This is a genomic window from Actinomyces gaoshouyii (assembly GCF_002076915.1).
In the GTDB taxonomy this organism is placed as follows: domain Bacteria; phylum Actinomycetota; class Actinomycetes; order Actinomycetales; family Actinomycetaceae; genus Actinomyces; species Actinomyces gaoshouyii.
Map to the genome: position 1 here is coordinate 689902 of NZ_CP020468.1, position 114191 is coordinate 804092.

Sequence of the window (114191 nt, forward strand, 5' to 3'; positions counted from 1 at the left end):
ACGGGCCAGCAGTCTAGCCCGGCCCGTCATCCTCGGGGGCAATCACCTCCAAGGGATCCCCATCGCCCTGCTGCCTGACGTCGATCCGGTCCCAGTGCCAGCCCTCGCCCCGCGGATCGCCGGGGGCTCGCCGCTCCCCGCTCCTCAGGAGCGCGGGCCTCGGGACCGCGCTCATCTGCGACTCGCTCGCCATGATCACCGGAACCGGCGCCGCGGGCACCCCATCGGGGCATCATCGGCCGGCTGGGCGACGGTGCCGGGAGATCGGGCCCGGGGGACGGTGTGGCGTAGGCTGGAACCGCCGTCGGGGCGACCCGGCGCGCGCCTCCATAGCTCAATGGATAGAGCATCGGCCTTCTAATCCGCAGGTTCCCGGTTCGAGTCCGGGTGGGGGCACCGTTGGAATGACGACGTTCTCCGAATCCCAGGGGCCGGCGGCATCGCCGCGCCGGATTGGTCGAGCGCGATCAGCCCTGTTGCCCATATTGTTGGATCATGCCCCCTACCGCCCCATCGGCATCCCCAGCACCCCATGGGGATGGCCTGCCCTCCTCGGCGCTCAGTCGCGCCCAACTCATCGAGGTGCTCAACAGCACTGTTGACGACCTCGAGCGGCTCGATCTGGCATTGGGCGCTTCCGAGACGGAGGCCGCTCGCCGTCTGCGCCACAGCCTCATCTGCCAGATCCGTGACCACGTCCTGCCCCGCATCGCCGACGCCGAGGTCCCGGCCATCGTCGTTGTCGGCGGCTCCACTGGCGCCGGCAAGTCCACCCTCGTCAACTCCGTGCTCGGGGCGGAGGTCTCCGTCGCTGGGGTCCTGCGCCCGACGACGCGCACCCCCGTCCTCGTGGTCAACCCCGAGGACCGCGAGCCGCTCAGCGACCACTCCCTCGCCAGCGTGTGCACGATCCGGGAGTCCGAGGCGGTGCCCGCCGGTCTGGCCCTCGTGGACGCCTCGGACCTGGACTCGGTCCACGAGTCCAACAGGGTCCTGGCCGCGCGCCTCCTGGAATCGGCCGACCTATGGCTCTTCGTCACCACCGCCGCTCGCTACGGGGACCAGACGCCGTGGACCACGCTGGAGGCCGCCGCTGAGCGGAAGATGCCCATCGCGATCGTCCTCAACCGCGTGCGCGCCGACGTCCTGCCGGAGGTGCGCAGGGACCTCATGACCCGCCTGGACCGGATCGGACTGGCCGAGGCCCCCTTCTTCGTCATCCCCGACGCCGGCCCGCACGAGGGCCTCCTGCCCGAAGAGGCCGTCGGTGAGATCCGCGACTGGCTGCGGCTGCTGGCCGGGCGCCATCGCGCCGCCGGCCTGGTGCGTCGCGGTGGCCGCGGTCTGTGGTCCGCCCTCAAGAGCGATCTGGCCGCACTGGCCGACGCCGTCGATATCCAGGACGACGCCGCCAAGCGCCTGGAGGAGGCCACCGCCGCGCTGCTCGTCGACCCCGGCGCCGAGATCCGCTCGGACCTGGAGCGCGGGGAGATCGGTGAGGGCGCGCCCGCCACCCGGTGGGTCACCCTGGCGTCCTCCGGCGCCCCGCTCGCCCCCCTGGCCACGGGATCGCGCCTGCCCTGGGGCCTGTTCGGGCGCGCCGCCAAGGTCCGGGCGGAGGCTCTCGCCAAACTCGCCTCCGACTCCCAGTCGGCCCTCGCTTCGCGTCTCGAGGCCGCCCTCGTCGCCCTGGCCGACGACGTCCAGCGGATCTGGACCGAGGCCGGGGCGGAGGAGTCCGCCGGGCGCCTCCTGCCGGCTGTCCCCGACTCCGAGGCGATCATCGCCGAATGGGCCGACGCTGTCCGCGCCAACCCGGGGGCCTCCGCTCGCGGCCTGCGCGGGACGGCGATCGGCGATCTGATCATCGCTGCCGCCGCTGGCGTCGAGGGCTCGCGAACCGCCACTGACAGGCTCCGCCTGGCCGAAGCCGTGGACTGCGCGCGCTCCTCCCTGACCGCCACGTTCGACGCCGCCCTGGCGCGCGTAGCTCCCCCCGGGACGGCCCTCGGGCTCGCCCCCGACCCCGCGCTCGCCGCGGCGCTGCGCCTGCGCTCGGGCGAGCTCACTCCCTTCACCCGCCCTGGAGCGACCGCATGACCACCTCTCCCAAGCCTGATCAGTCCCGCACTGCCTCGACCGCCCAGGAGGACTCCCCGATGGTGCTCGACGCCGCCCACCTCGATGCCCGGCTCCATCGCCTGCGCGCGGCCATCGACTCCTGCCCGACGGAGGTGCCCGCCTCCCTCGCCCTGCCCGCGCGAACCAGCCTCGAGGAGGTCGGCGAGCGGCTCGTCCTGGGCGTGGACCACACCGTTGTCGCCCTCCTGGGAGGCACCGGATCGGGGAAGTCCTCCCTCTTCAACGCGCTGTCCGGGCTGCAGTTCGCCGATGTGGGCGCCCGGCGCCCCACCACCTCGGAGTCGGCGGCCTGCACCTGGGGCGATGATGCCATCGCCCTGCTGGACTTCCTGGGCGTCAACGACGAGCGTCGCATCCGCCGCGAGTCCCTCCTCGACGCCGACGACGAGGACGAGCTCGCCGGTCTCGTCCTGCTCGACGTCCCCGACTACGACTCGGTGACCACCGAGCACGCCCTCCAGGTGGACCGGCTCGTGCCCTTGGCCGACGTGCTCGTGTGGGTGGTCGATCCCCAGAAGTACGCCGACGCCGCTCTTCATGAGGGCTATCTGCGGGGTCTGGGCGCCCGCCAGGAGGACATGCTGCTGCTCGTCAATCAGGTTGACACCCTGCCCCCCGGCGGGCAGGAGCGCCTCCTGAGGGACATCCGGTCCCTCTTGGACTCCGACGGGCTCCACGAGGTCCGGGTTATCCCCGTCTCGGCGGTCCGCGGCGACAACCTCACCCAGGTCCGCGACATCCTCATCGAAAGGGTCCGCCGCGAGTCCAACGCCGCGCGCACCGCCTCCGCCGAGCTCGATGCCATCTGCCTGCGCCTTCGCCCGTCCGCCGCGGCCCACCCCGTGGTCACTTCGCCCGAGCACGAGGCCGCCGCCGTCGATGCCCTCGTCCACGCCTCGGGCGCGCGCGCTGTGGAGGCCTCCATCCGCGAGGGACTGGCGCGGCCGCTGCCGCGAGCCCTGGCCCGCCCGGAGGCCCCTTCTCGTCCGGCCGTGACCGCCATCCGCACCACGTGGATGCGCCGCACCACCGAGGGCCTGCCCGCCGCCTGGCTGCGCAGCGTCGACGCCGAGGTCATGAGCCCGGAGACCCTGGCCGCCCAGACCGCTGAGGCGGTCGGTTCCATCCGCCTGCCCGGGCACCGCTCGCCGGTCATCGAGCTCGGCTGGTGGGGAGGCCTCATCGCCACGCTGCTGGGGCTCGCCTGGGGCGGCCTCATGATCGCTCAGGGCGGCAATTTCCTCATCCCCGTCGCCCTGCTCGTCCTGGGCGCGCTGCTGTTCCTCTGGTCGGGGGCCCGCCGCATTGCGCGCGCCGATCAGGAGGCCAACGACTACGCGGACCGGGTGCGAGAGAGGCTCGCCGTTGTCGCCGCCCGGGGGCTGACCACGCCCGCGCAGGGTGTGCTCGCCCGGCATCGGGAACTGCGCGAGGCCCTGCGCGTCTGAGCGCCCGTGCCCCAGGCACCCGGTGGGGAACCACAGGCGCCGCGGCGTCGCCCGAGCGGGTCCGCCTGGGGACCCGTCGGCCCACGGCCAACCCGCCTCGTGCACTGTGGGAGGCAACCGGCACCCGGCCGGATCCTCACCCACAGGAGTCATCATGACGCACCAGCTCGACCTCACCATCCAGGGCACCCTGGGCACCAACCCCGTCCTCACGTTCTCCGGCAACGATGAGCGGCGCCTGGCTTACTGCCGCTTCCGAGTCGCCACCACCACCCGCCATCGCACGCGCTCAGGCCAATGGGTCGACGACGCCACCATGTGGTTCACCGCTAAGTGCTGGGGGAGCCTGGCGCTCAACGCCGCCGAGGCCCTGCGCAAGGGGGACCCCGTCCTCCTCGCCGGACGCATGACTCAGGAGGCGTGGGACTCGGGCAAGGGCGTCATCATCACCAACGTGCTCAGTCTCACCGCCGTCGGCCATGACCTCAACCGCGGCTACACCCGCTTCGCCCGCGTCCGCCGTGATGAGAATGGCAATGAGCTCCCCGACGGCGCCACGACCCCCGCGAGCCCGTCGAGCGCGACGACGCCGGGCGCCGCCAGCGCCGGATCGGCGGACGCCGCCCCGGGTCCCGCGGCGCCCGCGCCATTGCCGGCGGACCACTGGGAGGCGCCGGCCGAGCAGGCCGGGCAGTCGGCGGAGCCGCCCTACGTCGTCGTCGACGAGTCAGTCCAGGAGGAGGGGTAGGGGTCCTCGAGGCCAGTGCCCTCGCCGGGGCGGCTCAAGCCTGGGCGAGGAGATGGTCGAGGTCCGCCGGGTGCGCCACCCGCAGCACCTCGATGAGGGCGCGCGTCATCACCTCGGCGGCCCGGGTGGCGTCGTCGAAGGCCTGGCGCATGACCTCCCCGTCGGATTCCCATCCCAGAGCGTTCAGCCCCTGGCGCATCGCGTCGTCGAGGAGGAACCTTCCCGCCTCATCGACGATCGGCAGGTCCACCTCAACGCCGCCACCGCGCCCGAGGACGATCATCCCGGGCGGCTCCGGGGATACCTCGGGCCGGCCGCGAGAGGAGAGGAGCACGCGCAGCCCCCGGTGCCGGCCGAGGGCATCCTGAGCGGCCGCCGGCGCAGGAGCGGTGAGCAGGATCATCAGCCCCGCCCGGGCGTCGAGACCACTGGCGGAGAGCCCGTCCTGGGCTGCGCCCCCGCTCAGCGCCGTCAGGAAGGGGGCCAGGGACGGTGTGAAGCGCGCCCATGAGCCGTGGTCCACCATCGAGGCGAAGGAATCGCTCGCGGCGCGAAGCGCCTCCTGCTCGTTCATGGGACCAGGCTATCGGGCGAGGGGGCGGCGGGCATCCGGCCGCGAGGACGGTGGGGCGGCGCCGGGGAGGGCAGGCACCCGCGCATCACAGGGTTGTCGCCTTGCTCTCGCCTGGGCGTGTCACGGGCTGGATTCGCCTTCATCGTGCGTACCGTGGCTCCGACCGGCGCGCGTTGGCGCCTGTGCCTGCCAGGAGCGATCCACCGATGATCCGATTCGACCATGTCTCCAAGGTCTACAAACGAGGGGCCCGTCCCGCGCTCGACGATGTCGATATCGAGATCGAGCGCGGCGAGTTCGTGTTCCTCGTGGGCGCCTCCGGCTCCGGGAAGTCGACCTTCCTGCGCCTGACCCTGCGCGAGGAGCGCCCCACCTCAGGGGCGGTGCACGCGCTGGGACGGGACCTCTCCCAGATCTCCACCTGGAAGGTCCCCCAGCTGCGCCGCGAGATGGGCTTCGTCTTCCAGGACTTCCGCCTGCTGGAGACCAAGCCGGTCGCCGAGAACGTCGCCCTGGCAGCCCAGGTCATCGGCAAGCCGAGCCACTACATCCGCACCGCCGTGCCCGAGGCGCTCAAGCTCGTCGGCCTGTCCGGCAAGGAGAAGCGCCTCCCTCACGAGCTCTCCGGCGGCGAGCAGCAGCGCGTCGCCATCGCCCGGGCCATGGTCAATCGTCCCAAGCTGCTCCTGGCCGATGAGCCCACCGGCAACCTCGACCCCTCGACCTCCGTGGGCATCATGCGCCTCCTGGACCGGATCAACCGGCAGGGGACCACGGTGGTCATGGCCACCCACGATGATGAGATCGTCGATCAGATGCGCAAGCGGGTGATCGAGCTCAAGAGCGGCAAGGTCGTGCGCGACCAGGACCGCGGCGTCTACGGCTCGGACCGCTGAGGAGAACCGCTGATGAGATTTCGCCTGATCACCGCTGAGACCCTCAAGGGGCTGTCCCGGAACGTCGCCATGACGATCTCGGTCATCCTCGTCTCCTTCGTCTCCCTGCTGTTCGTCGGCTCCGCCGCTCTCCTGCAGTCCCAGATCTCGACCATGAAGGGGGAGTGGTACGACAAGGTTCAGGTCAGCGTCTACATGTGCCCGCCCTCCTCGGCCCGTCCCGAGTGCGTTGCCGGCGAGGCCACGCAGGCGCAGATCAACGCCGTCGAGCAGCTCTTGGGCTCCGAGGCGCTGTCCTCCTACGTCAAGGAGTACACGATCGAGACGAAGGCCGAGGCCTACGCCAGGTTCATGAAGGCCTACGGAAACACCCCCATCGGGCGCACCGCCACGGAGGAGATGATGCCGATCTCCTTCCGCGTCAAACTCAACGACCCCCAGAAGTACCAGGTGGTCTCCGAGCAGTTCGCCGGGCGCGATGGCGTCGAGCGCGTCGTCGACCAGCGCTCCACCCTGGATCCGCTCTTCCTGGTCATGAATCGCGCCACCTGGATCGCCGGGGGCCTGGCAGCGATCATGGCCCTGGCGGCGGTCCTCCTCATCTCGACGACGATCCGCCTGTCCGCGATGAGCCGCTCCAAGGAGACGAGCATCATGCGGCTCGTGGGCGCCTCCAATCTCTTCATACAGCTGCCCTTCATCCTGGAGGGCGTCATCGCGGCGCTCATCGGGGCGCTGATGTCCATCGGCGCCCTGTGGCTGGGCGTGTACTACATCATCGAGCACTGGCTGAGCCGCTCGGTGACCTTCACCAGCGCCTTCATCCGCACCAGTGATGTTCTCTACATCGCCCCCTGGCTCATCCTGGCCGCCGTCGCGCTGGCCGCGATCTCCTCCGCCGCCTCCCTGTCGAAGTACACGAGGGTGTGAGCTGAACCGTGTCCCGCCGGAGCCTCGCCATCCTCCTCGCCGCCGCCCTGTGCCTGACTCCCATGTCCTCCGCCCTGGCGGATGACCGATCCGACGCCGTCGATGAGCGCAACGAGGCGCAGCGCAAGCAGGCCGAGCTCGCCTCCTCCCTGGAGGGGGTCTCCGCTGACCTGGGGCAGGCCTACATCGACTTGCAGAACGTCCAGACCAGCCTGACGACCGCTGAGACCGAGCTGAAGACCGCGGAGACGACCCTGAAGGAGAAGGAGCGAGAGCGGAAGACCGCCGCCGATCGCCTCACGATCGCCGAGGACTCCCTGGCGCAGATCACTGCGGAGGCCTCCGCCTCGCAGTCCGCCGCCGATGAGACCTCCGGCGCCGTGGCCCAGCTCGTCGTGTCCGCCCACCAGGGCGATACCTCGGTGACCTCCCTGACCTATGTCCTGGAGTCGGGCTCCGCCGAGGAGCTCAGCTCCCGTGCCGAGACGATGCAGATCGCCTCCGGCGTCCAGGAGTCGGTGCTGTCCGCCGCCGAGGCCAAGCGGGCCCAGGACGCCAACCGCAAGGCACGCCAGGACGCCGCCACCAGGCGGGTCGCCGTCCTCAAGGCGGATGCCGACGCCGCCGCCACCGCCGCTCAGACCGCGCGCGATGACGCCAAGACCAAACGGGATAACGTCTCCACCCTGGCAGCCCAGAAGGCCAAGGCCGCCTCCGACCTCGAGGCCCGCAAGACCGACCTCGAGGCCCAGCAGGCCCAGGCCGCCAAGGACGCCGATGCCGCGGCGGCCAAGATCGCGGAGATCGACGCCAAGAACCGGGCCGCCTACGCCGCCGGGCAGACGGGAGTCTCCTCGGACTCCATCGCCGCGGACTCCCTGGGAGCGGGATACATCGGCCACCCGATCTCCGGGCCGCTCACCGTCACCTCACCCTTCGGGTTCCGCATCCACCCCGTCACCGGGGTCGGCGTGGGACACCAGGGAACGGACTTCGCCGCCGCCGAGGGCACTCCGCAGTACGCCTCCGTGTCGGGAACGGCCACCTACTGGGATTCCCCGTCCTGCGGAATCGGCATCGACATCAACGCCGGCTACATCGACGGGAACTCCTATGTCATCACCCTGTGCCACCTCTCCGGGCGGGCGATTGCGGACGGCCAGTACGTCAACCGCGGTGATGTCGTCGGCTACACCGGCTCCACGGGCTACGCGACGGGCCCGCACGTTCACTTCCAGGTCGCGCGGGACGGCGCGTACATCGATCCCATGACACTTCCCGGCTTCTGAAGCCCGGGGCGGAGCGCCCAGCGCGCGAAGGGGCCCATGCGGCGCGTAGACTCTCCAGTCCGCGCGCCGCGCCCGCCTTCGGTATCCGCCAGGGCCCGGCGGCGCGGCGATCGCATCGTGAACCGGAGGGAGACGACCATGGCCTCATCGGGCAGGGCAGGGCAGGGCAAGCCCAAGAAGCCGACACCGGGCGAGCGCGCCAAGGCCGCCTCGGACGCCCACAAGACGATCGCCCGCAACAAGAAGGCCAGTCACGACTACTTCATCGAGGACCGCTACGAGGCGGGGCTGGCGCTGACCGGCACGGAGGTCAAGGCCCTGCGCATGGGGCGGGCCTCGCTGACCGAGGCCTGGATCGAGATCGACCGCAACGGCGAGGCCTGGTTGCAGGGCGCTCATATCCCCGAATACCTTCAGGGCACGTGGAACAACCACGCCCCGCGCCGCAAGCGCAAGCTCCTCCTGCATCGCGCCGAGCTCGCCAAGCTCGCCATGCGCGTGGCCGCGAAGGGCTTCACCATCGTCCCGCTGGAGCTGTACTTCATCGGTGGCCGGGCGAAGCTCGAGATCGCCCTGGCCAGGGGCAAGCAGGACTGGGACAAGCGGCAGGCGCTGCGCGAGGCGCAGGACAACCGCGAGGCCCAGCGCGCTATGGCGGCCGCCAACCGGCGCCGGGGTTGAGCGCTGGAACTTCGGGCAATCCGGCGCGGCCTATCTGGACCGCTTCGTGAATCGCCTGCTATGATCGGCAGCCGGTGCGGGCGCGCCCAGTGGGCTCGCTGGCGCCACAACTCCATAGGGGATGATCGGTTTCGACGACGGTCATGGGTTCAGGAGAAGCGGGTCGAGGATGCGCAGTCATCTCGTCAACGCTCTGCGCGAACCTATAGGTGCCGATAACACTCGCACCGACTTCGCCCTCGCCGCCTGAGCGAGCCTCGAAGTCCGTCAGCCCGGGGTTCGCTTCCGCCCCGGTTCCTGGCGTCATCCAGGGAGCCACTGCTGAGGAACCGTGTCGGTAGGTTCCTCGGGACTCCTCATCGACTGAGCCCGTCGGCGTCCTTGCTCGCGTGAGACGCCGGGGCCGAGAAAATCACTAGCGAGCTGCGCCCGGAGAAGTCCTGTTGCATGCCCGTCGGACCGGGGTTCGATTCCCCGCATCTCCACCAACTAGATGCTGGTTTGGATACAATCCAAACCAGCATCTTTTTCATGCCTGTGGGTGGGTTTCCCTTGTAAATACTCGGGTTTGTGGGGCAGTGGGGTGGTGTCTGAGAGCTTCGTGGCGGTGCCCTGGTGGTGACCTGGCGGGGTATTTTGCCGCCGTGGCGGGGGTTCGGGGGCGTGTCGCGGTGCGTTCGTAGGGTGGGCCAAAAGGTTTAGGCCTGCGTCAAAAGGTGGAAGGAAAACTAATTTGATAAGTAGTGAGTGGACGAATGGAGTGAATAAAGCGTGAGGCATTTGTTAGAAGTGAATGATACTAGAATCATATGGAGGTGGCGTCTAACAGCGCTTGACAATGCAGAGGTTGTAAGGTACAATATTTTGAGAGAGAGGTTGAATTATGTCGCAGCGTAGACAATCTTCCAGGGTAATCGACACTATGAGGGCAAAGTCCCTTCTGTCGACTGTGCTCGTTGCCTCGGTCTTACTAGGCTTTATTTTTATGCTAGTCGGCCTCCCTCCCTTCGGTGGGGTTTGTTTTGTTGTCGCATTAGTCGTCGCGTTGACGATACTGTTTGAGGCGATGATCGAGAAGCGCACTGAATGACCAATGTCTAGAATGTCGACAAGTCACTAAGATCTTTGAAAGTTTTGTTTTAGGGCCGGTCGATGCTGAATTTCCAAAGTGAGGCCTATCTCGACGCGCCACAAGCGGGGGAAGCGACCGTACAGGTCATGGACAACCTCTCCGGAGCTATCAAGGCAGCCAATGGCTCGGGATCTAACGACTCCGTTCAGATCGCCGAAAGGGTCGTGAACCTCGTGGAGAGTCGCACCGTTGCCCTTGCACAAGCTAATGAAACCACCTGGGAGCCCGAATGAGGAGCCGACGTGGTGCCGCTCGTGCGTCTTGAGCACTTGCTCAGTGTGCAGCGGCGCATCCTTGGAGCAGTAGCCTGAAACACAACCGTGGGGGCGGCCCCAGGTGAGCGCCTGGGGCCCCACGTTCCTTCCGATGTCCGTCACTACGAGCCGTATTCCTCGCCGATCCGCCGCGCCTCCACTATGTGAGGGAGGCGAATACCGCGACCCCGCCGAGTGCGCTCAACGCGACCTACAGATGAGACTGCTCATCGGCTTCGCCCGTGACCTTCTTGACCGCCTGAGCGGCTTCTAAGGACAGCGCCATTGTGTCCCGCTCCGGCCGGCGGGGAGGAACCGGTCCTGTCGGCGTCGCCTCGCCGACAGGACCGGGCGGCGGTGCCCGGGGACGGGCTCAGGCGCTCAGGGCCGAGGCGAGTGGGGCGTAGTGCCTGCGGGTGGCCTTGCGGTAGGCGTCGGCATCGCCCTTCCTCGCCGCCTCGAGCATCTCCCGGTGCGCCTTGGCCGTGATGATGATGTCCTCCGCGGCGGGGGCGTCCATGAGGGGCACGGTCAGCGTGTGGACCGCCCAGAAGGCGTCGATGAGGTGGGACCACAGGTGGTTGGACAGGGGCTCCAGGAGGCGCGCGTGGAAGGCCCGGTCCTGCTCGGAGAAGGTCTTGCCCTCAGCGGCGAGTTCCTCCATGTCGTCGATGTAGCCGTCGAGGACGGGGTCGGGACGGTCCTTCCAGGTCTTGACGACCTGATCGGCCAGAGCGATGTCCAGGGTTGTGCGCACCTCGACGACGTCGCGCAGACTCGCGTAGTCGTCGCCCGGGGCGAGCAGGCCGCGGAAGACGAGCGACTCGACCATCGGGCGCATGGAGACCTGGCCGACGAACATGCCGTGGCCGTGACGGACCTCCACGATGTCCAGTGCGACGAGCGTGCGCACCGCCTCGCGCACGGAGGAGCGCGACACGCCGAGGCCGGCGCACAGCTTCGACTCGGTGGGCAGCGGGTCGCCCGGTTGGAGGTGGTGGGAGAGTATGTAGTCCTTGATCGCGCTCATCGCGGTGGACGCCTGGGTCATCGGTGCCGGGGACAATGCGACGTAGGTGTTGCGCTGGGCGTCTCCGGGGGCCATGTGTGGCGCACCTCACTTTCTCGCTCTTCGGCTCGATTGGCTGGGTCTCTGTCGGCCAAGGTCCCGTAGAGATTCTGACACGGTTTCGTCAACGGCTGGCTGGAAGCGGGCTGAACCTGCTAGACTCATTCTACGTACGTCAGACATAAGACGTCAGACTTCAGGAGTCCATCCAATGGCGATTTCAGTTCCCCGCGCTTCCCGGCGCGACTTCATCAAGATCAGCTCCACCATGGGCCTGGCCGCCGGCATTGCCGCGACCCTCGCTGCCTGCGGTGGTGGGACCGCCAAGAAGTCCAGCACTGGCGCTGGATCCTCGGCCGCCCCCGATGTCGAGGTGACCAACAAGGATGGCGTCATCGCCGCCGGCATCTCCTACGAGCTCGGCACCAACGGCTATGACCCGATGACGACGACGTCGGCCCTGACCGTCGCCGCCAACTGGCACACCATGGAGGGCCTGACCGAGATCCACCCCGTCACCCGCGAGTGCTACCCGGCTCTCGGCGCCGCGCTGCCCACCAAGGTCAGCGACACGAGTTACGAGGTCGCCCTGCGCGACGGCGCGGTCTTCTCCGACGGCACCGCCGTCACTGTCGAGGACGTCGTCTTCTCCTTCGAGCGGGTCCTCAACCCGGACAACGAGTCCCTGTACGCCTCCTTCCTCCCCTTCCTGGACAAGGTGGAGAAGAAGGACGATAAGACCGTCACCCTCACGCTCAAGTACCCCTTCTCGCTGGTCGCGGAGCGCGTCGCCGTGGTCAAGATCGTCCCGAAGGCCGCCGTCGAGGCCGACGCGAAGGCCTTCGATCAGATGCCCGTGGGCACCGGCCCCTACGTCATGAAGGACAACGGCGCCGCCACTAAGACCGTCGTCTTCGAGCGCAATGACAAGTACAACGGCTCCAAGCCCGCCCTGGCCAAGTCCATGACCTGGCAGATCCTGCCCGATGACACCACTCGCACCAACGCGATGAGCAACGGCACGGTCCAGGCGATCGACGCCGTCCCGGCCGCTCAGCTCACCGCCATGTCCGCCCCCATCAAGGTCAGTGCCGAGCAGGGCTTCGGCCTCCTGTTCGCGATGTTCAACTGCGGCTCCGAGCCCATGAAGGACGTCAAGAACCGTCAGGCGATCCTCTACGCCCTCGATTACGAATCCATCTGCAAGAACGGCATGGCGGGCCTGGCCACCCCGGCCACCTGCTTCGTCCAGAAGGGGCACCCCGCATACCGCGCCGCCAAGGTGGACTACTCCACCGGCGGCGTCGAGAAGGCCAAGGCCCTCCTTGCCGAGACCGGGCTGAAGAGCGTGCGCCTGCTGTGCTCCGACCACGGCTGGTTCTCCTCGGTCCGCCCGATCATCAAGGAGAACCTCGAGGCCGCGGGCCTGACGGTCACCTACGAGGAGAAGAAGTCCGCCGACGTCTACAACACCATCGATGGCGTTCCCGAGGCCTACGACATCGTCGTGGCCCCCGGCGACCCCTCGGTGTTCGGCAACGACGCGGACCTGCTCCTGCGCTGGTGGTACGCCGGCGACACATGGATCGACAAGCGCCTGCACTGGAAGGGTCAGGAGTCGCAGACCAAGATCCAGGAGATGCTGGACTCCGCCGTGCAGAAGACCGGTGACGAGCAGGTGGCGGCCTGGCAGGAGATCTTCGACGCCATCTCCGAGGTCGTGCCGCTCTACCCGATCTTCCACCGCAAGACTCCCACGGCCTGGAACGGCGACACCCTGGTCAACTTCAAGCCGATCACCCTCACCGGTCTGTCCTTCGCCGGGGTTGGTTCGAACAACAGCTGAGTCCCGTGGGCTCATCCGCCTGAGGCGCGCGCGGCGCTCCCCCGCTCATCGGGGGAGCGCCGCGCCATGATTAGCGGGGGCGCCAATTTGCCATTAGTCATCAGACATCAGACAATATATCTGAGGTCGCCCGACCGCCCCCTCGCGCCCCATTGGCGCCGGGGCGGGCCGGCAGGCCAACCACCGCCCACCCGGGCGGGACACCGAAGCAAAGGAGCATTCCAGTGTCCAACCTCATCCGCCTGATCGGACGGCGCCTCCTGGCGCTGCCCGTCATGGTGCTGGGTGTGACGCTGCTCGTCTTCGTCGTCATGTCGTTCTCCTCGGCAGACCCCGCGCGCCTGGCGCTGGGCGAGGCGGCATCGTCGGAGGCCCTCGAGCAGTACCGGATCGACCACCACCTCAACGACCCCCTCCTGACCAGGTTCTGGGACTATCTCGTCGGCCTCGTCCGCGGTGACCTCGGGCAGAGCTTCACTGGCGTCGACATCAGCCGGCTCATCTCGGACGCCTTCCCCATCACCCTCCAGCTCACCCTCATCGGCCTGGCCGTGGCGATCGTCATCGCCGCAATCCTCGGCGTCGTCGCGGCCCTGTACCGGGACCGCTGGCCCGACCAGATCATCCGCGTCGTCTCCATCGCCTGCCTGGCCACCCCCTCCTTCTGGCTGGCACTGCTCCTCATCCAGTGGCTCACCGATGTGCCCGGGGGAGCCGGGATCTTCCCGGCCCTCATCACCGACTGGATCCATTTCTCCGACGACCCCGGTGAGTACGTCCGCCAGGTCTTCCTGCCGGCCCTGGCCATCGCCGTGCCCAACATCGGCTCGCTCACCCGGGTCGTGCGCACCGCCATGGTCGAGGAGCTCGACCGCGACTACGTGCGCACCGCCATCGGCGCCGGCATCCCCAAGCGCGTCGTCGTGGCGCGCAACGTCCTGCGCAACGCGCTCATCACCCCGCTGACGGTCCTGGGCCTGCGCGTGGGCTACTCGATGGGCGGCGCCGTCGTCATCGAGATCATCTTCAACATCAAGGGCATGGGCCAGCTCATCCTCGACGGCATCACCCGCAACGAGGTCAACATCGTTCAGGGCGTCTCGATCACCGTCGCGCTGGCGTTCATCGTCATCAACATCATCGTCGACATGCTCTACGTCCTCGTCAACCCGCGAATCAGGAGCGTCTGATGCTGCACCGCCGCACACTCGACAAGGCCGCCAAGCCCGGCCTGCGCTTCCAGGGCTGGAAGGCCCTGCCGCTCGGCTCCAAGATCGCCGTCGTCGTCCTTTTCGCGATCGTGCTCATGGGGATCCTCGCCCCGGTCATCGCCACCTACAACCCCTCCACCACGGGTCTCGCCGAGGGAACCACCTATCAGGAGGGCATCGGCGAGATCACCACGGTGACCGTGGCCCCCAATGGGGAGCAGTTCTTCGGCACCGACAAGACCGGGCGGGACGTCTTCTCCCGCGTCGTCTACGGCTCGCGCGTCTCCATCGTCGTCGGCCTGTCCGCCACGGCCCTCGCCCTGGCCGTCGCCGTGGTTCTCGGGGCGATCGCCGCCACCGCGCGCAAGTGGCTCTCCGAGGTCCTCATGCGCGTCCTCGACATCGTCATGTCCTTCCCGGGCATCGCCCTGGCGGCCGTGCTCGTCTCGGCCCTGTCGCAGAGCCTGCCGATGCTCCCGGTGATCATCGTGTCGATCGCCATCCTCTACATCCCGCAGCTCACCCGCGTCGTTCGCGCCAACATCCTGTCCCAGTTCGGGGAGGACTACGTGGCGGCCTCCAAGGTCATGGGGGCCGCCGTGCCCTGGATCCTGGTCAAGCACGTCGCCCGCAACTGCATCGCCCCGATCATGGTCTTCGCCACCGTGCTCGTGGCCGATGCGATCGTCTTCGAGGCCTCGCTGTCCTTCATCGGCGCGGGCATCAAGTCGGTTAACACCCCCACCTGGGGCAATATGCTCTCCGAGGGCAAGGAGCTCCTCCTGCAGGGGGCCTGGTGGCCGACCTTCTTCCCCGGCCTCATGATTCTCATCACCACCCTGTGCCTCAATGTCCTGTCGGAGGGTCTCACCGACGCCATGGCCTCGCCGCGCATCCGCCGCAAGGTCGACGTCCAGGCCGACGAGGAGGCGCTGGAGGCCGTCGAGACCGCCAAGGCCTGGGACGAGGCCGGCGCTGCCGTGGAGGCCCACGCCTCGGTCCCCTCCGGCGCGGCCGAGGGCAGGGAGATCAGCAGTCTCACCGGGCTGGTCGAGCCCGCCGCCGAGGAGGTGCCGCTGGCCGAGCGCCTCCGGCAGCTGGCCGTGGCCGAGCGCGAGCGCGGCGACCGCCTCGTCTACACCGACACCGGCGCCGCCCCCGTCCTGGAGGTCAAGAGCCTGTCCATCGCCTTCCCCGCCCAGCACGGCGAGGTCAATATCGTCGACGACGTCTCCTTCTCGGTGCGCCCCGGCGAGACGATGGGCCTGGTCGGCGAGTCCGGCTGCGGCAAGTCCATCTCCTCGATGGCCGTCATGGGGCTCCTGCCGCCCACCGCCCGCATCACCGGCGAGATCCTGTTCAAGGGCCAGAACATCCTCGAGATGACGCCCGAGCAGCACAACGCCCTGCGCGGCCACGAGATGAGCATGATCTACCAGGACGCGCTGTCGTCTCTCAACCCCTCCATGCTCATCAGCGCCCAGATGAAGCAGCTCACCTCCCGCGGGGGCAAGCGCACGGCCGCCGAGCTCCTCGAGCTCGTGGGCCTCGACCCGGAGCGCACCCTCAAGAGCTACCCGCACGAGCTCTCCGGCGGCCAGCGCCAGCGCGTCCTCATCGCCATGGCGCTGACCCGCGACCCCAGCCTCGTGCTGGCCGATGAGCCCACCACCGCCCTGGACGTCACCGTCCAGAAGCAGGTCGTCGACCTCCTCAACGACCTGCGGGAGAAGCTCGGCTTCGCGATGGTGTTCGTCTCCCATGATCTGGCGCTCGTCGCCAAGCTCGCCCACCGGATCACTGTCATGTATGCCGGTCAGGTGGTCGAGCAGGCCGAGACCGCCGAGCTCCTCGTCAACCCGACCCACGAGTACACCCGGGGCCTGCTCGGCGCCGTGCTCTCCATCGAGGCGGGCTCCAACCGTCTCCACCAGGTCCGCGGCACCGTGCCCAGCCCCTCGGAGTTCGTCTCCGGAGACCGCTTCGCGCCGCGCTCCTCCCACCCCACCGTGGGCCTCGAGACCCGCCCCACCCTCAAGCCGGTCGATGGCAACCCGGACCACGTCTTCGCCATCACGCCCGAGCTTGAGGCGATCCTCGCGAAGGAGGCCCACTGATGGCCGCACGCACATCCCCCCGCGGCACCGCCGACGGCGCCCCCGGCGCCTGGACCGAGGCCGATCCCGTCATCGAGCTGAGGAACGCGCACGTCATCCACACCTCTCGCACTGGCAGCCTGTTCAAACCCGACACCGTTCACGCCGTCAACGACGTCTCCCTGACGGTGCACCGCGGCGAGACCCTCGGGCTCGTGGGCGAGTCCGGCTGCGGCAAGTCGACGACGGCGCGAGTCATGGTCGGCCTGCAGCCCCTGACGGAGGGCGAGGTCTACTTCAAGGGCAAGCGGATCGGCCACTCGGCCGCGGACCGCAAGGCCCTGGGCCGCTCGGTATCCGTGGTCTTCCAGGACCCCGCCACCGCGCTCAACCCGCGCATGATCGTGCACGACACGCTCATCGACCCGCTCAACGTCCACGGCATCGGCAGCCCCAAGGAGCGCGAGGCCCGCGTGCGCGACCTCCTGCACCTCGTGGGCCTTCCGCCCAGCGCCCTGGACGTTCTGCCCCGCCAGATCTCCGGCGGTCAGCGCCAGCGCGTGGCCATCGCCCGCGCGCTGGCCCTCGACCCCGACATCATCGTGGCCGACGAGCCCACCTCTGCACTCGATGTCTCCGTGCGGGCCCAGGTGCTCAACCTTCTCCAGGATCTCAAGGCCACCCTCGGCCTGGGCCTGGTGTTCATCAGCCACGACATCAATACCGTCCGCTACGTCTCGGACAAGATCGCCGTCATGTACTACGGCCGGATCCTCGAGATGGGCACGACGGCGGAGATCTTCAACAACCCTCAGGAGAACTACACCAGGACGCTGCTGTCCGCCGTGCCGTCGCTCCTCGAGGGCTGAGCGCCGCCGTCGTCGGCGCCCTGCCCTCTCCCTGCCCCCATCCCAGCAATCAGGAAGAACACCTTCATGGACACCCGCTTCACCGGCGTCATCCCACCGGTCATCACCCCGTTCACCGCCAGCGGTGACGTCGACTACGAGGACCTCGACAAGATCATCGATCACCTCATCGACGGCGGTATGCACGGTCTGTTCGTCCTCGGCTCCTCCGGCGAGGTCGCCTACCTCACCGACGCCGAGCGCGACGAGATCGTCAAGAGAACCGTCGCCCGCGCAGCCGACCGCGTACCGGTCCTGGCCGGCGCCATCGACACCACCGCCAAGCGCGTCATCGAGCACGCGAAGCGAGCCGAGGCCCTGGGGGCCGACGGCATCGTGGCCACTTGCCCCTTCTACGCCATCAACGATGAGGAGGAGTTCGCCGCCCACTTCCGGGCGATCGCCGCTGCCGTCTCGATCCCCGTCTTCGCCTACGACGTCCCCGTGCGCCTGGGCGGCAAGAAGCTGTCCCGCGATCTCCTCGTGCGCCTGGGAACCGAGGGCGTCATCGCCGGAGTCAAGGACTCCTCCGGCGACGACGTGGGCTTCCGCCGCCTCGTGGCCGCCAATGAGAAGGCCGGCCATCCCCTGGCCCTCCTATCCGGCCACGAGCTCATGGTCGACGGCATGCTCCTGCTGGGCGCCGACGGCTTCGTCCCCGGCTACGGCAACGTCGAACCGCGCCCCTACCGCGAGATGTGGGACGCCTCCCGCGAGGGCGACTGGACCCGCGTGCGCGACATCCAGGACAGGATCGCCGCCCATTTCGAGACCGTCTTCGCCGTCAAGGGCCGCTCCGGCGACGCCACCGGCATCGGCGCCTTCAAGACCGCCATGGTCGAACTCGGCATCATCAAGGCCAACCACATGGCCTTCCCGATCAAGCCCCTCGAGGGCGCCAACAAGGACGCTGTCGTGGCCATCATGAAGGAGGAGGGCCTCATCTGAGGCCAGCGCTGCTCGGGGCCGGGCCCTCGCCCGGCCCCGAGCCACCTCTTCGCTCCCGTATTCCCTCCCCAGGCCGACCCGGGGCGGCAACGAAAGGACTCCCATGGCCTCCACCGACGCCAGCGGCGCCGCACCCGCATCCGACGCGCCCCGCGCCACCGGCGGGGCGGGCGTCCATCGCCCCACTGGCGTCGTCGGCCTCGACCTGGGCGGCACCAAGATGGCGGCCGCGCTCGTGGGAGCCGACGGCGCCCTGCTCGGCCCCATCGCCTCCGTCCCCACTCCCGCTCATGACGGCCCGGCCGCCATGCTCGACGCCATCGCCTCCCTCGTCGTCAAGGTCGCGCGCGCGGGCATCCCCGGTGAGACCGCTGACGGGCCCCCGACCATCAGTGCGGTGGGCATCGGCACCGCCGGCGTCGTCGACGTCGAGCGCGGCGAAATCGTCTCGGCCACCGATGCCATCACCGACTGGGCCGGCACTCGCGTCGCGGAGGGCGTTCAGGCCCGCCTGGAGGCCGAGGGCCTGGGCCGCCCGCCCATCCACGTCGAGAACGACGTCGACGCCTACGCGGCGGGGGAGGCTTGGCTCGGCGCCGGGCGCGCCACCCACTGCGCCCTCATGGTCGCCGTGGGCACCGGGGTCGGCGGCTCCGTGCTGCTCGACGGCGTCCCCTTGCGGGGCGCCCACCACGTGGCCGGGGAGATCGGCCACATGCCCTCGGGGCTCGCCGCAGGCGAGACCTGCACCTGCGGGCGCCCCGGCCACCTCGAGCCGATCGCCGCCGGCCCCCACATCCTCCGCCGCTACCTCGCCGCCGGAGGGGACCCTGCCGCGGCCAACGCCCACGACGTCGAGAAGCGCGCCCAGGCTGGCGACGAGCTCGCCGCCCGCGTCTACCGCGAGGCCGCCCTCGCCCTCGCCCAGGCCATCGCCGGCGTCGCCACCGTCCTCGACCCCGAGCGCGTCATCATCTCCGGAGGCCTGGCCAGGGCCGGCGAACTGTGGTGGGCCCCGCTGCGCGAGGCCTTCGCCTCCGAGGTCATCGAGCCGCTGGCCGGCATCGAGATCGTCCCCGCCGAGCTCGGCACCACCGCCCCCATCATCGGCGCCGCCCGGGGCGCCCTCGCCCTCATCGGGTGAGGCGGAGCCCCGTTGCCGATCTTCGCCCGACCACTGCCTGCCGCCCATCGCGGGCTCAGCAGCCATATCGCATTCCACCTCCCGCCCCACGAAAGAAGGCCTCGTCCATGACCACAGCGAATGAGACCGGCACCAGCCAGGCCGTCCTCGACCGCCTCAAGGGGGGCCTCATCGCCTCCGCCCAGGCCTACCCCGGTGAGCCCATGCGAGACCCGCGCACCATGGACGAGGTCGCCCAGGCCTGCGTGGCCGGCGGCGCCGTCGGCATCCGCGCCCAGGGCCTGGCAGACCTCACCCTCATCACCCAGCACGTCGACGTGCCGGTCATCGGCTTGTGGAAGGACGGTCACGACGGCGTCTTCATCACCCCCACCCTCACGCACGCCATCGCCGTGGCCGCCACCGGCAGCCAGATCGTGGCCCTGGACGGCACGCGCCGCCCCCGCCCCGATGGGCTCACCCTGGCCCAGACCGTCGAGGGACTGCGCGCCGCCCGTCCGGGCACCCTCATCATGGCCGACTGCGGCAGCGCCGACGATGCCCGCGCCGCGCAGGACGCCGGCGTCGATGTCCTGGGCACCACCCTGGCCGGCTACACCGGCGAGCGTCCCAAAACCGATGGCCCCGACCTCGGGCTCGTCGACGAGATCGTCGGCTTCGCCTCCCTGCCGCTCGTCGTCGAGGGACGGATCCACACTCCGGCCCAGGCCGCCGCGGCGATGGAGCGCGGCGCCTTCGCCGTCGTCGTCGGCACCGCGATCACCCATCCCACGACGATCACATCCTGGTTCGCCAGCGCCGTCGGCGGGGCCGACAGGGGGCACGGCGGTGCCGCCTGAGCGCTTCTAGTGGATTCCCAGGTGGGAGGCCATACCGGGATGCCTGTGACTCGTGGGGCTTTCGGGGTGAATGAGGTGCTGATCTGGTGTGTCACACGCCGAAAATCGGCTCAGCAACTGACAAAACGCCTCAGTTGCGCATAGCGTTGCGGCCAGTGGCACTACCCAACCGAGGTGCCGCTCCACGACAGAGAGGCAAGACATGTCCGTCAACCGCACCGAGCTCATCGCAGCCATCGCCGCCAAGACCGATCTGAAGAAGACCGATGCCGATGCCTTCCTCGCCGCCTTCCAGGAGGTTCTCGTTGAGAGTGTCTCGAAGGGCGAGGCTGTCAAGATCACGGGCCTGATGGGTGTGGAGCGCGTCAAGCGCGCCGCCCGCACTGGCCGTAACCCCCGCACCGGCGAGGAGATCCAGATCCCCGCGGGCTACGGCGTGAAGCTGACAGTGGGCTCGGCCCTCAAGAAGGCTGTCGCCGACAACTGAGCTGAGCCCGACTGAGGGTGCGGGGGCGCGAATCCCGTCCCTAGGCCGCCCAGGCGCCCTGGGGTGCGCCACCGAGTTGGTGGCGCACCCCTTCTTGTCGCTCCGGAGGGGGGTGTTGTGGCAGCGACCGCTCAACGCGACGTTTGATGATCGGATATTTTACAATTCGATCAGGAGCGCGCAGGCGCCCGTCCCGCATGAGACCCCACTGATCGAGGAGAGCAACCATGGAGCTCGTCATCCTGAACACGCCCGAGGCCATCGCCGAGCGCGCTGCCGACGCCATCGAGGAACTGCTGACCACCAAGCCGGACGCCGTCCTGGGCACCGCCACCGGCTCCAGCCCGCTGCCCCTCTACGATGAGCTCGTCCGCCGCTGCGCCGCGGGGCGGCTGTCCTTCGCGGAAGTCACCGGCTTCATGCTCGATGAGTACGTGGGCCTGCCCGAGGGCCACCCCGAGCGCTACGCCACCTTCATGGAGCGTCACCTGCGCTCCCGCGTCGACATGCGCCCCGGCGCCCTCCACGGCCCGGATGCCCTGGCCGACGACCTCCAGGCCGCCTGCGCCGATTACGAGCGCCAGATGGCGCGAGCCGGCTACTGCGACCTGCAGATCCTGGGCATCGGCTCCGACGGGCACATTGCCTTCAACGAGCCCGGTGGGCCGCTGGACTCGCCCACGCACGTCGATGTCCTGACCGAGCAGACCCGCCGTGACAACGCCCGCTTCTTCGACGGCGATATCGACGCCGTCCCCACGCACTGCATCACCCAGGGCCTGGGGACCATCATGAAGGCCAGGAAGCTCGTCCTCATCGCCACCGGGGCGGGCAAGGCCGAGGCCATTCGCCGGCTCGTCGAGGGCGAGGTCAGTGTCGATTGGCCCTGCACCGTCATGCAGAACCACCCCGACGCTCTCGTCCTGGTCGACCCCGCCGCCGCCTCCCTCCTCACCGCTGCCCGCCCCTGACCGGTCTCGATGAAAGAGGGGGGAAGGGAGTGGGGGCGGGCGAGCAATCGCACAGGCCACCGGCCCGGAGCGCACCCGGGGGTGGGCCTAGACTGGCCGCATGATCCTTCCCCGCATGAGCTCCGATCCCGCCGATCCCGGTAGCCCCGCGGACCCGGGCGCCGAGCCCGGGCGCTCCGTCGGCACGGCCGTCCTGGAGCGCGAGGAGCTGCAGTCCACGGACGACGGTGACGCCGACCGCTTCGCCCATTACGTGCGCAAGGACAAGATCGCCGCCGCTGCCGCCACCGGCCGCCCCGTCGTCGCCCTGTGCGGCAAGGTGTGGACCCCCGGCCGCGACCCGTCGAAGTACCCTGTGTGCCCCACCTGCAAGGAAATCATGGAGTCCATGCGCTCCGACGGCGGGGGCGCAGGAGGCCCGCGCCGCCCGCGCTTCCCCTTCGGGCGGGGTGGTCAGTGAGCCCCGCGCGCGGGAGCCAGGCCCAGCACAACCCGACCCAGCCCTCGATCTTCGCCGCGGAGCACCTCTCCCCGGCCTACCCGCAGCGCGCCGCCTGGGGCACGACGCGCTCCCTGCGCGCCTGGCAGGCCGCCGCCCTCGAGAAGTACATGAACGCCATGCCGCAGGACTTCCTGGCCGTGGCCACACCGGGAGCCGGCAAGACCACCTTCGCCCTGCGGATCGCCGTCGAGCTCCTGCGACTCGGCGAGGCCCACAAGATGACGATCGTGTGCCCCACCGAGCACCTGAAGTTCCAGTGGGCGGAGGCCGCCGCGAAGGTCGGCATCCACATCGACCCCTCCTACTCCAACGGGCAGGGGGCGCTCGGATCGCGGTTCGACGGCGTCGCCCTCACATACGCGCAGGTCGCCGCCAACCCCGCGCTGCACCGCGCCCGCACCGACTCCATCCGCACCCTCGTCATCCTCGACGAGATCCACCATGGCGGCGACGCCCTGAGCTGGGGCGACGCCATCCGCGAGGCCTTCAGCCCCGCCCGGCGCCGCCTGGCACTGACCGGGACGCCCTTCCGCTCCGATGATTCCCCCATCCCCTTCGTCACCTACGCCGAGGAGGCCGGGGGCATCAAGCGGTCCAAGGCCGACTACTCCTACGGCTACTCCGATGCCCTGCGCGACGGCGTCGTCCGCCCGGTCATGTTCATGTCCTACTCGGGCGAGATGCGCTGGCGCACGCGCACCGGGGATGAGGTCGCCGCGCGCCTGGGTGAGCCTCTGACCAAGGACCTCGAGGCCCAGGCCTGGCGCACCGCCCTGGATCCCAAGGGGGAGTGGATCCCCGCAGTGCTGGCCGCCGCGGACCAGCGCTTGAGCGAGGTGCGCCGCCAGGTGCCCGACGCCGGCGCCCTGGTCATCGCCACCGACCAGCAGCGCGCCCGCGCCTACGCCCGCCAGCTGGCCGCGATCACTGGGGAGGCGCCCACCGTGGTCCTGTCCGATGATTCGGGTGCCTCCAGTCGTATCGAGGCCTTCGCTGAGTCCACCGACCGCTGGATGGTGGCCGTGCGCATGGTCTCCGAGGGCGTGGACGTCCCGCGCCTGGCCGTTGGCGTCTACGCGACCTCCACCTCCACGCCGCTGTTCTTCGCCCAGGCCGTCGGGCGCTTCGTTCGCTCGCGGGCGCGCGGCGAGACGGCGAGCGTGTTTCTTCCCTCGGTGACCCCGCTGCTGGCCCTGGCCAATGAGATGGAGGTCGCCCGCGACCATGTTCTCGGCAAGCCGCGCTCCAACGAGGACGAGGTCTTCGGCTACCCGGAGGACCGCCTCATCGCCGAGGCCAACAAGGAGGAGAGGGCCGCGGACGACCTTTTCGGCGCCTTCGAGGCCATGAACTCCACCGCTGAGTTCGATCGTGTCCTCTTCGACGGCGGCGAGTTCGGCACCGGTGCCATGGTCGGCTCCGTGGAGGAGCAGGACTACCTGGGCCTGCCCGGGTTGCTCGAGCCCGAGCAGGTCACCGCCCTGCTACGGGCCCGCCAGGACAAGCAGATCAAGTCTCAGAAATGCCAGGCCGCCGCTGCCGCTCAGCGCCGCGCCAACTCGGGAGTCGATGACGCCCGTAAGCGCGCCGCCGCCCGCAAGGAGCTCAGCTCACTCGTGTCCGCCTGGGCCCGACGCTCCGGTCAGCCCCACGGGGCCGTCCACAACGAGTTGCGCCGCGTGTGCGGGGGGCCGGAGGTCGCGCAGGCCACCACTGAGCAGATCGAGAAGCGCGTGGGCACCCTGCGCCGCTGGTTCGTCGGCAAGCGCTGAGCAAGGCCCGGGGCGCTGGGCTGACGGGGAGGGGCGACGCCGGCGGACAGCGCGGGCGGCTCGGAGCCTCAGCGACGGGTGGCGGTGCGGCCGTCGAGGTCGAGATAGCGGGTTGGGATCGCGGCATCGCCGTCGCTGAGCCGCCACGCCTCGTAGGGCAGTTCCGCGCGCGAGACCTGGTGGCGCTCCGCGGCGGCGGCCAGCGCGCCCTCCCCCCGGTGCTCCTCCACGATCTCCCCGTCGACGACGAGCGGCACCTGCAGGGGGCGCGCCCCCGCCTCGGCCAGTGCCGCCAGGCCCTCGGCCTCGGTGCGCGCTGAGACGAGCAGCTCCTCGGTGGCGGTGCCCGCGCCGTCGATGACACGGCCCGCCCACTTGCGGCCGCCCACTGTCGACTTCCCGCCCGAGGAGAACTTCGCGACCTCCGCCATCTCGCCGTCGGCCCCCCGGCGCTCCACGAGCTTGTAGACCAGGGCCGCCGTCGGGCGTCCCGAGCCCGTCACGAGCTTCGTGCCGACCCCGTAGGAGTCCACGGGCGCGGCGCCGAGCGCGGCGATCGCGTGCTCATCGAGGTCGTTCGTCACCGTGATCCTGGTGGTGGTCGCGCCCAGGGCGTCCAGCTGCGCGCGCACTTTGAAGGCCTCGGCCACGAGGTCGCCCGAGTCCAGGCGCACCGCGCCGAGCTCCCCGCCAGCGGCCCGGGCGGCCTTGACCGCCCTCTCCACGCCCATGGCGATGTCGTAGGTGTCCACGAGGATCGTTGTGCCTGTGCCCAGCGAGGCGATCTGTGCGGCGAAGGCCTCCTCCTCGCTGTCGTGCAGGAGGGTGAAGGAGTGCGCGGAGGTCCCCACCGTGGGGATCCCGTAGCGCATGCCCGCCTCCAGGTTGGAGGTCGCTGTGAACCCGCCGACGATGGCCGCCCTCGCCGCTGCGATGGCCGCCTCCTCATGCGCACGGCGCGCCCCGAAGTCAGCGCAGGGGCGCCCGTGCGCGGCGATCGTCATGCGCGAGGCCGCGGAGGCCACCGCGCAGTCGTAGTTGTAGATCGACAGGGCGAGAGTCTCGATGATGCAGGCCTCCGCGAACGTGCCCTCCACGGTGAGCAGGGGGGAGCCCGCCACGTAGCACTCGCCCTCCGCGTAGCCTCGGATCGTGCCTCGGAAGCGGTAATCGCGCAGGAAGTCCAGCGTAGCGTCGTCGACGACCCCTGCGCGGTGCAGGAAGTCGATCTGCTCGGAGGTGAAGGTGAAGGACTCGACGGCGTCCAGGAGGCGCCCCGTTCCCGCCACCACGCCGAAGCGCCGGGAGGCGGGCAGCTTGCGGCCGAATAGCTCGAAGACGCTCTCGCGCTCCGCCGTGCCCGCCCGCAGCGCCGACTGGAGCATGGTGAGCTCGTACATGTCGGTCATGAGGGAGGTCGACAGCGCGGTGGGCGGCGAGGCGGGTAGATCGCCGGGCGTGATCGTCATGACAACAACCTAGCCCGAACCGAATGCGCGCCGCATACCCGCCGCCTCCGGCTACGCTGCCAGCATGAGCCCCGCTGTGCCGGTCGCGGAACCGATCATCCAAGTGGATGAGCGCACCAGCGCCCACCGCCTGTGGGCCACCGTCGTCCACGACGACCCCATCAACACCATGGACTACGTCACCTGGGTCTTCGCCAGCTACTTCGGCTACCCACGGTCCAAGGCCGCCCATTTGATGATGCAGGTCCACATGACCGGCCGGGCCACCGTCTCCCGCGGCGAGCGCGTCCGCATGGAGGCCGATGTCGTCGCCATGCACTCCTACGGGCTGTGCGCCACCATCGAGCCCCTGGTCGACCTGTCCGAGGGCGGGGGAGAGGACCGATGAAGGCCTTCGCCGCCGTCGATGGCGGATGGGAGAGCCAGTTGGAGGCCTGGGAGCGCGAGGCCCTGGCAGGCCTTCTCCTGCAGGTCACCACCGTCCTGCGCGCCGACGACGACCACCCTGCCGAGACCTCCGCGGACCGGGCGCTCCGGGCGGAGGCCGCCCTCGCCCGCGAAGCCCTCCTGCCCGACGCCTCGGAGGACCCGGAGATCGCCGTCGCCATCTCCGCTCGCAGTCGAGACGACTTGCGCGGTCTCAAGGACTCCCGGTCCCGCGACGCGGTCGCCGAGCTCCTGGCCCCCTCCGGGACCGGTGGCGCTGTCCGGGTGCCGGCGGGCGCCGAGGGCGCGTGGCTGGGGGCGCTCAATGACGCCCGCCTCCTGCTCGCCCGGCGCCTGGGGATCGACAGCCCCGAGGCCGCGGAGGCGATTCACTCCCTCGCCGACTCGATGCCGAGCGGGAGCGCGGATCCGCAGGTCAGAGAGCGTCATGCGGCGGCGATCCTCTACACCATGCTCACCTGGTGGCAGGAATCACTGGTCTCGGGGCTCCTGGGGGACTGAGCGCCGCATAGTCTCGGGTCCATGAATGACGCCGCCATCGGAATGTTCGACTCCGGGGTTGGCGGGCTCACAGTGGCGCGCGCCGTCCTGGACCAGCTCCCGGGGGAGAGGATCCTCTACATCGGCGATACCGCGAACACCCCCTATGGGCCGCGTCCCATCGACGAGGTGCGCGCCCTCGCCCTGGGGGTGATGGACGAGCTCGTTGATTCCGGCGTCAAGCTCCTCGTCATCGCCTGCAACACGGCGTCGGCGGCCGTGCTCCACGATGCCCGTGCCCGGTACACGCTGGGCAAGGGCGTGCCCGTCATCGAAGTGATCCACCCGGCTGCTCGCGCGGCCGCCCGCGTCACCCGCAACGGCCGTATCGGCCTCATCGCCACCCAGGGCACCGTGAACTCGAGCGCCTACTCCGACGCCCTCGGCGCCGTTCCGGGGGTCGAGCTCATCAGCCAGGCATGCCCTCGCTTCGTCGACCTCGCCGAGAGAGGCGTGACCACGGGCCCCGAGGCGCTCGGGGTTGCCGAGCAGTACCTGGCGCCGGTGCGCGACGCCGGGGTGGACACCCTCATCCTCGGTTGCACGCATTACCCGCTGCTCGTGGGCCCCATCTCCTACGTCATGGGGGAGGACGTGCGGCTCGTGGCCTCCTCCGACGAGACGGCCAAGGATGTCTACCGGGCCCTGGCCGCGGGCGACCTGCTCCGCGACCCGGGCGCCCCCGCCCCCCGCCACGACTTCCGCTCCACGGGGGACCCGGAGGCCTTCGCCGTGCTCGCACGCCGATTCCTCGGCCCCGAAGTCGGGGAGGTCACCCGCGCCGCCCGCCCGGCGCCGTCGGAGCGGGACGCGCGGGCTGAGGGGGCCGAGCATGCTGGTCGGCCCGTGGGCGCCCGCCGGACGGTGCCCGTTGCCGCCGTCTCTGACGAGGAGAGCGCATGAGGCTCACGATCATCGGCTGCTCCGGCTCCATGTCGGGACCAGGCTCCTCCGCCTCCTCCTACCTGGTGCAGGCCAGCGGCGGTGACCCCTTGGGCCCCGTGGGGGCCGAACACACCTGGTCCGTCATCCTGGACCTCGGCCCGGGCTCGATGGGACGCCTCCTCAACCATGTGGACCCCGCCGACCTCGACGCCATCTGCATCTCCCATTGCCATGCCGACCACATGGCCGACCTCGTCGGTATGCACGTCTACCGCCGCTGGAACCCCACCGGCCCCCTCGGGCCTGTGCTCACCCTCGGGCCCTCCAACCTGCTGGAGCGCCTTCGCGGCGTCGACGGCACGGAGAAGACCGACGAGGACTACCGCACCGAGTTCGACATTCGCACCGTCACCCCGGGTCGCCCCGTTCGCGTGGGCCCCATGACGATCACGCCGTACACCTCGCTGCACCCGGTGGAGGCTTACGGCTACCGGATCGAGGGTCCCAGCGAGGACGGATCGCGCATCGTCACCATGGCCTTCACTGGGGACACCGACTCCTGCGAGGGCATGACGGCCATGGCCGACGGCGTCGACCTGCTCCTGTCCGAGGCCGCCTTCGTGGAGGGCGGGGAGACCGTGCGCGGCATGCACCTGACCGGCCTGCGCGCCGGCGAGCTCGCCGCGGAGGGGCACGTGGGGCGCCTGATCCTCACCCACATCCAGCCCTGGACGGATCCCGCCATCCCGCTGGCTGAGGCCCGCCGCGCCTATTCGGGCCCGGTGGACGCCGCCATGAGCTCGATGGTGTGGGAGCTATGAGCGAGCGAGGGGCTGCTGCCGCGGGTCCGGTCGAGGGCGCCCCCTCCTCATCAGCTGCCGGGGTGGGTGGCCGAATCGATTGGTCGCCGGCTGTTCCCGACGGCGTCGACTGCCCCTGGACCCGTGGCCGGCCCACGCGCTGGTGGCTCGTCCTGCCCGCGGACGCCGTCGGCGCCGTGATGGTGGCGGTGCTGGGAGCCGCCGGGGCGCATGAACTCGACGCGATCCCGATGGCGCTGGCGCAGGGAGCCATTGCCGTGGTGATCGCCTGGGTATGCGCATGGGCGCTGTTGCGCGGGCGCGAGCACCACCTCGAGAGGCCCTGGCCGGAGGGCGGTGCCATCGTCGCTGTGGCGTGGGGTGCGTGGACGGTCATGCGCATCCTGGCCGTCGGTGGCGCGGGACTGGCGTCATGGGCAGTCATGACGGGAGTGCTGCTCGTAGCGGTGCTCGGTGGCTGGCGCTGGCTCTACGGCTTCGCCAAGGCGCATGAGTCGCTCATCCCCAAGCCCATTCAGCGCCGCCTCGACGTGCAGGATCAGTCCTCCAGCGCCTGATCCTCCCATTCGCATATCTTATGAGCGAGACCGGTTGAAAATAGGAGCGAGACCGGTCCGCGGACCGGTCTCGCTCCTATTTTCAACCGGTCTCGCTCATTGGGGGAGATGATGAGTCAGGAGGTCCGCCAGGATGGGGGCCATGGCCCGGAAGGCCTGGCCCCGATGGGAGATCGCGTTCTTCTCCGCTGGACTCAACTGAGCGCTCGTGCGCCCTGCCGCCCCCGGCTCGTCCTCACTGGCGGGAATGAAGATCGGATCATAGCCGAAGCCTCCCTCGCCGACGGGCTCGGTGATGAGCCTGCCCTCCATCGAGCGCTCGATGATCTCCTCGCGCCCCGTCTCGCCCCCGGCCCCGGGGACGACGAGCACAGCGGCGCACGTGAAGCGCGCGGTGCGGTGCGGGTCGGCGACGGTGCTGATCTGGTCCAGGAGGAGCCGCAGGTTCGCCTCGTCGTCGCCGTGGAGGCCGGACCAGCGGGCGGAGAAGATCCCCGGCGCCCCGCCGAGGACATCCACGCACAGCCCCGAGTCGTCGGCGACGGCGGGCAGGCCGGTGGCCTGGGCCAAAGCCCGCGCCTTGATGAGGGAGTTCCCCGCGAAGCTGAGGCCGTTCTCGACCGGCTCGGGGGCTCTCAGCTCGGCGGCGGAGATGATAGCCCCGGGTGCCAGCCCGGGCACGAGCGGGGCCAGGATATCCCGCAGCTCGGCGAGCTTGCCGGCGTTGTGGGTGGCCAGGACGAGGCGGGCGCCGGATGGCACCTCGACGGCGGGGGAGTCCGCAGATTGCCGGCTGCTGGGAGCCACGCCCATTGTCAGGCCCCCGTGTCGGACGAGACCGTCACGGGCCCGTCGGCGCGCTCGGCAAGGGCCCGGCGCTGGAGGGCGGCGAGCTCGGCGTTGCCCGCGGCGGCCAGGTCGAGCAGGGCGCTGAGCTCGCTGCGGTCGAAGGGGGCGTGCTCGGCGGTGCCCTGGACCTCGATGAAGCGCCCGTCGCCGGTCTGAACGATGTTCATGTCGGTCTGGGCGCGCACGTCCTCCTCGTAGGGAAGGTCGAGGCAGGGGACGCCGTCGATGATGCCGACGCTGATGGCGCTCAGCGAGTCGGCGAGCACGGGCCGTCCGGCTCGCGACTTGATGAGTCCGCGCTCGGTGCCCCAGGCGACGGCGTCGGCCAGGGCGATGTAGGCCCCGGTGATCGCGGCGGTGCGGGTGCCGCCGTCGGCCTGAAGGACGTCGCAATCCAGCGCGATGGTGTTCTCGCCCAGGGCGCCCACATCGATGATGCCGCGCAGCGAGCGGCCGATGAGGCGGGAGATCTCGTGGGTGCGCCCGCCGACCCTGCCGCGCACGGACTCGCGGCCGCTGCGCTCGGATCCGGCACGGGGGAGCATCGCGTACTCGGCGGTCACCCAGCCCTCCCCGCTGCCCTTGCGCCAGCGCGGCACGCCCTCGGTGAACGACGCCGCGCACAGCACGCGGGTGCGCCCGAAGCTGATCAGGACGCTGCCCTCGGCATGATCGAGCCAACGGCGAGTGATGGTCACGGGGCGCAGCTCATCGGTCGCGCGCCCATCCTTGCGGGTGAAGACAGTCGTAGTCACATGGATAAGGGTAGCCGGGCAGTGCGCGAGAAGGGACTCGAACCCTCACGCCCGAAGGCACCAGGACCTAAACCTGGGGCGTCTACCAATTCCGCCACTCGCGCTCAGGGGCGAGCCTACCCGCTCGGGCGCTCGCCCCGCGGCCCGGTTGGTCCGGCGGGCCCCGGCCCGCCGGGCGCGGCGCCGCCTCAACCGGCTGGGGCTCGACGCCGTCTCAGTCGATGCCGAGCTCGGCGCGCAGGCGGCCGACGTGCCCGGTGGCCTTGACGTTGTGCTTGGCCAGCAGGACCTTCCCAGCGGTGTCCACGACGACGGTCGAGCGGATGACGCCGGTGACGACGCGCCCGTAGTTCTTCTTCTCGCCCCAGGCGCCCCAAGCCTCCATGACGGTGTGATCGGGGTCCGACAGCAATGGGAAGGGCAGGGACTGCTTCTCGGTGAAGCGCGCCAGGGCCGCGGGGGAGTCGGGGGAGATGCCGACCACCTCGTAGCCGGCGGCCCGCCAGGCGGCCAGGGAGTCGCGGAAATCGCAGGCCTCCTTGGTGCAGCCCGGCGTGGAAGCGCGGGGGTAGAAGTAGACGACGACGCCGGCACCGGCCCTCTGGCGCAGCTCGGCGAGGCCGACCTCGGCACCGTAGGCATCGGCCAGTGAGAAGTCAGGGGCTGTGTCCCCGACGGCGAGGGGGCTCATGATCCGTCTCCTGTCCTTATCCGCGCTGGGCGTTGTTCTTCCGCGGGGCGGGCCTCAGGCGGCCAGGTCCAGGGCCTCCTCGGCGGCCTGCAGGCGCTCCAGGGCCCGCTCGAGGCGGGCCGGGGATGCGGTGGCGACCAGGGAGGCGACCTCGGTGCGGGCCGCGGCGAGCTCGCGCTCGGCGTCCTCGCGGGATGCGGTGATGCTGATGATGTTCGTCATCGCTCTCTCCTTCTTCTTCATCTCAGCCCTTCTGCGAGGGCTCCTCATGCCGGGCGCGGGCAGGGACGGCAGGGAACCTGCTCGGCGGCGCTGGCGCGCTCCGGCGGATGGTCACGGTGGGCGCGAACGGCACAGGGCTTCCGGAGGGTTCTCCACGGGGGAGGGCGCCTCGGCGCTCGCGGCACGGCGGCGTGCGCTCGGTATTCATTCCCGCAGCGGCATCGCGCCGATCCAAACGTGGTACACCGCCAAGGACTCGAACCTTGAACCCGCTGATTAAGAGTCAGCTGCTCTACCAATTGAGCTAGCGGTGATCAGCCACTCGCGTGGCCGACGCCTCCGGCTGGGCCGGTAGCCGTCGTACCCCCTCAGGGACTCGAACCCTGGACACCCTGATTAAGAGTCAGGTGCTCTAACCAACTGAGCTAAGGAGGCTCTGGTGAGCGGCTTCCGGCTGGGCCGGTAGCCGTCGTACCCCCTCAGGGACTCGAACCCTGGACACCCTGATTAAGAGTCAGGTGCTCTAACCAACTGAGCTAAGGAGGCATTGGATTGTCATGATCGTCAGGCGCGAGCGCTTGGCAACGGAGACAGAGTGTATCTCCGGGGCGCGGAGCGAGTCCAGCCGAGAGCGGTTCGAAACCCTCGATGTGCCTGAGATCTCAGGTCTCAGTGGGGGCGGTGCCTTTCCGCGCCGCAGGCCCCGCCGACCCGGGGAGCTCGGCGAGTCCCGCGAGTCCTGCAAGTTCAGTGGCGAAGCGATCGGTGGCCCTGATGAGGGAGTCGAGAGTCTCGGGCTCGTTGAAGGCGTGACCCGCGGTGGGGCTGATGCGCAGCTCGGCCTCCGGCCAAGCGCGGTGGAGGGCCCAGGCGGTACCGATGGGGCAGCACATGTCGTAGCGACCCTGGACGATCACCCCGGGGATGCCGTGGTCGGCCAGCGTCCTGGCGCGGGTGAGCAGCTCGCCGTCGTCCATCCAGCCGTGGTTGACGAAGTAGTGGTTCTCGATGCGTGCGAAGGTGAGGGCGAAGGCCGGGTCCTGGACCTCGTCGATGTGCCCCTGGTCGCGCAGGAGTGTGGAGGTCGCCGCCTCCCATGTGGTCCAGGCGATGGCCGCCGGGCCGTGGACGGCGGGGTCTGGATTGGTCAGAAGGTCGTGGTAGCGCTCGATGTACCCGCCTGGGCCGACGCCGTCGCCGGCCGCCGCGGTGTAGGCCTCCCACTCGTCGGGCCAGACCATGTCCGCGCCGCCCGCCTCGTAGTACCAGTCGAGCTCGCGCTGGCGCAGGGTGAAGATGCCGCGCAGGACGAGGGCGGCCGCGCGCTCGGGGTGCGTGACGGCGTAGGCCAGGGCCAGGGTGGATCCCCAGGACCCGCCGAAGATGAGCCAGGACTCGACCCCCAGGTGAGCGCGCAGGCGCTCCATGTCCTCCACGAGGTGCCAGGTGGTGTTCGCCGTGAGGTCCGCCTCCGGCTCCCAGGCGTGGGGCAGGGAGCGCCCGCAGCCGCGCTGGTCGAACAGGATGATCCTGTACTTCTCCGGATCGAAGCAGCGCCGGTGCGCCGGTGAGCAGCCGCCGCCGGGGCCTCCATGGACGAAGATCGCCGGGATGCCCGCCGGGTTGCCGCACTCCTCGTAGTAGACGCTCTGGCCGTCGCCCACCTCGAGAAGGCCGGTGGCGTAGGGCTCGATCTCCGGGTAGAAGCCGCGCAGGGCCGATGACGGCGAGGCGTCGGCAGGGGAAGCGTCGTCGGTGGGCAGGGGGCTGGGACTGGTGCGCTCTAAGGTGCTCATGGCGGCATTATGGTGCCGGCGCGGGGCACTGGCTGCTCCTGAGGGCGCGCTGCTGGCGGCGGTGGCGGGATGCTGGGCGGGTCTAGGGGAATTGCTCATCATCTCGTTGGTTCTCACAGCCCCGGACGCGGGACCTAGGGCCGTGCGCGCGGTACGGTGGGACCGTGAGCATGCCGATTGTGACCCTCGCGACCTCCTCCGACTTCCCGGGACTCGACGAGGATGACCGCGCCCTGCCCGACGCGCTGCGCGAGCGGGGCATCGAGCCGCGCATCGCCGTGTGGAACGAGCCGGGCGTGGACTGGGGGGAGTCGGACATGGTGGTCCTGCGCTCCGTGCGCGACTACGCCAAGAGCGACCGCTACGAGGACTTCATGGCATGGACGCGTTCCGTGCCGCGCCTGGCCAACCATCCCGACGTGGTCGCCTGGAACGCGGATAAGCACTACTTGCGCCGCCTCAGTGAGCTGGGCGCCCCCATGATCCCGACCCTGTGGCTCGAGCCCGATGCCGGGCTGTCCAAGCACCAGGTGCACTGCCGCTTCCCGGCATTCGGCGACTTCGTGGTCAAGCCGGCCATCTCCTCGGGCGGCCGCGGCACGGGGCGTTACACGGCGATCGACGCCGGATCGCGCTCGGAGGCCATCAACGACGCCATGCATCACCTCTCGCGGGGCCGCACGGTCATGGTGCAGCGCTACCTCGAGGAGGTGGACCGCCGCGGTGAGCTCTCCCTGGTCTACTTCAACGGCGTGCTCTCCCACGCCGTTGAGAAGGCCCCTATGCTGCATCCCTCCTTCCGCTCCACGGACGAGGTCCACGAAGAGATCGTCACGGCCCGCGAGCCCAGCGAGCAGGAGTGGCTGTGGGGCGAGCGCGTGCGCAAGGCCATCCACCAGCACATCAAGGAACGCTCCGGGCGCGACATCCAGTTGCTGTTCAACCGGGTCGACGTCGTCGAGGACGGCCAGGGGGGCTTCTACCTCATGGAGGTCTCGCTCATCGACGCCGGCCTCTACCTGGGCTCGGCCCCCGACACCCTCAATAACTTCGCTGACGCCATCGCCCAGCGCGTCTTCTGGTGACCGGGACGCTCCGGGCGGCGTTCCACGGTTGGGCGGCCGCCTGATCCTGGGGTGCCTCGCGTGCTGAGCCCGGTGTGATAGGACTGTGCCATGCGCACGCTGCTCAACATCATCTGGGTCGTCTTCGGCGGCTTGTGGCTCTTCCTCGGCTACATCCTCGCCGGGATCATCGCCTGCGTCTTCATCATCACCATCCCCGCCGGGGTGGCCTGCTTCCGCATCGCCGGGTACGTGCTGTGGCCCTTCGGCCGCCAGGTGGTTCCCAGCCCGGGCGCCGGCGTCATGAGCGGGCTGTCCAACGTCATCTGGTTCCTCATCGCCGGCCTGTGGCTCGCCATCGGACATGTGACCACTGCCTTCGCCCAGGCCGTCACGATCATCGGGATCCCCCTGGCCATCGCCAATATCAAGCTCATCCCCGTCACCTGCTTCCCCTTCGGCAAGCGGGTCGTCCCCGGGCGCGGTCTCCTCTGAGGCCGCCGACCCAGGTGCCCAGCGGCGCGCCGATCCCCGATCCGATCAGAGGCTGACGCGGCGAGCCGCTGACCAATAGCCCCCGTAGCACACCGCCAGGAAGACCGCTGTGATCCCCAGAGCCGGACGCTGAACCGGGTCGAAGACGATGAGCAGGCACGACGCCGTTGCCAATACCAGTGCCGCGATCGGCACCCATGGGTATCCCGGCGCCCGATACGCCAGCTCCCCAGCGCTGCGCCCCTCGGCCACCCACCTGCGCCGGAACGACAGGTGCGAGGCCGAGATCGCCACCCACACGAGCACCACGGCCAGGCCCGAGACCGACACCAGCACGAGGTAGACCGTCGAGGCCGCGTGCACCGAGGTCAGGAGCGCGGCCAGGCCCCCGACCATGGACAGGCCCATCGCCAGGGCGGGCACGCCGAAGCGGTTCGTGCGCGCCAGCGCCTTCGGCAGGGTCCCCTCGTTCGCCAGGGACCACAGCATTCGGGTCGAGGCGTAGAGCCCCGAGTTCGCCGCCGACAGGATCGCCGTCAGGATGACGACGTTCATGATGTCCCCGGCCCCGGGGATCCCAATCCCGTCCAGGACGGTGACGAAGGGGCTCTCCTCCACGCCCGCGTCCTCCCATGGGATGAGCGCCGCGATGACGACGATGGAGCCGATGAAGAACACAACCAGCCGGGCCAGAGTGGCGTGGATCGCGCGGGGGATCGTGGCGCCCGGATCCTTCACCTCTCCCGCGGTGATGCCGATGAGCTCGGTGCCCGAGAAGGCGAAGTTGACCGCGAGGATCGTGGTGAACACCGCGCCGAGGCCATTGGGGAGGAAACCATCGCCGGTGAGGTTCGACAGCAGCGGTGCCGCGCCGCCTGTGCCACTGGAGCCCCCACCGCCCGAGCTCCCCGCCCCACTGCCGTCATAGGGCAGCAGGCCCACCACTGCCGCAGCGCCCAGGACGATGAACAGGATGATCGCCACGACCTTCACCCCGGACAGCAGCGTCTCCGCCTCGGCGAAGACGCGCACCGAGAGCATGTTGAGCACGAGGATGAGCACGATGAACAGCGCCGCCCATACCCATACAGGCACCCCCGGGAACCAGCCGTTCATGATGATAGCCGCCCCCGTGAACTCGCTGCCCAGTGCCACCGTCCACGTCAGCCAGTACAGCACTGCCGTCACGAAGCCCGTCGCCGGCCCGATGAAGCGGCGAGCGTAGACGTGGAAGGCCCCGGTGAAGGGCATCGCTACGCTCAACTCGCCCAGGCACATCATCACCAGGTACACGATGACAGCGCCGATCGAGTAGGCCAGGACGGTCCCGAAGGGCCCCGCCTGGTTGATCGTGTACCCGGTGGACAGGAACAGGCCCGTGCCGATGACCCCGCCGAAGCTGATCATCATGAGGTGCCGCTTGCTCATGCGTCTCTCGAGGGCATCGATGCGTCCCTCGGCGGCGGTCTGATCCGATGCGGCCAGGGGTCGGCTGGGGGAGGAGTCGTCGCTGGGCATGGCGGAGACGCTATCGGGCAGGTCAGAGACGCTGACGGCGCATCTCGCGAAGCGGGCCGAGCGGCGCGGGCCGCCGATGGCGGGCAGTAGGCTCCCGGCATGGAGGCCACCTCGACCCGCCCGAGCAGCCCTGGCCGAAGCGCTGCCGGAAGCGCCCACGACAACGCCGATGTCTCCCCGCTGGCCCGGGCTCTGCGCGAGGGCCCTCTTGTCCTCGACGGCGCGATGGGCACCGAGCTCGACGCGCGCGGCATCCCCACCGCCCAGGAACTGTGGTCCGCCCTCGCCCTCGTCACCGCGCCGGAGGCCGTGGCGGCCGTCCACGAATCCTATCTGCGCGCGGGCGCGCGCGTCATCACCACCAACTCCTACCAGGCTGCCCTGCCCGCTCTCATGCGCTCAGGGTTGAGCGAGCCCGAGGCCCGGGGCGCCATCGCCTCCAGCGCCCGCATCGCCCTGGAGACGGCCGAGCGCTTCTCGCAGGAGCGCCCTGATCGGGCGGCGCTCGTCGCCGGGAGCCTCGGGCCCTACGGCGCCTACCTTGCCGACGGATCGGAGTACACCGGCGCCTACGCCCTCCAAGCGCCCGACTTCGAGGCCGTCCACATCCCGCGCATCGAGGCGCTGGCCGGCGAGGGCATCCGGCTCTTTGCCGTCGAGACCCAGCCCCGGCTCGACGAGGCCCAGTGGATCGTCCGGCAGCTCGGCCGGATCGCCCCTGGCAGCGAGTGCTGGGTCTCCTTCCAGACGGAGGACGACGGCGAGCGCCTGGCCGATGGCACCCCGCTCGCCGAGGTCGGGGCCTGGGCCGATGTCGAGCCCGGCGTGGCCGCCGTCGGCATCAACTGCGTCGCGCCTAGCGCGGTCACGCCCGCGCTGGGCGTTCTCGGGAGCGTGACCGCCAAGCCATTGGTCGCCTACCCCAATTCCGGGGACATCTACCACCCGAGCACGAAGACCTGGACCGCTGCCGCCCCCGACCAGCGCTTCACCGCCCAGGCGCCGGACTGGGGGGAGGCAGGCGCGCGCCTCATCGGCGGCTGCTGCCGGACGACGCCCGCCGACACTGCGGTGCTGCGCGGGCTCGTCGATGCTCGCTGAGGGGGAGGCGCCTGCGGAGTACCACGCCACGCGCTGGTGGCGTGCGGCCCAGCACGACTTCGCTTCCCGACTGGCCTGGTCGGTCACGCCCCGCTTCGAGGACGCGAACCACCCACCGGTGGTCAGCGTCGTCGGCGGGCCCTCGCGCGAGCAGTGCCCGGAAGGCGGGCTGCGGCGTGCGGTCCGGGCTGGCGAGCGGCTACGGCTCCAGGCTGAGGCCACCGACCCCGATGGCGATGCTGTTGCCCTGCGTTGGTGGGCCTACCCCGAGGCGGGACCGAGGCCCTGCCCTGTGGCGCCCGCCGTGGATGACGACGGCCAGGGCGGGCGCCGTCGTCTTGGTTCCGCAGGAGGCTGAGCCTGGCCAGGAGATCCACCTCGTGGTCGAGGGGACGGACGACGGCGTGCCGGCGCTGACCCGGTACCAGCGAGTGGTGCTGGTGGTGGGTTAAAGGCTGTGGCTGGCCACCTCGGTCGCACGGGCCGGCGTTTCTTCAGCCCCGCTGAAGCAGGTGGAAGTCCCAGCTGAAGACCTCGCCGTCGCTGGCTCCCTCGGGCGCCTTGGGCCCGCCGTAGGTGCGGCCGGTGCACGAGCGTGCCCACGGCTGCCAGCCGGGGTCGCCGTGACGGAGGAACCCCACCCAGTCGGCGTGCGCCACCGTGGCCAGGGCCTGGGGACGTTGCGGGCCCTGGACGCCGTCGGCGTGAGGGTGGGCCAGGCAGTCGAAGACGAAGGGAACCTCCTGGCAGTGCCCGGCCAGGCCCGCGCCCGGTCCCGGGAGGGTCGAGCCCCAGGCGAAGTCGTAGAGCCAGGTCCGTCCTGCTGTCTCTCGATCCGCGGCGCGCAGGCGCACCACCTCTAGCGCGGGCAGCCGGAAGAGATAGTCGGAGATGACTTGCCCCGCGCCCACGAGATCGGCGTCGGGGCGTCCCGTCAGCTCGGGATAGGCCGCGTGAAAGGCCTTGACTTCGACCGGCTCCAGGCCGGCTTCAGCCAGCAGGCGGTCCACGCTCACCTGCTCCGCACTACCGCACAGCCGTGCCAGGGGCTCGGCCAGCGCGTGACCAATGAGCGTCATCTCATGGGTCACCCCGCCAATGAGCAGCGGGACCTGGTGACCTGCTCCAGCGCGCACCGCCTCGAAGGTCGCCTGTGGCAGGACCTCGCCGTCGACCACCGGCATGAAGGTGCGTGACATCGTGCGAGGAAGCCGCAGGAAGGGCGCCAGCCCTTCAGGACCCAGGTCGATGTCAAAGAGCGGGAACTCGGTGCCCAGCGTGGCTGCGACGTCGAGCACCTCCTCCTCGGTCAGGCTGCGCCAGCCGGCCAGCGTGGCTGGCACGCCTGCGAGCTCGGCCTCGCGTGTGGCCACGGCACGAGCATCGGCGAGAGTGGCCGCCGTCGTCCCACCGGACTGGCAGATTGCGGCGCTGAACAGGCCGCGAGCGCATGGAGCGGTCAGCAGTGCGAGCACGCTCGCTCCGCCTGCGCTCTGACCGGCGATGGTGACGCGCCCTGGGGCCCCACCGAAGGCAGCGATGTTCTCGCGAACCCACTCCAGCGCCATGACCTGGTCCAGGATGCCGCGGTTGACCGGCGCGTCAGAGTCCGGCACCCAGCCGAAGCCGTCCATGCCCAGACGGTAGGACAGGCTGACCGTCACCACTGCGTCGCGGTTGAAGGCGGCGCCGTCGTAGTACGGGCTGTTGTGGCTGCCGGCGAAGAAGCCGCCGCCGTGGATCCACACCAGGACCGGCAGCCGGGCTTCCGAGGAGGGATCGGGAGTGAAGACGTTGAGGTTGAGGACCTCTTCACCGCTCACGCTGGGCTCAGGGATCGCGGTGGTCACCCCGAAGGGACGACGCTGAGGCGTGGGGCCGGGCAGGGCCGCCTCGCGTACGCCCTGCCAGCGCTCGGCGCGCACGGGTGCCATGAAGCGTCGCGGGCCCACCGGCGGCTGAGCGTAGGGGATGTTGTAGAAGGCGGCCGAGCGGTCATAGACCGCCGTGGCACCGGGCGGGAGTGCGACCTGACGCCAGACCCCACGCAGGGTGCCGGCTGGCGCGCTGACCACGGGGCCCGCCTCGCCGGTGGGGGCGGCGATCGGGGTGGAGGCGGGGTGGATCGCCCAGGCGGGTGACACCGTGGTGGAGCGGCCGGTGAGCGGTGACTGGGGCATGGCAGGTCCTTGTGAGTGAGCGGCCAGGTTGCGTCGGTGCTGGGGTGGCCGACGACGCCGCGCTCCACTGTAGGAGGGCGGCGCCGTCGGATGGCTGCCTGGGGTAGCGCGTGCTAGATCGCGGTGTAGGTCAGCGACCGGATACGGGTACGGCCGGCCAGCGCGCGCACTCCGATCATGCGGCCGGTAAAGCCACCGGCCACCTCGCTGGACAGGAAGCGGCCGTCCAGGCGGCCAGCTCGTGGGCGCCCTCGTCGTCGCTCAGGCCCAGGATGAGGGTGTCAGGTACCTGCGAGCCGAAGAACCCGGGTACGGGCGGCTCGGCTCGCGCCCACAGGCGCACCGTGCCCGCGGCCGGGAGCACCGGCGAGCTGCTGGGACAGGTCCAGGACCGTGGCGACGGCGCTGCCATCAAGGAGCTCGGCTTCGTCCGCTCCGAGACGGCCAGGCGCCTGCGGCACGGCGGGTCCTCCCTGGCCGGAGTTCTCGTCCACGACATCTCCAACCCCTTCTTCACCGAGGCGGCCCGCGGGATTGAGGACCGGCTGCGTCAGGACGGGCGCGTGCCCATGGTCGGCTCCACGGACTCTGATCCCCACCGCGACCGCGAGCTCATGAGCGTGCTGGCCGGTCTAGACGTGCGCGGCGTCATCGTCACCCCTTCGGCCTTCACACTGGACAACCTGGCCGTGCTCGCCGGCCGCGGCATCCGGGTGGTGCTGATGGACCACCCAGCGATTTCGGACAAGGTCCTGGTGGAGGTCGAGGCGGTGCACGAGGGCGCGAGCTACTGCGCAGACGCCGGCGCGGTCGGAGCGGCCCGGCTGCTGGATGATCCCGAGCCCCCACGGCCCTGTTCTGTGCCAACGACCAGATGGCCATCGGAGCCATGCGCGTCATTCGTGACCGCGGCCTGCGCATCCCCCAGGACGTGGCGATCGTGGGCTACGACGACGTCGCCATCGCCTCCGAGCTCATCACGCCGCTGACCAGCGTGCACCAGCCCATGCGTGAGATTGGCCGGGCCGCAGCGGACCTGCTGCTCTCCGACGGCTCGGCGATCCAACACATCACCTTCGCGCCTGAGCTCGTGGTGCGCGAGTCCACGCAGGCGCCTACTTCTGCGGGCCCACGCTCAGCAGGTGGATGACGGCCCTGTCCGCCTGGTCGCACTCGGCCAGGTCGACAAGTGCGGTCAGCCGCCAGTCGTGGTCCCCGTCTGGGTCCTCCAGCACCTGGGTAGCCAGCCACACGGTACGGCCGCTCCTGGCGAAGGCCTCGATGAGACGGTCGGAGACCCCGGCCGCCGCCAGGTCCGTGGGGCTCGGGGCCTCGTCGAGCGGGGCCAGCACGACCGCGCGCGCGGCCGTGTCGGTGCCGATCCAGTCGTACTCGTCCCAGTAGCGGGCCAGGACGTCGTCCCACCGATCCTCGCCCCAGCCGGAGGAGGTGTCCAGGCGTCCTAGGGCCTCGACGTCGTCGCGCGCCATGAGCTCGACGCGACGGAACATCTCCTTGCGCACCGCCACGCGGAAGGCGTGGAGGTTGCGGCTGAAGGCCACCTTGCCGTTCTCGTCCGCCCCGAAGGCGCGCTCGACGCCGATCGAGTCGTCCTCGCCGGGGCGGTCGCCTTCCAGGATCCCGGCCGCCAGCTCGGCACGGCCGGCCTGGGCGGCGCCCAGCGCCTCCCACTCGTCCAGCAGGGAGGAGTCAACCGCACGCACCAGGTTCCCCAGCCAGTCGATAAGGGCGGAGACCTCCTCAGTGCGGTGCTCCTCGGGGACCACCTGGCGCAGCGCCCGGTAGGCGTCAGTGAGGTAGCGCAGGAGGACGCCCTCGCTGCGGCCCAGCTCATAGCGCGAGACCAGGTCGGAGAAGGTCATCGCTGACTCCACCATGTCCCGCACCACGGACTTGGGACGCAGCTCGTACTCGGCGATCCAGGGGTTGGACTGCTTGTACATCTCCAGCGCGGGAGCCAGGAGCTCAGCCAGGGGCTGGGGCCAGGTGACCTCCTCCAGCGCGGCCATGCGCTCGTCATAGTCCAGGCCCTCGGCCTTCATCGCGGCGATCGCCTCGCCACGGGCCTGTCGCTGCTGGGCATAGAGCAAGGGGCGCGGGTCGTCCAGAGTCGCCTCGACGACGCTGACGACGTCCACCGTGTGCTCGGGGGAGTCCACGCCCAGCAGGTCCATGGCCGCCAGAGCGAAGGGGGCGAGGGGCTGGTTGAGAGCGAAGTCGTCAGGCAGGTCCACCGCCAGGCGCAGGCGTGGGCGGCCATCCGACCGGGCCTGGGCGGATGAGACGTGGGTGAGCACCCCGGCCGTGCGCAGCGAGAGGTAGATGTCGATCGCACGGCGTACGTGCTTGCGCCTGATCGCCTCGCTCTCGTGGACGCGTGAGAGCAGCTGGGCCATTGCCGCCACGGGATCGCCGTCGCGCTCCATGAGGCCCAGGACCATGGTGGTAGTGACCTGGAACTGGCTCGTCATCGTCTCGGGCTGGGCGTCCCGCAGGCGCTCGAAGGTCTTGTCCGTCCAGTTGACCCGGCCCTCGGGAGCAGCCTTGCGCACGATCTTGCGGCGCTTGCGCTCGTCGTCTCCGGCCTTGGCCAGGGCCCTGGCGTTCTCGATCACGTGCTCGGGAGCCTGGACGACCACGTAGCCGCGGGTGTCGAAGCCGGCGCGGCCCGCACGGCCGGCGATCTGGTGGAACTCGCGCGCCGTGAGGTGGCGCTCCTTGGCGCCGTCGAACTTGACCAGGGAGGTCAGCACCACTGAGCGGATGGGGACGTTGATGCCCACTCCCAAGGTGTCCGTCCCGCAGATGACGCTCAGCAGGCCCTCACGCGCCAGACGCTCGACCAGCCTGCGGTAGCGCGGCAGCATCCCGGCGTGGTGCACCCCGATGCCGGCGCGCAGCAGGCGCGAGAGCGTGGCACCGAAACCCGGTCCGAACCGGAAGGAGCCCAGCGCCGCAGCCACCTCCTTCTTGCGTGACTTGGGGACGAGGTCCACGCTGAGCAGCGAGGTGGCCCGCTCGATCGCCTCCTTCTGGGAGAAGTGGACGACGTAGACCGGGGCCTTGTGCTGCTGGACCAAGCGCTGGAGCAGCTCACCGATCGGCTCGACGACGTACTCCATCTCCAGGGGCACCGGTCGCTCAGCCCCTTCGATGACGGCGACCTCCCGGCCTGTGCGCTCCCTCATGTCCTTGACGAAGAAGCTCACGTCTCCCAGCGTGGCCGACAGCAGCACCATCTGGGCCTGGGGCAACTCCAGCAGCGGCACCTGCCAGGCCCAACCCCGTTGCGGGTCGGCGTAGTAGTGGAACTCGTCCATGATGACGCAGTCCACGTCCATGGCCTCGCCCTCGCGCAGGGACTGGTTGGCCAGGATCTCCGCCGTGCAGCAGATGATGGGGGCGGCGGCGTTGATCGAGGTGTCCCCGGTGACCATGCCGACGTTGTCCGCGCCAAAGAGGCGCACGAGCTCGAAGAACTTCTCACTCACCAGGGCCTTGAGGGGCGCGGTGTAGTAGGAGCGCCCGCCCCGGGCCAGCGAGGCGGTGTGGGCCGCCAGCGCGATCATTGACTTGCCCGAGCCCGTGGGGGTCGCGGCGATGACGTGGCGCCCGTCCAGGATCTGGCTCAGCGCCTCGTCCTGGTGGGGGTAGAGCGGACGCCCGGTCTCCTCGGCCCACTCGGTGAAGACGAGGTAGACCTCCTCCGGCTCAGGCACGCGCTGCGGTTCATCGGCCGGGATGAGCGCATCGAGCATCGCGTTGAGCGCGGGGGCCGGGGGAGCGGTGCCGGTGGACATGGCGCCATCGTCCCACACGGGATCCAGCGCGCTTCGGCCCAGAATCCGGCACGGCGCTTCGCGCAGGGGTCGCTTCATGAGAGCATGCCCGGCATTCCCATAATCAGCGGAAGGCGCAGCATGGACGCACTCGCGGCGAACCTCCAGGAGATCGCCGACTGGATCACCGCCCACATCACCATGTGGGTGCTGGTCGGCACGGGCCTCATCCTGACCATCGCCACCCGGGGCGTTCAGCTCCGCCACCTGGGCTCCATGATCCGGCAGGTGCGGGGCGCGCGCAGTGGCGCCGACGGCGGCATCTCCTCCTTCCAAGCCTTCGCGATATCGCTGGCCGCGCGCGTGGGGATCGGCAACGTTTTCGGCGTGGCCGCTGCCCTCCTCATGGGAGGGCCCGGCGCGATCTTCTGGATGTGGGTGGTGGCGCTGGTCGGTATGGCCACGGCCTTCTTCGAGGCGACCCTCGCGCAGGTATTCAAGGTCCGCTCCGCCGACGGGGCCTTCCGCGGTGGACCCGCCTTCTACATGACCAGGGGGATGGGAAGCCGCCCCCTCGCCGTCGTCTTCTCCATCATCTCCCTGGTCACCTGCGGGTTCATCATCACTTCGGTGCAGTCGAACTCGGTCGCGGGAACCCTTCTGGCGGCCTTCGACGCGGACGACGCCGCCCCGCTGCCCGGCGTCGGGGGACTGACATCCGCCCAGCTCGTCGTCGCCGCCCTCATCTTCGTGTTCACCGCGATGGTCGTCTTCGGCGGGGTGCGGGCCGTGGCACGCGTGACCGAGTGGATGGCCCCGATCATGGCCCTCATCTACATCGTCCTCGTCGCCCTCATCTGCCTGACCAATATCCACGAGTTCGTCGACGTCCTGGGCCAGATCGTGCGCGCCGCCTTCGCCCCCGAGCCCATCGCCGGGGGCCTGGGCGGAGGCATCCTCGCCGCCGTCGTCAATGGCACCAAGCGGGGCCTGTTCTCCAATGAGGCCGGTCAGGGCACCGCCCCCAACGCCGCTGCCACCGCCACCGTCGCCCACCCCGTCCAGCAGGGGCTCATCCAGTCCCTCGGCGTCTTCGTGGACACGATCATCGTGTGCACGGCCACCGCCTTCGTCATCCTCATCGCCGGGCCCGAGGTCTGGTCCTCCCCGGACGCCAATCCCGCGACGCTGACCACCCTGGCCATCGCCCACGAGTTGGGCGGCTGGGCCGTGGCGCCCATGGCGGTGCTCATCTTCGTGCTCGCCTACTCCTCCATCATCGCCGCCTACGTGTACTCCGACGTCAATATGGAGTACCTCGTGGGGCCCCGGCGCTGGGCGAGCTGGACGGTGCGCGTGCTCTCCGTGGTCTCGGCCTCCGCCGGTGCCATCCTCACCCTCGACGTGGTGTGGAACGCCGTCGACATCGCCATGGCCATTATGACGCTCACCAACCTCGCGGCCCTGCTCTGGCTCGTGCGCTGGGGCGTGGGCGCCCTGCGCGACTACGAGGCCCAGATCCGCGCCGGAATCGCCGAGCCGGTCTTCGTGGGGCGCGGCAACCCCCACCTGCCCGGAGACGTCCCCGGCGACGTGTGGGCCTCGCGCGACGACGCCGTCCCCTCACCCCGATCGACCCAGCCGGCCGCCTCGACCGGCGCCGAGCACTGTTCCTGACGAACGAAGAGGACTCATGAGATGACCCCCGCACCGCTCACCGCACCGACGGCCCTGCCCACGGCTACCCTCGCCGAGCAGCTCGGTCAGGTCGATGATTTCCTCTACACCTATGTGCTCGCCGCACTGCTCATCGCCGTCGGCCTGTACCTGACGATCCGCACCCGTGCCGTTCAGGCCCGGCACCTCGGGACCATGGCGCGGGCGCTGACCCGATCGCGCGGCGGCGCCGAGGGCGGTATCTCATCCTTCCAGGCCTTCGCTGTGGGGCTGGCGGCACGCGTGGGCATCGGCAATATTGCGGGCGTCGCGATCGCCGTCCTCATGGGCGGCCCGGGAGCGCTGCTGTGGATGTGGGTCGTCGCGCTCATCGGCATGGCCACCGCCTTCATCGAGTCGACCCTCGCGCAGATCTTCAAGGAGCGCGGCCGCGACTTCACCTTCCGCGGCGGTCCCGCCTACTACATCAAGAACGGCCTGGGGTCGCGCGCCTGGGGCGCCGTCTTCGCCGTCCTGTGCATCATCTCAGTGGGCGTCACCGTGGTCATGGTGCAGACCAACTCCCTGGCCGGGGTCATCAACGCCACTGTCCCGTCCGTGGAGCCTTGGATGGTCGGCGTCTTCCTCATCATGCTCACCGGGCCCGTCGTCCTGGGCGGCCTGAAGTCGGTGGCCCGGATCACCGAGTGGATGGCGCCCGTCATGGCGCTCGTCTACGTGGCCATGACCGTCATCGTCCTGGCGCTCAACATCACCGAGCTCCCCGGTGTCCTGCGCTCGATCCTCATGGGGGGCCTCGGGGCCGATCAGGCCCTGTACGGCGTCGCCGGCGGGATCGTCGCAGCGGTCCTCAACGGCGTGCGCCGCGGCCTGTTCTCCAACGAGGCCGGCCTGGGGACAGTGCCCAACGCCGCGGGCACCGCCACCACCACTCACCCGGTCCGCCAGGGCCTCATCCAGTCCTTCGGAGTCTTCATCGACACGATCCTCGTGTGCACCGCCACGGGCCTGCTCATCCTGCTCGCCACCGACACCTACGCGCCCGGGACCTACACGGCGGACAACGCCAAGGGCATCGGGGCCGTCCTCACCCAGCAGGCCGTCGCCGAGCACCTGGGGGCCTGGACGACATGGCCGATGGTGGTCCTCATCTTCGTCCTCGTCTTCTCCACCGTCCTGGGCTGCTACTCCTACTCGCAGGTCAACGTCAACTACCTGGGCGGCCAGCGCCGCGCCGAGCAGGTCTTCGGCCTGACCCTCACCGCCGCGGCCTTTGCCGGCACCATCGTCGACCTGCCCGTGGTGTGGGCCCTGGCCGACATCGCCCTCGGGCTGCTCGGGCTGCTCAACCTCGTGGTCATCGTCCGCCTCGCCCCCTGGGCCCTGGGGGCGCTGAGGGACTTCGACGCCCAGTTGCGCGCCGGCCGCGTCCCGGTGTTCGTCGGGCGCACCAACCCCCACCTGCCCGGTGACCTGCCCGGAGGCGTCTGGGACGGGAGGGCGGCGGCGTCCGGCGGCCCCGCCGCTGACCCCGCCGGGCAGTGCTGAGAGGAGGGACCATGCCCGCGCTGAACGACATCCTCACCCAGGTCTCGGACTCCCTCTACTCCACCTTCCTCGTCTGGCTCCTCATCGGGGCCGGGCTCTACTTCACGATCCGCACCCGCGGCGTGCAGTTGCGCCACTCCATCCCGATCGCCGGCTCGATGGTCGGCTCCCGGGCGAGTGGGGGGCGCTCCTTGTCCTCCTTCCAGGCCTTCGCCGTCGGGCTGGCCTGCCGGGTGGGCACCGGCAATATCGTCGGCGTCGCGCTGGCACTCATTCTGGGAGGCCCCGGCGCCATTCTCTGGATGTGGGTGGTGGCCCTGCTCGGCACGGCCACCGCGTTCACGGAGTCGACGCTGGCGCAGGTCCTCAAGGTTCGCCACCGCGATGGCAGCTTCAGGGGCGGACCTCCCTATTACATCGCCAAGGGCCTGCGCCTGCCGTGGCTCGGCGCGGTCTTCGCGGTCTTCTTCCTGGTCGCCAACGGGCTGTCGATGCCCCTGGTCCAGTCCAACGCGGTGGCCGGCGCTCTGGGGGCCGCCGGTGCCATCCCCGCATGGGGCAGCGCTCTCATCGTCGTGGCCCTCACCGCGCCGGTGCTGCTCGGAGGGCTCAAGGCCATCGGGCGCGTCGCGGAGATCCTCGCCCCGCTCATGGCCGCCGCCTACCTGCTGGCCGTCCTGGGCATCGTCGTGACCCATCCGGCGGCCTCCTGGCAGGCGCTCACCTCCATCATCGAGGGCGCCTTCGGCCTGCGCGCCGGGCTCGCGGGGCTGGCCGGCGGGGTTGTCCAGGCGATCCTCAACGGCGTGCGCCGCGGCCTGTTCTCCAACGAGGCGGGACTGGGCGGGGCGGCCTGCGCCTCCGGCTCCGCCGCCGTGCGCCACCCCGTCCAGCAAGGGTTCATCCAGGCCCTCGGCGTCGTCATCGACACGATCCTCGTGTGCACCGCCACCGCCCTGGCGATCCTCATCGCCGGCGACGCCGTCTACACGCCCGGCGTCACCGGCAAGGACGCCGCCGGCTCACTGACCCAGGACGCCATCGCGCTCCTGGTGGGGGAGTGGACGCGCTGGCCCATGGCGATCCTCATCGTCGTCCTGGCCTACACGACGATCATCGGGGCCTTCTCCTACGCCCAGGTCTGCCTCGACTACCTCACCGAGAACCGCTGGGTGTCCAAGGCCCTGCAGTGCGCCGCCGTGGCCTGCGCCGCGCTCGGGGCCTTCCAGGCGCTCACCACGGTGTGGACACTGGCCGACATCCTGCTGGGTGTGGGGGCCATCATCAACCTCGTGGCGCTCGTCGCGCTCATCGGCTGGGTGCTCGGCGCCCTGCGCGACTGGGAGGCTCAGCGCCGTCAGGGCGTCGAGCCCGTGTTCATCGGTCATGGAAATCCGCTCCTGCCCGGGGATACCAACGACGGCGTCTGGGAGGCCGCTCCCTCGGCCCAGGCATGACACAGGCGGGTAACACACTCGGCCTAGGCTCCTTGGAACAGCCCCCGGCCTCTGGAGGTACTCCCTTGATCCACCCTGCCCCTGCGCTGACGGCGGTGCTGCCCACGGGCGCGCTCGACAACGTCACCACGACCCTCGAGAATATCTCCGACCAGTTCTACGCCGGCTTCCTCGCCTGGGTGCTGATCGCCGTTGGCCTCTATTTCACCATCCGCAGCCGCGCGGTGCAGTTCAGGCTGTTCCCCGAGATGATCCGCACGGTCTTCGGATCGAGGGGCGACGCCGAGGGCGGGATCTCCTCCTTCCAGGCCTTCACCATCGGCCTGGCCAGCCGCGTGGGCACTGGCAACATCGTCGGTGTCGCCATCGCCATCACGCTGGGCGGGCCCGGCGCGATCTTCTGGATGTGGGTGGTGGCGCTGGTCGGCATGGCCACCGGCTTCATCGAGTCCACCCTCGCCCAGATGTTCAAGGTACCCGCCGCCGACGGCACCTTCCGCGGCGGGCCCGCCTACTACATCACCCGCGGCCTGGGCTCGCGCGCCTGGGGCGGTGTCTTCGCCGTCGTCATCACCTTCGTCTTCGGCTTCGCCTACGAGGCCACCCAGGCCAACACGATCGCCGGAGCGGTCAACGGCATCCTGGAGAATCACGGGCAGAAGGTGGAGCCCTGGGTCATCGGCGCGGTGCTCGTGGCCCTGACGGCCCCCATCGTCTTCAGGGGCATCAAGCGCGTGGCCCGTGTGGCCGAGTGGATGGCGCCGATCATGGCGCTCATTTACGCGCTGCTGGCCATCGTCATCCTCGGCCTGCACGCTGACGCCATCCCCGGCGCCTTCAGGGCGATCTTCGAGGGCGCCTTCGGCCTCAACGCCACTTTCGCCGGCATCAGCGGCGGGTTCTACGCCGCGGCCATCAACGGCATCAAGCGCGGCCTGTTCTCCAACGAGGCCGGTGAGGGCTCCGTGCCGAACGCCGCGGCGACGGCCACCACCTCTCACCCCGTCAAGCAGGGCTTCATCCAGTCCATGGGCGTGTTCGTCGACACCATCATCGTGTGCACCGCCACCGCGCTCATCGTCATGCTCTCCGGCCTCTACGACTCCGCCGCCAACCTGGCCGGCCCGGAGGCGACCGCCGCCGCCGACGCCGCCAAGAAGACCCTGACCTCCGACTCCGTCGCCCATGTCCTGGGTGACTGGAGCCAGTACCTCATGGTCCTCATCATCTTCGTGTTCGCCTACTCCTCCCTGCTGGGCAACTACACCTACGCTGAGATCAACGTCGACTTCCTGCGCGGCTCGCACTCCAACCACACCTGGCTGCGCCTCATGATCCTCGTGGCCACCTACATCGGGGCCGTCGCCTCCCTGGACTTCGTGTGGAACCTGTCCGATATCGCCATGGGCGCGATGGCCGTCATCAACATCGTCGCCATCACCCTGCTTGGCAAGTGGGCCTTCGGGGCTCTGCGCGATTGGGAGGCCCAGAACCGGGAGCTGCGGGAGGGCCGGCGCGAGGAGATCCGCTTCGTCGGCAAGGGCAACCCGTACCTGCCGGGTGACTTGCCCGGAGACGTCTGGGCGCCCAGAGGGGCGGCTGCCACCGTCGCCGAGGTACCGGTCGCCCAGGGCTGAGCTCCCCAGGCGGACTCGGGGCCGGGGGACGACGCGGGCCAGCTCGATCGCGATTCCGGCACCGGTAGGCTGGCCCCATGAAGATCGCGCGATTCTCCACCGGCGATGAGCCCCGCTACGGCATCGTCCAGGGACTGGATGCGGCCGACGCCGTCCCCACGGGGGAGTCCGAGGGGCACCTGCTCGTCCTCAAGGGCGACCCTCTCTTCTCCGTGCCAGAGGCCACCGGGGAGGTCGTGGAGCTGGGTGAGGCCCGGCTCCTCGCCCCGGTCATCCCCCGCTCCAAGGTGGTGGCCATCGGCAAGAACTACGCGGCCCATGCCGCCGAGATGGTCGGCGGCATGGATGGCGCCGTACCTCAGACCCCGATCATCTTCCTCAAGCCGAACACGGCAGTCATCGGCCCTGACGCCCCGATCGTCCTGCCGGCCTGGAGCGAGGAGGTCCACTACGAGGCCGAGCTCGCCGTCGTCATCAAGCGCATCGCCAAGGATCTCACCCCGCAGGACGCCCACCGGGTGATCATGGGGTACACCGTGGCCAATGATGTCTCCGCCCGGGACCGCCAGCGCGCCGAGCCGCAGTGGGTGCGCGCCAAGGCCTTCGACACCTCCTGCCCCCTGGGGCCCTGGATCGAGATCCCCGAGCCCGGTGACGAGCGCGCCTTCGACCCCTCGCACGCCACCGTGCGCACCCGGCTCGACGGCGAGACGGTCCAGGAGGGCGGCACCCAGGACATGGTCATGGGCGTCGCGGAGCTCGTCGCCTACGCCTCGACGATCTTTACGCTCCTGCCCGGCGACGTCATCCTCACCGGGACGCCCGAAGGCGTTGGCGAGATCCGCGCCGGGCAGCGCGTGAGCGTCGAGGTCGAGGGCATCGGCGGCTTCTCCAACCCCGTCGTTCGCCGCTGAGGCGCTGCGAGCGGCGCCGCGCGGCGGGGTTGTGGGCGTGTGTGGGGGTCTCCGACGCGCCCCGGGGGCGCGTCGGAGACCCCGCCGCGCGTCCGCAATCCCGGGACGCGTCCACAATGACGCCGTTCAGCACGCTGGTCCCGCAGGTCCTCGTCATCAGGGTGGAGCTACGCGGTCGTACCCCCGCGTCGCGGTGGAGCTGAAAGGCCTCCTTCTCCGCGTCGTCGAGGATCTTGCGGCTGATGCGGCAGAACTCGATGGCCTGGATATCATCCCAGCGGCGCCGGTGGCTTGTGAAGCGATTGACGACGTCAACGCCCCGCCCGACGCACTGCTCCCCGTCGGAGAAGTGCAGAACGTAGATACCTCAGGTCGCGGTCCCAGCTGCACGCTGAGGGACGGCCCAGGAGGGATCTCGTACGTCTGAAGCGTTAGGTCGACATCGTGCGCGCCCGGGTCAGGCCAGGGCGGCGGTGATGCGGTCGGCGATCTCGTCTGCGATGCCGCGCCCAGTGGCCAGGTTGAGGCGGCAGAACGCGGCGTAGTCCGAGCCGAATGTCACGCCCTCGTTCATCGACACCCCGGCCTTGCGCTCCAGGAACCCGGCGGGAGCACCGGTGATCCGGCCATCGGCCAAGGCGCCCGAGAAGTCCACCCAGGCCAGGTAGGTGGATTCCGGCATGGTGACGGACACGCCGTCGATCGCGCTCAGGCGCCCTGTGATGCCCTCCAGCGTGCGGCGCAGGTACTCGCGCACCGCCTCATTCCATCCCCGTCCCTGCGAAAAGGCCGCCGTCGTGGCGATGACACCGAGGATTGAGGCGCCGCCGGGCAGGCAGGAGCACAGCGGGTCGGCGTCGAAGCGCGCGCGGGCCTCGCCGGAGGCGATGAGCTGGGCGCAGTGCAGGCCCGGGATATTCCACCCCTTCGAAGCCGCCGTCGCCGTGAACGTCAGGGCGGGATCGGCGCCGGGGCGGGAGGCGTAGCAGATGTGCCGGGGGCTCCCGGGCAGAACGAGGGGGGAGTGGATCTCATCGGTGAACACGACGACGCCGTACTTGGCCGATAGCGCCGCGACGGCGTCGAGCTCGGCGGCGGTGAGCACGCGGCCCACCGGGTTCCACGGGTTGCACAGGATGAGTAGGCCGGCGCCCGCGGCCATGGCTGCCTCGATGCCCTCCAGGTCCAGGGACCAGGCGGGGGCCGAGGCGCCGTCGCCGCGCAGGGCCGGAACCTCGATGGCCTCGCGATCCAGCGTCCCCGGGATCGTCAGGAAGGGCATGTACGCCGGGGTGGGCACGATCACCGGCGAGCCCGGGCGGGTGTGGCGGCTGATGATCGCCCGCAGCGCCGACAGGACGTCGGGCAGCAGGCTCATGTCCCGCTCCGGGATCTCCCAGCCGAAGGAGTCGCGGTGGAAGTCGATGACCGCCGCGCGGCAGTCCTCCCACACCGACGTGGGCATGTAGCCGAAACGGGCACCGTCGACGGCGCGGTGCAGGGCCTGCGTCACCGCCGGGGCCGTGCCCAGATCCATCTCCGCCACCCAGGCCGAGATCGCGGTATCGGGCCGCTCGGACCACTTCATCGTGCCCCCGGCGCGCACCTGCTCAGGGGTCAGGGCGTCGAAGGCGGCGAAGAACTCCGAGGAGGACGGGGCAGGGACGGGCTGAGAGGAGGGCTGGGTCATGGAGCGAATCATACGAGGCCGCGGGCCCGTTCCCGATGCCGTCAGCGGGCGCTCCAACGGTCCTCGGCCCGTGGCGCCGGACGTGTTGCCCGGGGTCGCCTCGTCCATGTCCGCAGGACCCGAGCGGGGCAGGCCGGGGCCGGCGCGGTGCCGACGGCGAGAGCGCGCCGCCGCCATGGGTGGGAGTCGATACGGGCGGGAAGCCGGGAAGGGGTGCCCGTGGCCGGGCTACGCTATGGCTCATCATGACTGACACCGCCACGCCCGCTCCCATCCGCGTCCGCTTCTGCCCATCGCCCACGGGCACGCCTCACGTCGGCATGGTCCGCACCTGCCTGTTCAACTGGGCCCACGCCCGCCGCACCGGGGGAACCTTCGTCTTCCGCATCGAGGACACTGACGCGGCGCGCGACTCCGAGGAGTCCTTCAACGCCATCCTCGACTCGCTGACCTGGTTGGGCCTGGACTGGGACGAGGGGGTCGGCAAGGGCGGTCCTCACGAGCCCTATCGTCAGTCCCAGCGCATGGGCCTCTACCGGGAGGTGGCCGCCGAGCTCCTCGAGGCGGGCTACCTCTATGAGTCCTACTCCACGCCGGAGGAGATCGAGGCCCGCCACCGCGCCGCCGGGCGCGATCCCAAGCTCGGCTACGACGGCTTCGACCGGGACCTGACCGAGGAGGCCAGGGCCGCCTTCCGCGCCGAGGGCCGCAAGCCCGTGCTGCGCATGCGCATGCCCGACGAGGACATCACCTTCACCGATCTCGTGCGCGGCCCCATCACCTTCAAGGCCGGATCCGTGCCCGATTACGTCGTCGTGCGCGCCGGCGGGGACCCGCTCTACACGCTCGTCAACCCCGTCGACGACGCGGCCATGGGCATCACCCATGTCCTGCGCGGCGAGGACCTGCTGTCCTCCACGCCCCGCCAGATCGTTCTGTACCGCGCTCTCATCGCGATCGGCCGCGCGCAGTCCGTGCCCGAGTTCGGCCACCTGCCCTACGTCATGGGGGAGGGCAACAAGAAGCTCTCCAAGCGCGACCCCGAGTCCAACCTGCTCATCCACCGCTACCGCGGGATGATCCCCGAGGGCCTGCTCAACTACCTCGCGCTGCTGGGCTGGTCGCTGAGCAAGGATGAGGACGTGTTCACCCCCGCCCAGCTCGTCGAGCACTTCGACATCCACGACGTCAATCCCAACCCCGCGCGCTTCGACCCCAGGAAGTGCGAAGCGATCAACGCCGAGCACGTGCGGCGCCTGGAGTCGGCCGACTTCCGAGACCGCCTCGTACCGCACTTGCGCGACATCTACCCGGATCCCTCCGACCCGGCCCGGCAGTCCCGCCCCCTCGTGTCCGCACCCTCCTTCCCCGAGCTGACCGAGCGCGAGAGGGAGATCCTCACCGCTGCCGCCCCCCTCATCCAGACCCGCATCCAGCTGCTGCGGGAGAGCCGCGACATGCTCGGCTTCCTCCTCGTCGGCGACGATGCGCTCGCTGTCGACGACAAGGCCGTGTCCAAGCTCAAGGACTCCGCTCCCGCGGTGCTCGACGCCGCCATCACCGCCCTGGATGCCCTCGGCTCCGAGGACTGGACGACGCCGCGCCTCGAAGAGGTCCTGCGCGCGGCCATCGTCGACGGGCTCGGCATCAAGCCCCGCCTCGCTTTCGGACCGTTGCGGGTGGCTGTCACGGGCCGCCAGGTCTCCCCGCCGCTGTTCGAGTCCATGGAGATCCTCGGCGCGGCTTCCTCCCTGGCGCGCCTGCGCGCCCTGAGGCAGCGCCTCGGCTGAGACTCGGGCTGCTCGCGAACGGCCGTGCCGCCCGCCGCGCCGGGGCTCCCGGGCGCGCGGGGCACCGCCCGCCATGGTGAGCGCTGCCCGGCAGCGGGGCAGTCGCCCCCCCGGTGGCCTCCGAGGCGCTGTGGTGGCGTTCACGCGCCCACGATTCGACAGCGAAGGGGAGCCCGTGTACATTTCTTCCCGCTGCCCCGATCGGCTCTCCGGTCCGGGTTCACCTGCTTTGGGGTATGGTGTAATTGGCAACACAGGTGATTCTGGTTCATCCATTCTAGGTTCGAGTCCTGGTACCCCAGCGGAGAGCGCGAGCTCACCATACAGTTGAAGAACTGCGCCCCGTTCGTCTAGCGGCCCAGGACACCGCCCTCTCACGGCGGCAGCACCGGTTCAAATCCGGTACGGGGTACTCAGGCAGCCGCCAGGCTGCCGGTCCACACGCCCCGTTCGTCTAGCGGCCCAGGACACCGCCCTCTCACGGCGGCAGCACCGGTTCAAATCCGGTACGGGGTACTCAGGCAGCCGCCAGGCTGCCGGTCCACACGCCCCGTTCGTCTAGCGGCCCAGGACACCGCCCTCTCACGGCGGCAGCACCGGTTCAAATCCGGTACGGGGTACTCCCAAGTGAACTCATGAGGCTCGGTCGCCGCAGGTGATCGGGCCTTCGCTATGACTGCGCGGAGCTGCTCCTGGCGCCGCTCTCGATGAGTGCTCGGGATCCTGACGATCCGCCGCTGCCCGCGAGCAGTTCGCCAGCGCTGACGACGCGCAGGCCGCGGGACCGGATTCGCTCCACGGATCGGCCCATCTCCTCCATGAGCTCGGTGTACGGCTGACTCCGACCGTCGTGGCACAGGATGATCGCCCCGTCCTGCGCGGTCTCTCCCACTTCCTTGGCCGCAGCGGCGCCCGGCGTGTGCAGGCTCCAGAGGACCAGGTCCAGGCCCCGGTCCGCAGCAGCGGCCAGGGCGACGGCGTCCACTCGCCCGTACGGGGGCCTCCAGAGCGATGGCTTGGGCGCCCCAGCGGAGGTGATCGCCTCGATCGTCCGGTCGATATCCCGGCCGAGTTCATCCGGCGATGCGCCGTAGACATCCCTGTGAACCCAATTGTGGATGGCGACCTCGTGCCCCTCGGCCGTCTCGCGGGCGATGAGATCGGGGTGGGTCCGGGCGGCCTCGCCCAGTACGAAGAAGGTTGCCCTGGCCCCCAGGCGGGAGAGCATGTCGAGGACCACCGGGGTCCAATGGGGGTCGGGGCCATCGTCGAAGGTGAGGGCCACCGACCCCGTTCCCGGTGCCGCCCGGAAGGTCGTGGACACCGCGCGGCGACCTGAGTCATCCGCCGGCAGCGCGGCGACGCGGAAGGTAGGGGAGCGGCGCCCGTCGTGCCAGTGGGTGGCCGCTGCCCCGGCCGCGGCGCCGATCGCGCCCGCCGTGAGCATGCCGGCCACCCTCAGGGCCCCGCGGCGCGATGAGCGCGCAGGGGCGACGTCGTGATCCGCCACGGTTACATCCGCGGCCAGGTTCGCCCCGGCGCCCGGCGCCCCCGCCTCGGCGCCTCCCGGCGCTCGGTCAGTGGAGTCCGGGGAGGGGGCGGGGCGCGGGGTCATGGGCTGAGGGTACGCCGACCGCGTTCCGGCGATGGGCGCGCGGGGCCGGGCTGGTCGGCGCGGGCCCGAGGACCTCCTCCTCGACCTCACGGCTGAACAGCGACCACTCCATCTGCACCGAGGCCAGCGGATGGGGTGCGCGTCTCCGACATCGGCGAGCGCGTCGAGGGAGTCGGTCAGCGCGGTGGCCCCCGCCGGGTCGCCGCTCCTCACGGCAGTCCCCGCATCCCGGGCGAGGGCCTCCAGGGCCAGGGCGCCGACATCGCCGTCAGGGCGGTTGCTCTAGAATGCCGCCGTGACGAACTTCCCCTCTCTTGGCGCCCCCGGTCCGATCCCCGAAGGCGCGATGAGGATCGTGCCGCTGGGCGGCCTCGGCGAGATCGGGCGCAACATGACCGTCTACGAGGTGGACGGCAAGCTCCTCATCGTCGACTGCGGCGTGCTCTTCCCCGAGGACGACCAGCCCGGCGTCGACCTCATCCTGCCCGACTTCTCCTACATCGAGGACCGCCTCGACGACGTGGTCGCCCTCGTCCTGACCCACGGTCACGAGGATCACATCGGCGGTGTGCCCTACCTGCTGCGCCTGCGCGACGACATCCCTCTGGTGGGCTCCGAGCTCACCCTGGCCTTCATCGACGCCAAGCTCAAGGAGCACCGCATCCGCCCCGTCCTGCGGGAGGTCCGCGAGCACGAGCGCGTCGTCTACGGCCCCTTCGAACTGGAGTTCGTGGCCGTCAACCACTCCATCCCCGACGCCATGGCCGTCATGATCCGCACCGAGGCGGGCAGCGCGCTGTGCACCGGCGACTTCAAGATCGACTCCCTGCCCATCGACGGGCGCATCACCGACCTGCGCGCCTTCGCGCGCTTCGCCGACGAGGGCGTGGACCTGTTCTGCGTGGACTCCACCAATGCCGAGGTCCCCGGCATGGTCGCGCACGAGAACCAGATCGGCCCCGTGCTCGACTCCGTCTTCGGGGAGTCCAACGGGCAGATCATCGTCGCCTCCTTCTCCAGCCACGTCCACCGCGTCCAGCAGGTGCTCGACGCCGCGGCCCTCCACGGGCGCCGCGTGGCCCTCATCGGGCGCTCCATGGTGCGCAACATGGGCATCGCCGCCGAGCGCGGCTTCCTCAAGGTGCCCGAGGGCGTCCTCGTCGACGCCCGGGATATCACCAGCCTGCCGGCCGACGAACGGGTCCTCATGGTCACCGGGTCCCAGGGCGAGCCCATGGCGGCCCTGAGCCGCATGGCCCACGGGGAGCACCGCTCCGTCACCGTGGAGCCGGGGGACACCGTCATCCTGGCCTCCTCCCTCATCCCCGGCAATGAGAACTCCGTCTACCGGGTCATCAACCAGCTCATGCGCCTCGGCGCCCGCGTGGTCCACCGCGACAACGCCCGCGTCCACGTCTCCGGGCACGCCTCCTCCGAGGAGCTCCTGCACGTCTACAACATCGTGGCGCCCCGCAACGTCATGCCCATCCACGGCGAGATCCGTCATCTCGTGGCCAACGGGGCCCTCGCCGTCAAGACCGGCGTGCCGCCCAAGAACGTCATGCTGTGCGAGGACGGCGTCGTCGTCGACCTCCTGGACGGCCAGGCCCGGATCGCCGGGCAGGTGCCCTGCGGCTACGTGTTCGTCGACGGCGCCTCGGTGGGCGAGATCGATGAGGCCGAGCTCAAGGACCGCCGCATCCTCGCCGAGGAGGGCTTCGTCTCCGTCTACGCCGTCGTGGAGACCTCCACCGGCACGATCCTGGCGGGCCCGGACATCCAGGCCCGCGGCATGGCCGAGGACGACTCCGTCTTCGACGAGGTCCTGCCCGACGTCACCGCCGCCCTCCAGCAGGGGCTCGACGGCGGCAGGGCTGACGCCTACTCCTTGCAGCAGGCGATGCGCCGGGCCCTGGGCCGGTGGGTGGCCCGGCGCCTGCACCGCCGCCCCATGATCGTGCCCGTCGTCGTCGAGGCCTGAGACCCCATGACCCCCCGCCGGCCCGCCTGCTTCATCTCCACCGGCAGCGTCCTCATCGACCTGCCCCTCCAGGTCAACAGGATCCCCGCCCCCGGCGGGGCGGTCACCGCCAGTTCCACCGGGCCGGTCGTGGGAGGCGGGTACACGGTGGTCTCCGCCGTCGCCCGGCAGGGCAAGCCCGCGGCGCTCGCGGCCACGCTGGGCACCGGCCCCAACTCAGCGCTCGTGCGCGAGGCCATGATGCTCGACGGCGTCGAGCTCGTCGTCGAGGAGCTCGTGGGGGACATCGGCACCTGCATCACCCTCATCGAGCCCTCCGGGCGGCGCACCTTCGTCACCAACGAGGGCATTGAGGCCGAGCCCCAGCTCGACGACCTGCGCCAGCTCGACCTCCTGCCCGGCGACTGGGTCCACGCCACCGGGTACGACATCGTCCACCCCCTGAGTCACCGGGTCCTGGCCGACTGGCTCGTCGACCTGCCCGAGGGGGTCGGCCTCGTCGTCGACCTGGGCCCCGTGGAGCCGGAGATCGGCGCCGCCACGCTGGGCCGCCTGCTCGGCCGCGCCACCCTGCTCACCGGCAACCACCTGGAGATCACCCAGCTGGGCGCCCGGCTCGGCAGCCCCGCCGCACTGCGTGAGGCCTGCCCCGGCGCGCTCATCGTGCGCCGCACCGGCGTGCACGGATGCGTGCTCTGGCCCGCCGGCGGCTCTCCCATCGAGGTGGCCGGCTTCTCCCGCGACGTCGTGGATACCACTGGGGCGGGGGACACCCACACCGGGGTGCTCGTGGCCGGCCTCATGGACGGCCTCGACGAGGTCACCGCTGCCACGCGCGCCAACGCGGCCGCCGCCGAGGCCGTCTCCCGGCAGGGCCCGGCGCGCTGCCCGCTGCGCGAGGAGATCGACGCCCTCCTGAGCGAGGCCTGAGCCCCGGGCGGCGCCCCGCTCCCGATCCCCCGGGGAGGTGTGGCGCACTCTTCGCCCGCCCGGCGGCGTGGCAGGCCCGGCGCGGCAGGCACTGCCGCTAGCGTGTTGATCACCATGGCCCCCCGGAGCACCACGCGAAACGCGAAGCCCTCATCGAGCCCGAAGCCGCCCCAGCGCGGCTCGGGCCGGCGCCGTCGCACGCAGCAGAGCCAGGGCCGCGCCGGCGCGACCACCACCATGCCCGCCCAGGCGGCGCCCGGCTCCCAGCACGCCGAGGCCCATGGCTATTCCCGCACCGCCTGGGCCTTCGGGCTCCTCGCCCTGGCCGCGGTCATAGGGCTGCGCGAGTGGTTCGGGGTGTCCGGCGCCGCCGGCGGCTTCCTGCACCACCTGGCCGCCGGGCCCGTCGGCGTGCTCAGCATCATCGTGCCGATCCTCCTGGCGGCCCTGGGCATCGCCACTCTGCGCGTCCACCGCCTCACCAGCATCCACGCCCGCGTGAGCGTCGGCGGCCTGGGCATCCTGGCGGGGCTCACCGGCATCATCCACGTCGCCTCCGGTCAGCCCGCCCTCAGCGCCGGCATCGCCGGCGTCGAGGGCGCCGGAGGCCTGCTCGGCTGGCTCTTCGGCGCGCCTCTGGCCGGGCTCTTCGGTGCCGTCGGCGCCGTCGTCCTCCTGCTCCTGCTCATCGCCTTCTCAGCGCTCGTGGTCTCCGGCAGGACCATCGCCGAGCTGCGGGACATCGCCGCCGCCCGCAGGACCGAGGCCGACGCCGATTCCCCGGCGGACACCTGGCCCACTCGCGCCCTGGGCCGGGTCCGCCAGGCCATGGGATCGCGGGCCCCCGTCGACGACGCGGACCTCACGGCCACGACCTCACTGGACTCCTACGACGGCGATGAGCCCTTCCGCTCCGCCATCGAGAAGGAGGACTCGTCCACCGAGGATGCCGCCGACGGCGGGACGGCTCCCCGGGACGCCTCGCGCAAGCGCGGCTCCGGCCTGCGCCCCCGGATCGCCCCGGAGGGGGTCGACGGCGCCGCCCCGTCCCGGAAGCGCCCTCGCGGGCGCGGGGAGGACGCCGCCGGCGGCCCCGGCGGCCCCGGCGGCGCGAGTGGGCTCGACGCCCCCGTGGGCGCCGAGCCCGCCACCGAGGTCATCGCCGACCCCTCTCCCCTCCTCGACCCGCCCGCCCTCACCCCGCGGGGCAGGAGTGCGATGGCGCCGGGGGAGCGGCCCGTGCCGCCCACGGACCCCGAGGCCGTCACCGACGAGACCCCCGCGATCGACCCGGACCTCGCCGACGAGATCGAGATGGCCGGCGGCGCCGCCATGGCCCTGCCCGACGGCACCACCTACTCGCTGCCCGACTCCTCCCTCCTGGAGGCCGGCACCGGGCACGCCACCCATACCGAGGCCAATGACGCCGTCGTCGAGGCCCTCCAGAACGTCTTCACCGAGTTCAACATCGACGCCACCGTCTCCGGCTACACCCGCGGCCCCCAGGTCACCCGTTACGAGGTCCACCGCGGCCGGGGCGTCAACGTCTCCAAGATCACCGGCCTGGAGAAGAACATCGCCTACGCGGTGGCCTCCGACGAGATCCGCATCCTGACCCCCATCCCCGGCAAGTCCGCCATCGGCATCGAGATCCCCAACTCCGACCGCGAGATGGTCAAACTCGGCGACGTCCTGCGCTCGGGGGCCGCCAAGAAGCAGGCGCACCCCCTCGTGGTGGGCCTGGGCAAGAACGTCGAGGGCGACTACATCGTCACCAACCTCGCCAAGACCCCGCACATGCTCGTGGCCGGCCAGACCGGCTCCGGCAAGTCCTCCTTCGTCAACTCCATGATCACCTCGATCATGATGCGCGCCACCCCCGAGGAGGTTCGCATGGTGCTCGTGGACCCCAAGCGCGTGGAGCTGACCATCTACGAGGGCATCCCGCACCTCATCACCCCCATCATCACCTCCCCGAAGAAGGCCGCCGAGGCCCTGGAGTGGGTGGTGCGCGAGATGGACGCCCGCTACGACGACCTCGCCTCCTTCGGCTTCAAGCACATCGACGACTTCAACAAGGCGATCCGCGCCGGCGAAGTCCAGCCCCTGCCAGGCAGCCAGCGGGTACTCAGCCCCTATCCCTACCTCCTCGTCGTCGTCGACGAGCTCGCCGACCTCATGATGACCGCGCCCAAGGACGTCGAGGCCTCCATCCAGCGCATCACCCAGCTGGCGCGCGCCGCCGGCATCCACCTCGTGCTGGCCACTCAGCGGCCCGTCGCCCAGGTCGTCACGGGCCTCATCAAGTCCAATGTCCCCTCGCGCCTCGCCTTCGCCACCGCCTCCCAGCTCGACTCGCGCGTCATCCTCGACCAGAACGGCGCCGAGACCCTCACGGGGCAGGGCGATGCGCTCTACCTCGGCCCCGGTGCCTCCACCCCCATCCGCGTGCAGGGGTCGTGGGTCACTGAGAGTGAGATCCGCGCCGTCGTCGAGCACGTCAAGGGCCAGCTCGCCCCCGAGTATCGCGAGGACGTCGTCGTCCCCGAGGTCAAGAAGCAGATCGACGAGGAGATCGGCGATGACATGGACCTGCTCCTGCAGGCTGCCGAGCTCATCATCACCAGCCAGTTCGGCTCCACCTCCATGCTCCAGCGCAAGCTGCGCGTCGGCTTCGCCAAGGCCGGGCGCCTCATGGACCTGCTGGAGTCCCGAGAGGTCGTGGGCCCCTCCGAGGGCTCCAAGGCCCGCGACGTCCTGGTCCAGCCCGAGCAGCTCGAAGAGACCCTCGCCTGGATCAAGGGCGACGGCGAGGCCCCCCGGATCGACGACCCGGGCGCCTCCGACGCCACCGCCGCCCGCGTGCCCTCCGGCCTCCAGCCCTCGGCCCCGCGCGAGGTGGGCCTGCCGACCGACCACTACGCCATCGACCCCCTCGAGGCCGCGGGCGACGCCCCCGTGAGCGAGTCCTGGGACGACGAGTCGTCCTCGGAGGACTCCGAGGACGCCTGGAGCCTCACCGGCCGCGGCCAGTCCTGGTAGGCGCGGGCGACGCCCCGAGCGTCGGGCAGCCCGAGGGGACGCCGTCCAGGGTCCTTGGGCGGTCAGGGCCGCCGGTGGAGGATCCGCTCAGGCAGAGTGAGCTCATCGACTATGAATGAAGAATTCATAGGTGATCGCGTCGGGCGCTGCCCTCACCGGATTCCCCCGATTCCTCTACGCTTGAGGCGATGAAAGCCACCCCGCCCCCCTCCCATCCGGGTCCCGCCGTGCCTTCGTCGACCAGTGGCCGGGGCGCCTCCGCGGGCGAGGCGCCCCTGCTCAACATCGCCAACGCCCTGACTGTCCTGCGCATCATCCTCGTGCCGGTCTTCGTGTGGCTCATGCTTCGCCCGGGCGACGCCATGCGCCTGGCCGCGGCCCTCGTCTTCGTGGTGGCCGCGGCCACCGACCGGCTCGACGGGCAGCTCGCGCGCTCGCGCAACCTCATCACCAGCTTCGGCAAGATCGCCGACCCCATCGCGGACAAGGCCCTCACCCTGTCGGCCTTCATCCTGCTCAGCGCCGCCGGTCGCCTGTGGTGGTGGGTGACGGCCCTCATCGTCGCGCGCGAGCTCGGCATCACCGTCATGCGCTTCGCCATGCTCCGGCGCGCCGTCATGGCGGCCTCGCGGGGCGGCAAGATCAAAACGGTCCTGCAGATCCTTGCGCTGGTCGGCCTCCTCCTGCCCTGGCACGCCGTGCTGCCCGCGACGCTGGCCACGGCCCTGCTGCGGGTCTCCTACGCATTGGTCGCCGCCGCCCTCGTCGTCACCGTGGCCACGGGCATCGACTACGTCCTCCAGGCGATCCGCATCTCGCGCGAGAAGTCCGCTGCCGGCGCGGCGGGCGGCGCCCGGCATGGGTGAGTCGCCCGCCTCGGCGCCGGCCTGGCCCGAGGGGCGCCGGGCGGCGGATGATCTGCTGCGCGCCCTGGGCGAGCGCGGGCTCACCCTCGCCGTTGCCGAGTCGCTGACCGCCGGCATGGTCTCCTCCGCGCTGGGCGGGGTTCCCGGGGCCTCCACGGTCCTCGTGGGCGCTGTCGTCTCCTACGCTACAAGGATCAAGGCTGAGCTCCTGGGAGTCGACGCCGCCCGTCTGGCCTGCGCAGGGCCGGTCGACGCCGTCATTGCCCAGCAGATGGCGCGGGGCGCCGCCCGGCTCCTCGGGGCAGATGCGGGACTGGCCACCACCGGTGTGGCCGGACCCGGTCCCGCCGACGGGCACCCGGCCGGGACGGTCCATATCGCCGCCTTCGGCCCATGGGGGACTGTGGGCCGCCGGCTGGGCCTGACCGGTGGGCGCGACGAGATCCGTGCCGCGACCACCCTGGCGGTCCTGCGCCTTGCCGCTCGCGCCGTGCGGGAGGGCCTCTGAGGCGCCGCGCCCGTGCCGCCCGCACGGATCGGGGCGCGTGTGGCGCGCTCACGCCCATGTCATGGCTCGCTCATGAGTCCGGCCAAGCGTCCTCCCAGACACCGGCGACATGGTTCATGCCATCGGCCCGGGCCCGGTGATGGATCAGCGACCGAGGCCGGGAATGAACCCCAGCAGTGAATGGTTGTGCCTTGTGATGAATGAGATGACTCGCCCCCGTCCAGCCCGCTCGTCCCGCCTGGCGCCCAGGATGGCGATGCGCCCAGCGCTCTCCACGGGGTACGGTTCTGCCGTGGACACCACCAAGCACGAGAACGTCCTCCTGCGCCGCGAGATCGGCGAGGTCCTTCGCTCCGTCCGCCAGCACCAGGGGCGCACCCTGCGCGAGGTCTCCTCGCAGGCGCGCGTGTCGCTGGGCTACCTCTCCGAGGTCGAGCGCGGTCAGAAGGAGGCCTCCTCGGAGTTGCTCGCCTCCATCTGCCAGGCCCTCGACGCCCCCCTGTCCACAGTACTGCGCGAGGTCTCCGAGCGCGTCGCCATGGCCGAGGGCGTCGTCATCCCCGATACCGTCCCGGACGAGCTCGTCCGCCAGCAGGGCGTCATCGTGCGCTGACGCCGGCGGGCCGGCCCGATCCTCATCCCCCGGGCGGGCGCGAGGCCGCTCGGGGATGTTCCTACCCGCGCCCCTCCCATCGCCCGTTCCCCTCCCGGTTATCCGCTTTCCCCTGACCAGGAGCCCTCATGAAGCACTCGGAGTTCTGGCGTGCCCTCGACGAGGTCTTCGGCTCCGCCTACGGGCGATCACTGGCCCAGGATCTCGTCCTGCCGCCCTGGTCGATGACGGCCATTCAGGCCCTCGACGCCGGCGAGCCGCCCCGCGAGGTCTGGGACTCGCTCTGCCGGGAGACCGAGCGCAGCGAGGCCGAGCGCTGGGTCTACCGGGACGATTCGCGCGCCCGTCGCAGGTAGCGTGCGATCTCTGCCCCCGGGCGGCCGGACGGGCCCCGCCGGGAGCGACGCCGTCGGCCCTGCTCCGTGACACGCCGGGGAAGGGCCACTTGCAGATTCGAACACGTGTTCGGCTAGAGTTCACCACGGACGCGCCACGAGCCCTCACGGGCCCCGTTCTGTGGAGGCTCGCGGATACATGTCGGTGGTCCGGCATACCGTCGTCCACGAGCCCCGGAGAGGGGATCTCGTTCACGAGGACCAGCCCTGAACACCGCGGCCCACCGCCGCCCGAGCCGGAGAAGAGGCCATGCCCGCAGCAACTCAGAACCAGGATCGATCCAAGGCCCTGGCCACCGCCCTCGCCCAGATCGACAAATCCTTCGGCAAGGGCTCCGTCATGCGCCTGGGAGATGACAGCCGTCCTCCCGTGGCCGTCATCCCCACCGGCTCCACCGCGCTCGACGTCGCCCTCGGGATCGGCGGCCTACCCCGTGGTCGCATCATCGAGATCTACGGCCCCGAGTCCTCCGGTAAGACGACCGTCGCCCTCCACGCCGTTGCCAGCGCCCAGAGGGCCGGTGGGAACGCCGCCTTCATCGATGCCGAGCACGCCCTGGACCCGGTCTACGCCAAGGCCCTCGGGGTGGACACGGACAACCTGCTCGTGTCCCAGCCGGATACCGGCGAGCAGGCCCTCGAGATCGCGGACATGCTCATCCGCTCCGGCGGCCTGGACATCATCGTCATCGACTCCGTGGCCGCACTGGTGCCCAAGGCGGAGATCGAGGGGGAGATGGGGGACTCGCACGTCGGCCTCCAGGCCCGCCTCATGAGCCAGGCGCTGCGCAAGATCACCGGTGCCCTGTCCGCCACGGGCACCACGGCCATCTTCATCAACCAGCTGCGAGAGAAGATCGGCGTCTTCTTCGGCAGTCCTGAAACCACCACGGGCGGCAAGGCCCTCAAGTTCTACGCGTCCGTGCGCATCGATGTGCGTCGTATCCAGACCCTCAAGGACGGGGATCAGCCGGTGGGCAACCGCACCCGTGCCAAGGTGGTGAAGAACAAGATGGCCCCGCCCTTCAAGCAGGCCGAGTTCGACATCCTCTACGGCCGCGGCATCTCCCGCGAGGGCGGCCTGCTGGACCTGGGCGTGGAGAACGGCATTGTGCGCAAGTCCGGCGCCTGGTTCACCTACGGCACGGACCAGTTGGGTCAGGGCAAGGAGAACGCCCGCGCCTTCCTCGCGGACAACCCCGCCCTGGCCGATGAGATCGAGCAGAAGATCCTCGCAGCCCTGGGGATCGGTGAGGCCGGGCGCAAGGCCCAGGAGGAGGCCGATGCCGCGGCGGCCGCAGCGGAGGCCGATGCGGCGGCAGTGGCAGCCGAGGCCGCCCTCGAGGCCGCTGCGCAGACGAAGGCCCCCGCCAAGGCCGTGGGGCGCGGCTCGGGCAGGGGCTCGGGCAAGGGAGGCGCCAAGAGCGGCGCCAAGAAGTCCTCTGCCCTCGATATCGACGCCGCCTTCGGTGAGGACGCCGGCGGCTTCTGATGCCCTGGCTCACCCCCGACAGGCATCAGGAAGAGGTCGAGGCGGCGCGGGAGATCGTCTTGCGCCGCCTCGACCGCGCCCCCGCCCCCCGCGCGGCCCTCGCCGAGCTGCTGGAGCGCAAGGAGATCGATCACCGAGTGGCGCAGGAGGTCCTCGACCGCCTCGAGACTGCCGGCCTCATCGATGACGACGCTTACGCCGCGACTCTTGCGCGCACCCGCTTCGCTGAGAAGGGCGCGGCCCGCCGGGCCATCGCCGATGAGCTGCGACGCAAGGGCCTGGGGGAGCGGGCGATCAGCGGGGCCCTGGCTCAGATCAGCGGAGACGACGAGGCCGGCGCTGCACTCGCCCTGGCCCGCAAGAGGCTGCGCGCTACGCGCGGGCTCGATCCGGTGGTCCGTGAGCGGCGCGCCTTGGCGGCGCTGGGCCGCAAGGGCTACTCCCAGGCCGTGGCCCTGGGCGCTTTCGAGCGAGCCCTGGCCGAGGAGACCCGGGAAGACCAGTAACGGCGCCGACCGGTGCCGCCCGCACTCACTGGTGCGGGCAGGACGCACCGCTCGGAGGAAATGGCGCCGCTCGATAGAGAGGCTGTCGGCAGCCCCGGTGGCGCTCGTGCCCATTGCCGAGCCACCGGAGCCAGGGCATTCCAGGCGGCCAGGCCACAGGCCGTGAGTACGGGCGTTGCATCCGCGGGGCCCGTGCCCGATGCCAGGGAGGAGGCGCGCTCGGCGATCATCTCCCACAGGTCGACGGCGTCCTCTGCCCCGCAGAACACCGCCAGGCAGTCGGCGTCGCCCATGCGCTCTCGCGCCAGGATCACCGTGTGCCCGCAGGCGGTGGCCCGCACGGCCGCCCCGTGGCGCAAGCGCCGCAGGAGGCCGGGGCCGCAGAGCACGTCGGGCCCGCAGTCCTCCCCGCTGCGGGCCTTGTCCTCGGGGAGCAGGGCGGCGGGCATGCCCGCCCCGGACTCGACGACGCCGCGCATGATCTCCTCCGCCCGGGGCCCCACCACGGCGATGAGCGCGATCGACTCCGTTGCGTCGACGATGCTCTCCCGCCGCGAGCGGGCGCCGCGGGCCGGCCCGATGGTACCGCGGTGGTCAGCGGCGCTCGTGACCACGAGGAACTCCTCGTCCCCCAGGCGGTAGATGGTGGCAGGGGCGGCATCAACCGCTAGTCGGGCCCGCAGGGCGCGGCCAACGGGGAGGGAGGAGACTGGGCCGGCCGAAGCGGGAGCATCGGAGTCGGTGCCGGTGATCGCGGCATCGAGGGAGGCGCCCGCTACAGGGCCCTGCGCCTTGAACGTGCCCAGGTGGGAGAGGTCGAGGATGCCGGCGGAGCCCCGCAGTGCCTCCAGCTCTCCATCGCCGGGGGCGTAGCGCAGCGGCACCTCCCAGCCGTTGTCGATGGTGAAGGTGGCGCCGAGCGCCTCGTGAATGCCGTGCAGGCGGGTGCGCCGCGTCCTCACCGCTCTTGCCATCGTCGTCCCCTCCTCGCCTCGCCTCTGGAGGTGCTTCCCCAATCGTAGTGGGCACCGCGATGATCGTGCCCCCTGCCCGCCCGACCTGAGATCCGGGAGGGCAGGGGCCACCGCTATCGGGGAATGGGTGCGGAGGGCTCGAGTGGAGCGCCGGCTCAGCCCTTCTCCTTCTTCGAGGTCTCGAACAGGAGGTTCACCTGCTCGTTGTACTCGGTGAGGGTGGAGGCCGGCACGCGGTTGACGTAGACGTCCGCGACTCCCGGCTTGATGATCGCGTTCACGTCGGCGCCGAAGTAGGTCAGCGGGAAGTAGAACGTGCCGCCGCCGTCCTCCTCCAGATAGCTGGTGAAGGGCTTGGTGGACAGTCCGGTCTTCTCGAAGACTTCCACCGCTTTCTCCGTGGAGGACGTGATCGCCGGGAAGACGATCCCATAGGAGGCCACGATGTCCTGCGCCTCCCGGGTTCCCAGGAAGGCCACCCACTTCGAGGCGCCCTCGATGTTCTTCGACTTCTTGACGATCGAGTCGCCCAGGCCGTTCATGAGGGAGACGGACTTGCCGTTGGGCCCCACCGGGTGGGCGGCGATGCCGACGTCGATCTCCATCTTGGCGTAGGTGTTGAACATCCAGGCACCGGCGATGCACAGCGCGATCGAGCCGCTGGCGAGTTGCACATCGGTGCCGTTGCCCTTGGCGAACGTGCCGGCAGGGGCCATGTAGCCCTTGTCGATGAGCCCGAAATACCAGTCGAGGGTGTCCTGGAACTGCTTCTCGTCGTAGCGGTAGTGGGTGCCCCAGGTCTCCTTGTCCGTGTAGCGCCAATCCCCGACGCTGCCGGTGAAGGGGCTCCACTGGGTCTGGCCATCCGAGGAGCCCTCATCGGCGATACCGGTGGCGTAGACGGCCACGTTCCTGGGGTCGAAGCCCGGCTCGTCGCCGCGCACGCCGTTCTTGTCGATGGTCAGGCGGGCGAGGATCCTCTCGAAGCTGCCGCCGTCGGCGAGGTTCCAGGACCATCCCTCCAGGTCCTTCTCGCTCAGGCCGGCATCGGCGAGCATGGTTCTGTTGTAGAAGACCGCCTCGGTGTCCCAGTCCTTGGGGCAGCCGTACTGGTGGCCGTCGTCCCCCTTCCACAGGTCGATGAGGCCGTCCTGGAAGGCCTCGGTGTCCACGTCGGACCACGCCGCCTGCTCATCGAGGGGGAGGAGGACGTCCAGATCCACGAACTGGGCGAACTTGGCGATGTGGTCGGTGAAGACGTCCGGGGCGGTGTCGGCGATGAAGCCCGCGGTGAGCTTCGTCCAGTAATCATCCCAACCGATCTGGGTGATGTTGACAGTGATACCGGTCTTGGCCTTGAAGGCATCGGCGCAGGCCTGGTAAGCGGGCAGTTGCGCGGAGTCCCACAGCCAGTACTCCACGGTGCTGGAATCCGAGCCCCTCGATCCGGAGCAGGAGGCCAGGGTCATGGCGGCGGCCCCGGAGGCCAGTCCGCACAGGAGGGAGCGCCGCGAGAGCGCCGAGCGCAGGATGGGGAGGGAAGAGGTCGTCATCTGGTGCCTCACTTGATGCCTGTAAAGCCGATGGAGTTGACGATGCGCCGGGCGAAGGCCATGAAGAGAAGGAGCATCGGGAGGGCCGCCACGAGTGTGGCCGCCATGAGGCCGGACCAGTCCGGGCCGGTCTGGGGCGCCTGGGACTTGAAGACCGCCAGCGCCACGGTGAGCACGCGGGAGGAGCCCGAGTAGGAGACCAGTAGCGGCCAGAAGTAGTCGTTCCAGGCCGCGATGTAGGTCAGGATCCCCAGCGTGGTGATGGGCGCTTTCGCCATGGGCAGGATGAGGGTGAAGAAGACCCGCACCTTCGAGGCGCCGTCGAGGAGGGCCGCCTCCTCCAGCTCCCGGGGGATGTTCATGAAGAACTGGCGCAGGAAGAACACCGCGAAGGGCGTCATGAGCATCGTCGGAAGTGCCACTCCCAGGAGGGTGTCGATGAGGTGCAGCTGCTTCATGAGCACGAAGTTCGGCAGGAGGGTGAAGATCGAGGGCACCATGAGCGCTGCCAGGAAGATGGCGAAGACCGCATCGCGGCCCTTCCAGCGCAGGCGCGAGAAGGAGTAGGCGGCCATGGCGGAGAAGAACACCTGGCCCACCGTGACCAGCGTGGCCACGATGATCGAGTTGCGCAGGTAGAGCCAGAAGTTGATCTTCGCACCGGAGCCGCCGTCGACGATCGCCGCCTCGGTGGACTGCATGCCGAAGACGCGCGCGAAGGCCCGGAAGTTGAGGTCCACGGGCAGGGGGTTGGCGGGATCGGCGTAGATGCCCGCGTTGGAGGACAGTGCGGTGCGCAGCACCCAGTAGAAGGGCAGGAGCGTGAAGGCCATGATGAGCGCCATGGTGACCCAGGCGGCGGCGCGACCGGCCGAGACGCGCTTCTTGGGGGCACTATCCGCCCCGGCCCTCCCGGAGGCGGTTGAGGGAGTGGTGACAGTGGTGGTCATGGTCGGTTCCCTCTCAGTTCAGGTCGGTCTCGCCCGCACGGGTCATGCGGTACTGCAGGGCGGTGATTGCCGCCAGGATGAGGAGCAGTCCGACGGCCATCGCGGAGGCGTAGCCGAACTGGAAGCGGCTGAAGGCCATGTCGTACAGGTAGAACTGCAGCACGCGGCTGGCGTTGACCGGGCCGCCGGCGGTGGTCACGGAGACCGTGTCGAAGACCTGGAAGGAGCCGATCATCGTCATGATGAGGACGAGGGCGAGGATCGGGCGCAGTAGTGGCATGGTGATGCGCCAGAACATCGTCCACTCGCTGGCGCCATCCATCTTGCCCGCCTCGTAGACGTCCCCGGGGATCGCTTGGAGCCCGGCGAAGATGAGCAGCGCCGTGTAGCCCACGTGCCGCCACACGTTGATGATGGCGATCGTGGGGATCGCCAGCGAGGAGGAGAAGAAGTCCACGCGGTCGCCGAGAACCGCCTCGATGACCTGGTTGGAGATGCCCAGCGTGTTGTCCAGCAGCCACAGCCACAGCATGGCGGCCACGACGTTCGACACGAGGTAGGGGGTCAGCACGATGGAGCGCACGAGCGTCGACTGGGTCAGGCGCTGCATGAGGACGGCGATGACGAGGGCCAGCACCGTTTGCAGGCCGATGTTGATGAGCACGTACTCCAGGGTCACCCACACCGCGTTCCAGAAGATCTTGTCCTGGACCATGCGGGAGTAGTTGGCCAGCCCGTTGAAGGAGGCCGGGGTCAGCAGGTTGTACTCGGTGAAGGACAGCCAGATGCCCCGCAGCAGCGGCCAGATGTAGAAGGCGAGGAGCCCGATGCCCGCGGGGGCGATGAAGGCCCAGCCCAGGCGGGCGTCGCTGCGCGGCCTTTTGCGCAGTCGTGGGGCCGATGAGGCGATGGTGGTCATGGTTCCTTCCAGATCATCGTCGAAACGGATAGGGGTGAGGGGCGAGTCGGCTGGAGGAGGCCGGGGACGACGGCGGCGAGCGGACCCTGCGCTCCGGAGCGGGCCGCCCGGCGGTCGACGACGGTCAGTCGACGGCGGTGGCGCGCACCAGCACGAGGTGGTCGGGGTGGAGGATCGGCAGGGCCAGGCCGGTCGTGGACAGGTACGAGCCCGGCAGGGTGACCGGTTCGTCCATCCACTTCGGGCGCAGGGTCAGCTCGGGGTACGACGGCGCCGCGAGCTCGATCCGGTAGCGGCGCCCCGGGTCCAGGCCGGGCAGTGGCCGGGGGGCCGTCGGCCAGGCGATGGTCTGCCCCAGGCAGGCGATCTCGTAGACCGCCTCGGAGCCATCGGCGGCCACCACGCCCTCGATCCGCAGGGCGTCGTCGTCGGCCAGGTCCGCATGGACCGTCAGGCCCGAGTGCAGCAGGGGGCGCAGCTCCTTGTGCAGGGCGATGACCGAGGCCAGGCGCTCGCGGGCGCCGTCGTCGGCACTGGTGAGGTCCCATTCCACACCCATATGCCCCCAGAGGGCCGTGCCCGCGCGAAAGTCGAGGTCGAGATCGCGGAGCGTCGTGTGCGCGCGGCCGGCGCCCACATGCGTGCCGACGAGCTCCGGGGGCAGGAGCAGCATGGTGCCGCGCTGGATGTCCTGGCGGTCATGGGCGTCGATGGAGTCCGAGGCCCACACCCGTTGGGCGCGCTCCATGATGCCCATGTCGATGCGGCCGCCGCCGCCGGCGCAGGATTCGATCTCCAGGTCACCGAAGCGCTCGTGGAGGGCATCGAGAAGGCGGTAGAGGGCGAGTGTCTGGTCGTGGACGGCCGCCCCGCCGCGCCGGCCGGCCACGGGGGAGGTCACCTCGTGGCCGACGGCCACGAGCGGGGAGTTGTGGTCCCACTTGATGTAGGCGATGGAATAGCGCTCTACGAGGGCGCTGATCGACTCGTACAGGTAGTCCCAGGCGCCGGGGGCGCACAGGTCCAGGACGCGCTGGTTGCGGTGCTCGGGAGCGCCTCCCGCCCCGTCGGACAGGATCCAGTCCGGGTGGGCGCGGGCGAGCTCGGAGTTCACGTTGATCATCTCCGGCTCGAACCACAGCCCGAACTCCATGCCGAGCTCGTGGACGCGATCCACGAGGGGGCTCAGGCCCTCGGGCCAGGCGTCGGCCGAGACCTGCCAGTCTCCCAGGCCCGAGGTGTCGTCGCGGCGGGAGCCGAACCAGCCGTCGTCGAGGACGAAGCGCTCGATGCCCACGTCCGCGGCGAGCTCGGCCAGGCGCATGAGCTTGTCGAGGCGGTGATCGAAGTAGACGGCCTCCCAGGTGTTGAGCAGCACCGGCCGGGGGCGCTCGGGGTGGGAGGGAAGGGAGCGCAGGAAGGCGTGGGAGCGGTGCGCCAGTGCGTCCAGCCCCTCGCCCCAGGAGAAGACCGCCCACGGGGAGGTGTAGGACTCCCCCGGGGCCAGGATGACCTCACCGGGGGCGAGCAGCTCGCCGGCGCCGATGAGCGCCCTGCCCTGGGAGGGGTTCATGATGAGGCAGCGCGTGGAGCCCGACCAGGCCAGGTGGACGCCGTGGACCGTGCCCGCGCGCCAGCCGAAGCCGGCGCGCCCGGCGGCGAGCCAGGTGGCGGCGTCGTGCCCGGGACGGCCCTCCCAGGACTCGCGCAGGTGCGTGCCCGCGGTGAGGCGATGGCGCTGGAGACGGCGCTCATTGATGTGGTGCCCGGACATGTCCAGGATCTCATCGGCGCCCTGGGGAAGGGGCAGCGCAGGGGTGATCTCGTCGACGACGAGGCCACTGATCAGCTCGAGGCGCCCGCCCGGCTCGTTGGTGACCGTGGCGCGCACGCGCACGAGCCCGGACTCCTCCAGGCGGATCTCGCTGACGATGCTCACCCCGTGCGACTCATCGACGGCCGTCGAGACCACCATGGGGGCGGAAGACCCCTCTCCGACGGCCGGTGAGTCCTCGGCCCGCCACTCGTGTTCGACCCGAGTGGGGTGGAAGGAGAAGGCGGTTCCGTCCACCCGGTGCAGAGCGATGGCGGGGCGGGCCGACCAGCCCAGGCTGGCGTGGGGGAGGATCGGCAGGTCGTTGCAGATCCAGGCGGAGTTCGAGCCGAGCGTGGTGGCCGATGCGCGGCCGGCGTCCTGGAGGGCGCTGCCGTCGAGGGGGCCGAGATCGGCTCCCCAATGGCGCACGACGGGGAAGCGGTCGGAGGGGGTGTCGAGAACAAGGGAGGTGCCGCCGGAGCGGAGGTGGAGGGTCATCGTCGTCCTTCCGGGCCCAAGGGGCCCCTGGCGGTCCGCGATGCCGCGAACCATTCCTTTCAAGGTGAAAATAAATGGCTGGCGACGAGATGTCAAGACCCTGCTCGCATGTAGGGCCCCTCGGGTGGTCGGAGAGCTGCGGGCCGCGCCGGACGCCGGGCCGCGCGTCTGGTGGAGGCGCGGGGGCGCCAGTGTGGCAGGATTCCTCCCGGCGGACGATGAGCACATGGAAGAGGAGCGGGCATGGAGGCCACCGCTGCCGCGGGACCGGCATCGAGGGTGCTCCTGCGCTTGGCTGCCGCTGGCTCCCGGACCCGCACGGACCTGGCCGATCATCTCGGCCTGTCGGCGCCCACGCTCTCCCGCGCCGTGCGCCCGCTGATCGAGGACGGCCTGCTCCTGGAGGATGAGCCGTCCGCGCCGACCACCGCTGAGGCGGGGCGCCCCGCCAAAAGCCTGCGCCTCGCGCCCCGCGCCGCCGCGCTGCTCGGCATCAAGCTCACCGCCAATGACCTCTACGCCCAGGTCATCGACCCGCTCGGCTCTGCGCTCGTAGAGGTCTCCGAGCCCCTGGCCTCGCGGGATCCAGACGGCGTCGTCGAGCAGATCGCAGGGCTCTCCCAGCGCATTGAGCGCTCCACCGGGATGGCGCTGTCCGGGATCGGGCTGTCGCTGGGGGCCAGCGTGGTGGACGGCACTACCATCGCAGTCGCCCCCTTCCTGGGGTGGCGGGATGAACCCATCGGGGTGCGGCTGCGTCAGGCCACCGGGCTCGACACCATCGTGGCCAATGATGTGCGCGCCTTCACCCACGCCGAGGCCTGGTTCGGGCTCGGCCATGGCGTCGACCCCTTCGCCCTGCTCACCCTCGGGGCGGGGATCGGCTGCGGCCTTGTCATCGGGGGGCGCACGATCGCCGGGGCTCACGGCGCCGCCGGCAGTATCGGTCATCTTCCCCTGCGTGAGGAGGGCCCGGCCTGCGAGATGGGGCACGTGGGCTGCGCCCGGGCGCTCGCGGCCGCGCCCGGTCTCGCCCACCGGGCCTCGAAGGTGCTCGGGCGCCGGGTCTCCCCGGAGGAGATCGTCGGACCCACGGGGCTCACCGAGCTCGCCCTCGATCCCCAGCTGGCGGGCGTTCTGGAGGCTGCCTCCGACGCCGCCGGTAGGATCGTCGGCTCGATCGTGGCCCTCGTCGACCCCGAGCTCGTCGTGGTCTCCGGGGAGTCGGTGGGGCTCGTTGAGGCGCACCGGCAGGCCTTCGACGCCGCTGTGGAGAGAGCCCGCCACTGGTCCGCGCCGCCACCGCGCATCCTCACCCGTTCCTTCTCCTTCGGCGAGTGGGCGCGCGGCGCCGCCGCTCTGGCCATCGAGCCATGGACCCGCGCGGTCGAGGCGGGCCTGAGGGGCTCCAGCGCCTAGACTGCCTGGCGATGACTGTGATGACGACCGACCCGATGAGTGCCGCTGACGCGCGCGCCCCGCGCACCTACCACGTGCGCACCCTCGGCTGCCAGATGAACGTCCACGACTCCGAGCGCATGGCCGGGCTGCTCGAAGATGCCGGCTACCGGCGCGTCGAGGACGTGCCTGCGGCCGCGGCCCGCGCCACCGAGGCTGGCGACGGCGGCGCCGACGTCGTCATCATCAACACCTGCTCCGTACGCGAGAACGCCGCCACCCGCCTCTTCGGCAACCTCGGACAGCTCGCGGCCGTCAAGCGTGAGCGCCCCGGCATGCAGATCGCCGTCGCCGGGTGCCTGGCCCAGCAGATGGGCGAGGGGATCGTCGAGCGGGCCCCGTGGGTCGACGTCGTCTTCGGCACTCACAACCTCGACGTCCTGCCTGCCCTGCTTGAGCGCGCGCGCCACAATGCGGCGGCCGCCGTCGAGATCGAGGAGTCCCTCAAGGTCTTCCCCTCGACCCTGCCCACCCGCCGTGAGTCCGCCTACGCCGCCTGGGTGTCCATCGCCGTGGGCTGCAACAACACGTGCACCTTCTGCATCGTGCCCTCCTTGCGGGGCAAACAGCGCGACCGCCGCCCTGGCGAGATCCTGGCCGAGATCGAGGCGGTCGCCGCCCAGGGCGTGAGTGAGGTGACCCTGCTGGGCCAGAACGTCAACTCCTACGGCGTCGGCTTCGGCGACCGCGGTGCCTTCGCCCGGCTGCTACGCGCCTCCGGGGCCGTCGAGGGCATCGAGCGCGTGCGCTTCACCAGCCCCCACCCGGCGGCCTTCACGCAGGACGTCATCGACGCCATGGCCGAGACCCCTGAGGTCATGCCCAGCCTGCACATGCCCCTGCAGTCCGGCTCCGACAAGGTCCTGCGCGCCATGCGCCGCTCCTACCGCTCCGAGCGCTTCCTGCGGATCCTCGACGACGTGCGTGCCGCGATGCCCGAGGCCGCTATCACCACCGACATCATCGTCGGCTTCCCCGGGGAGACGGAGGAGGACTTCCAGGCCACTCTCGACGTCGTGGAGCGCTCCCGCTTCGCCTCCGCCTTCACCTTCGAGTACTCCCCGCGCCCGGGCACGCCCGCCGCGGACCTCGAGCAGGTGCCCGTCGAGGTCGTCAAGGACCGCTACCGGCGTCTGGACGAGCTCGTGCGCCGCATCACCCACGAGGAGAACGTGCGTCAGGAAGGACGCGTGGTGGAGGTCCTCGTCGCCGAGGGGGAGGGGCGCCGCGACGGTGTCACCGCCCGCATCTCCGGGCGCTCTCAGGACAACCGTCTTGTGCACGCCGCCCTGCCCGCCGGGCTGGCCGCGGACGACTACGCGCAGGGAGCGCCCCGGCCCGGGGACATGGTGACCGTGCGCGTCACCCATGGCGCGCCCCACAATCTCATCGCCGACTCCGCCCTGTGCGGGCGAGCTCTGAGCGAGGCCGAGCGCGCCGCGAGTGAGGCGCGCTCCGCCGGGGATCGCATCTGGTACGACGACGGTCCCGCCCTGTTCGAGGTGCGCCGCACCCGCGCCGGTGACGCCTGGGAGCGCCGACAGGCCGAGGCCTGCGCGACCCCCGAGGCGGACACCGCGCCGGTGAGCCTGGGACTGCCCACCCTGCGCGTGGGAGCCCCGGCCGCCCGGTGAGGCCGATGCCGGCACTGAGGCGAGATCGGAACGGATGGTTAGACCGTCGTCTTCGCCGCTTTCGGCTCCTTTGAGACATGGCGCTTGCTGCTCACGAATCTCCTCAGGAGCCATCGCTCGGCGATGAGCACGAGGATCGCTGCGGCGATGATGATCGCCGCGGCGTCGCGCTCTGCGAGATGCGTCCGCGGGGAGCGTTGACGGGAGCCTTTCGCACTGGCAGGTGCGGAGAACACCGACCGGTGCGGGTAGGACGCACCGCTGGGTGTGGATGGCGCCGCTCGGCGCCGACGGCCCCGCTGGGCACCGCAAGCGCGCCCAGCGGGGTCAGGCGGTGAACAGTGAGCCGGGCAGGCCCCGGGAGACCTCTGCGCTCCCGTCAGCGCTCAGGATGGCGCACTCGAAGCGCAGTCCCGAGGCCGCCAGTTCCCCCGGTGCGGTCAGGAACAGCGCGGTCGATAACCCGTCCGCGAGCGCGCAGGTCTCGGCGATCGCCCATGCGGCCGTCACCCGGGCCGACGGCCTGCCGGTGAGGCCGTCGAGGATGTGGTGCAGCCCGTCGCCCCACGCCCTGCGACTGATCCCCGAGCCGGCCACCGCGCCGCGCGCGATCTCCACGACGCCGACTGCGCGGGCGCTACCGGCTCCATCGGTGCTGACGGCGGGGTCCTCCAGGCCGATCCTCACCGGCCCGTCGGCATGGACGAGCACGTCCCCACTGGCGTCGATGACGAAGTCCTCCACGCCCGACTCCAGGAGCAGCGCCCCCACGAGGTCGGCGAGGAATCCCTTGCCGATCGCGCCCACATCCACCAGCGCGGGGCGATCGAGAATGAGCGCATCCCCCTCGTGGCGGGCGAGCGCGCCCCATCTGCCCCGGGCCCGCGGGCCCGGGCCCGTCATCGAACCGGCGTGCACGGTAAAGGTGCAGGCGGGGTCGTAGCCGAGGGCGACCAGGTCGGCGCCAACCAGCGGATCGATCCTGCCGCCGGTGGCGACATGCAGGCGGTCGTACAGGTCCAGCATGGCTCCTGACCCCTCCGGCAGCTCCAGGCGGATCGGCCCGCTGCCGAGCCTGCCGTCCGCGGCGCGGCTGATGAGGGAGTCGGCGCGGAAGCGGGACCACACGCCCTCGAATCCCTCGACCAGCGCCATCACGCTCCGGCGCGCTCGGCGGGGCAGGGGGGCGCGGCTGAGGATCGACCACGTGGCGCCTGTGGCGGGGAAGGCCCAGACCTCGGGCCTCATCACGCCCAGCATCGGCCGCAGGGGGCGCTCAACGGTGGGCAATCGGGACATATCGGCCATCGTAGGGGAATCGATCTCCCGCCAAGGCCGGCCCATCCCGCATGAGGGCGACCCGATCTCCGAAGGCCCGCGCGCGAGGTCGCTCGATGGCCCCGGCGCCGAGCCCCCCGCCGCACGATCGGCCCACGGCTCCCATGCCCGGGACTCCTCCGGGGGATCCGAGGATGCGGTGCGCGGCCGGGACCGGGCGGTCAGCCTCATCGTGCTCGCCCCGGCCCTCATGGGGGAGGAACGACGGCAACGAGACGCGCGGTCGCAGGGCATCGGATACGCTGGACTTCGCCTCCGGAGGCGCTAAGCGCCATGATGGGGCTGATCATGATGGCACCAGCCGGCACGACAGCGACCAGGAGGGTGAGGACGAATGATGAGCGCGCGCGCACGGGGCAACGACGGGAGCGGAGCGGACGCCCGCGGCAGGAGCGCAGGCGCGGCCCGGAGGGCGCTGGCCCTGACCGGCACCGTCATGGCGGCGCTCTCCCTGGCCGCCTGCGGCGGGAGCGACGCCGCTCCGGGCCAGGGCGAGCACGCGGGCCGGGCCCAGGGGCCCGGGCAGGGGACGACGCCCAGGACCGAGGCTCCGGCGAGCGCCTCAGCCCCGCCGGCCTCCCCCACCGCCGGCCCCTACGCCGATGGCGCCTACCGGGACACCCAGACCTACAAGGGCGCGGACAGCCTGCCCACCGATGAGTCCATCGACGTCTCCGTGATCCTGAGCGACGGCGCGATCACGGATGTCACGATCATCGGGCACGCGGCCAACGCCACCTCGGAGAACTTCATCAGGGGCTTCACCTCGAAGATCAAGGGCGTCGTCGTCGGCAGGAGCATCGAGCAGGCGCATGTGACCGCGCTCGCCGGGGCCTCCAGGACCTCCGCCGCCTTCAACGCGGCGATCGACGCCATCGCGGAGCAGGCCCGCGGCTAGACTTCCGCCGACGGCGGATCGCTCCGCGCCCGGGTTACCCCGCGCCGTGGCCGGGCGGCTAGGCTGGTGCCATGCCCTCTGACTCGGACCCCCGCACGGACACCACCGTCGTCGCAGCGCCGACGCCGGTGAGCGCCGAGCGCATTCTGGAGGCCACCCGCCGGCTGGGCCTGAGGTACTTCGTCGACGACGAGGGCGACGTCGGCATCCCCTGGCGCTGCGTCGTCGTCCACGTCATCTTCCAGGACACGCGCGCCGTCCAGTTGCGCGGCACCTGGCACCGCATCGCCGACACCGAGCACCTCGCCCCCCTGCGCTCCCTCGTCGAGGAGTGGAACGCCACCCGCATCGGCCCCAAGGCCTTCCTCACCGTGGGCGACGGGGGGATCGTCCGCCTCCACGGCGAGATCACCTACCCGCTGGACGCCGGCATGACCGACGCCCAGATCGATGACTTCGTCTTCACGGGATGCCGCCTCATCGTCGCCCTCGTGCGCGAGGCCGAGGAGGTCTTCCCCGACCCCTTGCGCGGGAGCCTCGAGCCGTGAGCGAGGCCCCCCGGCGGCGCACGCGCCTCGAGCGCCTCGCCGGCCTCATCGCCCGATCGATGGGCAAGGGCTGGGACCAGCGGGCCGACGCCGCCCGCTCCGCGGGGGACTCCTCGCCCGGGCCCTCGCCATCCTCCGCGCGATCCGCCCCATCGGCTGGATCAGCTCCAGGGGCCCCCTCATCCGACTCGGCCGACCCCGCCGACTCAGCCAACTCAGCGGACCCCGCCGGCCGTGCCCGCCCCGCTGGCGGCCCTCGGCGACGGGGCTCGGAGAACGTCAGCGCGGGCCGCGGCGGCGCGCCCCGCACCCGCAGCGGAGCCCGGGGCGCGCGGGGACCCGCTCAGCCCGCCCGCGAGCAGGTCACCTCGCGCCTGACCCTCGAGCGCATCGAATCCATGCTCGCCTCGGAGATGTCCTATCGGATCCGGCGCGAGGAGGACCGGGGCCACGCGACCCTCATGGGCAACTGGGACAGCTTCCCCTTCATCATCGAGATCCCCGCCGAGCATGACGGCTGGCTCCTCGTCTCCGGGGACTGGGCCGAGCCCGGCCCCGAGGGGCAGCGCGACGAGCTCGCATCCGCCGTCAACGATTGGAACCGTGATCACTTCTTCCCCACCGTCGCCATCGTCGACGGCCCCGAGGGCCCCTTCATCCGCGCCATCTACATCACCGACCTGCGCTCGGGCATCACCGACGACCAGCTGCGACTCCACCTCGACACCGCTCTGGCCTCCTGCACGCAGGCGCTGCGCACCGTCGGCCCTCTCCTGCCCGAGCTGTGAGGCCCACCGTGGCACTCATGCGCATCGCCGTCGTCGGCCCGACGGCGACCGGCAAGTCGGACCTCGCCCTCGACCTCGCCGACGCCCTCGGCGACGGGCCCGCCAGCAGTGAGATCCTGGGGGCCGATGCCTCTCAGCTCTACCGGGGCATGGACGTGGGCACCGCCAAGCTCCCACCGGCCGAGCGCCGCGGCTACCCCCACCATCAGATCGACGTCCTCGACGTCGCCCAGGAGGCCTCCGTCGCCGCCTACCAGCGGCACGCCCGCGCCGATCTCGCCGCCATCGAGGCCCGCGGCAGGCGGGCCCTCATCGTCGGCGGATCGGGCCTCTACGTCCGCGCCGTCACCGACGCCCTCGACTTCCCCGGCACCGACCCTGCCGTGCGCGCGGGCCTGGAGGGGCGCGCCCGCGCCGAAGGCGTCCGCGCACTGTGGGAGGAGCTGGCGGGGGCCGACCCCGCCTCCGCCCAGCGCATCGATGAGGGCGACACCCGCCGCATCGTGCGCGCTCTGGAGGTCCTGGCCATCACCGGCCGCCCCTTCTCCGCCGCCCTGCCCCGCTACGAGGACGTCGCCCCCACCGTCCACCTGGCCCTGCGCCCGCCGCGCGAGGCGCTGAGCGCCCGCATCAACGCCCGCGCCGCGGCGATGTTCCGCCCCGAGGCGGGCCCGGGCATCATCGAGGAGACCCGCGGGCTCATCGGCGCCGGGCTGCGCGAGGGCCCGACGGCGAGCCGCGCCATCGGATATGCCCAGGCCCTGGCCGTCATCGACGGGCGTCTCAGCATCGACGAGGCCGTCGCCGCCACGGCAGCCGCCACCCGCCGGCTCGCGAGCCGTCAACTCAAGTGGTTCCGCCGCGACCCGCGCATCCACTGGATCGACGCGCGCCTCGCCCCCGATGGGACGGTGCCCGACGGCGAGCGGGAGCGGGTGCTGGCCGCCGCTCTGGGACTGGTCGAGGCCGCGGATTCCGGGCAGCCCGAGCCCGTCGCATAGGGTGGGCGCATGACCACCTCGACGCGCACCGGCCTGGCGGGCCACGAGCTCATCAAGGGGCGCGCGGCGGGCGACGACCTCCTCATGCTCGTCGATCCCGACTGCGATATCCCCCTCACGGCGGCGGATATCGCCGCCGTGTGCGACCGGCGCGCGGGCGTCGGCGCCAGCGGGCTCGTGCGCGTCGTGCGCACTGCCAACCTGCCCGGGGCCGAGCGCTTCGCCGCGGCCGTGCCCGAGGCTGAGTGGTTCATGGACCATTACGGCGCCGACGGGGCCGTCGCCGAGACAGCGCCCGGCGCCGTGCTCCTGCTCGCCCAGACGCTCATCGCCGAGTCCCTGGACACGATCCCCGAGGGGGCATCGGTGACCATCGGGACGCGCGGGGGCGCCCGCACCGCCACTAGGATCGGCGACCTGTGGGCCGTGGACATGGGGCCCGCGCGCATCCCCTCCCGCCCCGCGACCACCGCCGACCCCGGCGGTGCCGACTCCGCCGACGCTGACGATGACTGGCCCGGTTGGGACACCGCCGTCGTCATCCCGGGTATCGACGGCCCCCGCGCGGGCCTGAGCGTCGCCATGACGGGCGCCGCGTCCCCCCGCATCGTCATCGCCCTGGCCGACGAGGCCGAGCTCGACGCGGCGAGCCCCGAAGGTGCCGACGGCCCCGGCAGCGCCGTGCGCTACGAGCCCGAGCCGTCCGAGCCGGTGGCCCTGGACGCGGTGGTCCCCCTGGGCGAGGAGACCGACCCCGCCAGCGGGGCGGTGATCGGCGTGGCCCGCTGGCGGGCCCTGAGCCGGTCGGCGGGGGCGGCCCCCTCCACCGGGATGGGCTGCTGCGCCGCCGCCGCCGCGCTCCACGAGTGGGAGGGCGAGGGCGCCCCCGAGTCGTACCGCCTGCTCCTCCCCGGCGAGGAGATCGGGGTCCATGTGGGGCATGCGGGCGATGCGGGCGCTGACCCAGGGGGCCCGGGCGAGAGCATGATCCTCACCGGCCAGGCCAGGCTCATCGCGCGGGTGACGGTCCTATGAGCGGCCACGATCTGCGCCGGGTCGCCACAACCGGCCTCATGCTCTTCGCCCTGTTCTTCGGGGCGGGCAACCTCGTCTTCCCGCCGTCCCTCGGTGCCTCCAGCGGGAAGGCGGTGGGCGTCGTCGTCATCGGCTTCATCGCCACCGGAGTCATCCTCCCGCTGCTCGGCGTCATCGCCGTATCCACCTCCGGGGAGGGGATCCTCGGACTGGCCCGGAGGGTCGGGCCCCGCTTCGGACGCGTCCTCCCGCTCGTCGTCTACCTGGCCATCGGCCCCCTCTACGCCATCCCCAGGACCGCGATCGTCTCCTACGAGCTCGCCACGAGGCCGCTCCTGGAGCTCGCCGGGCTGCCCACCGGCAGCCCGGCCCTGGCCCTGCACGCCGTCGGGTTCTTCGCGGCCGCGCTCGCCCTGTCCCTGCGGCCCTCGCGCCTGGCCGACCGCATCGGCAAGCTCCTGACCCCGGCGCTCCTCATCCTCATCGCGGTGCTGTGCGCAGCCGCGATCGTCGGGGGCCAGGCGATCGACCGGCCCGCCACCGGCGCCTACGCCACCGCGCCGTTGGCCGCCGGGCTCACCCAGGGCTACCTCACCATGGACGCCCTGGCGGCCACCGTCTTCGGGATCGTCGTCATCACCTCCCTGCGCGCCCAGGGGATGAGCGGCGAGAAGCAGATCCTGTGGGGCACCAGCGGCGCCGGCGTCATCGCCGCGATCTGCCTGGCGGCCGTCTACGGCAGCCTGGCGCTGCTCGGCAGGCGCGCCGACGGGGACCCCACCGACGGCACATCGCTCCTGCGCGCCGCCGCCGCCGACTCCCTCGGTCCCACCGGCACCGTGGTCTTCGCGCTCATCGTGGTGCTCGCCTGCCTGTCCACTGCCGTCGGGCTCATCTCCTCCTGGGCCGGCTACGCCAACACCGCCTGGCCCCGGATCGAGTTCCGCGCTCAGGCCATCGGCTGCTCCGCCGTCGCGCTGGCGCTGACCAACCTGGGCCTGAACGCCATGATCATCATCATCTCGCCGGTCACTCTCCTGCTCTACCCCATCGTCATCACCCTCATCGTCGTCACGCTCATCGACAGCGCAGCCCCCGGCCACCTGCGCTGGGCCTACCTGGCGCCCGTGAGCCTGGCCGTCGTCCTCGGGGCCGTCTCCGCCGCCGCGGAGACCGGCTGGTCCGCGCCCTCCGACCTGCTTGCGCGCACCGGCGCCTGGGACAACTCGACCGGATGGATCCTGCCGGTGGTCATCGTCGCGGTGCTCTCGATCGGCGTGGATATCGCCACAGGCCGGTGGAGCCGACCCGCCAGCGACACCAGTGACGTTCCCGACGAGGTCCGGCGGGCCATCGCTTCGAGGTACTGAGCTGCGAGTCCTAGGGCGCGCCGGTGACGCCCAGCACCGGCGAGTCCGCCCACCGCATCGATCCCGCGGCCGGCGGCACGGGGGCGGCGCGGACGTCAGCGCTTTCAGCGGCTGACGCGCAGGACCCGGAATCCCTTGGCTGAGGCCTCCCGTGCCACCGCCCAGCCCTGGGATGCGAGCCAGGTGGCCAGCGAATCCGCCCCCAGGTTCTTGCCGACGACGAGCCAGGCCTCGCCGTCGTCGGCCAGGAGGGGCAGCCAGTCCGTCAGGAGCGCGTGCAGCGCCTCCTTGCCGATCCTCACCGGGGGGTTGGACCAGATGAGGTCCAGGCGCCGCCCGGAGGCCCGCAGCTCAGCGAGGAGTGCGTCGGCCGAGGCCGCACGCACGCCTCCCAGCCCAGCGGCCTCGGCGTTGCGCGCGGTGAGGTCCACGGCGCGCTCGTTGATGTCGGCGGCCAGGACCTGTGCAGCCGGGGAGGCCGAGCCCAGGGCCAGGGCGATCGGGCCCCAGCCGCAGCCCAGGTCCAGGAAGCGGCCGGTCTTGGGCGGATCGGGCACGTGGTCCAGCAGTACCTGCGTGCCCTTGTCCACCCGGTCCGCGCTGAAGACGCCGGAGGCCGTGATCACCTCCACCTCGCGGCCCCGGATCGTGAACCGGTGGCAGCGCTCAGCGGCCCGGGCGGCCGGGGAGGCGGTGAAGTAGTGCTGGTCGCTCACGCCTCCAGGCTACCCGCCGTCGAGGACGCCGGGCCGGGCAGGTGAGGGGGCGGTCCCGGGCCTGCTCAATCCATGCGCCGGGCGAGCAGGGGAGTGGCGGCCAGCCCCACCACGAGCACGATGAGCACGGGGACGAGCAGGCGCGCCTCGACCCCGGCCGTCGTCGGGGCCACGGCGGCGGTCACGAGCGTGGCCAGGGCGGCGGAGGTGGCGGCGCGCGCCTGGCTGATGCCGTCATCGATCTCGGGCGCGGTGATGACTCGCAGCCACGCATCCTGGTTCGTCAGCCCCATCCCTGCCCCGAGGACCCCGAAACCCGCATGCAGGCACCACCAGGGGGCGGTGCCGGCCAGGGCCACGATCATGAGCGCGCCCCCGGAGGCGAAGGCGATCCCCGCCAGGGCCGTGCGGTGCCGCAGGAGCCGGGGATCGCGGGCGGGACGCGCCCCGCAGCGCATTGCGATGACCGACCAGCACACGCCCGCCGTCGTGAGCGCCCAGCCGATCGCGCCCGGGCCCAGCTCCAGCACGTCATGGGCGGCCGGCGCCACCACCAGGTCGATCGTGAAGTAGAGGGAGCACAGCCACGCCAGGGTCCCGACGGCGGCCCTGCGCCCGCGCACCAGCCGCAGGGAGCCCGCGGGGAAGACGCGCGCGCAGGCTCCCACCACGAGGACCATCCCGAGGCCCGCCATCGGCCAGAACCAGGGGAGCGTCGCCTGGGCCGCGCCGATCGCGCCGACCCCGCCCGCCATTGCCAGTGCGGGGATCCATGGCGCGCTGTCGTCCCCGCGCACACGCAGGCCCGCCGCCTCGTGCGCCATCGCCGCTCGCGCCGCCACGAGGATGGGCAGGTAGCCCACGAGCGCCCAGCGCCACCCGGCGGCGGCGCTCAGGGCCGCGGCGTAGGCGGGCCCGATGAGGGAGGAGACCACCCACATCGCCGATCCCGCCGCCGCGTACAGGCGCCGCCAGGCATCCGGCATCCCAGCCACGAGGACCCCCATCGACACGGTGGCGAGGGCCCCCGCCGCCAGGCCGCGCAGCACCTCGCCCAGGATGTACCCCCAGATCGTGGTCGCGAGCGCGCTGATGACGGCGCCCGCCGTGAGCAGCGCGGTCAGAGCCGTCATGAGGGCGCCGACGCGCCAGCGCTCCAGCATCGCACCGCCCAGAGGCATCGTGAGGAACGCGGGCACCTGGGCGGCGGCCGTGACCAGGCCGTAGGAGTCGCGGGCGTCGAGGTCGGTGGCCAGCAGCGGCAGGACCGTCTGGTTGATGTAGGTCTGCATCCCCGCCAGGAGCTCGACGACGAGCATCGCCATCGCCAGGTGGCCCAGCCTCGTGGTCAGCAGGGCGCGCGGTGATGGCGGCGGCGCGGGGGCCTGCGTCGTCGGCGATGGGCTCACGTGCCGAGACTAGCGCCGACGAGCGCCGAGCCTCCGGTGAGCGGGTGCGACTGCGCTATGATGCGCTCATGTGGATCACCCGGATGCCGTGACCGGCGGCCAGCAGGCGCCGCCCATGCGGCTGTCCGGACCGCCGCGCCAGATCAGTCGGCCCGTCGAGCCCCGCTCCGGGCCCGCCTCACGCGATTCCGAAGGACTTCAGTGACCCACCCCACTCCTCAGACCGCCGGTCGGCCTGACGACGCCGAGGCCGCCGACGCCGCTGAGGCCCGCGCCGAGGAGATCGTCGCCCGCATCCTCTCCCGCCGGGGGACCGCTCTAGCCTCCACCGCCTCCCAGCGCGAGAACCGCGAGAGCGACGACGGCTCCCTGGAGCGGGAGGCCCGTGCCGCCACGCGGCGCGTCGCCTCCCTGTCCACCGAACTGGAGGACGTCAGCGAGGTCGAGTACCGCCGGATCCGCCTGGAGAAGGTCGTGCTCGTGGGCCTCGACCTGCCGCGCGCCGCGGGAGGCCCTGCCGGGGCGCAGGACGCCGAGACCTCGTTGGCCGAGCTCGCCGCCCTGGCCGAGACCGCCGGCTCCGAGGTCCTCGACGCCGTCATCCAGCGCCGTGACCACCCCGATCCCGCCACCTACTTGGGCAGCGGGAAGGCCAAGGAGCTCGCCGAGATCGTCTCGGCTGCGGGGGCGGACACGGTGATCGTCGACGGCGAGCTCGCCCCCTCCCAGCGCCGTGCCCTGGAGGACGTCGTGCGGGTCAAGGTCGTCGACCGCACCGCCCTCATCCTCGACATCTTCGCCCAGCACGCCAAGTCCCGCGAGGGCAAGGCCCAGGTGGAGCTCGCCCAGCTGGAGTACCTGCTGCCGCGCCTGCGCGGATGGGGCGAGTCCATGTCCCGCCAGGCCGGCGGGCGCGTCGCCGGGGGACAGGGCATCGGCTCGCGCGGTCCCGGCGAGACGAAGATCGAGCTCGATCGGCGCCGCATCCGCGAGCGCATGGCCAAGCTCCGCCGCGAGATCAGGGCCATGGCGCCCTCGCGCGAGGTCAAGCGCGGCTCGCGCCGTCGCGGCCCCATCCCGAGCGTCGCCATCGCCGGGTACACCAACGCCGGTAAGTCCTCCCTCATGAACCGCCTCACCGGTGCGGGGATCATGGTGCAGGACGCCCTCTTCGCCACCCTCGACCCCACGGTGCGCCGCGCCCAGGCCTCCGACGGGCGCGTCTACACGCTCACCGATACGGTTGGTTTCGTGCGCAACCTGCCCCACGAGCTCATCGAGGCCTTCCGCTCCACCCTCGAGGAGGTCGCCGAGGCGGACCTCGTCCTGCACGTCGTCGATGCCGCCCACCCCGACCCTCCATCCCAGATCGCCGCCGTGCGCACCGTCCTGGCGGAGATCCCCGGAGCCCTGGAGGTCCCCGAGCTCATCGTCCTGAACAAGGCCGATCTCGCCGATCCGATGACGCTCGTGGCCCTGCGCTCCCAGCTGCCCGGGGCCCTGGCCGTCTCGGCGCGCACCGGCGAGGGCGTCGAGGAGCTGCGCGAGCGCCTGGAGGAGCTGCTGCCCCGCCCGGATGTGCCCGTCGACGTCGTCGTGCCCTACTCGCGGGGAGATCTTGTCTCGCGCGTCCACGCCGACGGCGAGATCGAGTCCATCGAGTACGTCGAGGCCGGGACGCGCCTGGTCGCCAGGGTCAGCGCCTCTCTCGCCGCCGAGCTCACCGGCGCGGCCCTGTGAGCGATCGGGTGGTGGGCTCACCCGGCGGCGCCGAGGGCGCCGAGGGCCCGTACCCCGCCGCGCTGACAGCGCTGGCGGCCCTCGCCCGCGCCGTCGACGCCATGGGCGGCAGCCCCCGGGCCGGACAGGAGGAGATGGCCTGCCGGGTCTGCCAGGCCCTGGCCGACGGCACCCATCTCATGGTGCAGGCCGGCACCGGCACCGGGAAGTCGCTGGGATACCTCGTGCCCGTGCTCGCCCGCGCCGTCGAGGCGGGGGAGCGGGCCGTGGTCTCCACCGCCACGCTCGCCCTTCAAAGGCAGATCCTCACCAAGGATGCGCCGCTGGCCGCCGACGCCGTCCAGGAGGCCACCGGCCGCGCCCCGTCGATCGCCCTTCTCAAGGGCTGGCAGAACTACTTGTGCCGCCACCGCGTGGCCGGGGGCTACCCCGAGGGCGACGACGCGGACTCGCTCTTCTCCGCCGCCAGCGCCCTGGCCCCCGCCCGCCTGGGGCAGGCGGCATCCACCAGTCTGGCCGAGCAGGTGCTGCGCCTGCGCGAGTGGGCCTCCACCACGGGCACTGGCGACCGCGACGACCTCGTCCCGGGGGTGACGGACCGCGCCTGGGCGCAGGTCTCCGTCTCCAGGGCCGAGTGCCTGGGCGCCTCCTGTCCCTTCCACGACGACTGCTTCCCCGAGCGCGCCCGCGCCGCCGCCGGCGAGGCGGATCTGATCATCACCAACCACGCGATGCTCGGCATCGCCGCCGCCGGCAATCCGAACGTCCTGCCCGAGCACGACATCGTCGTCGTCGACGAGGCCCACGAGCTCGCCGACCGGGTCCGCTCGCAGGGGACCGTGAGCCTATCCGCCGCCGCCGTCATGCGCGTGGCCGCCACCGCCCGCAAGAATGCCGGCGTCATCGCCGCCGACCTGGAGGCCGCCGGTCAGGTCCTCCAGCTCGCGCTCGCCGATCTGCCCGATGGGCGCCTCGAGGCGGGCTTGCCCCAGGCCCTCCGCGACTCCCTCATCAATCTCGACGGAGCCGCCCGGCAAGTGGCCGGCGACATCCGAGAGGCCGCCAAGGCCCGCTCAGGGGACGCCGGCGCAATAGCCCTGGCGCGCACCGCCGTCGCCGACCTCCTCGACGCCGTCGAGCGCATGACCTCGGGCAGTGTGGAGGCCCGCCGGGATGTGGCCTGGATCGAGAGGCCCCGCATGGGCGCCGACCCACCGCGCCTCATGCTCGCACCGATCGACGTGGCGGGCAGCGTTGCCGACTCCCTCCTCGAGGGTCGGGCCGCCGTGCTGACCTCGGCGACCCTCGCGCTGGGCGGGAGCTTCGACCCCATGGCGCGGGCGCTGGGCCTCGCGCTGGGAACCACCGCGTGGGACGGGATCGACGTCGGCACGCCCTTCGACTACGCCCGCCAGGGCATCCTCTACACCCCCACGCACCTGCCCCGCCCCCAGAAGGGCATCTCCGAGGCCGCGCTCGACGAGGTCCTCGCCCTCACCGAGGCCTCCGGCGGTGGGATGCTGGGCCTGTTCTCCTCCAGGCGGGCCGCCGAGGAGGCCGCCTCCCTGCTGCGCGGCGCCACCGGGCTGACCGTCCACGCCCAGGGGGAGGACCAGCTGCCCACGCTCGTGCGCGCCTTCGCCGAGGACGAGGACTCCTGCCTCGTGGGCACCCTGAGCCTGTGGCAGGGCGTGGACGTGCCGGGGAGGGCCTGCCGGCTCGTCATCATCGACCGCATCCCCTTCCCCCGCCCGGACGATCCCGTGGCCAACGCCCGCGCCGAGGCCGTCAGCGCGGCGGGAGGCAACGGCTTCATGTCCGTGTCCGCCACGCACGCCGCGCTCCTGCTCGCCCAGGGCGCGGGTCGGCTCGTGCGCAGCTCGGAGGACCGCGGCGTCGTGGCCGTTCTCGACCCCCGGCTGCGCCGCGCCCGCTACGGGGCCTTCCTGACCCGCTCCATGCCGTCCCTGTGGCCCACGACCGAGCGAGAGGTCGTCCTCGGGGCGCTCAGGCGGCTCGCGGCGGCCGGGCACTAGATGAGCGTGAGACCGGCGGGGACGCCCCGCCGGTGGCGCCCGAGGGGGCGACGCCGAGTCATGCGACTTCGGGGCTTAGGGCCGCTGTGGCGCGCGCCTCTTGCGACTAGGCTGGGCCCTGGGCCGAACGGCCCGTCCCACGAAGATCTGGAGGTTTCCCGTGTCCGACGCCGCGATCACCAACACTGCTGAAGGTTCCTACCCGACGGGCAGGTCCGGCCGCCCCTCGAAGGTCGCCATCATCGGCGCCGGAGCCGTCGGCTCCACCCTCGCCTATGCCTGCGTGACCAAGGGCGTGGCACGCGAGATCGTCCTGCAGGACATCGCCAAGGAGAGGGTCGAGGCCGAGGCCCTCGACATCGCCCAGGGCATCCAGTTCACCTCCGCGGGCGCCGTCTCCGGCTCCGACGACCCGGAGATCTGCCGCGACGCCGACGTCATCGCCATCACCGCCGGGGCCAAGCAGAAGCCCGGCCAGTCCCGTCTCGAGCTCGCCGGCGCCACCGTGGGCATCATGGAGAAGATCCTGCCCAAGCTCGTCGAGGTCGCCCCGCACGCCATCTTCCTCCTCGTGGCCAACCCGGTGGACGTCGTCACCTACTGCGCTCGGAAGATCACGGGCCTTCCCGACAACCAGGTCTTCGGCTCCGGTACCGTCCTGGACACCGCCCGCATGCGCTACCTCGTCTCCCTGGAGACCGGCACCGCCACCCAGAACATCCACGGATACATCGCCGGCGAGCACGGCGACTCCGAGGTCGCCCTGTGGTCGAGCTGCGAGATCGGCGGCGTGCCGATCACCCAGTGGGGCAAGACCCTCGACGGCGGCACCTTCGACCAGGCCAAGCGCGACCGCATCGCCCACGACGTCGTCCGCTCCGCCTACCGCATCATCGAGGGCAAGGGCGTGACCAACTACGCCGTCGGCCTGGCCGTGCAGAAGATCATCGGCGCCATCCTCAACGATGAGCAGCGCGTGCTCACCATCTCCCCGCTGCTGGAGAACTGGCACGGCATCTCGGACGTGTGCATGGCGGTCCCGACGATCGTCGGCCGTGAGGGCGCCGGGCGCCGGCTCGAGTTGCCCCTGACCCTCGATGAGCGCGACCGCCTCACCGCATCCGCCCAGCGCCTGCGCGAGGTCGCCCGCGGCCTGGGCTACTGAGGCCTCGCGCCCGCACGGCGACGGCGCCCCCATCCGATTGTGGATGGGGGCGCCGTCGCCGCGCGCCGCTCGCTACAGCGCGCGCAGGACGGTGACGACCCGTCCCATGATGGTGGCGCCATCGCCCGGGATCGGCGCGTAGTCTGGGTTGCGCGGCAGGAGCCACTGGTGCCCGTCCTTGCGGGACAGGACTTTGACCGTGGCCGAGGCGCCATCGACGTCGTCGAGCATGGCGGCGACGATCTCCCCGTTGGCGGCGTCGGACTGGGCGCGGACCACCACCCAGTCGCCGTCGCAGATGGCGGCGTCGATCATCGAGTCCCCGTGAACCTGGAGCATGAAGAGCTCCCCGGAGCCGGTCAGGCGCCGGGGCAGGGCCATGACGTCCTCGACCTCCTGCTCGGCCAGGATGGGCGAGCCCGCCGCGATCCGCCCCACGAGGGGCACTGCCACGGCCTCCCCCTCGGCCACTCCCGGCAGCATGGGCAGGGCCGCGGGAGTGGCGGGGGAGGGGCTGGTCGGGCGGGGGGCCACCTGGAGCGCGGGCCCCTCAGCGGCGACCGTGGAGGCGAGGGCCTCGGGCTCCTCGGGGACGATGACCTCCAGGGCGCGTGGCCGCTTGGGATCGCGGCGCACCAGGCCGAGGCGCTCGAGCTTGTCGAGTTGGTGCTTGACCGACGACGGGCTGGTGAGCCCCACCCTCTGCCCGATCTCGCGCATCGAGGGCGGGTAGCCGTGATCGACGACGGCGTCGCGCACGGCCTCGTAGACCGCGCGGGCGCGTTCATCGAGGCTCGCCAGGATGCGATCGCCACTGGTCGCGCTGCGAGCGCCCTCGGCGCCCCCCGCACCGGGGGTGTCATCCCGGTGGGGGCTCCCCTGCGCGGCACCCCCCTCCGCCCGCCGCGCGGCCGGTCTCCCGGCTCGTGCCTTCGTGGGGCGGTCGCTGCCGCGGGACGTGCTCATCGCGATCTCCTCGATAGTGCGGGCGGTCTGCTGGATCGGGCCGGGGCACTGCGGCGACCACGGGCCCGGAACGGGCGATTAAGGGCGCCGGATTCGTGTCAGTGCCCGGTGATGTCCTGATTGCCGTCAACCATACGGCCGGCCCGCCACTCATTCAAACACATGTTCGAAAGATGCTGGACGTGTCGCGCCGGACTCGCTATTCTTCGAACATCTGTTCGTCGAACATGTGTTCTAGGAGGTTCCCTGTGAGCGCACTCGCACTCCCGCCGCAGCCGTCCCGCCGCCTGCGGATGGTCACACCCTTGTCCGCGCACTCGGCGCCCTCAGCCCCTCGCGCGGAGATCGCCGGGCAGGAGGCGCTTCCGGTGCGAGCCGCCGGGGAGCCTCACCGCCCGCACCTACATCTCGTCACCGGGGCGGATGTCCCGGAGCTTCCTGCCATCGCGGCTCCCGCCGACCTGCGCCGGCGCCCGAGTGCGCCGCGCTCCGCCCGCCCGTGCCCCGCCTCGGATGCTCGCCGGGCTGCCGCGCCCAGGGCGGCTGCGCCGCCCTCCCGCGTGGGGCTCGCCGAACTCGCGGGCCTCGCGCCGGCTCATCCCGCCATCCGCGGCGCCCAGAGGCGCGCCGTTGCGCAAGAGGCCTCTCGGGGAGCTCTCGCCTCGCTGCCGGCGCCGATGCGCTGGGGCGCCGTCTCGATGATGATCGTCGTCCTACTCGCCCTGGCCGCCGCCGCAGGGATCATCGGCAGTGGTCTCATGGCCCCCGTGGAGACCTCCACGGCCACGGTCCAGGAGGGCCAGTCCCTGTGGGACGTCGCCGCCGCCACGGGCGCCCCGGACGTGTCCGAGGCCATGGCGCAGATCGTGGACCTCAATGATCTCCACTCCTCAACGATCCACCCGGGGCAGACCCTCGTCGTCCCTGTCCGCTGACGAATCGCCCAGAGGGGGATCGCTGGGCATGCGGCTCCTTGCGGCGACGGCGGTGGGCGCCTAGGCTCCACGTCACAGGCCATGCTTCAACCCCGAGGAGCCCGCGTGCACTGCCCCTTCTGCCGCCACGACGGCTCCCGTGTGGTCGATTCCCGGACCTCCGATGACGGCCTGGCCATCCGCCGTCGCCGCGAGTGCCCGGCCTGCGGTCGGCGCTACACGACAATCGAGACGGCCAGCCTGTCCATTCGCAAGCGCTCCGGCGCCGTCGAGCCCTTCTCCCGGGACAAGGTGATCGTGGGCGTGCGCCGAGCCTGCCAGGGCCGCCCGGTCTCCAATGATGACCTCGCGCTGCTGGCCCACAAGGTGGAGGAGGCGATTCGCGCCACCGGCCAGGCCATCGTGGACTCCCATGAGGTCGGCCTGGCGATCCTCGGGCCGCTGCGCGAACTCGATGAGGTCGCCTACCTCCGCTTCGCCTCGGTCTACTCCAACTTCAACAGCCTGGAGGACTTCGAGCGGGCCATCGCCGACCTCCGCGCGGCGCACGCCGCCCAGCCCACCGCCCGCGCCTGAGTCACCAGGAGGGCCCGCGGTTCGCGAGTGGTGATGACGGGCGACGACGGCATCGGCGCGCGCCGTCGCCTCAGCGCTCGTCGATCGCGCGGACCAGCCGTTCCACCAGGGACGGCCACGTCCAGCGACCGATCATGAGCTCCCTGCCGGCGGCGCCCATCCGGGCGCGCGCATCGGCATCGGAGAGCTGGCCGATAATCGCTTCCACGAGCGCGTCCTGGTCGCGCCCGTCGACCACGTTCCCGGTCACGCCCTCAACGACGGTCTCGGGCGCACCGCCGCTGGTCCCCGCGATGACGGGTAGTCCCGCCGCGGAGGCCTCGAGGAACACAATGCCCAGGCCCTCGACGTCGAGGCCTCCACCGCGCGTACGGCAGGGCATGGCGAACACGTCCCCCATGGCCACATGCCCGGGCAGTTCGTCGTAGGGGACCTTGCCGGTCAGGATGATGGAATCACGGGCGGAGGAGCGACGCTTGAGGAGCGCCAGGCGGCGCGCGTAGGAGCCCCACCCCACGATGACCAGGCGGGCCCCCGGGACGTGCTCCACCACGCGCGGCCAGGCCTCGATGAGGGAGTCCTGGCCCTTGCGGGCCACGAGCCGGGACACGCACACCACCGTCGGGGCGCCCCCCAGCCGGTAGCGGGCGCGAAGCGCGGTGCGGGCGGCGGGATCGGGGCGGAAGCGGTCGACGTCGATGCCGCTGGGAAGATGGGCGGTGAGAGTGCCCGATGGTATGAAGGGGCGCAGGCGGCCGAGCGTGTACTCGGAGATGTAGGTGACGACGTCGGCGTCGCGGAGGATGCGGTGCAGGAGCTGGCGGGAGCCCGGTAGCATGGACCAGCCGACTTCGTGCCCGTGAGTCGTGGCGATGACACGGCTCGCCCCGGCCCGCTTCGCGGCGCGGCCGAGCAGCCCGAGCGGTGCGGCGGCGCCGAACCAGACGGTCTCGATACCGCGCTCGGCGATGATCCCCCGCATCCTACCCCGCACCTCCGGCGTGGGCAGGAGCATGCGGGTGGGCATGCGGACGACGTCGAAGGGAACCTCGGAGTCGAAGGCCGCGGCGGTCTCGGGGCCCTCGGGGGGAGTGGAGGCCAGGACGGTCAGATCCGAGGCCGGCAGGCGGCGGGCGTAGTCGTCGAGGTAGGACTGGATCCCGCCCACGACGGGCGGGAAATCGTTCGTGACGAGAAGTGTCCGGCGCATGCCGAGAGTCTAGAAGACCTCTCCGAGACCGGTCGAAAACAGCGGCGAGACCGGTTCCCCGACCTCGCCGTCGGCCGACCGCAGGACAACACCAGTGAGGACGGCGGGGCCCACGATGACCACCGCCCCACCGTCGGCGGCGCCGCAGCGTGACGGGTCAGTCCGACAGGTAGCGCCCCCGCCCCCCGACCCGCGCCATCGACTGGGTGAGCATGTGGCGCACGGATGCGGTGAGTTTGCGGTGCGTCGATAACGACAGCCCTGCGAGCAGGTCGTGCAGCAACTGCTCGTCATCGAGCCCGCCCTCTGCCCCCATGCGCTCTCGCACGTAGTTGTCCAGCTCGCGCGGATGGATCTCCTCGATGGCGACGAAGTCGTACGGATAACGGCGGTAGCCGGTCAGACCAGCCGGATCAACGCCCTCCGGCCAGACGAAGCCGTCCGGGTCGGTGAAGACTCGCGCGCTGCGGATGAGGGTGAGGATCTGCTGTTTCCTCACGCTTCGTGCCTGCTGCATGCCGAAGTCGTAGCAGACCAAGCTGAGCAGCCGCTCTCGTGCGATCGGATACTCCTGCTCGCAGATCCGCTCTGCTGCCTCACGTATGATCGCGCGGGCCCGGGGATTCGTCGCCGCCTCGTCGAGAAGCGCGCGCTCAAGGCGCTCGTTCGGCTCGTACGGCACGAAGTCGACGACGGCGCTGAGATCCCTGCGCCGCTCCGTCCGCGCGTGAGACGTTGGCGCTGCCGTGGCGGTCCCGGCGGCGGCGTGGTCGGGCGCTGCCGTGGCGTGCGGCGACGCGCCGGCCTGTTCGAATGGCGTCAAGGCCCGGACTGGGCCGGCCTCACCTCGGTCAGCCGGTCCGGTCTCAGAGGCCGCGGCGAGATCCAGAATCGAGGCCGGGACTGCGGGTGCGGGCAGGCCCGGGGCAGCGGCGCCGTCGTGCTGCTCGCCGTAGTCCTGCGTATGCTCGACGGCGCCGACAAGACGGGAGACGACTGCCTCCGGGTCCCGGAGCCACTCCGGCATCCAGATCCGCTCGACTCCCGGCCAGTGCATCATGCGCGCGAGTACCCTCGTCGGCAGCACGTCGCGGTCATAGGAGGTGCGCCGGCTCTCCCAGTTCGGGCCGTCGAGCATGACGGCCACCCTCGGTTCGTCGGGGCGATCACCAGGGGCGAGGACGAGGTCGATGCGGAAGTCGGACAGGCCGACGTCGGTGCGCACGGCCAATCCCCGTGCGCGCAGGGCTGCCGCGATCTCCTCGCGGTGCCCGTCGGGGCGCGCCTGACCCGCCGCGCGCGCGGGCAGAGCTCCCGTGCCGTGCTCGGCGAGCAGTAGGTAGCGCTTGAGGTCCTGCAGCCCCGTCGAGGTGCTGCGCTCCGCGTGGAGCGATGCCGGGTCGAAGGAGCAGAAGAGAACGACCTGGGCCCGCGCCCTCGTGATCGCGACGTTGAGACGGCGCTCCCCGCCATGTCGATTGAGGGGCCCGAAGTTGAGCGGGACCTGTCCGTCCTCCCCCGCCGAGAAGGCGACGGAGAACAGGATCGCGTCCCGCTCATCTCCTTGGACGTTCTCGAGATTCTTGACGAAGATACCCCCGGCCGCGTCGAGCGAGGCAGTGATCCTCGGATCGTCGAGCTCGCGCAGGCGGGCCTCGATGAGATCGCGCTGCTGGATGTTGAACGTGACGACACCGACCGATGGTCCCTCGGGATCGGTGGGATCGTCGTCGAATCGGCGCTGGATCTCCTCAACGATGGCCTCGGCCTCCGCCTGGTTCGTGCGATAGGTCTTGCGCGACTGCCCGCGCGGGACGCTGCGCACGAAGTGGCCGTCGACGTGGCGCAGGCTGATGCCGAAGCCATGGGGACCATCGTCCCGCTCGGCCGACCTGGGGCTCGGGAACGAGGACAGTCGGCCCTGGTAGTACGCGGCGTTGGAGAAGGCGATGAGGGATTCGACCCTGCTGCGGTAGTGCCAGGACAGCCAGAACCGTGGGACGTGCGCGGCCACGCACTCGCTGAGGATCGACTCTTCGTCGACGATGTCGTCCTCGCCGTCGTCATCTCGTGAGAGCTCGGCGAAGGATGTCGGAGGCATCTGCTTGGAGTCCCCGCAGATGATGACGCTACGACCGCGCCCCATGGCTCCGATGGCGGCGGCGACCGTGATCTGGGAGGCCTCGTCGAAGACGACGAGATCGAAGTCCTGGCGGTTGGCGGGGAAGAACCGCGCCACCGAGTCCGGGGAGACGAGGACGCATGGGGTGAGGGAGGTGATGAGGTCGCCGAACTCACCGATGAGATCGCGGATCCTCCGCTTCTTACGCTTGCGCTCCAGAGCGGTGCGCAGATTGGCCAGTCGCAGGCCCTCACTCGCCAGGGCGTGGCCCCGGGCGATAAGAGCGTCCTCGACGAGCGCCTCGGGCAGCATACTGCGGATCTCGTCGAGCACCGCTGCGTACTGGGCCACGGTGGTGTTCTGCCGTTCGGCATCGAACTCGTCGAGGCGGCCTCGCTCCCGCTGCGATTCGAGCGTGGCGTGGATGAGACCGATCTCGAGGGCGGTGGAGGCATCCGAGGACAGCACCTCGCCTCGCCGGAGCTGGTCGAGGCAGGATGCGAGGCCGAGGCGGCGGAACTCCGTCCCGGCGCTGAGGAACTCGCTCCAGCCTCGGAGGACCCGTTCTCGGCGCGGGGCGGGCATCGGCAGGAGGGCCTCGATAGCACCTCGCCCGATGCCGACTCGGCTCAGTGCCGTCAGTCCCTCACGGGCCCGGGAGTACGCGCGCATCCATCCCGCGATTGCCGAGCGGTCCGGCCGGATCGCGCATGCGGCGACAATGATCCGCGTCTGGCTGCGCTGCCCTGCGGCGGCCAGATGAGCCCGCTCGAGCAGTTGGCGCAGCCTGTCCCCGGAGGCTGCGGCCGCGGGTCTGTCGAAAGGCGTCCAGTTGCGGATCATCGCGGCGGTCCACGGCAGTAGAGCCGCGTGCCGCTCGCGCAGTTGGTCGCGGCGGCGGGCGAGTGCGATGAGCTCGTCGACGATGCCGAGCAGCGCGGCGGCGTCGTCGGGCATGGGCTTGCCGCTGCGGTGGCCGGCGAGCCGGGCGAGTGCTTTCTCGGCCTTCTTGGACTTGCTGAAGAAGGCGTGCTTGGCGTTGATGAGGCTCTCCCTGACCGCGTCGAGGGGCTCGTCGAGGACGCTCTCCCGGTAGTAGGTGAGGGCCGGGCGCAGGTCGGTGGCCTCGGCGTCGAGCTGCTGGAGGAGCCACTGGGCGTCGCGCACCCATGATGGGTCCGCGATGAGGTCGAGGACACGAGTATCGAGGACGGGATCTTCGAGGATGAGGGCGGCAGTCTCCAACTCATGGTCGGGCATTGTCCCGACGGCGGCTAGGAGCTCGTCGTCGCCGCTCGAGATGACGCTATCCCAACGCGCGGTGGCGGCGAGGACCTCTGAGAGGGAGACGTCGTCGAGAGGCTGGGAGATCACGGGCTCGGAGCCGACGAGCACGTCGCGGTAACGGTCCAGGCACGTGCCGACGGACGGGATGCTCGTGCGCAGAGAAGCGACGTCGCCGTCCGTCATCGCGGCGAGCTGCGCGGGCGTGATCGTGAGGCTCCCGGCCCTGTGACCGGAGTATGCGATCTCGGCCGTTCGGGCACTGTAGAAGGACATGCCGCTCGGGCTGCGCCCGTGCAGGGAGGCGCGGTACTCGGCGAGTCTGGCGCTGTCGGCTCCGGCCAGAGCCATCCGGGATTGCAAGGTGATGCGGTCCGGGTGGGCCTCGAGATCCATCGCGGCGAGGATCTTCCGACGCACGGCGTCCGGGGACTGCTTGCGATCATGGAGGTCGAGGAGGAGCCCGCCGATGCCCGCGTCGCGCAGGCGCCTGGCTACGACCTCGAGCGCCGCCTGCTTCTCGGCGACGAAAAGAACCTTACGGCCTTGCGCGATGGCGCTGACGATGACGTTGGTGATCGTCTGGGACTTGCCGGTGCCGGGTGGGCCCTCGACGACGATCGTGCGCCCGCTGAGCGCCTGGGCGACGACCTCGGCCTGCGAGGCGTCAGCCGCCACCGGGAGCCGGGGCAGGAGTTGCTCGAGGCCGACCACCGGGGCATGCGCCTGTGGGTCGGCGAACTGCTGGTCGGGCGTCTCGATGAGGTGGCGGACGAGGGGATTGCGGGCGATCTCCTTCCACGACTCCTCGAGGTCCTTCCACAGGCGGAAGGTGCCGAACTGGAAGATGCCGAGGTACGTCGTCGCCTCGACATGGAAGGGCAGGCGGTTGTCCGCGAGCACTCGGCGCACGACCTCGAAGAGCCGCGGGAGGTTCAGGCCGGCGGCATCTTCCTCTGGCTCACTCAGCTCCGTGAGGTCGAGGCCGAGATCGATCCGGAGGCGCTCGACGAGGGAGTAGTTGGGGGTGGTTGTGCCCGAGGGATCGATCCGCAGGCGGAAGGGGCTGTGGGCTGAGCGGCGCTCGAGGTCGACGGGGACGAAGACGAGGGGGGAACGGATGGTCGTGCCGCCCGTCTTCCAGACGAGTGAGCCGAGGGCGAGGTAGAGGTTGTTGGCGCCGGTCTCCTCGGCGAGGGTCCTGGCGGTGGAGCGCAGACGGCGCAGGATCGGGTCATAAGTGCCCTCACCCAGATCGACCTCGACCTCGCGGTGGTCCGCCAGCAGCGGAGCGAGTTGCGGAGGATCGAGTTCCGTGCGGAAGAGGCCGCCGATGCGGCGCACCTCGGCGGCCCGCTCGCCAGCGGGCCTCAGCGTGATGTCACGCCCCGCATTCACGAGGTCTTCGAAGGATCCGATAACCGCTTCGGGAACCGCGAGCTCGACGATCCTGTGGCTGTGGATCGCGCTATCCGAGCAGTTGATGAGGCGGTTGCGCAGACTGAGATCGAGGAGCCGTGCCTTCCAGGCCTCGACCCGATCCGGGGCCTTGCTCCGCGTGGGACGGGGCCGGGTGGTGCGGAGGAGCTCGTCGGCCAGTAGGACAGTGTTCGGCCGCGGTGCGGCGACATAGGTGCTCTCAACGATCTCGCCGTCCTCGTGACGGGTTCTCAACGGCATGGGGACGACCCCGCGCTCGCGGGCCGCCCGCACGGGGATCACGACATCGATCTCGGCGGCGTCGACGCCGATGAGCCGACGGGCCGCTTGATGGAGCTGTTCAGCGGTGGCGGAGGCCTCGCCGGTGAGGAGAGTCGTCTCGACCAGGCGGATCTCTCCGAGGTCGATCTGGTTGAGCAGCTCCCACCCGGGCATCGTGAGATCTTCGGAGAGGTGGCGCTGCGTGCGCCAGTAGCCAAGGAGAGCGTGTCCCGGAAGAAGGATGATCAGCGGCTCGATCTCGAGGTACTCCAGAGCGCTCGCCAGGAGGATCGTGGTGTCGAGGCAGGTGCCGAGACGGTTGTCGAGCACGTCCTGCGCAGTGCGCACCCGCTGGCCCGACTCCCCCCAGCTCGTCGGCGGAACCGCGTAGGCCACCCCGGCATCCTGGATGGCACGGCAGACTGCCGCGACGATGGAGCTCACCCTCGCGGGGCCGCCCTCGTAGCCGTTGAGGGACGGCGATCCCGTGGCTGTACCGAGCAGCTGAGCGGCCTGGGAGCAGAGCGGCGCGAGCCTGGGCTGCTGGGGCTGGACGAAAGCGGTCAACGTGGCGGCAGCCTCCGAGGGACGGCCTCGCATCACCCACTGGCGCGGAGTGAGGACATCCGGACCATCAAGGAAGAGGTCGCGTCGCGCGCCTGCCGACTCGAGGAGCAGATGGAGGCGCGAGGGGCTCTGGGCGTCGACCTGGAGCAGGGCCGATCGTTCCGGGAGGATGCTGACGGTGAGGTCTTCCCCCTCCGCGCCGAGCCGGGTCAGGATGACAGGATGGCCGGAGGCGACGCTCTCGCCATCAACCTCGACGCCGATGGTGACGCGGACATCCTCGAGGGGAACCCACTGCCGAGCCCCCTGTTCATCGAGGTCGGTGCCGCGGATATCGACCGGCCGCAGGTGGATGGTCATGGCGAGGCGCGACCCGGCGATGGCGTGGGCATAGGAAACGACCGGGGGAGCATCGACGGAGACCGCGAGGAGGTCGAGCCCAGTCCCAGTCGGCCGTGGCAGAGGCGGTGGCTCGGGCGCCGCGACGCGCGCCGTCTCGTCGTGGGCAGGGGGCAGCGGGTCGGAGACGGCCGGAGCCGCCCCGGCCGCGGTGCGCTCGGCGCGCTTGTCCGAGGGCGTCGGCTCCTCGTGCGCTGCGTCCGGCTCCTCGAGAGAACCTGCTTGGGGAGTGTCCAACGGCTCGACAAGGGACTCGAGCCCGGCGGCGGGCTCCGCCCCCGATGTCTCCATCCTGGTTCCGGCAGCCGCGTGAGCCGCGAGTTCCTGCGAGACCCGGTCGGATGCCTCGACATCCCCGATGATCCGGAGGACCTCAGCGACCTCGCTCAGCGCCAGCAGCATCTCGGAGCGCTCAAGCCTCGCACCGTGGGTGAGCCGGTTGCGCGCGATCCAGATGGCGTGAATCCTGCTGCGCAGGCCTGACTCGACGTTGAGGATCGACTTGCCGCTCCTGTCGCGCCCGGTCAGGGCGAAGAACTGAGTGGAGAGATCATCGAGGTCGGCGTCCCCCGGAGCCCCGTCCCACGGCGCCGGGGATAACCGGTCCTGGTTCGGGTACTCGTCAGCCAGGCGTCGGCGGACGTAGGGGCCGAGGCTTTCCGAGAGCGCCTGAAGGGCGTGGAGGAGAGGCTGTCGGTCATCAGGCAAGAGACGGTCCTCTCGATCGGAATGGGGGTGCATATTTTCGCATGCGAGTCCCCTCTGGAACAGAGGACAGCGGAGGGAGCGAGCGGGCCTCCGGGGTGGCGCCATCGCCTCCGACCGGTCCGGCGGCACCGTGCGCCGGTCTCGGTGCTGTTTTCGACCGGTCTCGGCGGGGGAGGGGTCAGCCCTCGTCAGCGGTGCGCAGGATCTCGGACAGGCGGCGGGCGGCCGCCATGACCACGGCGCCGTGCACGCGGCCCGGTTGGCGACCCATGCGCTCGATCGGCCCGGAGATCGACACGGCCGCGATCACCTTGCCGCTCGCGCCGCGCACGGGGGCCGAGACCGAGGCGACGCCCGGCTCGCGCTCGCCCACGGACTGCGCCCAGCCGCGTCGGCGCACCGCTGAGAGCATTGTGGCGTTGAAGCGCGCCCCCACCAGGCCCCGGTGCAGCCTGTCCGGCTCCTCCCAGGCCAGCAGCACCTGCGCCCCCGAGCCGCCCAGCATGGACATTGTCGCCCCGACCGGGATCGAGTCGCGCAGGCCGATCGGGCGCTCCGCGTTGGCCACGCACACGCGTACATCCCCCTGACGGCGGTAGAGCTGGGCGGACTCATGCGTCTTGTCCCGCAGGGCCGCCAGCACCGGACCGGCGGCCGTGAGCAGGTGGTCCTCGCCGGCGGCCGAGGCGAGCTCAGTCAGGCGCGGGCCGAGGATGAAGCGCCCCTGCGAGTCGCGTGAGACCAGCCTGTGGTACTCCAGGGCGACGGCGATGCGATGGGCGGTCGGCCGGGCCAGATGGGTGGAGGAGACGAGCTGGGCGAGGGTCGCCGGGCCCGCCTCCAGGGCGCTCATGACGAGGGCCGCCTTGTCGATGACGCCCACACCGCTGCTGGTCGCTGAGTCCAACGCTTCGTCCATAATCTGATACTGCCATCCCGAGGGCTGAGACCTCAAGTAATCTCGAGGATCCACGGCAACGGTGTGTCATGAAAGACAGTGGCCGGCACTGAGCGGCACTGAGTGAAGGGGTAATGCGATGGGAATGACCCTCGCCGAGAAGGTGTGGCGGGATCATGTGGTTGCGCAGGGGGCGGACGGCGCCCCGGACCTGCTCTACATCGACCTCCACCTTGTCCACGAGGTGACCAGCCCGCAGGCCTTCGAGGGGCTGCGCCTGGCCGGGCGTGCGGTGCGTCGTCCCGAGCTGACCATCGCCACAGAGGATCACAACACCCCCACCCTCGACATCGATCTGCCGATCGCCGACGTCACCAGTCGCGCCCAGATCGACACCCTGCGCGCCAACTGCGCCGAGTTCGGGGTCCGCCTCCACTCCCTGGGCGACGCCGACCAGGGCATCGTTCACGCCGTCGGCCCCCAGCTGGGTCTGACCCAGCCCGGTATGACCGTGGTCTGCGGGGACTCCCACACCTCCACCCACGGCGCCTTCGGGGCGCTGGCCTTCGGCATCGGCACCAGCCAGGTCGAGCACGTGCTCGCCACCCAGACCCTGCCGGTCGCCCCCTTCAAGACCATGAGCGTGACCATCGACGGCGACCTGCCGTCCGGCTCGGGGGCCAAGGACATCATCCTGGCCATCATCGCGAAGATCGGCACCAATGGAGCCCAGGGCCACGTCATCGAGTACCGGGGACGCGCCATCGAGCAGCTGTCGATGGAGGCCCGCATGACGATCTGCAACATGAGCATCGAGGGCGGTGCCCGCGCCGGCATGATCGCCCCCGACGAGACCACATTCGACTACCTCAAGGATCGCCCCCACGCTCCGCGGGGCGCCGACTGGGACGCCGCGCTGGAGTACTGGCGCACCCTGCGCACCGACGACGACGCCGTCTTCGACACCGAGGTCGTCCTCACCGCCGCGGACATCGAGCCCTTCGTCACCTGGGGCACCAATCCGGGGCAGGGCCTGCCGATCTCCGCGTCCGTCCCCGACCCCGCCACCATCGCCGACGAGACCGAGCGCCGCGCCGCCGAGCGCGCCCTGGAGTACATGGATCTCACCCCCGGTACTCCGCTGCGGGATATCACCGTTGACACCGTCTTCCTCGGTTCGTGCACCAACGGGCGCATCGAGGATCTGCGCGCCGCGGCCGAGGTCGTGCGCGGCCGTACCAAGGCCCCGGGCCTGCGCATGCTCGTCGTCCCCGCCTCCGCCCGCATCCGCCTCCAGGCCGAGGCCGAGGGCCTGGATCGGGTCTTCAAGGGTTTCGGCGCCGAGTGGCGCAACGCCGGATGCTCCATGTGCCTGGGCATGAACCCCGACCAGCTCACCCCCGGGGAGCGCTGCGCCTCGACGTCGAACCGCAACTTCGAGGGCCGGCAGGGCAAGGGCGGGCGCACCCACCTGGTCTCGCCCGTCGTCGCCGCTGCCACGGCCGTGCGCGGCAGGCTGTCCACTCCCGCCGACCTGGAGCCGTTGGACGGGCGGAGCGCCACGGCCGGCCGGGCCGCCTGAGAGACACCGGGACGAGACAGGGAAGCAGGATCACCATGGACAAGTTCATCCGCCACACCGGTATCGGCGCCCCACTGCGCCGCAGCGCCGTCGACACCGACCAGATCATCCCGGCGGTCTACCTCAAGCGCATCACCCGCACCGGCTTCGACGACGCCCTCTTCTCCGCCTGGCGCGCCGGCGAGCCCGACTTCATCCTCAATCGGGACGCCTACAAGCGCGCCTCCGTGCTCGTGGCCGGCCCCGACTTCGGCACCGGCTCCTCGCGCGAGCACGCCGTGTGGGCTCTCAAGGACTACGGCTTCAAGGTGGTCCTCGCCCCCCGCTTCGCCGATATCTTCCGCGGCAATGCGGGCAAGCAGGGGCTCGTAGCCGGGGTCATCAGCCCCGAGGACTGCGAGCAGCTGTGGAAGATCCTCGAGAACGAGCCCGGTACTGAGATCACTGTGGACCTCGAGGAGCGCAGCGTCACGTGCGGATCCCTGCGCACGACCTTCCAGATCGACGACTACGTGCGCTGGTGCCTCATGGAGGGCCTCGACGACATCTCGCTCACCCTCACCGAGGAGGACGCCATCAGCGCCTACGAGGCCGCGCGGCCCTCCTTCAAGCCCACCACCCTGCCCGCCCGCCACCTGCCACCTGCCCGGGTTGTTCCCGCCCGTGTTGCGCAGATGCCCACACCCTGAAGAGGTCGGCGGGGCGCCGGGCCTCGCCTATGCTTGGTTGGCCCGCCGTCCCTGCGCCGGGCGGAGCGCGGGCCCCGCCGCGCGGCACTAAGGAGGTAGGCATGGTCGACGGTCTTCTTCAGGTTGAGGGCGGCCGCCCGCTCAGCGGCGAGATCACGGTGCGCGGCGCGAAGAACCTCGTTCCCAAGGCGATGGTCGCGGCGCTGCTCGGTACGACGCCGTCGGTGCTCGGCAACGTCCCCCTCATCCGGGATGTCGAGGTGGTCTCCGGACTGCTGACCCTCCACGGCGTCCAGGTGGACTACGACCAGACCGCCGGCATCCTCCACCTCGACCCCTCCCGGGTGGAGGCGGCCCATGTGGCGGATATCGACGCCCACGCCGGCAGCTCGCGCATCCCGATCCTGTTCTGCGGGCCCCTCCTGCACCGCCTCGGCGAGGCCTTCATCCCCGACCTCGGCGGCTGCCGCATCGGGGACCGCCCGATCGACTTCCACCTCGACATCCTGCGCAGCTTCGGCGCCGTCGTCGACAAGCTCGAGGCCGGCATCCGCCTGACCGCGCCCGAAGGCCTGCGCGGCACCGTCATCGAGCTGCCCTACCCCAGCGTCGGCGCCACCGAGCAGACGCTGCTCACCGCCGTGCGCGCCGACGGGCGCACCGAGCTGCGCGGCGCCGCCGTCGAGCCCGAGATCATGGACTTGGTGGACGTCCTGCAGAAGATGGGCGCCATCATCTCCGTGGACACCGACCGCACCATCCACATCGAGGGCGTCGAGGAGCTCGCCGGTTACCGGCACACCGCCCTGCCCGACCGCATCGAGACGGCCTCCTGGGCCTCCGCCGCTCTGGCCACCGGCGGTGACGTCTTCGTCCATGGCGCCCACCAGAGCCATATGACGACCTTCCTCAACATCTTCCGGAAGGTCGGCGGCGCCTTCGAGGTGCGCGACGACGGCATCCGCTTCTACCACCCCGGCGGCGATCTGCGCTCCATCGTCGTGGAGACCAATGTCCACCCCGGTTTCATGACCGACTGGCAACAGCCGCTCGTCGTTGCCCTCACCCAGGCCGACGGCGTCTCGATCGTCCACGAGACCGTCTACGAGAACCGCTTCGGCTTCACCAAGGCCCTGTGCAAGATGGGCGCGGCCATTCAGGTCTATCGCGAGTGCCTGGGCGGGACCGCCTGCCGCTTCGGACAGCGCAACTTCTACCACTCCGCCGTCATCTCCGGGCCCACGCCCCTGCGCGGCGCGGATATCGTCGTGCCCGATCTGCGCGGCGGCTTCTCCCACCTCATCGCCGCCCTGGCCGCCCAGGGGACGAGCCGCGTGGAGGGCATCAACCTCATTGACCGCGGCTACGAGCAATTCATGAGCAAGCTGGGCTCACTGGACGCCAAGGTGACCCGCCTGGCCTGACCCCGGCGCCACGCGGGCACCGCGCCCGGCGAGGCACGCGGCCGGCCCGATCCGGCTAGAGTCGTGTCGTGCCCCAGAAGCGTCCTATGAGCCTGTTCTACCGCTTCGCCTCGCGCGGAGCGATCATCCCCTTCCTCAAGCTCGTCTCGCGCCAGCGCGTGACCGGTGTCGAGCGCTTCCCCGCCGACGGCGGCTTCATCGCCGTGGCCAACCACCTGTCCAATATCGACGCCCTCACCGCCATGCGCGCGCTCGTGGACGCCGATATCCCCGCCTACTCCCTGGCCAAGGCCAGTCTGTTCAAAATCCCCGTGGTCGGCCGGGTGCTGCGCGCCGGCGGACAGATCCCAGTTGAGCGCGGCACGGCGAGCGCCTCCGACGCCCTGCGTGAGGCCGAGAGGATCCTCGCCGCCGGCGGCGTCATCATGATCTTCCCCGAGGGCACCCTGTCCCGCGATCCCTTGAAGTGGCCGATGGTCGGTAAGACCGGTGCGGCCCGCCTGGCCATGCGCACCGGCGTGCCCGTGGTCCCCATGGCGCAGTGGGGCGGGCAGGACATCATGGACACCTGCACCGACGCCTTCCATCCCTTCCCGCCCAAGCCCGTCACGGTGCGCGTGGGCGAGCTCCTGGACCTCTCCCGCTTCGGCAGCGACACCGACGACCACGACGCCGTGCGCGCCTGCACCGCCGAGATCATGCGCGCCATCACCGCCGAGCTCGAGGTCATCCGGGGCGAGAGGGCGCCCCGCCCCTTCGACCCGCACTACGACATCGACCACGGCCCCGGGGCCTACGGCGAGCGCCTGCCCGACCCCGACCCGGCCCAGGAGGCGAGCCCCGGGGAGGCCGCCCGACCCGAGTCCGGGGCCGACGATGCCCCGGGCGGCCGCAGCGAGTCGGAGGGGGCCGGGCAGTGACCGGCCGGGGCGCATCGGCCCGCGCCGCCATCATCGGCTCGGGAGCCTGGGGCACCGCCTTCGCCTCCCTCATCGCCGAGGCCGGCGGCAGCGCCACCATCTGGGCGCGCCGGGCCGAGATCGCCGAGGAGATCAATGCCGGCGCCAACGAGCGCTACCTGCCCGGCCTGCGCCTGCCCGTCGGAGTGCGGGCGACGACGGACATGGCCGCGGCCGTCGGCGGCGCCGACACGGTCGTCGTCGCCGTGCCCTCCCAGGCCGCCCGGGGGATCGTCGCCCCACTGGCGGGGCGCCTCGAGGAGGGCGCCGCCGTCGTCTCCCTCATGAAGGGCATCGAGCTGGGCACCGGAATGCGCATGAGCGAGGTCATGGGCCAGGCCCTCCAGGTGGGGCCCGAGCGCCTCGCCGTCGTCTCCGGCCCCAACCTCGCCGACGAGATCGCCGCGCGGCAGCCCACCGCCACCGTCATCGCCGCAGCGGACGAGGATCTGGCCGCGCGCGTGGCCGCCGCCTGCGCCACCGCTGCCTTCCGCCCCTATACGAACACCGACGTGCTCGGCGTCGAGCTGTGCGGGGCGGTCAAGAACGTCATCGCGCTCGCCGTCGGTATGGCCGCCGGCCGGGGCTACGGCAACAACTCCAGGGCAACGATCATCACCCGGGGTCTGGTGGAGATCACCCGCCTGGGCCTGGCCCTGGGCGCGAGCCCCGAGACCTTCGCGGGCCTGGCCGGGATGGGCGACCTCGTGGCCACCTGCTCCTCACCACTGAGCCGCAACCAGTCCTTCGGTCGTCATCTCGGCGAGGGCATGACCGTGGACGAGGCCGCCTCGGCCTCGCGGGGCGTGGCCGAGGGCGCCAAGTCCGCGCGCGCCGTCCTCGATCTCGCCGCCCGGCACGGCGTTGATATGCCGATCACTGCGGGAGTGGTGGCCGTCGTTGAGGGGGCGGCGAGCGTTGAGGAGGTCAACGACGCGCTCCTGGCGCGCCCCCGCAAGACCGAGGGCGTCCACGGCGAGCGGATCGACTGAGGGCTCGGCCCCCGCCCCGGGAGCGGGAAGCCGAACCAGCCGGGGGTGCGCCGCTCAGGGATGCTTGACATCCACGACCAGGCGTGTGGGCGAGCTGAGCGCGAAGATCCGGTAGGACTGCGATGAGGTGCCCAGGACCAGCTGGTACTGGGCCTCGACGGTCGGGTCGTAGTGGAACGAGGCGATCGCGGGCAGGTCCAAGTCCGCGCTGAGGGTCTTCTGGGCCGACGCGATCTCCTCAGCGGTGGAGGGCATGCGCGCACCCGTTCCGAAAACACGCAGGATGTAGATGCCGGAGGGCTGGATCGGGTCGCCCTTGCCCTGCGTGCCCGCGTCGGCGACCCAGTCCGCCTGCCAGCCGGGCGTTCCCTCGCCGCTTAGGTCGACGACGATGCGGTCGTAGTCCTCATGCGTCCCCGTGCGCACGCCGGTCACCAGGAGTCTCGCTGCGTCGCCGGCCGCCTGCGCGGAGCCCGTCTCCACCCAGGGCGCGTCGGAGCCCGTCTCGGATGACTCCGAGGCGGTGACGATCGTGGTGGCGGTGGGCAGGGGCTCCCCGCTGGGGATCGGCACGGTGGCGGTGGCGCCATCCGCGGCGGCATTGGTGGACGGGACCGCGCCCGAGGCGCTGGGGGTGGAGGGCGCGGGGTCGGTGGTGGAGTCGCAGGAGGTCAGCGCCAGGGAGGACAGGGATGCGAGGGCGGAAGCGGTGAAGATGCGGCGGCTGGGCGCGGTGGTCATGGTTCCTCCTCGTGGGCAGTGGTGGGACGACAATAGCGCCTTGTGCTCCATGGCACTGCCCGGACCGCTCATTGCCCGCGCGAGGGAAACGTCTCGCGACCTCGAAGGTGTTTGATGATCGTCCGCCCGGTGGGATGAGAGGGGGCGGTGTGCAACGATGCTATCTAATGTCGGTCTCGTTGCGATAACTTCGCCGACCTCGCCTTCGACCGGCGGGTAGATTGGCAACTGGTGTTATTAGGACGCCCAATACCCTGAGGTGCTTGCTCGCCTCCCCTGTCGGCAGGGTTGCAAGATGTGGAGGAACGCTTGTGCCGTCTCAATCCCGTGACCGGATGCCGCGCCATCGCTCAGGTCGAACGATGTCGAGGGCGTCGATGACCCTGATGGTCATCGCCATGGCGTCATTGCTGTTCATGTTCCCGGTGCTCCCCGGCGCGCTGCCCCGCGCGTCGGCTGTCAATGCCTGCGCCGGCAGCGTGTCCGAGTTCTCCTGGCAGCCGGGCCCCAACATCGTCGATGTCGATGGTGTGAGCACTTATCAGAGCAGGGCCGGACAATTGGCCCGCTTCCAGTGGAAATGGACGGTCGACGCCGACGCCAAGGCCGGCGATACCATCACGATCACCCTGCCGGATCTCGTCGAGGTCTACCCCCTCCTGACCTCTTTCGACGTCGATGATGGAGCGGGGCAAAAGGTCGGCACCGTCACCTGGGGCTCCGGCAAGGGGGCCACGATCACGCTCACCCTCGGCGAGTACGTGAACACCCACGGCTCGGTATCGGGATCCGCTTATATCAATATCGTCTGGACGGAGGGAGCGGCTGTCGGCAAGCATGACCTCGTCTTCAGGGGCTGCAAGGGTGAGGGGACGCTGAAGTCCGAGCTCTTGCCCGAGCCTCCGGCCGGCACATTCTCCGTCAGCTCCAAGTACGGCCAGGTCGACTCGGCGAGGAATCAGGTCGTCTGGAGTCTCGGTCTTGGCAGCGCTACGAAGCAGAACTACTCGGACAAGCAGCCGGTGATCGAGGACCCGGGCGGTGAGGGTTATGTTCTCACCTGCGAGAACTTAGCCATAGACAATATCACGCCGCGCCCGTACGACAAGGTCGTGTACCGCAAGAACTATCTCGACAAGAAGAGGTTCAACTGTGAGAAATTCGGCGAGCGCGGCATCAGGGTAACGATCAACAAGAACGATGATGGCAACTACATCGATCGCTATGAGACGTACTTCATGACCGTCTACGGTACCCTCGACCCCAATTACAAGGACTATGCGGTGCTCTACAACACCGCGAAGGTCATGAACGGCCCCGATGCCGAGAAGGGCCCTGATTATGATGTGCCCGGCGAGGCGGAGGTCCCTGACGCGGGCGGCGTGGGCTCTGGCAAGCAGGTCAGCTTCTCCATCCAGAAGGAGGTCGAGGGGCCCGGCCCCTCGGGGATGACGTACTCCTTCGAGTACAAGTGCTTGGGGGACGGCTTCACCCCGCTGGGCGCCGTGACCGACGGTCAGACGACCTCCAGCGCTAAAACCAAGTCCTCGGCGACGTGCACGATCAGGGAGAAGGATGTCCCCAAGGGGGTGGGGGTCTCCTACGTGCTCCTGAACCCCGAGTCAGGGGCGACGCTGACCCCGGGTCAGCCGGGCGAGGTCTCCCTGACGTTCAAGGAGGACTCCCAGGCCGATGTCAAGATCAAGGCGCTCAACGCCTTCCCCGAGGAGCTCCCCTCCTTCTCCGTCAAGAAGGAGACATCCGATGGCGGTTTCATCGTCGGATCGACTCCCGGAACCCTGCGCCGCACGTACAGTGTGACGGTGACGAACACGGGCACGGGGAGAGGGGTATCGCCAGAGGTCGTTGACACCCCCTCGACGCCCCAAGGATTCTCGATCGACAGGGTCGAGGTCGACGGCGCCACGGTCGAGAACGAGCAGGCCGGGTATTATGTGACGCGAGGCGATGAGCTCGACGTCAACGCCTCCAAGACTCACGATGTGGTCATCGTGTACAGCGTTGATCCCGCGGTCATGGACTCGGATAGCCTTGAGCTCCTCCGCGAGTGCCAGACGGGCGGGGCCGCCGCCGACTCGACGAAGGGCCTCTACAACAAGGTCGCCATGGACCAGGACTCCGATGGCGATGCCAACAATGATGCCTGCACTATTGGTGAGGACCGACGGGGGCGGGTCACGTGGAAAAAGATCGACGCCGAGACCCGCCAGGCCCTGGCCGGATCAGAATGGGAGATCACCGGTGACGGAATTCCGGCCGGCACGGTCGTCAAGGACTGTGTCGCCGAGCGCGCGGAGTCGTGCGCCCCTCAAGGCGGCGATGACGCAACACTTCTCTACGACCACGATCCGGCGCCGGGGGCTTTCGATGTCCAGAATATCGTCTCGTCGGACAACTGGCGCAAGGTGAGAGAGTCCAAGGCGCCTGCGGGTTATCGGATGGATGCTCGGACGAAGAACTTCATAGTCTACTCGGACGCTCCTCATTTCAATTTCGTGAAGCCCTTCGAGAACTCCAAGTCGCCGGTGCCGATGCTCCCGCTCACCGGTGGGATGGGAGCGGACTCCTTCCTCATCGGCGGAGGACTCGTCTTCCTCCTGGGGGTCGGCTGGGAGGCGGTCCGCAGGGTCCGATCCAGGAGACGGCCCGCGTCCCTGTGAGCCTGTGACGGGAGGGAGCGGCGGGTAGCCTGGGCCCATGTCTGAGACCCTGCAATCCGCCGCTCCCTCCGCCGCACAACCCGCCGTCGACGCCTCCGAGGGTCCTGCCTCCGGCACTCGCCCCGCGTCCGGCAGGCGCCCGCGTATCGCCGTCGTCTTCGGGGGGCGCAGCGGGGAGCACACGATCTCCTGCGCCACCGCCGCTGGGGTCCTCTCCGCGATCGACCGGGAGCGCTACGAGGTCGTGCCCATCGGGATCACCATGGAGGGGCAGTGGGTCCTCGTCGACGATGACCCCGCCGCGCTGGAACTCCGGGACGGCGCCCCGCCCGTGCGCGTCACCGCCGAGGGCATGGGGCGCGGCGAGCTCGCCATGCGCCTGGGCGGGGGAGCGCCGGTGGCCCTGACCCAGGCGGGCCCGCGCGTCCTGGAGGCGATCGACCTCGTCCTGCCCCTCCTGCACGGCCCCTACGGCGAGGACGGCACCATCCAGGGAATGCTCGAGATGCTGGGCCTTCCCTATGCGGGCTGCGGCGTCCTGGCCTCCGCGGCGGGCATGGACAAGCAGGTCACCAAGGTCCTCCTCGCCGATGCCGGCATCGCCACCGCGCCGCACGTCGTCGTCGTCCCGCACGCCTGGAAGCGCGACCCCGAGGCGATCCTCGCCGCCTGCCAGGAGCTCTCCTATCCGCTCTTCGTCAAGCCCGCCCGCGCGGGCTCGTCCCTGGGCATCACCCGCGTGGAGTCGCCCGAGCGCCTGCGCACCGCCATCGAGGCCGCCCGCGAGGTGGACCCCAAGGTGCTTGTGGAGTCCGGGATCGAGGGCCGCGAGATCGAGGTCGCCATCCTGGGCGGCCGCGACGACGACGCCCCGCGCGTGGCCGAGCCCGGTGAGATCGCCATGGACGCCGCCCGCGGCGCCGGCGAGTTCTACGATTACGAGACCAAGTACTTGGCGCACGACGCCGTCGCCATGGTCTGCCCGGCGCCCATCACCGCCCAGGAGCGCGAACTGCTCATGGATACCGCCGCCCGCGCCTTCGAGGCCATCGGCGCCGAGGGCCTGACGCGCGTGGACTTCTTCCTGACCCCCGACGGGCGGGCGATCGTCAACGAAGTCAACACGATGCCCGGCTTCACGCCCTTCTCCATGTACCCCTACATGTGGCGCAAGAGCGGCATGACCTACCCCGAGCTCGTCACCGAGCTCATCGAGCTGGCCCTGGCCCGTCCCGCAGATGTCAACCGCTGAGGGGCCGGGCGCGCGGGCCCCCGGCCTCCATGGGCGGGATCATGCTGTCCTGACCGTCGCGGACCTCGGCGAGGAGGGCCTGCTGGCCCGCTTCGCCCCGTTACTGCCCCGCGCGGCGGGCGAGGTCGTCGGCACGGGCGACGACTGCGCCGTCCTCGCCGCGCCGGACGGCCGCTACGCCGTGAGCACCGACGTGCTCGTCGAGGGTCTGCACTTCCGGACGGATTGGTCCACTCCGGAGCAGGTGGGCAGGCGCGCCGCCGCTCAGAACCTCGCCGACGCCGCCGCCATGGGAGCCCTGCCCACCGCGCTGACCGTGGGGCTCGCGATACCCGGGACGACGCCGGTCGCCTGGGTGGAGGGCATGGTCGCCGGCATGGGCGAGGCCTGCCGCGAGTGCGGGGCGGGTGTGGTCGGCGGTGATCTCGTGGGCGGCCGTGCCATCGTCATCTCCGTGACCGTCCTGGGCGATCTCCAGGGGCGCGCCCCCGTGCTCCGCTCCGGGGCGAGGCCCGGGGACGCGATCGTCCACGTGGGCGCCCCGGGGCGCAGTGCCGCAGGACTGGCCCTGCTCAGCGCTGGGATCGGGGACGGGGACGCCCCGGGTCCGCAGCGGCGGGGCCAGAAGCCGGCGCCCGCGGGATCGCCCCGCGCCCTCGACGTCGCCGCTACCCGCGCTGAAGCACGAGCCTGCCTGGAGGCCTTCCGCGCACCCCGCCCGCCCCTGGAGGCCGGCCCCGTCATGGCGCGGTCCGGTGCGAGCGCGATGATGGACGTCTCGGACTCCCTGCTGCGCGACGGCGACCGGATCGCCCGCGCGAGCGGCGTCATCCTCGATATCGACGAGCCCGGTCGGGGAAGGGGCGCGCTCGCGAGCGCGATGGCCTCGCTCGTGCCGGTGGCCCGCCTGCTCGCCGACGACGAGGCCGCCGCCGCGGCGATCGCCCGCACGTGGGTGCTCACCGGGGGAGAGGACCACGGGATGCTGGCAACGGTGCCCGCGGAGATCCTGGGCGCGCCCGCAGGCGGCACTGACGGGCTCCCGGACGGGGCGCGGGTCATCGGGCACGTGCGCGCGGCGGGCGACGGCGAGTCGCCGGGCGTGCGCGTGGGAGGACGCGTCCCCGAGACCGGCCTCGGCTGGGACCACTTCGGCGGGTGAGCAGCTCCCTGGCGTCCGGGGCGCGCGGGCGCGCGTCTGCGAACCCCAGGTGCGTCGTCAATCACGGAGCGCGCTCCAGGCGCGCTGGCGATGCCGTGAGCCCGCTCATGACGAAGGCCGCCGCCCCATAGGGCGACGGCCTCGACGTTGGTCCTCGGCGGGCGGACGCGCACTCAGACGTTGCGCGTGACCTTGCCGGCCTTGAGGCAGGACGTGCACACGTTGAGGCGCTTGGGGGCGCCCTTGACGAGCGCGCGCACACGCTGGATGTTCGGGTTCCACCGGCGGTTGGTCCGCACGTGGGAGTGCGAGACGCTCTTGCCGAAGATGGGGCCCTTGCCGCAGACGTCGCACACAGCAGCCACGGATCTCTCCTGATCTTCCTTGCTTCAACGCTGGGGCCTCCTCGGCCCCGCGCCAGGTCTTACCGCCCGAGGCCGCGCCTCAGGCAACCAGGACACAATAGCGGAACCCCGTGCCGGGCCCCAACCAGCGCCGGCGTGGGCTCAGGCACACGACGACGGTACCCTGTCCCCAGGCCTGCCGCCGCCGATCGGTCGCGCGCAGCATGATGAGCAACTGGGGAGGATGCCGCCATGGGACCACGCGCGATCAGCGACCCCGGCCCCGTCCCCCGCCTGGACGCTGCGGCCCTGCGCCGCTGGCTTGCCCTGGCAGCCTCCGTCGCCGAGCGCTCCCGGAACCTGGTGGACTCCCTCAACGTCTTCCCCATCCCTGACGCCGACACCGGAACCAACGTCCTGCTCACCCTGCGCTCCGCCCTCGACGCCGTCGGGCTCCTGCCCCCTGGTGCCGATGCCGTCCAGACCAGTCGGGCCATCGCCGATGGCGCCATCCGCGGCGCGCGCGGCAACTCCGGGCTCCTCGTGTCCCAGGCCCTCGCCGCGCTGGCCGAGACTTGCGCGAGCGCCCCCGATCCCGCCGGGCTGCGCCCCGTCGAGCTCGTCCACGCCCTGGACCGGATGGCCGCCAGCACCTGGGCGGCCGTCTCCCGGCCCGTCACCGGCACGCTGCTCACCGTGGCCGCCGACGCCGCCTCGGCCGCCCGCGACGCCCTCGCCGCCGGCCCCGAGCGGCCCGCCACCCCTGTCCTCATCGCCACTGCTGCCGCCCTCGGTGCCCAGGAGAGCGTCGTCGAGACAGGGGGGCTCGGGCACGGTCCCGTCGACGCCGGCGGCGCAGCCCTCATGCTGCTTCTCACCAGCCTCGCCGACACTCTCGACACTGCCGCCCTCCCCGCCCCGGGCCCCGTCCCCAGCCCCGCCACCGACGTGTCCCTCCAGATGCTCACCGATCTCGCCGCCGGCGCCCCCCATCAGGGCGCGGGCGCGCAGGCCGAGGGCGTGTCCACCGGCGAGTTCGAGGTCATGTACCTCCTGGAGGCCACCAGCGCCCAGGCCTCCCGCCTGCGGACCGCTCTGGAGCGCATCGGCGACTCCGTGGGCGTCGTCGGCACCCCAGACGCCCTCGGGGTGGGCCTCTTCCAAGTCCACGTCCACACCGACACCCCCCGCGCCGCCCTGCCCCGGGTCGGCCGTGCCCGCCAGATCTGCGTCCACCATCTCGCACCCACCCCGCTCATCGCCGAGGCCGACGAGCCCCCCGCCCCCTGGCTGGAGGTCGGAGGAGGCGACGGCCGCGTCGTCTCCTTCGAGCGGCTCGCCGCCCGACGGAGCGCCGGTGGACCGGTCCCGCGCCCCTTCCACCCGCGCCCCGCCTCGCGCGTCGGCGTCATCGC

The 114191-nt window shown here is 70.9% G+C and carries 94 protein-coding genes, 8 tRNA genes and 1 other RNA gene (1 of these 103 running past the window's edge); 73 read left to right on the forward strand and 30 right to left on the reverse strand.

Annotated elements, in window-relative coordinates; translation table 11 throughout:
• Window positions 1-323 precede the first annotated feature (323 nt).
• From B6G06_RS02730 to B6G06_RS02745, 4 genes are all read left to right on the forward strand, one after another.
• Window positions 324-396 (forward strand) — tRNA-Arg (locus tag B6G06_RS02730).
• A gap of 99 nt (window positions 397-495) precedes the next feature.
• Entirely contained in the window at window positions 496-2100 is a 1605-nt protein-coding gene (locus B6G06_RS02735; RefSeq protein ID WP_081170870.1) for a GTPase domain-containing protein, read from the forward strand.
• Complete coding sequence (locus B6G06_RS02740; RefSeq protein WP_373284826.1) at window positions 2097-3590, forward strand: GTPase; 1494 nt, start codon at window positions 2097-2099, stop codon at window positions 3588-3590. Before B6G06_RS02735 ends, B6G06_RS02740 begins: the two co-directional genes overlap by 4 nt.
• A gap of 154 nt (window positions 3591-3744) precedes the next feature.
• A complete protein-coding gene (locus tag B6G06_RS02745; protein ID WP_080463330.1) occupies window positions 3745-4338 on the forward strand; it encodes a single-stranded DNA-binding protein in 594 nt (197 codons plus the stop codon).
• A gap of 34 nt (window positions 4339-4372) precedes the next feature.
• Here B6G06_RS02745 and B6G06_RS02750 read toward each other — a convergent pair whose 3' ends face one another.
• Window positions 4373-4912: a TY-Chap domain-containing protein gene (locus B6G06_RS02750; protein ID WP_080463329.1), complete on the reverse strand. Its 540-nt coding sequence runs from the start codon at window positions 4910-4912 to the stop codon at window positions 4373-4375.
• 206 nt (window positions 4913-5118) lie between these two features.
• Here B6G06_RS02750 and ftsE point away from each other — a divergent pair, with 206 nt between their 5' ends.
• From ftsE to ssrA, 5 genes are all read left to right on the forward strand, one after another.
• Window positions 5119-5808, forward strand: coding sequence for a cell division ATP-binding protein FtsE (gene ftsE / locus B6G06_RS02755; protein ID WP_073452333.1), 690 nt, complete (start codon window positions 5119-5121; stop codon window positions 5806-5808).
• Window positions 5809-5820: 12 nt separating this feature from the next.
• Window positions 5821-6738 carry a permease-like cell division protein FtsX gene (gene ftsX, locus B6G06_RS02760; protein WP_080463328.1) on the forward strand — a complete coding sequence of 306 codons (918 nt, stop codon included), beginning with the start codon at window positions 5821-5823 and terminating at the stop codon, window positions 6736-6738.
• Window positions 6739-6800: 62 nt separating this feature from the next.
• The gene (locus B6G06_RS02765) at window positions 6801-8027 is read left to right on the forward strand and encodes a M23 family metallopeptidase (protein ID WP_081172160.1); all 1227 of its coding nucleotides are present in this window, start codon (window positions 6801-6803) and stop codon (window positions 8025-8027) included.
• A gap of 138 nt (window positions 8028-8165) precedes the next feature.
• Window positions 8166-8708: an SsrA-binding protein SmpB gene (smpB, locus tag B6G06_RS02770; RefSeq protein WP_080463327.1), complete on the forward strand. Its 543-nt coding sequence runs from the start codon at window positions 8166-8168 to the stop codon at window positions 8706-8708.
• Between the two features lie 117 nt (window positions 8709-8825).
• Window positions 8826-9196: a transfer-messenger RNA gene (ssrA, locus tag B6G06_RS02775) on the forward strand.
• Window positions 9197-10467: 1271 nt separating this feature from the next.
• On the opposite strand, the gene B6G06_RS02780 is transcribed toward ssrA, so the two are convergent.
• Window positions 10468-11199: a FadR/GntR family transcriptional regulator gene (locus B6G06_RS02780; RefSeq protein WP_164505185.1), complete on the reverse strand. Its 732-nt coding sequence runs from the start codon at window positions 11197-11199 to the stop codon at window positions 10468-10470.
• Between the two features lie 175 nt (window positions 11200-11374).
• Between B6G06_RS02780 and B6G06_RS02785 the strand changes: the two genes are divergently transcribed.
• The 11 genes from B6G06_RS02785 (at window position 11375) to B6G06_RS02835 (ending at window position 23887) form a co-directional block, all read left to right on the forward strand.
• On the forward strand, window positions 11375-13009 hold the full coding sequence (locus B6G06_RS02785; RefSeq protein WP_080463326.1) for an ABC transporter substrate-binding protein: 1635 nt from the start codon (window positions 11375-11377) through the stop codon (window positions 13007-13009).
• A gap of 224 nt (window positions 13010-13233) precedes the next feature.
• Window positions 13234-14199 carry an ABC transporter permease gene (locus B6G06_RS02790; RefSeq protein ID WP_081170872.1) on the forward strand — a complete coding sequence of 322 codons (966 nt, stop codon included), beginning with the start codon at window positions 13234-13236 and terminating at the stop codon, window positions 14197-14199.
• Window positions 14199-16337: a dipeptide/oligopeptide/nickel ABC transporter permease/ATP-binding protein gene (locus B6G06_RS02795; RefSeq protein WP_081170874.1), complete on the forward strand. Its 2139-nt coding sequence runs from the start codon at window positions 14199-14201 to the stop codon at window positions 16335-16337. The genes B6G06_RS02790 and B6G06_RS02795 overlap by 1 nt, the downstream gene beginning before the upstream one ends.
• A complete protein-coding gene (locus tag B6G06_RS02800) occupies window positions 16337-17185 on the forward strand; it encodes an ATP-binding cassette domain-containing protein (RefSeq protein WP_081170876.1) in 849 nt (282 codons plus the stop codon). The genes B6G06_RS02795 and B6G06_RS02800 overlap by 1 nt, the downstream gene beginning before the upstream one ends.
• A 66-nt stretch (window positions 17186-17251) precedes the next feature.
• A complete protein-coding gene (locus B6G06_RS02805; RefSeq protein ID WP_081170878.1) occupies window positions 17252-18172 on the forward strand; it encodes a dihydrodipicolinate synthase family protein in 921 nt (306 codons plus the stop codon).
• 103 nt (window positions 18173-18275) lie between these two features.
• Window positions 18276-19316, forward strand: coding sequence for an ROK family protein (locus B6G06_RS02810; protein WP_081170880.1), 1041 nt, complete (start codon window positions 18276-18278; stop codon window positions 19314-19316).
• A 107-nt stretch (window positions 19317-19423) separates the two neighbouring features.
• Window positions 19424-20155: an N-acetylmannosamine-6-phosphate 2-epimerase gene (locus B6G06_RS02815; protein ID WP_081170882.1), complete on the forward strand. Its 732-nt coding sequence runs from the start codon at window positions 19424-19426 to the stop codon at window positions 20153-20155.
• A gap of 202 nt (window positions 20156-20357) precedes the next feature.
• Window positions 20358-20642 (forward strand): HU family DNA-binding protein, encoded by a 285-nt coding sequence (locus tag B6G06_RS02820; protein WP_080463319.1) that lies wholly within the window; start codon window positions 20358-20360, stop codon window positions 20640-20642.
• 227 nt (window positions 20643-20869) lie between these two features.
• Window positions 20870-21613, forward strand: a complete 744-nt coding sequence (gene nagB, locus B6G06_RS02825; RefSeq protein ID WP_080463318.1) for a glucosamine-6-phosphate deaminase — start codon at window positions 20870-20872, stop codon at window positions 21611-21613.
• A gap of 115 nt (window positions 21614-21728) precedes the next feature.
• Entirely contained in the window at window positions 21729-22073 is a 345-nt protein-coding gene (locus B6G06_RS02830; RefSeq protein WP_095532525.1) for a DUF3039 domain-containing protein, read from the forward strand.
• Entirely contained in the window at window positions 22070-23887 is a 1818-nt protein-coding gene (locus tag B6G06_RS02835) for a DEAD/DEAH box helicase (RefSeq protein WP_081170884.1), read from the forward strand. The genes B6G06_RS02830 and B6G06_RS02835 overlap by 4 nt, the downstream gene beginning before the upstream one ends.
• 68 nt (window positions 23888-23955) lie before the next feature.
• Here B6G06_RS02835 and B6G06_RS02840 read toward each other — a convergent pair whose 3' ends face one another.
• Window positions 23956-25356 (reverse strand): nicotinate phosphoribosyltransferase, encoded by a 1401-nt coding sequence (locus B6G06_RS02840; protein ID WP_081170886.1) that lies wholly within the window; start codon window positions 25354-25356, stop codon window positions 23956-23958.
• Between the two features lie 64 nt (window positions 25357-25420).
• On the opposite strand from B6G06_RS02840, the gene clpS reads away from it, so the two are divergent.
• The 5 genes from clpS (at window position 25421) to B6G06_RS02865 (ending at window position 28606) form a co-directional block, all read left to right on the forward strand.
• Window positions 25421-25744, forward strand: coding sequence for an ATP-dependent Clp protease adapter ClpS (gene clpS, locus B6G06_RS02845; RefSeq protein ID WP_081170888.1), 324 nt, complete (start codon window positions 25421-25423; stop codon window positions 25742-25744).
• Window positions 25741-26304: a DUF2017 family protein gene (locus B6G06_RS02850; protein WP_080463313.1), complete on the forward strand. Its 564-nt coding sequence runs from the start codon at window positions 25741-25743 to the stop codon at window positions 26302-26304. The genes clpS and B6G06_RS02850 overlap by 4 nt, the downstream gene beginning before the upstream one ends.
• A 42-nt stretch (window positions 26305-26346) precedes the next feature.
• On the forward strand, window positions 26347-27246 hold the full coding sequence (murI, locus tag B6G06_RS02855) for a glutamate racemase (RefSeq protein ID WP_240494117.1): 900 nt from the start codon (window positions 26347-26349) through the stop codon (window positions 27244-27246).
• The gene (locus B6G06_RS02860) at window positions 27243-28049 is read left to right on the forward strand and encodes an MBL fold metallo-hydrolase (protein ID WP_080463311.1); all 807 of its coding nucleotides are present in this window, start codon (window positions 27243-27245) and stop codon (window positions 28047-28049) included. Before murI ends, B6G06_RS02860 begins: the two co-directional genes overlap by 4 nt.
• A gap of 62 nt (window positions 28050-28111) precedes the next feature.
• Window positions 28112-28606 carry a hypothetical protein gene (locus B6G06_RS02865; protein ID WP_081172164.1) on the forward strand — a complete coding sequence of 165 codons (495 nt, stop codon included), beginning with the start codon at window positions 28112-28114 and terminating at the stop codon, window positions 28604-28606.
• Window positions 28607-28702: 96 nt separating this feature from the next.
• Here the strand turns inward: B6G06_RS02865 and B6G06_RS02870 are convergent, their stop codons facing one another.
• From B6G06_RS02870 to pip, 8 genes are all read right to left on the reverse strand, one after another.
• Entirely contained in the window at window positions 28703-29419 is a 717-nt protein-coding gene (locus B6G06_RS02870; protein ID WP_081170892.1) for a non-canonical purine NTP pyrophosphatase, read from the reverse strand.
• Window positions 29420-29421: 2 nt separating this feature from the next.
• Window positions 29422-30210 (reverse strand): ribonuclease PH, encoded by a 789-nt coding sequence (gene rph, locus B6G06_RS02875; protein WP_080463159.1) that lies wholly within the window; start codon window positions 30208-30210, stop codon window positions 29422-29424.
• A 22-nt stretch (window positions 30211-30232) separates the two neighbouring features.
• Window positions 30233-30314: transfer RNA gene (locus B6G06_RS02880), tRNA-Leu, on the reverse strand.
• A 110-nt stretch (window positions 30315-30424) separates the two neighbouring features.
• Window positions 30425-30901: a thioredoxin-dependent thiol peroxidase gene (gene bcp / locus B6G06_RS02885; RefSeq protein WP_080463157.1), complete on the reverse strand. Its 477-nt coding sequence runs from the start codon at window positions 30899-30901 to the stop codon at window positions 30425-30427.
• 54 nt (window positions 30902-30955) lie between these two features.
• Window positions 30956-31123, reverse strand: coding sequence for a hypothetical protein (locus B6G06_RS10190; protein ID WP_164505186.1), 168 nt, complete (start codon window positions 31121-31123; stop codon window positions 30956-30958).
• 361 nt (window positions 31124-31484) lie between these two features.
• Window positions 31485-31558: transfer RNA gene (locus tag B6G06_RS02895), tRNA-Lys, on the reverse strand.
• Between the two features lie 37 nt (window positions 31559-31595).
• Window positions 31596-31669, reverse strand: a tRNA-Lys gene (locus B6G06_RS02900).
• A 116-nt stretch (window positions 31670-31785) separates the two neighbouring features.
• On the reverse strand, window positions 31786-32919 hold the full coding sequence (pip, locus tag B6G06_RS02905; protein WP_240494088.1) for a prolyl aminopeptidase: 1134 nt from the start codon (window positions 32917-32919) through the stop codon (window positions 31786-31788).
• 164 nt (window positions 32920-33083) lie between these two features.
• On the opposite strand from pip, the gene B6G06_RS02910 reads away from it, so the two are divergent.
• Window positions 33084-34004, forward strand: coding sequence for an ATP-grasp domain-containing protein (locus tag B6G06_RS02910; protein WP_081170894.1), 921 nt, complete (start codon window positions 33084-33086; stop codon window positions 34002-34004).
• Window positions 34005-34094: 90 nt separating this feature from the next.
• Entirely contained in the window at window positions 34095-34478 is a 384-nt protein-coding gene (locus B6G06_RS02915; protein ID WP_081170896.1) for a YccF domain-containing protein, read from the forward strand.
• A 45-nt stretch (window positions 34479-34523) separates the two neighbouring features.
• Here the strand turns inward: B6G06_RS02915 and B6G06_RS02920 are convergent, their stop codons facing one another.
• Window positions 34524-35906 carry an amino acid permease gene (locus tag B6G06_RS02920; RefSeq protein WP_080463178.1) on the reverse strand — a complete coding sequence of 461 codons (1383 nt, stop codon included), beginning with the start codon at window positions 35904-35906 and terminating at the stop codon, window positions 34524-34526.
• Between the two features lie 189 nt (window positions 35907-36095).
• Here B6G06_RS02920 and mmuM point away from each other — a divergent pair, with 189 nt between their 5' ends.
• The 3 genes from mmuM to B6G06_RS10675 are packed head-to-tail and all read left to right on the forward strand — an operon-like array spanning window position 36096 to window position 37549.
• Window positions 36096-37097 (forward strand): homocysteine S-methyltransferase, encoded by a 1002-nt coding sequence (mmuM, locus tag B6G06_RS02925; RefSeq protein WP_081170898.1) that lies wholly within the window; start codon window positions 36096-36098, stop codon window positions 37095-37097.
• Window positions 37087-37455, forward strand: a complete 369-nt coding sequence (locus B6G06_RS10020) for a hypothetical protein (protein ID WP_125898879.1) — start codon at window positions 37087-37089, stop codon at window positions 37453-37455. The genes mmuM and B6G06_RS10020 overlap by 11 nt, the downstream gene beginning before the upstream one ends.
• Complete coding sequence (locus B6G06_RS10675) at window positions 37406-37549, forward strand: hypothetical protein (protein ID WP_338025870.1); 144 nt, start codon at window positions 37406-37408, stop codon at window positions 37547-37549. The genes B6G06_RS10020 and B6G06_RS10675 overlap by 50 nt, the downstream gene beginning before the upstream one ends.
• Window positions 37550-37591: 42 nt before the next feature.
• Here the strand turns inward: B6G06_RS10675 and B6G06_RS02935 are convergent, their stop codons facing one another.
• A complete protein-coding gene (locus tag B6G06_RS02935; protein WP_081170902.1) occupies window positions 37592-39277 on the reverse strand; it encodes a carboxylesterase/lipase family protein in 1686 nt (561 codons plus the stop codon).
• Window positions 39278-39555: 278 nt separating this feature from the next.
• Between B6G06_RS02935 and B6G06_RS02940 the strand changes: the two genes are divergently transcribed.
• Together B6G06_RS02940 and B6G06_RS10455 are read left to right on the forward strand one after the other, a co-directional pair.
• Window positions 39556-40266, forward strand: a complete 711-nt coding sequence (locus tag B6G06_RS02940) for a LacI family DNA-binding transcriptional regulator (RefSeq protein ID WP_240494089.1) — start codon at window positions 39556-39558, stop codon at window positions 40264-40266.
• Window positions 40167-40427 (forward strand): substrate-binding domain-containing protein, encoded by a 261-nt coding sequence (locus B6G06_RS10455; protein WP_240494090.1) that lies wholly within the window; start codon window positions 40167-40169, stop codon window positions 40425-40427. The genes B6G06_RS02940 and B6G06_RS10455 overlap by 100 nt, the downstream gene beginning before the upstream one ends.
• Here B6G06_RS10455 and B6G06_RS02945 read toward each other — a convergent pair.
• Window positions 40393-43098: a DEAD/DEAH box helicase gene (locus tag B6G06_RS02945; protein ID WP_240494091.1), complete on the reverse strand. Its 2706-nt coding sequence runs from the start codon at window positions 43096-43098 to the stop codon at window positions 40393-40395. The genes B6G06_RS10455 and B6G06_RS02945 overlap by 35 nt on opposite strands.
• Window positions 43099-43218: 120 nt before the next feature.
• Between B6G06_RS02945 and B6G06_RS02950 the strand changes: the two genes are divergently transcribed.
• The 5 genes from B6G06_RS02950 (at window position 43219) to B6G06_RS02970 (ending at window position 50310) form a co-directional block, all read left to right on the forward strand.
• The gene (locus B6G06_RS02950; protein ID WP_080463150.1) at window positions 43219-44754 is read left to right on the forward strand and encodes an alanine/glycine:cation symporter family protein; all 1536 of its coding nucleotides are present in this window, start codon (window positions 43219-43221) and stop codon (window positions 44752-44754) included.
• Between the two features lie 21 nt (window positions 44755-44775).
• Window positions 44776-46302 carry an alanine/glycine:cation symporter family protein gene (locus B6G06_RS02955; RefSeq protein ID WP_240494092.1) on the forward strand — a complete coding sequence of 509 codons (1527 nt, stop codon included), beginning with the start codon at window positions 44776-44778 and terminating at the stop codon, window positions 46300-46302.
• Between the two features lie 11 nt (window positions 46303-46313).
• Window positions 46314-47759: an alanine/glycine:cation symporter family protein gene (locus B6G06_RS02960; RefSeq protein WP_081170904.1), complete on the forward strand. Its 1446-nt coding sequence runs from the start codon at window positions 46314-46316 to the stop codon at window positions 47757-47759.
• A 68-nt stretch (window positions 47760-47827) separates the two neighbouring features.
• Window positions 47828-49396, forward strand: coding sequence for an alanine/glycine:cation symporter family protein (locus B6G06_RS02965; RefSeq protein ID WP_373284827.1), 1569 nt, complete (start codon window positions 47828-47830; stop codon window positions 49394-49396).
• A 77-nt stretch (window positions 49397-49473) separates the two neighbouring features.
• Window positions 49474-50310, forward strand: a complete 837-nt coding sequence (locus B6G06_RS02970) for a fumarylacetoacetate hydrolase family protein (protein ID WP_081170906.1) — start codon at window positions 49474-49476, stop codon at window positions 50308-50310.
• A gap of 457 nt (window positions 50311-50767) precedes the next feature.
• Here B6G06_RS02970 and B6G06_RS02975 read toward each other — a convergent pair whose 3' ends face one another.
• Window positions 50768-52000 carry a MalY/PatB family protein gene (locus B6G06_RS02975; protein WP_080463147.1) on the reverse strand — a complete coding sequence of 411 codons (1233 nt, stop codon included), beginning with the start codon at window positions 51998-52000 and terminating at the stop codon, window positions 50768-50770.
• A gap of 245 nt (window positions 52001-52245) precedes the next feature.
• On the opposite strand from B6G06_RS02975, the gene gltX reads away from it, so the two are divergent.
• The 5 genes from gltX to B6G06_RS03000 all read left to right on the forward strand — a co-directional run bounded on the left by gltX (window position 52246) and on the right by B6G06_RS03000 (window position 54410).
• Window positions 52246-53790: a glutamate--tRNA ligase gene (gene gltX / locus B6G06_RS02980; protein WP_080463145.1), complete on the forward strand. Its 1545-nt coding sequence runs from the start codon at window positions 52246-52248 to the stop codon at window positions 53788-53790.
• Between the two features lie 230 nt (window positions 53791-54020).
• A tRNA-Gln gene (locus B6G06_RS02985) sits at window positions 54021-54092 on the forward strand.
• Window positions 54093-54129: 37 nt separating this feature from the next.
• Window positions 54130-54202, forward strand: a tRNA-Glu gene (locus B6G06_RS02990).
• A 31-nt stretch (window positions 54203-54233) separates the two neighbouring features.
• Window positions 54234-54306, forward strand: a tRNA-Glu gene (locus tag B6G06_RS02995).
• Window positions 54307-54337: 31 nt separating this feature from the next.
• Window positions 54338-54410: transfer RNA gene (locus B6G06_RS03000), tRNA-Glu, on the forward strand.
• A gap of 50 nt (window positions 54411-54460) precedes the next feature.
• Here the strand turns inward: B6G06_RS03000 and B6G06_RS03005 are convergent.
• Window positions 54461-55405, reverse strand: a complete 945-nt coding sequence (locus B6G06_RS03005) for a polysaccharide deacetylase family protein (RefSeq protein ID WP_081170908.1) — start codon at window positions 55403-55405, stop codon at window positions 54461-54463.
• Between the two features lie 346 nt (window positions 55406-55751).
• Here B6G06_RS03005 and B6G06_RS03010 point away from each other — a divergent pair, with 346 nt between their 5' ends.
• The 9 genes from B6G06_RS03010 to B6G06_RS03050 all read left to right on the forward strand — a co-directional run bounded on the left by B6G06_RS03010 (window position 55752) and on the right by B6G06_RS03050 (window position 65738).
• Window positions 55752-57386 (forward strand): ribonuclease J, encoded by a 1635-nt coding sequence (locus B6G06_RS03010; RefSeq protein WP_081170910.1) that lies wholly within the window; start codon window positions 55752-55754, stop codon window positions 57384-57386.
• 6 nt (window positions 57387-57392) lie between these two features.
• Window positions 57393-58316: a PfkB family carbohydrate kinase gene (locus B6G06_RS03015; RefSeq protein ID WP_081170912.1), complete on the forward strand. Its 924-nt coding sequence runs from the start codon at window positions 57393-57395 to the stop codon at window positions 58314-58316.
• 114 nt (window positions 58317-58430) lie between these two features.
• Entirely contained in the window at window positions 58431-61358 is a 2928-nt protein-coding gene (locus B6G06_RS03020; protein WP_081170914.1) for an FtsK/SpoIIIE family DNA translocase, read from the forward strand.
• A gap of 188 nt (window positions 61359-61546) precedes the next feature.
• Window positions 61547-62224 (forward strand): CDP-diacylglycerol--glycerol-3-phosphate 3-phosphatidyltransferase, encoded by a 678-nt coding sequence (pgsA, locus tag B6G06_RS03025; RefSeq protein WP_080463140.1) that lies wholly within the window; start codon window positions 61547-61549, stop codon window positions 62222-62224.
• Window positions 62217-62732, forward strand: a complete 516-nt coding sequence (locus B6G06_RS03030) for a CinA family protein (RefSeq protein ID WP_081170916.1) — start codon at window positions 62217-62219, stop codon at window positions 62730-62732. Before pgsA ends, B6G06_RS03030 begins: the two co-directional genes overlap by 8 nt.
• A 256-nt stretch (window positions 62733-62988) precedes the next feature.
• Window positions 62989-63345 carry a helix-turn-helix domain-containing protein gene (locus B6G06_RS03035; RefSeq protein ID WP_080463137.1) on the forward strand — a complete coding sequence of 119 codons (357 nt, stop codon included), beginning with the start codon at window positions 62989-62991 and terminating at the stop codon, window positions 63343-63345.
• A gap of 128 nt (window positions 63346-63473) precedes the next feature.
• Entirely contained in the window at window positions 63474-63701 is a 228-nt protein-coding gene (locus tag B6G06_RS03040) for a DUF3046 domain-containing protein (RefSeq protein WP_080463136.1), read from the forward strand.
• Window positions 63702-63990: 289 nt separating this feature from the next.
• Entirely contained in the window at window positions 63991-65232 is a 1242-nt protein-coding gene (gene recA / locus B6G06_RS03045; protein WP_080463135.1) for a recombinase RecA, read from the forward strand.
• Entirely contained in the window at window positions 65232-65738 is a 507-nt protein-coding gene (locus B6G06_RS03050) for a regulatory protein RecX (protein ID WP_080463134.1), read from the forward strand. The genes recA and B6G06_RS03050 overlap by 1 nt, the downstream gene beginning before the upstream one ends.
• Here the strand turns inward: B6G06_RS03050 and B6G06_RS03055 are convergent.
• The 5 genes from B6G06_RS03055 to B6G06_RS03075 form a co-directional block, all read right to left on the reverse strand.
• Complete coding sequence (locus tag B6G06_RS03055; RefSeq protein ID WP_081170918.1) at window positions 65669-66712, reverse strand: hypothetical protein; 1044 nt, start codon at window positions 66710-66712, stop codon at window positions 65669-65671. The genes B6G06_RS03050 and B6G06_RS03055 overlap by 70 nt on opposite strands.
• Before the next feature lie 155 nt (window positions 66713-66867).
• Window positions 66868-68265, reverse strand: a complete 1398-nt coding sequence (locus tag B6G06_RS03060) for an ABC transporter substrate-binding protein (RefSeq protein WP_081170920.1) — start codon at window positions 68263-68265, stop codon at window positions 66868-66870.
• A gap of 8 nt (window positions 68266-68273) precedes the next feature.
• Window positions 68274-69215, reverse strand: a complete 942-nt coding sequence (locus tag B6G06_RS03065) for a carbohydrate ABC transporter permease (RefSeq protein ID WP_081170922.1) — start codon at window positions 69213-69215, stop codon at window positions 68274-68276.
• A gap of 13 nt (window positions 69216-69228) precedes the next feature.
• Window positions 69229-70134: a carbohydrate ABC transporter permease gene (locus B6G06_RS03070; RefSeq protein WP_080463127.1), complete on the reverse strand. Its 906-nt coding sequence runs from the start codon at window positions 70132-70134 to the stop codon at window positions 69229-69231.
• Between the two features lie 124 nt (window positions 70135-70258).
• Window positions 70259-72448, reverse strand: coding sequence for an alpha-galactosidase (locus B6G06_RS03075; protein WP_081170924.1), 2190 nt, complete (start codon window positions 72446-72448; stop codon window positions 70259-70261).
• Between the two features lie 243 nt (window positions 72449-72691).
• On the opposite strand from B6G06_RS03075, the gene B6G06_RS03080 reads away from it, so the two are divergent.
• On the forward strand, window positions 72692-73867 hold the full coding sequence (locus B6G06_RS03080) for an ROK family transcriptional regulator (RefSeq protein WP_080463125.1): 1176 nt from the start codon (window positions 72692-72694) through the stop codon (window positions 73865-73867).
• An 11-nt stretch (window positions 73868-73878) separates the two neighbouring features.
• Window positions 73879-75540 (forward strand): tRNA (N6-isopentenyl adenosine(37)-C2)-methylthiotransferase MiaB, encoded by a 1662-nt coding sequence (gene miaB, locus B6G06_RS03085; RefSeq protein WP_080463124.1) that lies wholly within the window; start codon window positions 73879-73881, stop codon window positions 75538-75540.
• A 327-nt stretch (window positions 75541-75867) separates the two neighbouring features.
• Here the strand turns inward: miaB and B6G06_RS03090 are convergent, their stop codons facing one another.
• The gene (locus B6G06_RS03090) at window positions 75868-76839 is read right to left on the reverse strand and encodes an FAD:protein FMN transferase (RefSeq protein WP_240494093.1); all 972 of its coding nucleotides are present in this window, start codon (window positions 76837-76839) and stop codon (window positions 75868-75870) included.
• Window positions 76840-77215: 376 nt separating this feature from the next.
• On the opposite strand from B6G06_RS03090, the gene B6G06_RS03100 reads away from it, so the two are divergent.
• The 6 genes from B6G06_RS03100 to brnQ all read left to right on the forward strand — a co-directional run bounded on the left by B6G06_RS03100 (window position 77216) and on the right by brnQ (window position 82518).
• On the forward strand, window positions 77216-77776 hold the full coding sequence (locus B6G06_RS03100) for an FMN-binding protein (protein ID WP_081172170.1): 561 nt from the start codon (window positions 77216-77218) through the stop codon (window positions 77774-77776).
• A gap of 71 nt (window positions 77777-77847) precedes the next feature.
• Window positions 77848-78324 carry a YbjN domain-containing protein gene (locus B6G06_RS03105; RefSeq protein WP_080463123.1) on the forward strand — a complete coding sequence of 159 codons (477 nt, stop codon included), beginning with the start codon at window positions 77848-77850 and terminating at the stop codon, window positions 78322-78324.
• Window positions 78321-79112 carry a type III secretion system chaperone family protein gene (locus B6G06_RS03110; RefSeq protein WP_240494094.1) on the forward strand — a complete coding sequence of 264 codons (792 nt, stop codon included), beginning with the start codon at window positions 78321-78323 and terminating at the stop codon, window positions 79110-79112. Before B6G06_RS03105 ends, B6G06_RS03110 begins: the two co-directional genes overlap by 4 nt.
• 17 nt (window positions 79113-79129) lie before the next feature.
• Entirely contained in the window at window positions 79130-80113 is a 984-nt protein-coding gene (miaA, locus tag B6G06_RS03115) for a tRNA (adenosine(37)-N6)-dimethylallyltransferase MiaA (RefSeq protein ID WP_080463170.1), read from the forward strand.
• Window positions 80114-80122: 9 nt separating this feature from the next.
• Window positions 80123-81148, forward strand: a complete 1026-nt coding sequence (locus B6G06_RS03120) for a diaminopimelate epimerase (protein ID WP_081170930.1) — start codon at window positions 80123-80125, stop codon at window positions 81146-81148.
• Window positions 81145-82518 carry a branched-chain amino acid transport system II carrier protein gene (gene brnQ / locus B6G06_RS03125; protein ID WP_081170932.1) on the forward strand — a complete coding sequence of 458 codons (1374 nt, stop codon included), beginning with the start codon at window positions 81145-81147 and terminating at the stop codon, window positions 82516-82518. Before B6G06_RS03120 ends, brnQ begins: the two co-directional genes overlap by 4 nt.
• A gap of 104 nt (window positions 82519-82622) precedes the next feature.
• Here the strand turns inward: brnQ and B6G06_RS03130 are convergent, their stop codons facing one another.
• On the reverse strand, window positions 82623-83234 hold the full coding sequence (locus B6G06_RS03130; RefSeq protein WP_081170934.1) for a class I SAM-dependent methyltransferase: 612 nt from the start codon (window positions 83232-83234) through the stop codon (window positions 82623-82625).
• A 65-nt stretch (window positions 83235-83299) separates the two neighbouring features.
• A complete protein-coding gene (locus tag B6G06_RS03135; protein ID WP_081170936.1) occupies window positions 83300-84643 on the reverse strand; it encodes an MFS transporter in 1344 nt (447 codons plus the stop codon).
• 201 nt (window positions 84644-84844) lie between these two features.
• Here B6G06_RS03135 and hflX point away from each other — a divergent pair, with 201 nt between their 5' ends.
• From hflX to B6G06_RS03150, 3 genes are all read left to right on the forward strand, one after another.
• Entirely contained in the window at window positions 84845-86383 is a 1539-nt protein-coding gene (hflX, locus tag B6G06_RS03140) for a GTPase HflX (RefSeq protein WP_081170938.1), read from the forward strand.
• 101 nt (window positions 86384-86484) lie between these two features.
• Window positions 86485-88419 (forward strand): ATP-dependent DNA helicase, encoded by a 1935-nt coding sequence (locus B6G06_RS03145; protein ID WP_164505231.1) that lies wholly within the window; start codon window positions 86485-86487, stop codon window positions 88417-88419.
• Between the two features lie 160 nt (window positions 88420-88579).
• Window positions 88580-89584: an L-lactate dehydrogenase gene (locus B6G06_RS03150; protein ID WP_080463117.1), complete on the forward strand. Its 1005-nt coding sequence runs from the start codon at window positions 88580-88582 to the stop codon at window positions 89582-89584.
• A 72-nt stretch (window positions 89585-89656) separates the two neighbouring features.
• On the opposite strand, the gene lexA is transcribed toward B6G06_RS03150, so the two are convergent.
• Entirely contained in the window at window positions 89657-90550 is an 894-nt protein-coding gene (lexA, locus tag B6G06_RS03155; RefSeq protein ID WP_080463116.1) for a transcriptional repressor LexA, read from the reverse strand.
• A 248-nt stretch (window positions 90551-90798) separates the two neighbouring features.
• Here lexA and B6G06_RS10025 point away from each other — a divergent pair, with 248 nt between their 5' ends.
• Window positions 90799-91485: a LysM peptidoglycan-binding domain-containing protein gene (locus B6G06_RS10025; RefSeq protein ID WP_125898880.1), complete on the forward strand. Its 687-nt coding sequence runs from the start codon at window positions 90799-90801 to the stop codon at window positions 91483-91485.
• 105 nt (window positions 91486-91590) lie between these two features.
• Window positions 91591-92061: a transcriptional regulator NrdR gene (gene nrdR, locus B6G06_RS03165; protein WP_080463114.1), complete on the forward strand. Its 471-nt coding sequence runs from the start codon at window positions 91591-91593 to the stop codon at window positions 92059-92061.
• A gap of 70 nt (window positions 92062-92131) precedes the next feature.
• Here nrdR and B6G06_RS03170 read toward each other — a convergent pair whose 3' ends face one another.
• From B6G06_RS03170 to B6G06_RS03180, 3 genes are all read right to left on the reverse strand, one after another.
• Window positions 92132-93271 carry a glycosyltransferase family 4 protein gene (locus B6G06_RS03170; RefSeq protein ID WP_081170940.1) on the reverse strand — a complete coding sequence of 380 codons (1140 nt, stop codon included), beginning with the start codon at window positions 93269-93271 and terminating at the stop codon, window positions 92132-92134.
• Between the two features lie 157 nt (window positions 93272-93428).
• Entirely contained in the window at window positions 93429-100052 is a 6624-nt protein-coding gene (locus B6G06_RS03175; RefSeq protein WP_125898881.1) for a DUF4011 domain-containing protein, read from the reverse strand.
• 178 nt (window positions 100053-100230) lie between these two features.
• Complete coding sequence (locus B6G06_RS03180; protein ID WP_080463111.1) at window positions 100231-100971, reverse strand: IclR family transcriptional regulator; 741 nt, start codon at window positions 100969-100971, stop codon at window positions 100231-100233.
• 118 nt (window positions 100972-101089) lie between these two features.
• On the opposite strand from B6G06_RS03180, the gene leuC reads away from it, so the two are divergent.
• The 5 genes from leuC to B6G06_RS03205 all read left to right on the forward strand — a co-directional run bounded on the left by leuC (window position 101090) and on the right by B6G06_RS03205 (window position 106596).
• Complete coding sequence (gene leuC / locus B6G06_RS03185) at window positions 101090-102532, forward strand: 3-isopropylmalate dehydratase large subunit (protein ID WP_080463110.1); 1443 nt, start codon at window positions 101090-101092, stop codon at window positions 102530-102532.
• A 35-nt stretch (window positions 102533-102567) separates the two neighbouring features.
• Window positions 102568-103221 carry a 3-isopropylmalate dehydratase small subunit gene (gene leuD, locus B6G06_RS03190; protein WP_081170944.1) on the forward strand — a complete coding sequence of 218 codons (654 nt, stop codon included), beginning with the start codon at window positions 102568-102570 and terminating at the stop codon, window positions 103219-103221.
• Window positions 103222-103322: 101 nt separating this feature from the next.
• Window positions 103323-104645 carry a UDP-N-acetylglucosamine 1-carboxyvinyltransferase gene (gene murA, locus B6G06_RS03195; RefSeq protein ID WP_080463107.1) on the forward strand — a complete coding sequence of 441 codons (1323 nt, stop codon included), beginning with the start codon at window positions 103323-103325 and terminating at the stop codon, window positions 104643-104645.
• A gap of 86 nt (window positions 104646-104731) precedes the next feature.
• Window positions 104732-105565 carry a lysophospholipid acyltransferase family protein gene (locus B6G06_RS03200; protein ID WP_081170946.1) on the forward strand — a complete coding sequence of 278 codons (834 nt, stop codon included), beginning with the start codon at window positions 104732-104734 and terminating at the stop codon, window positions 105563-105565.
• Window positions 105562-106596: an NAD(P)H-dependent glycerol-3-phosphate dehydrogenase gene (locus tag B6G06_RS03205; RefSeq protein ID WP_080463105.1), complete on the forward strand. Its 1035-nt coding sequence runs from the start codon at window positions 105562-105564 to the stop codon at window positions 106594-106596. Before B6G06_RS03200 ends, B6G06_RS03205 begins: the two co-directional genes overlap by 4 nt.
• 54 nt (window positions 106597-106650) lie before the next feature.
• Here B6G06_RS03205 and B6G06_RS03210 read toward each other — a convergent pair whose 3' ends face one another.
• Window positions 106651-107337 carry an AMIN-like domain-containing (lipo)protein gene (locus B6G06_RS03210; protein ID WP_081170949.1) on the reverse strand — a complete coding sequence of 229 codons (687 nt, stop codon included), beginning with the start codon at window positions 107335-107337 and terminating at the stop codon, window positions 106651-106653.
• 377 nt (window positions 107338-107714) lie between these two features.
• Here B6G06_RS03210 and B6G06_RS03215 point away from each other — a divergent pair, with 377 nt between their 5' ends.
• Genes B6G06_RS03215 through thiL form a run of 3 tightly spaced genes read left to right on the forward strand, consistent with a single transcriptional unit; the run spans window position 107715 to window position 112432 of the window.
• Window positions 107715-110018, forward strand: coding sequence for an Ig-like domain-containing protein (locus tag B6G06_RS03215; RefSeq protein ID WP_081170951.1), 2304 nt, complete (start codon window positions 107715-107717; stop codon window positions 110016-110018).
• Between the two features lie 37 nt (window positions 110019-110055).
• Window positions 110056-111270: a D-alanine--D-alanine ligase family protein gene (locus tag B6G06_RS03220; RefSeq protein WP_081170953.1), complete on the forward strand. Its 1215-nt coding sequence runs from the start codon at window positions 110056-110058 to the stop codon at window positions 111268-111270.
• Window positions 111257-112432, forward strand: coding sequence for a thiamine-phosphate kinase (gene thiL, locus B6G06_RS03225; protein WP_081170955.1), 1176 nt, complete (start codon window positions 111257-111259; stop codon window positions 112430-112432). Before B6G06_RS03220 ends, thiL begins: the two co-directional genes overlap by 14 nt.
• A 173-nt stretch (window positions 112433-112605) precedes the next feature.
• Here the strand turns inward: thiL and rpmB are convergent, their stop codons facing one another.
• The gene (gene rpmB, locus B6G06_RS03230; protein WP_017178316.1) at window positions 112606-112797 is read right to left on the reverse strand and encodes a 50S ribosomal protein L28; all 192 of its coding nucleotides are present in this window, start codon (window positions 112795-112797) and stop codon (window positions 112606-112608) included.
• Window positions 112798-113028: 231 nt separating this feature from the next.
• Between rpmB and B6G06_RS03235 the strand changes: the two genes are divergently transcribed.
• Window positions 113029-114191: the 5' portion of a DAK2 domain-containing protein gene (locus B6G06_RS03235; RefSeq protein ID WP_081170957.1), read on the forward strand. Its footprint extends 652 nt past the window's final position; the window shows 1163 of its 1815 coding nt (coding positions 1-1163); its start codon is at window positions 113029-113031; the stop codon falls past the right edge of the window.

Excerpts from the sequence above, each read along its gene's own strand:
- B6G06_RS10020 (WP_125898879.1), top strand. The coding sequence starts at position 37,087 with ATGCTCGCTGAGGGGGAGGCGCCTGCGGAGTACCACGCCACGCGCTGG.
- B6G06_RS02850 (WP_080463313.1), top strand. The coding sequence starts at position 25,741 with ATGAAGGCCTTCGCCGCCGTCGATGGCGGATGGGAGAGCCAGTTGGAG.
- B6G06_RS02795 (WP_081170874.1), top strand. The coding sequence starts at position 14,199 with ATGCTGCACCGCCGCACACTCGACAAGGCCGCCAAGCCCGGCCTGCGC.
- B6G06_RS03015 (WP_081170912.1), top strand. The coding sequence starts at position 57,393 with ATGACCCCCCGCCGGCCCGCCTGCTTCATCTCCACCGGCAGCGTCCTC.
- B6G06_RS10455 (WP_240494090.1), top strand. The coding sequence starts at position 40,167 with ATGCGCGTCATTCGTGACCGCGGCCTGCGCATCCCCCAGGACGTGGCG.
- B6G06_RS03050 (WP_080463134.1), top strand. The coding sequence starts at position 65,232 with ATGCCCTGGCTCACCCCCGACAGGCATCAGGAAGAGGTCGAGGCGGCG.
- B6G06_RS02765 (WP_081172160.1), top strand. The coding sequence starts at position 6,801 with ATGTCCTCCGCCCTGGCGGATGACCGATCCGACGCCGTCGATGAGCGC.
- B6G06_RS02955 (WP_240494092.1), top strand. The coding sequence starts at position 44,776 with ATGACCCCCGCACCGCTCACCGCACCGACGGCCCTGCCCACGGCTACC.
- B6G06_RS03040 (WP_080463136.1), top strand. The coding sequence starts at position 63,474 with ATGAAGCACTCGGAGTTCTGGCGTGCCCTCGACGAGGTCTTCGGCTCC.
- B6G06_RS02860 (WP_080463311.1), top strand. The coding sequence starts at position 27,243 with ATGAGGCTCACGATCATCGGCTGCTCCGGCTCCATGTCGGGACCAGGC.
- B6G06_RS02920 (WP_080463178.1), bottom strand. The coding sequence starts at position 35,906 with ATGAGCAAGCGGCACCTCATGATGATCAGCTTCGGCGGGGTCATCGGC.
- B6G06_RS03075 (WP_081170924.1), bottom strand. The coding sequence starts at position 72,448 with ATGACCCTCCACCTCCGCTCCGGCGGCACCTCCCTTGTTCTCGACACC.
- B6G06_RS10675 (WP_338025870.1), top strand. The coding sequence starts at position 37,406 with ATGACGACGGCCAGGGCGGGCGCCGTCGTCTTGGTTCCGCAGGAGGCT.
- ftsX (WP_080463328.1), top strand. The coding sequence starts at position 5,821 with ATGAGATTTCGCCTGATCACCGCTGAGACCCTCAAGGGGCTGTCCCGG.
- B6G06_RS02870 (WP_081170892.1), bottom strand. The coding sequence starts at position 29,419 with ATGGGCGTGGCTCCCAGCAGCCGGCAATCTGCGGACTCCCCCGCCGTC.
- B6G06_RS02935 (WP_081170902.1), bottom strand. The coding sequence starts at position 39,277 with ATGCCCCAGTCACCGCTCACCGGCCGCTCCACCACGGTGTCACCCGCC.
- B6G06_RS03105 (WP_080463123.1), top strand. The coding sequence starts at position 77,848 with ATGCCCTCTGACTCGGACCCCCGCACGGACACCACCGTCGTCGCAGCG.
- B6G06_RS02740 (WP_373284826.1), top strand. The coding sequence starts at position 2,097 with ATGACCACCTCTCCCAAGCCTGATCAGTCCCGCACTGCCTCGACCGCC.
- B6G06_RS02745 (WP_080463330.1), top strand. The coding sequence starts at position 3,745 with ATGACGCACCAGCTCGACCTCACCATCCAGGGCACCCTGGGCACCAAC.
- B6G06_RS02945 (WP_240494091.1), bottom strand. The coding sequence starts at position 43,098 with ATGTCCACCGGCACCGCTCCCCCGGCCCCCGCGCTCAACGCGATGCTC.
- B6G06_RS03055 (WP_081170918.1), bottom strand. The coding sequence starts at position 66,712 with ATGGCAAGAGCGGTGAGGACGCGGCGCACCCGCCTGCACGGCATTCAC.
- B6G06_RS02810 (WP_081170880.1), top strand. The coding sequence starts at position 18,276 with ATGGCCTCCACCGACGCCAGCGGCGCCGCACCCGCATCCGACGCGCCC.
- B6G06_RS03100 (WP_081172170.1), top strand. The coding sequence starts at position 77,216 with ATGAGCGCGCGCGCACGGGGCAACGACGGGAGCGGAGCGGACGCCCGC.
- miaB (WP_080463124.1), top strand. The coding sequence starts at position 73,879 with ATGACTGTGATGACGACCGACCCGATGAGTGCCGCTGACGCGCGCGCC.
- thiL (WP_081170955.1), top strand. The coding sequence starts at position 111,257 with ATGTCAACCGCTGAGGGGCCGGGCGCGCGGGCCCCCGGCCTCCATGGG.
- B6G06_RS03170 (WP_081170940.1), bottom strand. The coding sequence starts at position 93,271 with ATGCGCCGGACACTTCTCGTCACGAACGATTTCCCGCCCGTCGTGGGC.
- B6G06_RS02915 (WP_081170896.1), top strand. The coding sequence starts at position 34,095 with ATGCGCACGCTGCTCAACATCATCTGGGTCGTCTTCGGCGGCTTGTGG.
- B6G06_RS03060 (WP_081170920.1), bottom strand. The coding sequence starts at position 68,265 with ATGACGACCTCTTCCCTCCCCATCCTGCGCTCGGCGCTCTCGCGGCGC.
- B6G06_RS03120 (WP_081170930.1), top strand. The coding sequence starts at position 80,123 with ATGACCACCTCGACGCGCACCGGCCTGGCGGGCCACGAGCTCATCAAG.
- murI (WP_240494117.1), top strand. The coding sequence starts at position 26,347 with ATGTTCGACTCCGGGGTTGGCGGGCTCACAGTGGCGCGCGCCGTCCTG.
- leuD (WP_081170944.1), top strand. The coding sequence starts at position 102,568 with ATGGACAAGTTCATCCGCCACACCGGTATCGGCGCCCCACTGCGCCGC.
- B6G06_RS03220 (WP_081170953.1), top strand. The coding sequence starts at position 110,056 with ATGTCTGAGACCCTGCAATCCGCCGCTCCCTCCGCCGCACAACCCGCC.
- B6G06_RS02785 (WP_080463326.1), top strand. The coding sequence starts at position 11,375 with ATGGCGATTTCAGTTCCCCGCGCTTCCCGGCGCGACTTCATCAAGATC.
- B6G06_RS03035 (WP_080463137.1), top strand. The coding sequence starts at position 62,989 with ATGCGCCCAGCGCTCTCCACGGGGTACGGTTCTGCCGTGGACACCACC.
- B6G06_RS02750 (WP_080463329.1), bottom strand. The coding sequence starts at position 4,912 with ATGAACGAGCAGGAGGCGCTTCGCGCCGCGAGCGATTCCTTCGCCTCG.
- brnQ (WP_081170932.1), top strand. The coding sequence starts at position 81,145 with ATGAGCGGCCACGATCTGCGCCGGGTCGCCACAACCGGCCTCATGCTC.
- recA (WP_080463135.1), top strand. The coding sequence starts at position 63,991 with ATGCCCGCAGCAACTCAGAACCAGGATCGATCCAAGGCCCTGGCCACC.
- B6G06_RS03080 (WP_080463125.1), top strand. The coding sequence starts at position 72,692 with ATGGAGGCCACCGCTGCCGCGGGACCGGCATCGAGGGTGCTCCTGCGC.
- B6G06_RS02960 (WP_081170904.1), top strand. The coding sequence starts at position 46,314 with ATGCCCGCGCTGAACGACATCCTCACCCAGGTCTCGGACTCCCTCTAC.
- pgsA (WP_080463140.1), top strand. The coding sequence starts at position 61,547 with ATGAAAGCCACCCCGCCCCCCTCCCATCCGGGTCCCGCCGTGCCTTCG.
- B6G06_RS02830 (WP_095532525.1), top strand. The coding sequence starts at position 21,729 with ATGAGCTCCGATCCCGCCGATCCCGGTAGCCCCGCGGACCCGGGCGCC.
- B6G06_RS03010 (WP_081170910.1), top strand. The coding sequence starts at position 55,752 with ATGAGGATCGTGCCGCTGGGCGGCCTCGGCGAGATCGGGCGCAACATG.
- miaA (WP_080463170.1), top strand. The coding sequence starts at position 79,130 with ATGCGCATCGCCGTCGTCGGCCCGACGGCGACCGGCAAGTCGGACCTC.
- B6G06_RS02950 (WP_080463150.1), top strand. The coding sequence starts at position 43,219 with ATGGACGCACTCGCGGCGAACCTCCAGGAGATCGCCGACTGGATCACC.
- B6G06_RS03005 (WP_081170908.1), bottom strand. The coding sequence starts at position 55,405 with ATGACCCCGCGCCCCGCCCCCTCCCCGGACTCCACTGACCGAGCGCCG.
- B6G06_RS03065 (WP_081170922.1), bottom strand. The coding sequence starts at position 69,215 with ATGACCACCACTGTCACCACTCCCTCAACCGCCTCCGGGAGGGCCGGG.
- smpB (WP_080463327.1), top strand. The coding sequence starts at position 8,166 with ATGGCCTCATCGGGCAGGGCAGGGCAGGGCAAGCCCAAGAAGCCGACA.
- B6G06_RS03090 (WP_240494093.1), bottom strand. The coding sequence starts at position 76,839 with ATGTCCCGATTGCCCACCGTTGAGCGCCCCCTGCGGCCGATGCTGGGC.
- B6G06_RS03215 (WP_081170951.1), top strand. The coding sequence starts at position 107,715 with ATGACCCTGATGGTCATCGCCATGGCGTCATTGCTGTTCATGTTCCCG.
- murA (WP_080463107.1), top strand. The coding sequence starts at position 103,323 with ATGGTCGACGGTCTTCTTCAGGTTGAGGGCGGCCGCCCGCTCAGCGGC.
- gltX (WP_080463145.1), top strand. The coding sequence starts at position 52,246 with ATGACTGACACCGCCACGCCCGCTCCCATCCGCGTCCGCTTCTGCCCA.
- mmuM (WP_081170898.1), top strand. The coding sequence starts at position 36,096 with ATGGAGGCCACCTCGACCCGCCCGAGCAGCCCTGGCCGAAGCGCTGCC.
- B6G06_RS03070 (WP_080463127.1), bottom strand. The coding sequence starts at position 70,134 with ATGACCACCATCGCCTCATCGGCCCCACGACTGCGCAAAAGGCCGCGC.
- pip (WP_240494088.1), bottom strand. The coding sequence starts at position 32,919 with ATGAGCACCTTAGAGCGCACCAGTCCCAGCCCCCTGCCCACCGACGAC.
- B6G06_RS02805 (WP_081170878.1), top strand. The coding sequence starts at position 17,252 with ATGGACACCCGCTTCACCGGCGTCATCCCACCGGTCATCACCCCGTTC.
- clpS (WP_081170888.1), top strand. The coding sequence starts at position 25,421 with ATGAGCCCCGCTGTGCCGGTCGCGGAACCGATCATCCAAGTGGATGAG.
- B6G06_RS03200 (WP_081170946.1), top strand. The coding sequence starts at position 104,732 with ATGAGCCTGTTCTACCGCTTCGCCTCGCGCGGAGCGATCATCCCCTTC.
- B6G06_RS02780 (WP_164505185.1), bottom strand. The coding sequence starts at position 11,199 with ATGGCCCCCGGAGACGCCCAGCGCAACACCTACGTCGCATTGTCCCCG.
- bcp (WP_080463157.1), bottom strand. The coding sequence starts at position 30,901 with ATGAGCCCCCTCGCCGTCGGGGACACAGCCCCTGACTTCTCACTGGCC.
- B6G06_RS02840 (WP_081170886.1), bottom strand. The coding sequence starts at position 25,356 with ATGACGATCACGCCCGGCGATCTACCCGCCTCGCCGCCCACCGCGCTG.
- leuC (WP_080463110.1), top strand. The coding sequence starts at position 101,090 with ATGGGAATGACCCTCGCCGAGAAGGTGTGGCGGGATCATGTGGTTGCG.
- B6G06_RS02970 (WP_081170906.1), top strand. The coding sequence starts at position 49,474 with ATGAAGATCGCGCGATTCTCCACCGGCGATGAGCCCCGCTACGGCATC.
- B6G06_RS03030 (WP_081170916.1), top strand. The coding sequence starts at position 62,217 with ATGGGTGAGTCGCCCGCCTCGGCGCCGGCCTGGCCCGAGGGGCGCCGG.
- B6G06_RS03180 (WP_080463111.1), bottom strand. The coding sequence starts at position 100,971 with ATGGACGAAGCGTTGGACTCAGCGACCAGCAGCGGTGTGGGCGTCATC.
- B6G06_RS02975 (WP_080463147.1), bottom strand. The coding sequence starts at position 52,000 with ATGACCCAGCCCTCCTCTCAGCCCGTCCCTGCCCCGTCCTCCTCGGAG.
- B6G06_RS10190 (WP_164505186.1), bottom strand. The coding sequence starts at position 31,123 with ATGACGAACATCATCAGCATCACCGCATCCCGCGAGGACGCCGAGCGC.
- nagB (WP_080463318.1), top strand. The coding sequence starts at position 20,870 with ATGGAGCTCGTCATCCTGAACACGCCCGAGGCCATCGCCGAGCGCGCT.
- B6G06_RS02820 (WP_080463319.1), top strand. The coding sequence starts at position 20,358 with ATGTCCGTCAACCGCACCGAGCTCATCGCAGCCATCGCCGCCAAGACC.
- lexA (WP_080463116.1), bottom strand. The coding sequence starts at position 90,550 with ATGAGCACGTCCCGCGGCAGCGACCGCCCCACGAAGGCACGAGCCGGG.
- B6G06_RS02815 (WP_081170882.1), top strand. The coding sequence starts at position 19,424 with ATGACCACAGCGAATGAGACCGGCACCAGCCAGGCCGTCCTCGACCGC.
- B6G06_RS03210 (WP_081170949.1), bottom strand. The coding sequence starts at position 107,337 with ATGACCACCGCGCCCAGCCGCCGCATCTTCACCGCTTCCGCCCTCGCA.
- ftsE (WP_073452333.1), top strand. The coding sequence starts at position 5,119 with ATGATCCGATTCGACCATGTCTCCAAGGTCTACAAACGAGGGGCCCGT.
- B6G06_RS02735 (WP_081170870.1), top strand. The coding sequence starts at position 496 with ATGCCCCCTACCGCCCCATCGGCATCCCCAGCACCCCATGGGGATGGC.
- B6G06_RS03020 (WP_081170914.1), top strand. The coding sequence starts at position 58,431 with ATGGCCCCCCGGAGCACCACGCGAAACGCGAAGCCCTCATCGAGCCCG.
- B6G06_RS02800 (WP_081170876.1), top strand. The coding sequence starts at position 16,337 with ATGGCCGCACGCACATCCCCCCGCGGCACCGCCGACGGCGCCCCCGGC.
- B6G06_RS03145 (WP_164505231.1), top strand. The coding sequence starts at position 86,485 with ATGGGCGGCAGCCCCCGGGCCGGACAGGAGGAGATGGCCTGCCGGGTC.